This window comes from Streptomyces sp. NPDC090119, assembly GCF_044747085.1.
Lineage (GTDB): Bacteria > Actinomycetota > Actinomycetes > Streptomycetales > Streptomycetaceae > Streptomyces.
Map to the genome: position 1 here is coordinate 331597 of NZ_JBIVDK010000005.1, position 115343 is coordinate 446939.

Consider the following 115343-nt stretch of genomic DNA (forward strand, 5'->3'; position numbering starts at 1 on the left):
GGTCTCGTCCAGCTCGGTGGGGGCGCCCATCATGAGGTCCTGGGCGTTGCCGTTGAGCGGGAAGGAGATCGTCTCGCGAATGTTCGGCTCGTCCGCGAGGAGCATGACGATGCGGTCCACGCCGGGGGCGATGCCGCCGTGCGGCGGGGCGCCGAAGCGGAACGCGCGGAGCATGCCGGCGAACTTGTCCTCGACCGTGTCCCGGTCGTAGCCCGCGATCTCGAACGCCTTGAGCATGATGTCCGGCTCATGGTTCCGGATGGCGCCGGAGGAGAGCTCCACACCGTTGCAGACGATGTCGTACTGCCAGCCCAGGATGTCCAGCGGGTCCTGGGTCTCCAGGGCCTCCAGGCCGCCCTGCGGCATCGAGAACGGGTTGTGGGAGAAGTCGAGCTTCCCCGTCTCCTCGTCCCGCTCGTACATCGGGAAGTCGACGATCCAGCAGAACCGGAAGACGCCGTCCTCGAACTGGTCCGCGCGCTTGGCCGCCTCGACGCGCACCGCGCCCATGATCTTGGAGACCTCGTCGAACTCGCCCGCGCCGAAGAACACCGCGTGGCCGGGGGCCAGCGACAGGCGCTTGGTCAGCTCGGCGACATTGTCCTCGGTGAGGAACTTGGCGATCGGGCCGGTCAGCGAACCGTCCTCGCCGACGCGCACCCAGGCCAGGCCCTGTGCGCCCTGCGAGACGGCGAACTCGCCGAGACCGTCGAAGAACTTGCGGCTCTGGCCCGCGACGTCCGGCACCGGCAGGGCCCGCACGTGCTTGCCCGCGAACGCCTTGAACGCCGAGCCCTCGAAGACATCGGTGATGTCCACGAGTTCCAGCTTGGCGCGCAGATCCGGCTTGTCGGAGCCGTACTTGAGCATCGCCTCGCGGAACGGGATGCGCGGGAACGGCGAGGTGACGTGGCGGCCGCCGCCGAACTCCTCGAACAGCTCGGTCATGAGCTTCTCGATCGGCTGGAAGACGTCCTCCTGCTCGACGAAGCTCATCTCGACGTCGAGCTGGTAGAACTCACCCGGCGAGCGGTCCGCACGGGCATCCTCGTCACGGAAGCAGGGCGCGATCTGGAAGTACCGGTCGAAGCCGGAGATCATCAGCAGCTGCTTGAACTGCTGCGGCGCCTGCGGCAGGGCGTAGAACCGGCCCGCGTGGACGCGCGAGGGCACGACGTAGTCGCGGGCGCCCTCGGGGGAGGTGGCGGACAGGATCGGCGTGGCCATCTCGTTGAAGCCCATCGCGGACATCTTCTGACGCATGGCGGAGATGACCGCCGTGCGCAGCATGATGTTGCGGTGCATGCGCTCACGGCGCAGGTCCAGGAAGCGGTACTCCAGGCGCCGCTCCTCGTTGACCCCGTCCTCGGCGTTGATCGTGAAGGGCAGCGGGGCGGCGGCGCCCAGCAGCTCGACCTCCGCGACCTCGACCTCGATCTCACCGGTCGGCAGCTCGGGGTTCACGTTCTCGGTTCCACGTGAAACAACGCTGCCGTCGATACGGACCGTGGACTCCTTGGAGATGGAGTCCAGCGCCTCGTACGCGGGGGTGCCGGGACGGGCGACGAGCTGCGTGATGCCGTAGTGGTCACGCAGATCGATGAAGAGGATGCCGCCCAGGTCGCGCCGATTGTGCAGCCAGCCACTCAGCCGGACGTCGGTACCGACGTCGGAGGCGCGGAGCTGGCCGCAGGTGTGGGACCTGTACCGATGCATCGTCGTTCATCGTCCTTCGTTGGGGTTCTTCGCCGGAAGTGTGCTCTCCTCCGGCCAGAACGGGCACGGGGCCCGGACCCATCAAGGGTACCGGGCACGCCATGATCGCCTCCCCACCATTACCGTCGGCCGATCAACGGTGGCAGCGGAGGGGACGAGCTTCTTAAAGTGGGGCAATGCGCACAGGCGAGCCACTGCCGTCCGTGGGGGACGTCCTCGTCTCCCTCGCCACCGGTCTCTGGCAGTGGAGCACGGCCACGGAGCTGGTCACCGTGGACGCGGAGGCGGCGCGGCTGCTGGGGCTGCCCGCCCGCCGCACCACCCTCACCGAGAACCAGGCCCGCGCCCGGATGCACCCCTCGGACTGGCACGAGATCACCGGGGTCATCCCGCTCGCCGTGGCCCGGGGCACGCTCGCCGAGGTGCGCATCCGGGTCGTGGACGCGGACGGCCGCACCGTCCGGGTGGTGCGCAGCCGCTCCAAGCCCGCCTTCGACCGGGAGCGACGGGCGTACGAGCTGATCGGCACCCTGCAGGAGGTCATCGAACCTGCACCGGGCACGTCCTCGGCACGCAGCGCGATCACCGGGGACTGGCGGCGCTCCCGTGAGGCGTTCCTGCTGGACGCGGGCCGCGCGCTGGCCGAGGCGCGGTCGACGGCGGAGGTGCTGCGGGTCGCGGCCACGCTGTCGATGCCGGGCTTCTCCCCGGACGGGCTCGCGGTGTTCGGCGTGGAGGGCGACCGGCTGACGATCATCGGCCACCACGGCTATCTCCCCGGCGACGACGGCCCCTTCACCCAGATGCCGCTGGCCACGGACTATCCGGCCGCCGAGGTGGCCCGTACCGGCCAGGCCGTCTATCTCTCCACACCCGGCGAGTACCGGGACCGCTATCCGACGTCCTGGCCGCTGGCCGAGCAGTTCGGCCGCCACTCGTGGGCGTTCCTGCCGCTGACGCTGGGCGGGCGGACGCGGGGCGCGTGGATGGCGGCGTTCAGCGACCGGGTGGCGTTCACCCCGGACGAGCGGGCGGTGCTGACCACGGTCGCGCGGATGCTCGCCCAGGCGCTGACCCGCGCGGGCGACGCGGAGACCCAGCGGGAGCTGTCGGAGGGGCTCCAGCGCTCCATGCTGCCCTCGCTGATCCCGGAGATCCCCGGCATGAGCGTGGCCGCGCGCTACATCCCGACCGGCGGCGGCCTCCAGGTCGGCGGCGACTGGTACGACATGATCCCGCTGCCCGGCGGGGTCTCCCCGACCACCGCCCAGGGCGGCCGGTTCGCGCTGGTCATCGGGGACGTACAGGGGCACGACGTACGGGCGGCGGGCCTGATGGGCCAGCTGCGGATCGCGCTGCGGGCGTACGCCGCCGAGGGGCACCGCCCGGACGCGGTGCTGTCCCGTGCCTCCCGCTTCCTGCACGGGATCACGCACGACGAGCAGCTGACCGACCTGCGTTTCGCCACCTGCCTGTACGCGGAGGCCGACCCGGCGACCGGCCGCCTGGAGGTCGCCCGCGCCGGGCATCCGGAGCCGGTGATCCGGCTGGCCGACGGCACGGTGGTGCTCAGGCCGACCGCGGGCGGGCTGCCACTGGGCGTCGACCCGGACGGGGACTATCCGACGACCCGGTTCACGCTGGAGCCCGGCGAGACGATGATGCTGTGCACCGACGGCCTGATCGAGACCGGCGGCCACGACATGGAGAGCGGCTGGCGCCGTCTCCGGGCCATCCTGGAGCAGTTCGGCGCCGAGGAGTCGGAGCGCGAGAACGGTCTGGAGGGGCTCGCGGACGCGCTGGTGCAGGGGGTGCACGGGCCCTCCTCGCACCACACCACCGGCCCGCTGACCGACCGCCGCGAGGACGACATCGCGCTGCTCCTGCTGTTCCGCTCCGGGGAGAGCTGGGGGCTCAGCGGCGGCCCGGCGGCCACGGCCCGGACCCGGGTGCGCAGCACGCTGCTGTCGGTGGCGCAGGACGAGCCGGAGCGGATCGCGGAGGCCCGCCAGCATCTGCGCGAGCTGCTGCACGACTGGACCCCGGGCGAGCAGGTGGACGCGGCGGTGCTGCTGATCTCCGAGATGATCACCAACGTGCTGGTGCACACCGACGACGACGCGCTGCTGCTCGCGGAGATCTTCGGCGAGCACGGGTCCCGGCGGCTGCGCGTCCAGGTCACCGACGGCGGCGACGACCTCCCGCACAAGCGCCGCCCCGGCGAACTGGCCTCCTCCGGCCGCGGCCTGATGCTGATCGAGATGCTCGCCGACGCCTGGGGGGTCGAGCCGCGCGGCGAGGGCAAGAGCATCTGGTTCGAGCTGTACGAGCGGGCCGAGGACGAGGACTGACGGGGCGGGCAGGACACCCCCTGCGGTGAGCGGGCGCATGCCGGGTCGGCGGAACGGTCACCGCTCGAGGAGTTCGGCCAGCATGGCGCTGGTCGCCTGGTCAGCCGGCAGGAACGCCTCAAGTCGTAGTTCGGCGATGGTGACGTCGATGGCGGTGCCGAAATGGGTGAGCGTGGTGATGAGCGTCAGCTCCCTGCCGTCGGCCGGATCAGGTGCCCGCAGGCGCAGCGGTACGGCGAAGCCGAGGTGGTGCGGTGACTCGCGCGGACGCGGTGGAGCCAGGTCGGTGAGTTCGGAGGCCAGGCGCCCGAGTCGGTCGTCCGGGTTGCGCACGCTCTCGGCCTGGATGCGGTCGATGACGTGCCACGCCCACTCGTCGAAGTTGACGATGCGTGGCGCGAGGCCCTGCGGATGCAGCAACATCCGGGGAACGCTCACCGGCGGTACGAGCAGCTGCGGGGCCACCCCGGCGGTGAGCGCGTGGAAGGCGGCGTTGGCCGAGACGAGGTCACCGTGCCGGTCGACGACCACCGCCGGGTACGGCAGGTGGCCGTGCAGTATCCGTTCGAGGGCGGTGTGGATCGGTTCGAGCCGGGGGTCGTCCAGCCGGGTCTGCGGGTAGACCGGTGCGAATCCGGCCGCGAGGAGCAGTTCATTGCGCTCGCGGATCGGCACCTCCAGGGATTCCGCCAGCCGGATGATCAATGACCGGCCGGGGGCCGACCGTCCGCTCTCGATGAAGCTGACGTGCCGCTGCGTGGTTCCGGCACGTACGGCCAGTTCCAACTGGCTCACGCGCCGCCGAGTGCGCCACTCACGCAACGCTCCGGCGAGCCCGCCTCTGGTCGGTTCGCTGATCACCCCTCTTGTGTAACCCGATCGGCTGCCGATCCGCGATTCCCTGCGGGGAATTGCCGCGCGACGGCCGACGCAGCACGGTCGTTGCCGCACGCCGACCATTCGCAACCGAGGGGAACGACCATGGCTGACATCGAAATGGTGCGCAGTTACCACGTCGGCACCGGCGGCGGTATCGACGGCCTGTCGCTGCGCACGCACGAACCACGCACACCCGAGGAGGGGGAGGTCGCGGTCGCGGTCCACGCCGCCTCGCTCAGCTTCCGCGAACTCCTGGTGGTACGCGGAGAGTACGTGCTGCCCGTCAAGCCGGACGTCGTACCGGTCTCGGACGGTGCCGGCGAGGTCGTCGCCGTCGGGCCGGATGTCCGGCGGGTGCGCCCAGGTGACCGCGTCGCCGCCGGGGTGTTCCCGCGGTGGCTGGAAGGCCCGCTGGAACCGGCATACCTGCCGCAACTGGGCGGCTCGCTCGACGGAATGCTGACCGAGCTGGCCATCCTCCCCGAGGACGCCCTCGTGCACATCCCCGACCACCTCTCCTACGCCGAGGCGGCCACTCTTCCCTGCGCCGCCGTCACGGCGTGGAACGCCCTGACCGGCGACGGCCGCGGAATCCAGTGCGGGCAGACCGTGTTGGCCACCGGTTCCGGCGGCGTGTCGCTGTTCACGGTGCAGTTCGCCAAACTCCTGGGCGCGCGAGTGATCGCCACGACAAGCCGCGCGGACAAGGAACAGCGCCTTCGCGATCTGGGAGCCGACGAGGTCATCAACTACCGCGACATCCCGGACTGGCACACCGCCACCCGTGAACTCACCGCCGGGCGAGGGGTCGACCGCGTCGTCGACACCGCCGGAACGCTGGAGCAGTCGCTGAAGTCACTCGCCGTCGGTGGACACGTCGCCTTCGTCGGGTCCGTCTCCGGCGACTGGCCCCCGGTCGACCCCCGTCTGCTGTTCGGCGTCGCCGCTACGGTCCGCGCGGTGGCCGTCGGCAGTCGCGCCCAGTTCACCTCGATGAACGACGTCATCACCGCGCATCGGCTCCGACCCGTCCTCGACCAGGTGTTCCCGTTCGAAGAGGCCGTGGCAGCGTACGGGTACTACGCATCGGCCGGCCCGTTCGGAAAGGTGGTCATCAAGATCGGATAGTCGGCGCGCATGCCCGCGCCTGCACCTGGTGTGTCCCCTCCACGGCCTGCTAGGGAGTCTCGTGCGGGGTGCCGTACCGCTCGCGGAGTTCCTGGACGACGCCGAAGACGGCCGCGGTCAGCGGGACGGCGAGGAGCATGCCGAGGATGCCCGCGACGGAGGCGCCCGCGGTGATCGTCAGCATCACCACGGCCGGGTGCATCTGCACGGTGCGGCTCTGGATGGCCGGCTGGAGCACGTGCCCCTCCAGCACCTGGACCGCGAGGACCACGCCGAGCGCCCAGAGCGCGATCACGAAACCCCGGTCCGCGAGGGCGACCAGGACGGCGACCGCGCCGGAGAGGAAGGCGCCGAGATAGGGGATGTAGGCGGCTACGAAGACGAGCGCGCCCAGCCCCACCGCGCCGGGTACGCGCAGGATCAGCAGGCCGACGGTGATGCAGACGGCGTCGATGAGCGCGATGATCGTCGTCCCGCGCATGAACCCCTCGACCGCCTCGAAGGCCCGGCGGGCCATGGCCTCCACCACGTCGGCGGTGCCGGAGGGCGCGAAGCCGCGCAGGGAGCGCAGGGCGCGGTGGGAGTCGCGCAGGAAGAAGAAGACCAGCAGCAGGGCCAGTACGGCGATGGCGATGGACTCGCCGACGACGCTGACCCCGCTGATGACGTTGGAGACGGCGGTGCCGCCGAACTTGCCCAGCAGCTCGCGGGCGTTGCCCGCCAGGTCGTCCAGGCCGGTACCGGCGGCGCCGAAGTGACGGGCGATGGCCTTGGCGGCGTCCCGCAGCGAGGCCACGATCTCGTCGCCGGTGTCCACGAGGGCGGCGACCACGATGTAGACCGCCCCGCCGACCACGGCCACGACCGCCACGCAGGTCAGCGCGGCGGCGATGCTGGCGTTCAGCTTCATCTTCAGCAGCCAGCGGTACAGCGGGCCCAGCAGGGCGGTGCCGAGGAGGGCGAGCAGTACGGGGGTGACGGCGGTACGCAGCTCCCCGCACAGCCGGATGCCGACCCAGCCGAGGGCTGCCGCCAGCAGCAGCACGGCACACCACGCGGCGAACCGGCGTACGGGTACGGGGAGAAGCTGCACGCTTCCAGCGGAGCACGCCGTGGGTCCAGGTGCCCTGCTGGGCGGGCCAGGAGGGTGAGGCGCCCTCTCTCCGCGTGCCGTCCCAGGGGGCTCCCGCCCCCTGGATCCCCGGCCTGTGCCCACCCACCACCCGGCTCGGTGGGTCGAGTGGTGGGCGAGAAACACGTGTTCAGGCCATCGGTATCAGCCCCGCGGCCCGCTCTCCGTCATCCCGTGCACCGCCGGCACCGTGCCCAGGCGGCCCTTCTGGAAGTCCTCGAACGCCTGCATGAGCTGGTCCTTGGTGTTCATGACGAACGGGCCATAGTGGGCCATGGGCTCACGGATGGGCTGTCCGCCGAGGAGGACGACCTCGAGGTCCGGGGTGTTGGAGTCCTGCTTCTCGTCCGCGCGGACGGTCAGCGCGCCCCCGGAGCCGAAGACCGCGGTCTGTCCGGTGTGCACCGGACGGCGCTCCGCGCCCACCGTGCCGCGCCCGGCGAGGACGTAGGCGAGGCCGTTGAAGTCCTCGCGCCACGGCAGGGTGATCTCGGCGCCCGGTGACACCGTCGCGTGGATCATCGTGATCGGCGTGTGCGTGATGCCGGGACCCGCGTGCCCGTCCAGCTCACCGGCGATGACGCGCAGCAGCGCGCCGCCGTCGGGGGTGGTGAGCAGCTGCACGCTGCCGCCGCGGATGTCCTGGTAGCGCGGCGCCATCATCTTGTCCTTGGCGGGGAGGTTCACCCACAGCTGGAGGCCGTGGAAGAGACCGCCCGACACCACCAGGTGCTCCGGCGGGGCCTCGATGTGCAGCAGCCCCGAGCCCGCGGTCATCCACTGGGTGTCGCCGTTGGTGATGGTGCCGCCACCGCCGTTGGAGTCCTGGTGGTCGAAGATCCCGTCGATGATGTAGGTGACGGTCTCGAAGCCGCGGTGCGGGTGCCAGGGGGTGCCCTTCGGCTCGCCCGGCTGGTACTCCACCTCGCCCATCTGGTCCATCATGATGAACGGGTCGAGGTGGCGGTAGTTGATCCCGGCGAACGCGCGGCGCACCGGGAACCCCTCGCCCTCGAAGCCGCTCGGCGCGGTCGTCACGGTCAGCACCGGACGCGATACGGCGTCGGCGGGCGCGGTCACACGGGGCAGCGTCAACGGGTTCTCGACGGTCACTGCAGGCATGGTCGGTACCTCCTTGTGGACCCAGTTTAGTTGAGCATTGAACTTTCTGCCAGCCACAACACAGGAGGCCCGGAGGTAATTCCCTCCGGGCCTCATCACTGATGACAGGGGCTAGCCGTACATCCGGCGCATCGCGAAGTCGACCATCTGCTCCACCGCCTTGGCGTCGAACACCATCCGGTGCTCGCCCTCCATGTCGACCACGAAGCCGTAGCCGGTGGGGAGCAGGTCGATCACCTCGGCGCCGGTGATCACGAAGTACTTGGACTCCTTGCCCGCGTACCGGCGCAGCTCCTTGAGCGAGGTGAACATCGGGATCACCGGCTGCTGGGTGTTGTGCAGGGCGAGGAAGCCGGGGGTGTCACCGCGCGGGCAGTACACCTTGGACGTGGCGAAGACCTGCTGGAAGTCCTCGGCGGGCATCTGCCCGGTGGTGAAGGCGCGCACCGCGTCCGCCAGCGAGGGCGCGGACGGCTCCGGGTAGAGCGGCGGCTGCTGGCCGTACCCGCCGACACCACCCGGCTGCTGCTGCGGCGGCACGTACTGCTGCTGGGCGCCCACGTTCTGGTCGTAGCCGTACATGGGCGCAAGAGTACCGAGCGCGGGCGGCGGGGTCAGGAGAGCGGTGGACCCTTCTCACACCCGGCGGGGTTGCGTCTTATTACCGACGGGTAGCATCATCGTAGCTACTTACTGGTACGTGATCAGTCCGCGAGGAGTCAGTGCCTCGCCGAGTCCGTGATGGAGTCACCATGGGGCACTACAAGTCCAACCTCCGCGACATCGAGTTCAACCTCTTCGAAGTCCTCGGCCGCGACAAGCTCTACGGCACCGGCCCGTTCGAGGAGATGGACACCGACACCGCCAAGTCCGTCCTCGCGGAGCTGACCCGCCTCTCGGAGAACGAGCTGGCGGAGTCCTTCGTGGACGCCGACCGCAACCCGCCGGTCTTCGACCCCGAGACCAACACCGCGCCGGTCCCGGCCTCGTTCAAGAAGAGCTACAAGGCCTTCATGGACTCGGAGTACTGGCGGCTCGGCCTGCCCGAGGAGATCGGCGGCACCAACACCCCGCCGTCCCTGATCTGGGCGTACGCGGAGCTGGTGCTCGGCGCCAACCCGGCGATCTGGATGTACTCCTCCGGCCCGGCGTTCGCGCGCATCCTCTTCGAGGAGGGCACCGAGGAGCAGAAGAAGTGGGCTCAGATCGCGGTCGAGAAGACCTGGGGCTCCACCATGGTCCTCACCGAGCCGGACGCCGGTTCGGACGTGGGCGCCGGCCGCACCAAGGCCGTGCAGCAGGAGGACGGCTCCTGGCACATCGAGGGCGTGAAGCGCTTCATCACCTCCGGTGAGCACGACATGGAGGAGAACATCCTCCACTACGTGCTGGCGCGTCCCGAGGGCGCCGGTCCCGGCACCAAGGGCCTCTCCCTCTTCCTCGTGCCGAAGTTCCTCTTCGACGGCGAGTCCGGCGAGCTGGGCGAGCGCAACGGCGTCTACGCCACCAACGTCGAGCACAAGATGGGCCTCAAGGCGTCCAACACCTGCGAGATGACGTTCGGCGACCGCCACCCCGCCAAGGGCTGGCTGATCGGCGACAAGCACGACGGCATCCGCCAGATGTTCCGCATCATCGAGTTCGCCCGCATGATGGTCGGCACGAAGGCCATCTCGACCCTGTCGACCGGCTACCTCAACGCGCTGGAGTACGCCAAGGAGCGCGTCCAGGGTCCCGACCTCGCGAACTTCATGGACAAGAAGGCGCCCAAGGTCACCATCACCCACCACCCCGACGTGCGCCGCTCGCTGATGACGCAGAAGGCGTACGCCGAGGGCATGCGCGCCCTCGTGCTGCACACCGCCTCCGTCCAGGACACGATCGCGGTCAAGGAGGCCAACGGTGAGGACGCCACGGCCGACCACGCGCTGAACGACCTGCTCCTGCCGATCGTGAAGGGCTACGGCTCCGAGAAGGGCTACGAGCAGCTCGCGCAGTCGCTCCAGACCTTCGGCGGCTCCGGGTTCCTCCAGGAGTACCCGATCGAGCAGTACATCCGCGACGCCAAGATCGACACCCTCTACGAGGGCACCACCGCGATCCAGGGCCAGGACTTCTTCTTCCGGAAGATCGTCCGCAACCAGGGCGCCGCGCTGAACGGCATCGCCGAGGACATCAAGAAGTTCCTGGCGCTGGCCACCGGTGGCGAGGAGCTCTCCGGCGCCCGCGCGCACCTGGCCAAGGCGGCCGTGGAGCTGGAGGCGATCGTCGGCCTGATGCTGACCGACCTCGCGGCCACCGAGCAGGACGTCAAGAACATCTACAAGGTGGGCCTCAACACCACCCGCCTGCTGCTGGCCTCCGGTGACGTGATCGTCGGCTACCTGCTGCTGCGCGGTGCCGCCATCGCCGCCGAGAAGCTTCAGACGGCCTCGGCCAAGGACAAGGCGTTCTACACCGGCAAGATCGCGGCGGCGAAGTTCTTCGCGGCCAACGTCCTGCCCGGCGTCACCCTGGCCCGCAAGATCTCGGCCGACGTCGACCTGGACCTGATGGAGCTGGACGAGGCCGCGTTCTAGTCCTCGCCCCTCCCTCTCCGCACACCGTCGCGGGCCCGCTCCCTCCTACCGGGGAGCGGGCCCGCGCTCGTCGTTAAGGTAAACGCCATGAGCGCACCGTCCCGCTTCGACCGCGGCCACACCGACGACCTGATGGCCTTCCTGGCGGCGAGCCCGACGCCGTACCACGCCGTGGCGAACGTCGCCGCGCGGCTGGACGAGGCGGGCTTCACCCGGGTCACCGAGACCGAGGCGTGGGACACCCCCGCGGGCACCGGCAGCGGCGGCCGGTACGTGCTGCGCGGCGGCGCGGTCATCGCCTGGTACGTCCCCGAGGGCGCCACCCCGCACACCCCGTTCCGGATCATCGGCGCGCACACCGACTCCCCGAACCTCCGGGTCAAGCCCGAGCCGGACACCGGTGCGCACGGCTGGCGCCAGGTCGCGGTGGAGATCTACGGCGGGCCGCTGATGAACTCCTGGCTCGACCGCGACCTCGGCCTCGCGGGCCGTCTCACCCTGCGCGACGGCAGCACGGTGCTGGTCGACATCGACCGCCCGCTGCTGCGGGTGCCGCAGCTCGCCATCCACCTGGACCGCTCGGTCTCCACGGACGGCCTCAAGCTCGACAAGCAGCGCCACCTCCAGCCCGTGTGGGGCCTCGGGAACGACGTCCGCGAGGGCGACCTGATCTCCTTCCTGGAGGAGGAGGCCGGCCTGGACGCCGGTTCGGTGGCGGGCTGGGACCTCATGACGTACCCCGTCGAGGCGCCCGCCTACCTGGGCCGCGACCGCGAGCTGGTCGCCGGGCCCCGGATGGACAACCTGCTGTCCGTGCACGCCGGTACGGCCGCGCTGATCGCCGCCGCGACTTCCGGGGAGACCCTCACCCACATCCCGGTCCTGGCCGCCTTCGACCACGAGGAGAACGGCTCCCAGTCCGACACCGGCGCCGACGGCCCGCTGCTCGGCGGCGTCCTGGAGCGCTCGGTGTTCGCGCGCGGCGGCTCCTACGAGGACCGCGCCCGCGCCTTCGCGGGCACCGTCTGCCTCTCCTCCGACACCGGCCACGCCGTGCACCCCAACTACGCGGAGCGGCACGACCCCACGCACCACCCGCGGGTCAACGGCGGCCCGATCCTCAAGGTGAACGTCAACAACCGCTACGCCACGGACGGTTCGGGCCGCGCGGTGTTCGCCGCCGCGTGCGAGCGGGCCGGGGTGCCGTTCCAGACGTTCGTCTCCAACAACTCGATGCCCTGCGGCACCACCATCGGCCCCATCACCGCGGCCCGCCACGGCATCAGCACCGTCGACATCGGCGTGGCGATCCTCTCCATGCACAGCGCGCGCGAACTCTGCGGCGTCGAGGACCCGTTCCTGCTCGCCGAGGCCCTGACGGCCTTCCTGGAGGGCTAGTTGATGGTGCGGTCGGTGGGCTAGTCGGCCGGATGAGGGGTATCCGCCGAACGGGGCCGGAGAGTCCGGACCCCTTTAGGGGAGGCAGGATCTCATGGGCCTCGGCGGATGCATCATCCTCATAGCCGTGGGAGCGATCCTCACATTTGCCACCGACTGGCACATGAGCGGCGTCAACCTCGACCTGGTCGGCGTCATCCTCATGGCCGTCGGCCTCATCGGCCTGGTGGCCTTCACCGGCATGGCCAGGCGCCGCCGCGTGGTGGTCCCGGCCACCCGCGTGGTGGAGGAGGAGCGGCACACGCCGCGCGACGGCTATTCGGACGGCTACGGCGCCTGAGTCAGCGCCCGTCGCCCGCGGCACCCGCATCCAGACCGGCCAGCACCAGCGGCAGCCGGTCCGACGCGCCCTCGACGATCCGGACCGGGACACCCCAGTCCTGCTGGTGGACATGGCAGGCCGGGTACTCGTTGGCAGGGTCGTCGTCGCAGGACGCGGCCATCGCGGAGACGTGCAGCACGCCCTCGGTGACGGCCGGATCGAGCTCCAGTTCCCGGCTCAGGTCGCTGTCCGCGCCCTCGCCCTTGAGCAGCAGCTCGGGCGGGGTCGCGGAGACCAGCAGCCGGGTCGAGGGGCCGTAGCGGGTGTCCAGCTTCTGGCCCGCAGGGGCCTGGAAGATCACGTCCAGCCGCAGTCGGCCGGGCGCCACCTCGGTGGCGGCGCGCTGCGTGCGGTGGGCGACCGCCTCGACGCGGACCGCCTCCTCGGGCAGCCGCAGCCGGGTCAGCCGGTGGCGGGCCGACTCCACCACCACGATGTCGTCGCCGACGAGCACGGCGTCGCTGGGCTCGCGCAGATCGGTGGCCAGCGTGGTGACCTCGCCGGTGGCGGGGTCGTAGCGGCGCAGGGCGTGGTTGTAGGTGTCGGCCACGGCGACCGAGCCGTCCGGCAGCGCGGTGACGCCCAGCGGGTGCTGGAGCAGGGCCTGTCCGGCCGCGCCGTCCCGGTGGCCGAAGTCGAACAGACCGGTGCCGACGGCGGTGTGCACGGCGCCGTCGAGGTCCACCCAGCGCAGCGCGGAGGTCTCGGAGTCCGCGAGCCACAGCCGGTCGGCGGTCGCCGTGAGGCCGGAAGGCTGCGCGAACCACGCCTCGGCGCCGGGCCCGTCCACCAGACCCTCGTTGGTGGTACCGGCCGCGACCCGCACGGTCCGCGCCGCCGGGTCGTACGTCCAGAGCTGGTGCACGCCCGCCATGGCGATCCACACCTGGCCGCCGAAGACGGCCACGTCCCAGGGTGAGGACAGCTCGACCTCGCGGGCCGGTCCCGAGGTGGGCGCGCCCTGCATCCACTGCTTGCCGGTGCCGGCCAGGGTGGTGACCGCGCCGGAGGCGAGGTCCAGGCGGCGCAGGGCGTGGTTCACGGTGTCGGCGACGACCACCGAGCCGTCGTCGAGCAGCGCGAGACCCTGCGGCTCGTTGAAGGACGCCTGCTCGGCGGAGCCGTCCGCGAACCCGCGCGCACCGGAGCCGATCCGGCGTACGACGCTCTCGCCGTCCTCGGCCAGCTCGACCAGCTGGTGCCGGGTGGTGTCGCTGACCAGGAAGTTCCCCGAGGGCAGCAGCAGCGCCTTGCCGGGGAAGCGCAGCACGGTCGGCTCCGGCTCCGGCGCCACGTAGGGGCCGTCGCCCCGGCGCAGGGTGCCCTTGGCCTCGTGCTCGGCCTCCAGCTCGGTCACCAGCCGCTCGATGGCGTGCACATGCCCCTCACCGGCGTGCTGGGCGACCACGTACCCCTCCGGGTCGATCACCACCAGCGTCGGCCAGGCGCGTACCGCGTACTGCTTCCAGGTGGCCAGCTCCGGGTCGTCCAGGACGGGGTGCTCCACGCCGTACCGCTCGACCGCGTCCACGACCGCCTGGTGCTCGGCCTCGTGCACGAACTTCGGGGAGTGCACGCCGACCACGACCACCGTGTCCGGGTGCCGCTCCTCCAGCTCGCGCAGCTCGTCCAGGACGTGCAGGCAGTTGATGCAGCAGAAGGTCCAGAAGTCGAGGACGACGATGCGTCCCCGCAGGTCGGCCAGGGTGTACTGCTGATCGCCGGTGTTCAGCCAGCCGCCCTTGCCGACCAGCTCGGGGGCACGGACACGGACACGTCGGGAAGCGGAGTCGTTCATGCTTCAAGGGTGCCACCCGAGAGCCTGGGTCAGCGGTCCAGGGCGTGCCCCGTGGTGGCGTCCACATGGTCCGGGACCTCGTCATGTCGGTCGCCCACACTCAGGGTGCCGGTGGGTTCGAGGAGCAGGATCTCGGTGGGGACGGGGGCGTACGGCTTGTGCTCGGTGCCCCGGGGGACGGTGCAGACGGAGCCCTGCTTCAGGACCACCGTGCGCTCACCGGCCGGTTCGCGCAGCGCGATGTGGAGTTCGCCGGTGAGGACGAGGAAGAACTCGTCGGTGTCGTCGTGCGCGTGCCAGAGGTGCTCGCCCTCGGCCTTGGCCACGCGGACGTCGTAGTCGTTGACCGACGCGACGATGCGCGGGCTCCACCGGTCGGTGAAGGAGGCGAGGACCTGGGGGAGGGAGCGGGGCTCTTCGGTTGCCATGCCCTCATCGTGGGCTGTGTGCGCGGACCACACGAGTGCTAGGAATCGCATATGGCGCAAGAATCCTCGCATGTGCGGCGCACCCATCAGGTCGCCGTCCTGGTGGACGCGGGCACCAACCCGTTCGAGGTCGGTGTCGCCACCGAGCTGTTCGGCCTGCCCCGCCCCGAACTCGGCCTGCCCGCCCCGCCCTACGAGGTCACGCTGTGCGCGCCCACCCCCGAGGTGCGGATGAACCACGGCTTCTTCACCCTGACCGGGGTGGCCGGGCTGGACGCGGTGGACGGCGCGGACACCCTCGTCGTGCCGGGCCGCCCGGACAACGTGGTCCCGCGCGAGGCACCCGTACGGGACGCGATCCGGCGCGCGCACGCGCGGGGCGCCCGCGTCGTCAGCTTCTGCACCGGGACCTTCGCGCTCGCCGAGGCCGGGCTGCTCGACGGACGCCGGGCCACCACGCACTGGAAGTGGGCCGACACCTTCCGGCGGCTGCACCCGGGGGTGCTGCTGGAGCCGGACGTGCTCTTCGTCGACGACGGAGACGTGCTGTCCGCCTCGGGCAGCGCCGCCGCGCTCGACCTCGGGCTGTACCTGTGGCAGCGGGACCACGGCGCCGAGATCGCCAACGCGGTCTCCCGGCGCCTGGTCTTCGCCGCCCACCGCGACGGCGGACAAAGGCAGTTCGTGGAACGCCCGCTGCCCGAGGTCCCCGACGGCTCGCTGGGCCCGCTGCTGGCCTGGGCGCAGGAGCGGCTCGGCGAGCCGCTCACCGTGGCCGACCTCGCCGCCCGCGCCGCCGTCTCCCCCGCCACCCTGCACCGCCGGTTCCGCGACCGCCTCGGCACCACCCCGCTGGCCTGGCTCACCGGTGAACGGGTCGCGCTGGCCTGCCGGCTGATCGAGCGTGGGGAGACCCGGCTCGACGTGGTCGCCGCCCGCTGCGGGCTGGGCACGGCGGCCAACCTGCGGGCGCGGCTGCGCCGGGAGACCGGACTGAGCCCCTCCGCCTACCGGAAGCGGTTCGGGCCCGCCGCCCGGTGAGGAACGCCTCCCGCCGGGGAAGCGCTTCAGACATGAGATTCCTCGTGCGCGACCGTCTGCTGGGCATCGGCGACGACTACTGGATCGAGGACGAGAGTGGCCGCAAGGTCTTCCTCGTCGACGGCAAGGCCATGCGGCTGCGGGACACCTTCGAGCTGAAGGACACCGACGGCAACGTCCTGATCGACATCCACAAGAAGATGTTCGCCCTGCGCGACACCATGGCCATCCAGCGGGACGGCGAGGACCTGGCCACGGTCCGGCACAAGCGCCTCTCCCTGCTGCGCAACCACTACCGGGTGACCCTGGTCGACGGCACCGAACTCGACGTCAGCGGCAAGATCCTCGACCGCGAGTTCGCCATCGAGTACGCGGGCGAACTCCTCGCGGTGATCTCCCGCCGCTGGCTCACCGTCCGGGACACCTACGGCGTCGACGTCGTACGCGACGACGCCGACCCGACCCTGCTCATCGCGGTCGCGGTGTGCGTGATCCACCTCGCGGAGAAGGAGGACGACTGAGGCCCCACCGGGCTTCAGCGGCGGGGCGGGGCCAGGCCGAGGACGCGGTCCTTCAGGGCGGGGAACTGCTCACGGGTCGCCGGGACCCTCGCCGGGTCGAACTCGACGGTGAGCACCTCCTCGTCCGGGCCCGCCTCCGCCAGCACCTCGCCCCACGGGTCCACCACGATCGAGTGGCCCGCCTGGGGAACCCCGGCGTGCGTACCGGCCGTTCCGCAGGCGAGGACGTACGCCTGGTTCTCGACCGCCCGCGCCTGGGCCAGCAGCGTCCAGTGGGCGCGGCGGCGCTCGGGCCAGCCCGCGGAGACGACCAGGGTCTCGGCCCCGGCGTCGGTGAGGGTGCGGAAGAGTTCGGGGAAGCGCAGGTCGTAGCAGGTGGTGAGGCCGAGGGTGGTCTCCGGCAGGGGGACGGTGACGGGTTCGCTCCCGGCGCCCATCAGCACCGCCTCGCCCTCGTCGAAGCCGAAGCGGTGGATCTTCCGGTAGGACGCGGCGAGTTCACCGGAGGGGGAGAAGACGAGCGCGGTGTTGTAGAGGGTGCCGTCGGGGTCCCGCTCCGGAATGGACCCGGCGTGCAGCCAGACGCCCGCGTCCTTCGCCGCCCGGGCCATCGCCTCGTGGGTGGGGCCCGCCAGCGGCTCGGCCTCGGTGCCGAACGTGTCGTAGGCGAAGGCCCCGGTGGTCCACAGCTCGGGCAGGACCACCAGGTCGGCGTCCGCCCGGCCCCGGACGAGTTCCGCCGCGCGCGAGCGGCGCGCGGCCACGGATTCACCCTCGTCCACACGGATCTGGATCAGCGAGGCGCGCACACTACCACCGTCCTGGCATTCGAGTCGTTCCCACGGGCCTACGATCGTCACACGAAAGCACTGCCGGGGCGTATCGGAGCAGCGTAACTTGGGGGTTCCCCTGCTCGAGCGAAGCCGAGAGTCCGGGGAGTCTCCAGACGCCCGCCCAGTGCAGCCGCCGATACTGCCCGTGTAACGACCGCCGAGGGGTCCTGTTCCGTGAGTCTGCATCCCACTCTCCAGCCCTACGCCGACGCCTGGAGCCACTCGGTCGAGGCGATAGCCGAGCTGGTGAACCCGCTGGCCGAGGCCGAGTGGAACCGGCGCACGCCGTGCCCCGGCTGGTCGGTGCGGGACGTGGTCTCCCATGTCATCGGCCTGGACTGCGAGATGCTCGGCGACCCCCGGCCCATCCACTCGCTGCCCAGTGACCTCTTCCACGTGGCCACCGAGGGCCAGCGGTACATGGAGATGCAGGTCGACGTCCGCCGCCATCACACGGCGCCGGAGATGACGTCGGAGCTGGAGTACACGGTCATCCGGCGCAACCGGCAGATCCGGAACGAGTCCCGGCAGCCCGACACCGTGGTCCGGGGGCCGATGGGCAAGGAGATCACCCTCGAACTCGCCATGCGGATGCGGGCGTTCGACGTCTGGGTGCACGAGCAGGACCTGCGCACCGCCCTCGGCCGCCCCGGCAACCTCGACTCGCCCGGCGCGCTGGTCGCCCGTGACCTGCTGCTGGCCGGGCTGCCCAAGGTGGTCGCCAAGAAGGCCGAGGCGCCACGCAGTTCGGCGATCGTCTTCGACGTGCACGGGCCGGTGGAGTTCCTGCGCACGATCCGCGTCGACATCCAGGGCCGGGGCACGCTGGAGACGGCACCCGCGCTCGGGCCCGCCGCGGCCTTCACCCTCGACTGGGAGACGTACTTCCGGCTGGCCTGCGGCCGGATCAGCCCGGAGTCGGCGGGCGACCGGATCAAGACCGAGGGCGACCCGGAACTGACGGCGGCGATCCTGCGGAACTTCACCGTCACGCCCTGACCTCGTTATTTCGGATGCCGGTGCCGGGGCGCGCCGTTAGCGTGCCCGGCATGACCACGGACTCCGCGCAGGACACCCGGCCGACCCGGCTGAGCAGGCTCACCTTCCACGGCCCGCTCTCCGAGGCCCGCGCGGGCGCGCTCGTCGCCCGCCTCGCCGCGATCCGCCCCCGCAGCGTGCTCGACATCGGCTGCGGCTGGGGCGAGCTGCTGCTGCGGGTGCTGGACGCGGTCCCGCAGGCGCGGGGCACCGGTGTCGACGTCAACGAGGAGGATCTCACGCGCGGACGCCGTGAAGCGGAGGCGCGGGGGCTCGCGGGGCGGGTGGAGTTCGTGGCCGAGTCCGCGCGGGGCACCGGGCGCGGACCCGCCGACCTGGTGCTGTGCCTGGGCGCGAGCCAGGCGCTGAGCGCGGCCGACGCGCCCACGGCGGAGGCGCTGCGCGCGCTGCGGCGGCTGGTGTCCGACGGCGGCCGGGTCCTGCTCGGCGAGGGCTTCTGGGAGCGGACGCCCACCGAGGCCGAGCTGGCGGGCATGTGGCCGGGTGCCGGTGCGGGCGACCACGTCAGCCTCGCCGAACTCCTCGACCTCGCCGTCGCGGCGGCCTTCCGCCCCGAGTGGACGGAGACGGCGACCCTCTCGGAGTGGGAGGACTTCGAGTCGGCCTACCAGGCCGACCAGGAGATCTGGCTCGCCGGACACCCGGACCACCCGGAGGCCACCGACCTCCGCGAACGCCTGGACCGGCACCGGGGGCAGTGGATGAGCTACCGGGGGGTGCTGGGGATGGCTTACCTGACGCTGGTACCGGTGCGGGGCCGGAACGCCTGACCGGCCGCGGGCGGTCGGTCACCGCGGCGCCCGGTTCCGGCCGGGTGGCCGCCGGAGCACCACGGGGACCGTGACAGACGGCGCTCAGCCCCGCCGAAGTCCCCCGCCGAAGCGCCGCAGGCTCACGCCGCGGGGACGTGCACCGTCTCCACCCGGCTCGCCACCAGCCGTTCCCGCTCGCGGCGGGCCGCGCGGCCGCGCAGGCGGAGGATCTGGCTGAGGCCGAGGGCCTGGAGGACGAAGACCGCGCAGAACGCCACGGAGTAGTCGTCACCGGTGGCGTCCAGCAGGACACCGATGGCGAAGAGGGTGGTCATCGAGGCGATGAAGCCGCCCATGTTGGTGATGCCGGAGGCGGTGCCCTGCCGCTCGGGCGGGTTGGCGGGGCGGGAGAAGTCGAAGCCCAGCATCGAGGCGGGACCGCAGGCGCCGAGCACCACGCACAGCGCCAGCAGCAGCGCCATCGGCGCGTGCGCGCCCGGCCAGGCGAGGGTCAGCGCCCACATCACGGCGGTCGCGGCGACCGTACCGAGGGCCAGCGGGAGCCGGGCCGCGTGGTGCCGGGCGACGACCTGGCCGTAGACCAGCCCGACCACCATGTTGGAGAGCACGACCAGGGTGAGCAGCTCACCCGCGGTGGCCCGGCTGAGCCCCTGCGCCTGCACCAGGAACGGCAGCCCCCACAGCAGCAGGAAGACCATCGCCGGGAACTGGGTGGTGAAGTGCACCCACATCCCCAGCCGGGTGCCGGGCTCCCGCCACGCCTCCGCGATCTGCCGGCGCACGTAGGCGGCGCCCTGGTGCGGGATGGGCTCCGGCTCGTGGCCCTCGGGGTGGTCCTTGAGGAACAGCAGGGTCAGCACCAGCACGACCACGCCCGCGAGCGCGCTGCCCGCGAACGCCGGGGTCCAGCCGAGCCCGTGCAGCAGCCGGGCCAGCACCAGGGTGGAGACGAGGTTGCCCGCCATGCCGACGAGACCGGCGAGCTGCGCGACGAACGGCCCGCGCCGGGCCGGGAACCAGCGGGTGCCGAGCCGCAGCACGCTGATGAAGGTCAGCGCGTCCCCGCAGCCCAGCAGGGCGCGGGAGGCGAGAGCCGTGCCGTACGACGGGGAGAAGGCGAAGCCCAGCTGCCCGGCCGTGAACAGCACCGCGCCCAGGCACAGCACCTTCTTCGTGCCGAGCCGGTCGACCAGCAGGCCGACGGGTATCTGCATGCCCGCGTACACGAGGAGCTGGAGGATCGAGAACGTCGACAGCGCGGAGGCGTTGACGTGGAAGCGGTCGGCCGCGTCCAGGCCGGCCACGCCGAGCGAGGTGCGGAAGATGACGGCGACGAAGTAGACCGCGACGCCTATGGACCACACGGCGACGGCGCGGCGGCCGCCCGGGGGGTCACCCGGCAGGGTGGTGGCCCGGCTCATCGGACCTCCCCGCGCGCCAGCTCGGAGAACCAGCCGACGTGCCGGTGCACGATCCCGACCGCCGCATCCGCGTCACCGGCGCGCAGCGCGTCCAGGATCTCGGAGTGCTCGGCGAGGGTCTTGGCGATCCGGTCGGGGTGCGAGTGCATCACGGCGACGCCCATCCGCAGCTGGCGGTCGCGCAGCTGGTCGTAGAGGCGGGACAGGATCTCGTTGCCGCCACTGCGGACGATCTCGGCGTGGAAGCAGCGGTCGGTGACGGCGGCGGCGGCGAAGTCGCCCGCCGCGGCCTGTTCCCGCTGCCGCTGGAGCAGCTCGGCGAGCCGGTCCAGCAGGGCGGGCGGCGCGGGGACCGCCTTGCGGGCGGCGTGCTCCTCGACCAGCAGCCGGGTCTCGACCACGTCGGCGATCTCCTGCGCGGAGACCGGTAGCACCAGCGCGCCCTTCTTCGGGTACAGCCGGATCAGCCCCTCGGCCTCCAGCCGCAGCAGCGCCTCGCGGACGGGAGTGCGAGACACCCCCACCGCTTCCGCCAGCTCGCCCTCGGTGAGCAGGGTGCCGCCCTCGTACCGGCGGTCGAGGACGCCCTGCTTGACGTGGGTGTAGACGCGGTCGGCGGCGGGTGGCTGCCTGGTGGCCGTTTGCATGCCCACAGGATAGATACAACACGCACGCATGGGACAGTGTGGTCCAGCATGCGGACCTGGAGGAGGGGACTGAGGGTGCGTCAGCACGACGCCGTAAATTTCCTTCCGACGGAGTGCAACCATGGGGGCCGCCCACGTGTCACACACGTGCGGCTCTCCTTTCAGGGCACCTCAACTAGGCCGCATCCCAGGGCATTTCAGACAATCGAGGTATTTCGCTTTGATTACCGGCATCAAGGGCTCCTCCCTCCGCAGGGCCGCCGCCGTCGCCGTCGCGTCCGGCGCGCTGCTCACCACCAGTGCCCTCACCGCAGCGCCCGCGCAGGCCGCCTCCGCGCCTTCGATCGTGGCCGCGGGCGGCTACGTGATGAACAACTCCACCGGCACGTCGCTGTACACCAAGGCGGCGGACACCCGGCGTTCCACGGGTTCCACCACCAAGATCATGACCGCGAAGGTCGTGCTGGCGCAGCCGAACCTGAACCTGGACGAGAAGATCACGATCCCGAAGGGCGCCAGCGACTACATCGTCGCCAACAACGCGTCCTCGGCGCGCCTGATCGTCGGCGACAAGGTCACCGTCCGCCAGCTCCTCTACGGGCTGATGCTGCCGTCCGGCTGCGACGCCGCGTACGTCCTCGCGGACAAGTACGGCGCGGGCAGCACGCACACCGCGCGCGTCAACTCCTTCCTCGGCAAGATGAACTCCGCCGCGAAGGCCCTCGGCCTGAAGAACACGCACTTCGATTCCTTCGACGGCATCGGCAAGGGCTCGAACTACTCGACCCCGCGCGACCTGACGAAGATCGCCAGCAGCGCGATGAAGAGCGCCAACTTCCGCGCGATCGTCAAGACCAAGTCGTACACGGCGAAGACGATCACCAAGTCCGGCGCCAGCCGCACCATGTCGGCGTGGACCAACACCAACACGCTGCTGAGCAGCTACAGCGGCACCATCGGCGTCAAGACCGGCTCCGGCCCCGAGGCCAAGTACTGCCTGGTCTTCGCCGCCACCCGCAACGGCAAGACGGTCATCGGCACGGTCCTCGCGTCGTCCTCCGTCAACCAGCGCGGCACGGACGCCACGAAGCTCCTGAACTACGGCTTCACCAAGTAACCCGAAGCACCCAAGGGCCCGCCCCCACCCGGTTCACTCCGTGGGGGCGGGCCCTTCGCGTTGCCCCAACTCGCCTTTCCTATAACGGGATCAGCATCCGGACGCCGAGGGAACAGCAGATCTTCCCTCGCAATCGTGAACATCTCCGCCTCAATTGGCATATGCCCCTCGCGGGGCCCTACGTTCCGCGGCGGAGGTGGTTCATATGAACGAGGCGATCGACATCAGCGACTTCGTCTACGCGGCGACCGGAGACCGCGTACGGAGGCTGACCATGCCGGACGGGACGCACTGGTTCCCGGCGGTGGATGTGTGCCGGAAGCTCGGTCACAGCAACGCCCGTAAGGCTCTCTCGGACCATGTGCCGGACGCCCATCGAGAGACGATTGAGAGCGTAACTGGAGGTTACACTCTCGGCGTTCCCGCAGGTCGGGAGTGGCGCCGAGACATGAATCTGATCGACCTCCAAGGTCTGATCCTCCTCGTCAACGCCTGCACCAAGCCCGCCTGCGCGCCCTTCAAGCAGTGGGTCGCCAAGGTGATCGAGACGGTCCAGCGGGAGGGGTTCTACGCGCTGGAGGAGGCCGAGGTGCAGCCCGTCGGGCCGGGGGCGCCCGTCGCCTACGCCATGCCGGAGCAGGTCGCGGAGGCGATCGTCCGGCTGGAAGCGCACAACCTGAAGCTGGACGAGGAGTTGGCGGACGCACAGCGTCAATCGCTGGCGCTGCAAAGGGAGATGCTCACCGCGCAGACGGCCATGGCCGAGGCGATGGTGCGTATCGCCGACCGCTTCGAGGGGCTGGCCCTTCGTCCCGCCGTTCCTTCCGGCGGGCCTGCCACCACCGCGTCCCTGCTGGCCGGTTGGCGGGAGCGGTTGTCCGTGACCGAGGACGTGTGGACGGTGGCCGTGGTCATCGCGCCGGTGCTCGTGGAGAAGGGCGAGCTTCGGGAGCCGCTCGAGTCGATCGCTGCGCGGACCGGATTGACCGTCCGGCGGGTCAATGAATGTCTGCGGATGCTGCGTAGGCATGCCTGCATTCGGTCGCGCGGCGGAGCGGAGGACGGGGCGCCGGTTTACGTGCTCAACGAGAAATTCTGAGACTGTGACTGGAAGTCACAGTCTCAGAATTTTCTCGGCGCCGAGACCGTAAGCAGGGCTTACGGTCTCAGCATTTCCGCAGGTGAAAAGGGCCCACTACGCCCAGCTGATCAACCTCTTCGGCTGTTCCAGAATTGCCGCCACATCTGCCAGCACCTTGGAGCCGAGTTCGCCGTCGACCAGGCGGTGGTCGAAGCTGAGGGCGAGGGTGGTGACCTGGCGGGGCTTGACCTTGCCCTTGTGGACCCACGGCTGGAGCTTGATCGCGCCGACGGCGAGGATCGCGGACTCGCCCGGGTTGAGGATCGGCGTACCGGTGTCGACGCCGAAGACGCCGACGTTGGTGATGGTCACCGTGCCGCCCTGCATCGCCGCCGGGGACGTTTTGCCCTCGCGGGCCGTGCCCACCAGCTCGCCCAGCGCCGCGGACAGCTGCGGGAGCGTCTTGTCCTGCGCGTCCTTGATGTTGGGCACGATCAGCCCGCGCGGGGTCGCCGCCGCGATGCCCAGGTTGACGTAGTGCTTGAGCACGATCTCCTGGGCGGCCTCGTCCCAGGACGCGTTGACCTCGGGGTTGCGCTTGATCGCGACCAGCAGGGCCTTGGCGATCAGCAGCAGCGGGTTCACCCGCAGCCCCTGGAACTCCTTGTCCTGCTTCAGCTCCTCGACCAGCTTCATCGTCCGCGTCACGTCCACCGTCACGAACTCCGTGACATGCGGCGCCGTGAACGCCGAGCCGATCATCGCCTGCGCGGTCGCCTTACGGACCCCCTTGACCGGGATGCGGGTCTCCCGGGCGGAGTCCTGCACCGCCACGGCGGGCGCGGGCGCGGCAGCCTGGGCCGGGACCGGGGCCTCGACCACGGGCTCCGCCGGAGCAACCGCCGCGTGCACGTCCTCACGCGTGATGATGCCGTCCGGCCCGGACGGGGTGACCAGCGCCAGGTCGACGCCCAGGTCCTTGGCCAGCTTGCGCACCGGCGGCTTGGCCAGCGGGCGCTCCTTCACCGGAGCCGGAGCAGGGGCGGCCGGGGCCGCTCCGTGCCCGTTCAGCTCGGCCTGCACCGCCTGCGCGACGGCGGCCACCGGCACCTCGGGTCCCTTGCGGGGGCGCCGCTTGGTGGAGGAGGCGGCCACGCCGTACCCGACCAACACCGGCGTACGGCCCTGCGGCTCGGCCTCCTCGGCGGCGGGCGCGGGCTCGGCCGGAGCGGCGGACGCGGGCGCGGGCGTCGGCTCGGGAGCCGCACCCCCCGACACGTCCACCGCGATGATCGACGTACCCACGTCGACCGTCGTGCCCTCGGCGAAGCGCAGCTCGCGCACCACCCCGTCGTAGGGGATGGGGAGTTCGACGGCCGCCTTGGCGGTCTCGACCTCGCACACCACCTGGCCGTCGGTGACCGTGTCCCCGACCTGCACGTACCACTTGAGAATCTCGGCCTCGGTGAGCCCCTCGCCCACGTCCGGCATCTTGAACTCGCGCACGGAAGCTTCCGTCATCGTCGTCACGAAACCTTCCTCAGTACGCAAGGGCGCGGTCGACGGCGTCGAGCACCCGGTCCAGGCCCGGCAGGTACTCGTCCTCCAGGCGGGCTGGCGGATACGGGGCGTGATAGCCGCCGACCCGGAGCACCGGCGCCTCCAGGTGGTAGAAGCACCGCTCGGTGATCCGCGCGGCGATCTCCGCGCCGGAGCCGAGGAACACCGGCGCCTCGTGGACGACCACCAGACGGCGGGTCTTCTCGACCGAGGTCTGGATGGTGTCGAAGTCCAGCGGGGACACCGAGCGGAGGTCGAGCACCTCCAGCGACCTGCCCTCCTCGGCGGCCGCGTCGGCGACCTGCCGGCAGAGCTTGACCATCGGGCCGTACGCGGCCAGCGTCAGGTCGGTGCCCTCGCGGACCACGCTCGCCTTGTGCAGCGGGCCGGGGATCAGCTCGGGGTCGACCTCGCCCTTGTCCCAGTAGCGCCGCTTGGGCTCGAAGTAGATCACCGGGTCGTCGCTCTGGATGGCCTGCTGCATCATCCAGTAGGCGTCCGAGGAGTTGGACGGGCTCACCACCTTGAGGCCCGCCACGTGCGCGAACAGCGCCTCGGGGGACTCGGAGTGGTGCTCGACCGCGCCGATGCCGCCGCCGTAGGGGATGCGGATGACGACGGGCATCTTGACCTTGCCCAGCGAGCGGGCGTGCATCTTCGCGAGCTGGGTGACGATCTGGTCGTACGCCGGGAAGACGAAGCCGTCGAACTGGATCTCCACCACCGGGCGGTAGCCGCGCAGCGCCAGGCCGATCGCGGTGCCGACGATGCCGGACTCGGCGAGCGGGGTGTCGATGACCCGGTCCTCGCCGAAGTCCTTCTGGAGACCGTCGGTCACCCGGAAGACACCGCCGAGCTTGCCGACGTCCTCGCCCATGACGAGGACCTTGGGGTCGGTCTCCAGGGCGCGCCGCAGCGACTCGTTGATCGCCTTGGCCAGAGCCATTTTCTCGGCCATGTTCAGTTGCCCCCTTCCGCGTCCGCGAACGACGCCTGGTAGGCGGCGAACTGGGCGCGCTCCTCGTCGACGAGCGCGTGCCCGTCCGCGTACACGTTCTCGAAGATGGCGAAGCGGTCCGGGTCCGGCATGGCGCGGACCGCCTCCCGCACTCGCTTGCCCAACGTCTCGGACTCGGCCTCGAGTTCCGCGAAGAAGGCGTCGTCCGCGTGCTTGGACGCCTCCAGGTAGGTGCGCAGGCGCAGGATCGGGTCCTTCGCCTCCCAGGCGACGCGCTCGTCGTCGTGCCGGTAGCGGGTGGGGTCGTCGGAGGTGGTGTGGGCGCCCATCCGGTAGGTGAACGCCTCGACCAGGGTCGGGCCCTCGCCGTTGCGGGCGCGCTCCAGCGCCCAGCGGGTCACGGCGAGGCAGGCCAGCACGTCGTTGCCGTCGACCCGGACGCCGGGGAAGCCGTAGCCCTGGGCGCGCTGGTAGAGCGGGACGCGGGTCTGCTTCTCGGTGGGCTCGGAGATCGCCCACTGGTTGTTCTGGCAGAAGAACACGACCGGGGCGTTGTAGACCGCGGAGAAGGTGAACGACTCCGCCACGTCGCCCTGGCTGGACGCGCCGTCGCCGAAGTAGGCGATCACGGCCGAGTCCGCGCCGTCCTTGGCCACGCCCATCGCGTAGCCGGTGGCGTGCAGCGTCTGCGAGCCGATGACGATCGTGTACAGGTGGAAGTTGTTGCCGTTGGGGTCCCAGCCGCCGTTGTTCACACCCCGGAACATGCCGAGCAGGTTGGTCGGGTCGACCCCGCGGCACCAGGCGACGCCGTGCTCGCGGTAGGTCGGGAAGACGTAGTCGTCCTCGCGGGTGGCGCGCCCGGAGCCGATCTGAGCGGCCTCCTGGCCGAGCAGCGAGGCCCACAGGCCCAGCTCGCCCTGGCGCTGCAGGGCGGTCGCCTCGGCGTCGAAGCGGCGGGTGAGCACCATGTCGCGGTACAGGCCGCGCAGGTCATCGGGGGTGATCCCGGCGACGTAGGCGTCGAACTCGGCGTTCTTGACCCGCTTGCCCTCCGGCGTCAGCAGCTGCACCAGCTCCGGCTCGGTGCCCTGCTTCGCGGTGCTGCGGGTACCGCGCCCGGTGCCGGTGGTACCGGCCTTGCCTGCGGCGCTGCGTCGCGGCTTGCGCGCGGCACTGCTCTCCACGGTCACGTGTGCTCCTCCGTCGTTCCGGCCCACGGGGTTGCCGGTGAGCCTGGGTTCCCCCTTGCTCGGTCGGAGCCGGGGGGAGCGGCCACCTCTTCTCGACCACCGGGCACGGGGTGGGTGCCGCTCGGCCGGGAACAGGCGTGACAGGTGCCCCGGCGAGCGCCTGCGGCTTTTAACGTTACCCAGTGCTCCACATTTCTGTGAAACCCCACCTGACCTGCGATTTTGCTTGGATTTCCAAGTAAATCGACATGGCCCGGAAGTTCGCTGGTCACAGCCTTGCAGGAGGCCGGAGCAACGGCACGTTATCCCGCGCACCCAGCTCAAAGGAAGAGTCCCGGCGCGTCACCCGGGGCCGTCGTCGATTTCTTTCGCGCGGCGCGCGAATTGCGCTTCGAAGTTCACCGGGACACCCCGAGTGACCGAATGCGACCGCCGACGACTGCCTGTGACAATCCCCAGCTCACGGGGGCTTTTCGTGCCCTAGCATCGGCGCGTGCAGCGCCTTCGTGTACCACCTGTCGTGCCCCACGCGCCCCCGCTCGGCACCTTGTTACCCCTGTACGGAGCCGGTACGGCCCTCGCCTGCGAACCGGTCGACCAAGGGCTGCTCAACCGGGGCTACCGGGTGCGCACCACGCGCGGCCGCTACTTCCTCAAGCACCATTTCGACCCCGACACCGCCGACCCCGACGCCATCGAGCGCCGCCATCTGGCCACCCAGCGGCTCGCCGAGGTCGGTGTCCCGGCCGTCCCGCCGCTCACCCACCGCGAGGGCCGCACGGTCGCGGTCGTCGGCGGGCACGCGTACGCCCTGCACCCCTGGATCGACGGCGGCCATCTGCACGGCGGCCAGCTCACCCGGTCCGAGAGCGCGCGCCTGGGCGCGCTGCTGGGCGCCGTGCACGCCTGCCTGGAGCGCGTGATGCCGCCCAAGGGGCGCACCCGCCCGGCCACGAGCCCGCACCCGGTGGAGAGCGCCGACCCGGCCGACACGTTCGCCCTGATCGACGACCTGCTCGGCCACGTCCACCGCCACAAGCCCGCCGACGCCTTCGACGACCTGGCCCGCCACCGGCTGCTGGAACGCCGCTCACTCCTGGAGCAGCACACCCACCGCCGCCCGCCGCGCGGCGGCCCGGTGGGCTGGGTGCACGGCGACTTCCACCCGTTCAACCTGCTCTACCGGGGCGGCACCCCGGCTGCCATCGTCGACTGGGACCGCCTCGGGGTGCAGCCCCGCGCCGAGGAGGCCGTACGCGCCGCCGCGATCTTCTTCGTGCGGCCCGCGGGCATGCTGGACCTGCCCAAGGCGCGGGCGTACGCGCGGGCGTACCGGCGCGCGGCCCGCGCCACCCCCTCGGAGCTGGCGGCGGCCGTGCACCGGGTCTGGTGGGAGCGCCTGAACGACTTCTGGATGCTGCGCTGGCACTACGAGCGCGGTGACACCCGCGCCGACTGCCAGTTCCCGGCCGCCTCCGCGCTGGCGGTGTGGTGGACACGGGAGTACGACGCGGTGTGCGACGCCTTCACGGGCTGAGCCGCGTCGGCACGGTCAGCCGACAGGCCCGTCCGGGCCCGTTCCTGGGGCCGGCGAGGTCGGCCTTCAAGTCCCGTTGGCGCCCGAGTCCGCCCCGGCCGCCGCTCCGGCGTCCGCACCGCCCGCACCGGCGCCGTTCGTGGTGCCCTGGTCGGTGCCGCCCGCGTTGCCCGTACCGGCCGTGGTCCCCGCGTCCGTACCGGTGCCGCCCGCCGCGTCGCCCGTGGGGGGCGGCGAGGTCTGCGGGTCGGTCGGCTGCTGGGAGGTCTGCTGGTCGGTCGGGTCGTCCGACGGTTCCGTGGTGCCGGGATCGCTGGTCCGGGGGGACGGGGTGTAGTCCGAGCCGCCGTTGCTCCAGCCCGAGCCGCCGCCCTGCGTGGCCGGGTCGTCCGTCGGCTCCTTGGTGGTGTCGTCGGACGGCGTCTCGGACGCCTGGTCGTCCTTGTGCGTCTGGGAGACGCTCGGGGACGGCTTGTCGCTCGGGGTGTCGTCGCCGCCGGACTTGTTCAGCGCGAGCGCGACACCGGCCACGACCGCCACCACCGCGAGCGCGGCCAGCACCCACAGCTTGCCCTTGCCGCTCCCCCTGTTGCCGTGGCCCTCGAAGCCGCCGTCGTCGCCGCCCCCGTAGCCGCCGGGCAGGATCGGCTTCGGGATCTGCGTGGTGCCGCCGCCGTAGCCGCCGGACTGGGGCATCACGGTGGTGCCCGCGTAGCCGCCGGGCGGAGTCGGCGCGCCCGGCGCGGCGTCCACCGGGCCGGTGTTCCAGGTGCCGGAGTGGGCGCCCTGGTCGTACAGCATCTGCAGGCCGTACTGGATCAGGCCGCGCATCTCCTCGGCCGTCTGGAAGCGGTCGTCCGGCTCCTTGGCCAGCGAGCGCATGACCAGGCCGTCCAGCTCCGGCGGGCACCCGGCGGTGACCTGCGAAGGCGGCACCGGCATGTCCTGGACGTGCTGGTAGACCACCGACAGCGGGGTCTCACCGGTGAACGGGGGCCGCAGGGCGAGGAGTTCGTACAGCAGGCAGCCGGTCGCGTACAGGTCGGAGCGGTGGTCGACGGCCTTGCCGAGCGCCTGCTCCGGGGAGAGGTACTGCGGGGTGCCCATGACCATGCCGGTCTGGGTCATCGTCGTGGAGGCGCCGTGCAGGGCACGGGCGATGCCGAAGTCCATCACCTTGACCGCGCCGTTGTCGGTGATGATGACGTTGGCGGGCTTGATGTCACGGTGCACGATGCCGTGCTGGTGCGAGTAGGCGAGCGCGTCCAGGACACCGGAGACGATGATCAGGGCCTGCTCGGGGCCCGGCGCGTCCGCGTCGACCAGCAGCTCACGGATGGTGCGGCCCTCGACCAGCTCCATCACGATGTACGGCACGGCCTGGCCGTTCGCCTGGTCCTCGCCGGAGTCGTACACGGCGACGATCGAGTGGTGGTTGAGCCCGGCCACCGACTGGGCCTCACGCGTGAAGCGGGCCTTGGAGGTGGGGTCCTCGGCGAGGTCGGCGCGGAGCAGCTTGACCGCGACCGTGCGGCCCAGCCGGACGTCCTCGGCCGCGAACACCTCGGCCATGCCGCCCCGGCCGAGCCGGTGGGTGAGCCGGTAGCGGCCGTCGCCGACGAGCCCGCCGTTGCCCCAGTTCTCCGGCGCCTCCGCCATGCCGCCGCCGGCCGCCGCCTCGGGGTCGGACGGGCCTTGGGCGCCGTGCGTCTGTGCCATCGGTCCTCGCCGTCGTTTCTGCCCGCGATGCGCGCGGTGTTGATACGGACTCCGTCGGCCACGCTACAGCCTCGCCGGTGGCCGCCGGTCCCGATCCGGCACCGGGACGGGCCCAGGACGGACCGGCCATGAAACCCGCAGCACAGGCCCCCGTGCAAATTCCGTGCACGGCCCGTACGCCTGCGGTAACGCTTCCGCGACGCTTCTTTCGCGTACGGTCACGGAACGGGCACCGGGCTTGACGTGTCCGTGCCCTCGGGCAGACTTGGCCGGGAATGACACATTCGATCAAGCCGTGTGCGCTGTGCCGCGTCTTCGGTCGGTGACGGCTCCGACGGGCCAGTGGGGGACACGGAACGATGAGCCAGGACGGCGCACAGGGCGGCCGCTACCCGGGGCGGGCACTCGCCGGTGGCCGCTACCAGCTCCACGACCTGCTCGGCGAGGGCGGGATGGCCTCCGTGCACCTGGCCCACGACACGGTGCTGGACCGTCAGGTCGCGGTCAAGACCCTGCACACCGAGCTGGGCCGGGAGCAGGCGTTCCGCGAGCGGTTCCGCCGCGAGGCCCAGGCCGTGGCCAAGCTCACGCACACCAACATCGTCTCCGTCTTCGACACCGGCGAGGACGAAGCGGACGGCATGCCCTACATCGTCATGGAGTACGTGGAGGGCCGCCCGCTCGGCTCCGTGCTCGCCGACGACGTACGGCGGTTCGGCGCCATGCCCGCCGACAAGGCCCTGAAGATCACCGCGGACGTGCTGGCCGCGCTGGAGATCAGCCACGAGAAGGGGCTGGTCCACCGGGACATCAAGCCCGGCAACGTGATGACCACCAAGCGCGGCGTGGTCAAGGTGATGGACTTCGGCATCGCGCGGGCCATGCAGTCCGGGGTCACCTCGATGACCCAGACCGGCATGGTCGTCGGCACCCCGCAGTACCTCTCCCCCGAGCAGGCCCTCGGCCGGGGCGTGGACGCCCGCTCCGACCTGTACTCGGTCGGCATCATGCTGTTCCAGCTGGTCACCGGGCGGCTGCCGTTCGACGCGGACTCCCCGCTCGCTATCGCCTACGCGCACGTCCAGGAGGAGCCGGTCGCGCCCTCCTCGATCAACCGCGCGCTGCCTCCCGCGGTGGACGCCCTGGTGGCCCGCGCGCTGAAGAAGAACCCCAACGAACGCTTCCCCACCGCCGAGGCGATGCGCGAGGAGTGCCTGCGGGTGGCCGCCTCCCTCCAGCAGGCGGCGCCGAGCATCGTGCCCGGCGCGGGTCCCGCGCAGAGTGGCTCGGGCGTGGGCTCGGCGGTGTTCCCGCCGGTGGACCACACGGCCCCGCAGCCGCACCCCGGCCAGGTGCAGCAGCCGTACCAGCCGACGCCGAACCCCTACGGCACCCCGCCCCCGTCCTACGGCTATCCCCAGCAGGGCGGCTACCCCACGCCCCCCGCGTACGGCCACCCGGCGCCCGCCTACGGTGCCCAGCCGCCGACGACGGTGCCCGCCTCCGGTGGCGGCCGCAGCGGCAAGCCGGTCCTCATCGGCTCGGTCGCGGTGGCCGCGGTGCTGATCGCGGGCCTGCTGATCGCGCTGATCATGGACGACAACGCCGACAACGCCGACAAGGCCAAGGGAGGCGGCAGCTCCCCCAGCGCCTCCGCGTCCACGCACGGCTCCGGCTACCGGGGTCCGGACACCTCCCGGACGATCGACGACACCGAGTGCACCGAGCCGCAGGAGTCCTACGACGACGAGAAGAAGGTCCGGCTGCCCGACTTCCGGTACAAGAACATCGACTCCGTGAAGGCGTGCTTCCAGGCCGCGAGCTGGCAGTACACGGTGAAGAAGGAAGACAACAACACCTGGGGCGACGGCACGGTCCTCGACCAGTTCCCCGCCCCCGGCACCGACGTCGACCCGAAGAACATGGGCGAGGTCTCGCTGAGCGTCTCCACGGGCGAGCCGCCGCAGTAGGCGCGTATCGGACGCGAAGGGCCCGGCGGATCGCTCCCGCCGGGCCCTTCGCGCGTAAGGATCTACAGGTAGGGCCCGCCCGAGCGGCCACCGGTGTGCTGGTCCTCGGGGCCCTCCGGGACCGCGCCCGGCGGGAGCGCGCGGCGCATCTGCTCCAACTGGGCCCGCACGGCCATCTGCTGGGCGAACAGCGTGGTCTGGATGCCGTGGAACAGGCCCTCCAGCCAGCCCACCAGCTGGGCCTGCGCGATCCGCAGCTCCGAGTCGCTCGGCGTTCCCTCGTCCGTGAAGGGCAGCGACAGCCGCTCCAGCTCCTCCACCAGCTCGGGCGCCAGACCGTCCTCCAGCTCCTTGACCGAGCTGGCGTGGATCTCCTTCAGCCGCACCCGGCTCGCCTCGTCCAGAGGAGCGGCGCGCACCTCCTCCAGCAGCTGCTTGATCATGCTGCCGATCCGCATGACCTTCGCCGGCTGCTCGACCTGCTCCGTCACCGGAATCTCGCGGGAGCCCTCGTCCGTGCCACCACCGAGCGCCATCCCGTCCTGACCCACGACGAGGATCGGGGGATTCTCGGGCGACCGTTCGTTCCTCGGCATCTCCATGCCGTCATTCTCTCGCACCCCGCCGCCACCTCACCGACGCACCCCCGTACGTCGGTGATCCGGCACATCAGCCGGACCGACCCCCGACGGCCCAACCCGGAATGCCCGTTCCGCCATGAAATGTGAGGCTGGACTCCGTCTTTCCCTCGGCATTCCTCCGGAGGTCACCGACGTGACTCCATGGCTACGACTCACGCTCCGCCTCGTGCGGGTGCTGCTCGTCCTGGCGACGGCCGCCCCCGTGTACGGCACCGCGACCGCGTACGGCGCGGAGAGCGCCCCGCCGGGTTCCCCCACGCCCTCGGGCCGTTCCTCCGCCCCGGCCGTGCGGGCCCGGAACGCCGCCGACACCGCTTCGCCGTCCCCGACCGTCTCCAAGCCCGCGCGGGCCGGGAGCCGGGCCGGGGAAGGGCGGATGCGGCCGGGACGGCCCGCGCTGCCGGACCCGGAGGAGCAGGCCCAGGACCCGACGGGCAGCGGCACGCCCACCACCCCGGCGGCCGCCTACCCGGAGGAGCCGGAGACCGCCGACAGCCCCGCCGCGCCCACCCCGACCGCCTCGACGGCCACCGAGACCTCGCGGCCCGCCGCCGTACGGCAGGGGGAGGGCACCTCGGCACGGCCGCCGCGGTTCCTCCCCCTGGGCAGCGGACTGGTCCTGCTCGGCCTGGGACTCGCCCTGGCCCTGGTGGGCCTGCGCATCCGCCGCACCTGACCGGCCGGGCTCGCTGCGAGGCGCGACCGGTGACCGGCCGGCCCTAGGAGGCGACCAGCAGCACCTTGCCGATGTGGCCGCTGCCCTCCACCACCCGGTGCGCCTCGGCCGCGTCCGTGATCGGCAGCTCCCGGTCCACCACCGGACGGACGACGCCCGACGCGATCAACGGCCAGACATGCTCGCGCACGGCCGCCACGATGGCCGCCTTCTCGCTCAGCGGGCGGGCCCGGAGCGAGGTCGCGCTGACCGCGCCCCGCTTGCCCAGCAGCATCCCGATGTTCAGCTCGCCCTTGGTGCCGCCCTGCATCCCGATGATCATCAGGCGGCCGTTGACGGCGAGCGCCTCCACGTTGCGGCCCAGGTACTTGGCGCCCATGTTGTCGAGGATGACATCGGCGCCCGCGCCGTCCGAGGCCCGCTCGATCTCGGTCACGAAGTCCTGGTCGCGGTAGTTGATCAGGATGTCCGCGCCCAGCTCGGCGCAGAAGTCCAGCTTCTCCTTGGTTCCGGCGGTCACCGCCACCCGCGCGCCGATGGCCTTGGCCAGCTGGATCGCCATGGTGCCGATACCGCTGGAACCCCCGTGCACGAGCAGCAGCTCGCCGGGCCTGAGGTGAGCCAGCATGAAGACGTTGGACCACACCGTGCAGGCCACCTCGGGCAGCGCGGCCGCCTGCACCAGCCCGATGTCCGCGGGCACCGGCAGCAGCTGTCCGGCCGGGACGACGACCTTCTGCGCGTAGCCGCCGCCCGAGAGCAGCGCGCACACCTCGTCCCCCACGGACCAGCCGGAGACCCCGGGACCGAGCGCGGCGATCCGGCCGGAACACTCCAGACCGGGGTACGCGGAGGCGCCGGGCGGCGGGTCGTAGTGGCCCTGACGCTGCATGATGTCGGCGCGGTTGACGGCGCTGGCCACCACCTCGACCAGCACCTCGCCCTCGCCGGGCACCGGATCGGGGACCTCGGTCCAGGTCAGGTTCTCGGGCCCGCCGGGTTCGGAAATCGTGATCGCATACATGCCCGCGACGCTACTCCCCGGCCGGGCCGCGGTCCTGGTGGCCCGCTCAGTCGCCCGGCAGTGGACGCGCGTGCGGGGTGACATGCGCGGAGGGACTGGCCCGGACGATGGTGATCAGCCGGTCGGTGAGCTGCAACTCGCCGACGGCCGGGTCGTCGTAGCCGAGCACCCGGTGGCCGCGTACGACGCTGACCACGAGGTCCGCCGCCTCGCGCGGGCTGCGGCCCACCTCGGCTCGGACCACCGGGCGGTCCACGATGTCCAGGCCGCTGCCCTGCTGGATCAGGTCCTCCATCACCATGCCCGCGGCGGGGCTGAGCACGGACAGGCCGAGCAGCCGGCCCGCCGCTCCGGAGCTGGTGATGACCGCGTCGGCGCCGGACTGCTTGAGCAGCGGGGCGTTCTCCTCCTCACGGACGGCGGCCACGATCTTGGCACCCCGGTTGAGCTGGCGTGCCGTCAGCGCGACCAGCACGGCGGTGTCGTCGCGCTGCGGGGCGATGATGATCTGCCGTGCCTTGTGCACCTCCGCGCGCCGCAGCACCTCGCTGCGGGTCGCGTCGCCGGTGACGCCCGCGTAGCCCTCGGCGGTGGCCGCCTCGATCGCCTTGGAACTGGGGTCGACCACGACGACCTGTTCCTTCTTCAGCCCGGTCGCGCAGACGGTCTGAATCGCCGAGCGCCCCTTCGTGCCGAAGCCGATGACCACGGTGTGGTCGCGCAAGGTGGACCTCCAGCGATTGAGACGCCATTCCTCACGGGTGCGTTCGGTGAGGACCTCCAGCGTGGTGCCGACCAGGATGATCAGGAAGAGCACGCGCAGCGGGGTGACGACGAGGATGTTGACGAGCCGGGCACTGTCGCTGACCGGCGTGATGTCGCCGTACCCGGTGGTGGAGAGGGTGACCGTGGCGTAGTAGAACGCGTCGAGCAGGTCGACGGGGCCGTCGGAGTTGTCGCGGTAGCCGCTGCGGTCGGCGTAGACGACGAACGCGGTCGCCACCAGCACCAGCAGCGCCATGACCAGGCGTTTGGTGACCTGGCGTATGGGGCGTTCCACCGCCTTCCTCGGGAGCTTCACCCGAGAGGGCACCAGATGTTCGTCGGCCTGGCGGGCTATGGCGTCATGGCCCGGAAGTTTCACGTGAAACACACCCCGATTCCGGCCGTGGTCCACGGCAGGTCCAGCAGTTCCGTTCCGGCGCCCTGCGTCGCGCCGCCCGGCGGGACGACGGCCAGCGCGTCGGCGGTGGCGATCCCGCGCAGCATGGCGGGACCGCTGTAGTGCAGCGGTACGGCCCGCTCCCCGCGCAGCACCACGGGGACGAGCCGGGTGTCGTGCGCGTGTCCCCGCACCGCTTCCCCGAGCGGCGTCCGGTACGGCTCGGGCTCCGGGTGGGCGGCCAGCGCCCGCAGCAGGGGCTCGGCGAGCGTGATCAGTCCGGAGACGGCCGCGAGCGGGTTGCCGGGCAGCCCGACGAGGTGCTGGTCCGCCTTGGTACGGGCCAGCAGCATCGGGTGGCCGGGGCGCACCGCGACGCCGTCGACCAGGAGTTCGGCGCCGATCCGGTTCAGCGTGGGGTGGACATGGTCGACGGGTCCGGCGGCGGTGCCCCCGGTGGTGACGATCAGGTCGGCGCGGGAAGTGGTGATCGCCTTGCGCAGCGCCTTGGCGTCGTCACCGAGCCTGCGGACGGCGATGACCTCGGCGCCCAGCGCGCGCAGCCAGGGCGCCAGCATGGGGCCGAGCGCGTCCCGGATCAGCCCGTCGTGCGGCAGCCCCTCGGTGAGGAGTTCATCGCCGAGGACGAGGACCTCGGCGCGCGGGCGGGGGACGACGGTGACGGTGTCGTACCCGGCCGCGGCGGCGAGGCCCAGCACGGACGGGGTGATCAGGGTGCCGGTGGGCAGCAACTGGTCTCCGCGACGGCACTCCTGGCCGCGCGGGCGGATGTCCTGGCCGTGGCTCATCTCGCCCAGGGCGTGCAGCCGGTCCTGGGGGCCGGTGCGGCCGTGCTCGCTGCGCAGGACGGCGGTGACGCCGGTGGGGACGCGGGCGCCGGTGGCGATCCGGACCGCCTCGCCGTCGGTGAGCGGCTCGGGAGGTGCGTGCCCGGCGAGCACACCGCCGTCGCGGAGCTGCCAGGGCCCGGGTCCGGCGACGGCCCAGCCGTCCATCGCGGAGGTGTCGAAGGAGGGCAGGTCACTGAGCGCGTCCAGGGGCGCGGCGAGGACCAGCCCGAGGGCGTCGCCGAGCGCGACGGAGACGACGGGGCGCCGCGCGGCCCGGCGAGCGGCCCGCGCGGCGATCTCGCGGGCCCGGGGCCAGGAGGTGGCGCCCTCGTGGCCGTGCGGGTGCGGGTGTTCGGGGTGCCCGGTCGCGTCGGCCCGGTTGTTCTGGTCGGCCTCGGGCGCGCGGACGAGTGCCAGGGCTTCTTCTACGTCGAGATCGTCGCCGTTCCCGGCGTGCGGCCCGGTGTGGGTGCCGGAGGCGGTCATCCGGCGTCCGGGGCGGACCCGCCTTCGCTGTGCTCGGCCTCCCAGCGGATGGCCAGGTCGGCGACCTTGGCGGACGCCTCGGCGATGGACTCGGCGTCGCCCTTGCCCTGGGCGGCGGCGTAGCCGATGAGGAAGGTGGTGAGCGGGGCGGCGGGGCGGGCCACGCCGTGGGCGACATCGCGCGCGGCGTCGAGGAGGACGCGGGTGTCGACGTCGAGCTCGATGCCCAGCTCGTTCTTGACTGCGGTGATCCATTCGTTCAGCACGTGCCCATGCTCCCTGATCCGCGCCCTGGCGTGGGCGATGTCCTCCCAGGTGTCGCAGTCGAAGGAGGCCAGCGGGTCCGTGAGCCGGGTCAGGCGCAGGGCGGCGGTCAGCCGACGCAGGGGCAGACCGGTCAGACCGCCGTGCGCAGTGTGCTCGGTGTGCTCGGTGTGCTCGGCGGCGAGGTCGGCGAGGGCGTCGCGCAGGGAGGTGGTGCGGTAGGCGGCCACGAGCGGCTGGTCGCGGCCGTCGTCGTCGGTGAGCATCGCCCCGTCGGCATCGCCGTCCCGCAGGGCGGCCAGCAGCCGGTGCACGGTGTCCGCGCCGAGGAACGGCAGGTCGGCGGAGAGCACCACCGCGTACTCGGCGGTGCTGAGCCGCAGCCCCGCGTCGAGAGCCGCGACGGGTCCGGCGCCCGGCGGCTCCTCCCGCGCCCACCGCACCGGCCGGACGGTGGCGCGGGGGTCGGCCACCACGACGGTGGCGGCGGCGTCGGCGCAGGCGTCCAGCACCCGGTCGAGCAGCGCCCGGCCGCCGACCTGGACACCGGGCTTGTCGGCCCCGCCGAGCCGACGCGCACCGCCTCCGGCCAGCACGACGGCGTCGTACGGCACGCCGGTCGCCGGTGCGGGCGCGCTGGACTCGGGGGATGCGGCCGGAGGAGGGCCGGCCGGGGCGTTGTCGGTCACCCTTCGAGTATGGCCGGTGCTGCCTCCGGGACGGGCGCCGCCGCCTCCCGGGCCGCCGCGCGGGAAGCGGCCCGGAACCCGTCTCACACCGTGCGCAGCAGTACCGCCGGCTGTTCCACGCAGTCCGCCACGTACCTGAGGAAGCCGCCCGCCGTGCCGCCGTCGCAGACCCGGTGGTCGAAGGTGAGCGAGAGCTGCACGACCTGGCGTACGGCCAACTCGCCCTCGTGCACCCATGGCTTGGGGACGATGCGGCCGACGCCGAGCATGGCGGCCTCGGGGTGGTTGATGATCGGGGTGGAGCCGTCGACGCCGAAGACGCCGTAGTTGTTCAGCGTGAAGGTGCCGCCGGTGAGTTCCGCCGGTGTCAGCCGTCCGGCGCGGGCGGCCTCGGTGAGCCGGGCGAACTCGGCGGTCAGCGACTCGGCGTCCCGCGTGTGGGCGTCCCGGACGACCGGCACGACCAGCCCGCGTTCGGTCTGCGCGGCGAACCCCAGGTGCACACCCGGCAGTTGGACGACCTCACGGGCCTCGGTGTCGACGGAGGAGTTCAGCTCCGGGAACCGGGCGAGCGCGGCGGCACAGATGCGGGCGAGCAGCGCGACCAGGGAAATCTTCGGGCCCCCGGCGGCGTTCATCGCGGCCCGCGCGCGCAGGAGTTCGGTCGCGTCGGCGTCGACCCAGCAGGTGGCGTCCGGGATCTCCCGGCGACTGCGGCTCAGCTTCTCGGCGACGGCGCCGCGCAGACCCTTGAGGGGGATGCGGGTGCCTTCGGGGCGGGCGGTGGGCGGGGCGGCGGAGATCTCGGCGGGCGCCGTAGCCGCGGTGGACGGTGTGGCTGCGGTGGACGGTGTGGCTGCGGTGGCTGCGGTGGGCGCTGTGGCTTCGGCGCGGAGGGCCGCCTCGACGTCCGCGCGCAGGATGAGGCCGTCCGGGCCGGTGCCACGCAGTGCGTGCAGGTCCACGCCGTTGTCCCGGGCGAGCTTGCGGACCAGGGGGGAGATGACGGGGACGGGGCCCAGGGGGGCGGGGGGCTCCGGTGCGACCGGCACCGGGGCGGGGGCCGGTGCCGCCGGTGCGGCGCCGTTGGCCACGGTGAGCTGGGCGCGCACCCGGCGTCGGCGACGGGCGGGGGCCTGGGTGCCGTAGCCGACGAGGACGTTGCCGGAGCCCTCGGCCTCGGTCTCGGCGGCGGTGCCGACCGGGTCCGGGGAGCCGACCGCGACGGTGATCAGCGGTGCGCCCACCGGCAGTTCGGTGCCCTCCTCGCCGAAGCGGGCGGTGACCACACCGCCGTAGGGGCAGGGCACCTCCACCATCGCCTTGGCCGTCTCGACCTCGACGACCGGCTGGTCGATGGCGACCACGTCACCGACGGCCACCAGCCAGCGCACGATCTCCGCCTCGGTGAGCCCCTCACCGAGGTCGGGCAGCTTGAACTCCAGTACCTGTGCCATCAGTTCTCCGCCTCCCACTGGAGACGGGCCACCGCGTCCAGCACGCGGTCGACACCGGGCAGATGGTGCCGCTCCAGCATCGGCGGCGGGTAGGGCAGGTCGAACCCGGCCACGCGCAGCACCGGTGCCTCCAGATGGTGGAAGCAGCGCTCGGTGATCCTTGCCGCGATCTCGCCGCCCGGCCCGCCGAACCCGGTGGACTCGTGCACGACGACCGCGCGTCCGGTGCGCCGGACGGAGGCGCAGACCGTCTCGTCGTCGAAGGGCACCAGCGAGCGCAGGTCGACGACCTCCAGGTCCCAGCCCTCCGCGCGGGCGGCCTCAGCCGCCTCCATGCACACCGGCAGGGAGGGGCCGTAGGTGATGAGGGTGGCGCTGCTGCCGGGGCGGCGGATCACCGCGCGCCCGATGGGCTCGACCTCGGTGGGGTGGTCGGCGTTCCAGGAGTCCTTGGACCAGTACAGCCGCTTGGGCTCCATGAAGACGACCGGGTCGTCGGAGGCGATGGCCTGCCGCAGCAGCCCGTACGCGTCGGCGACGGTGGCCGGGGTGACGACATGCAGGCCGGGGGTGGCCATGTAGTACGCCTCGGAGGAGTCGCTGTGGTGCTCGACGCCGCCGATGCCGCCGCCGTAGGGGACGCGGACCGTGATGGGCAGGGGCATGCGGCCCCGCGTGCGGTTGCGCATCCGGGAGACATGGCTGACGAGCTGTTCGAACGCCGGGTAGGCGAACGCGTCGAACTGCATCTCCACCACCGGCCTCAGGCCGTACATGGCCATGCCGACGGCGGCGCCGAGGATGCCCGCCTCGGCCAGCGGGGTGTCCGTGCAGCGGTCCTCGCCGAACTCGGCGGCGAGTCCGTCGGTGACCCGGAAGACCCCGCCGAGGGTGCCGACGTCCTCGCCCATGACATGGACGGACGGGTCGGCGGCCATCGCGTCGCGCATCGCGCGGGTGAGGGCCTGCGCCATGGTGGCGGGCTTGACGGCGACGGTGGTCATCGCGGGTCGCCTTCCTGGTCGTCCTGCTCGGCGGCCAGCTCGGTCTCGAGCAGCGCGCGCTGTTCGCGGAGCTGCGGGGTGGGCTCGGCGTACACGTGGTCGAAGAGGTCCATCGGGTCGAGCCGGGGGTCCTGGTTCATGCGTTCGCGCAGGTCGGCGGCCATCGCCTCGGCGTCCTGCCGGACCTCTTCGATGGCGGCCTCGTCGAGCAGCCCGCGCGCGGTCAGCTCCCGCTCCAGGAGCTGGACGGGGTCGTGCCGCCGCCAGGTCTCGACCTCGTCGTCCTCGCGGTAGCGGGTGGCGTCGTCGGCGTTGGTGTGGGCCTCCACGCGGTAGGTGACCGCCTCGACCAGGGTCGGGCCGCCGCCCGCGCGGGCGTGCCGTACCGCGTCGCTGAGCACCTCGTGCACGGCGGCCGCGTCATTGCCGTCGACCAGGCGGCCCGGCATGCCGTACCCGACCGCCTTGTGGGCGAGGGAGGGCGCGGCGGTCTGCTTCGCGAGCGGGACGGAGATGGCGAAGCCGTTGTTCTGCACGAGGAAGACGACCGGGGCCTGCCAGACGGCGGCGAAGTTCAGCGCCTCGTGGAAGTCGCCCTCGCTGGTGCCGCCGTCGCCGACCATGGCGAGCGCGACCACGTCGTCCCCCTTGAGGCGCGCGGCGTGCGCGAGGCCCACGGCGTGCGGGAGCTGGGTGGCCAGCGGGGTGCTGAGGGGGGCGACGCGGTGGGTGTGCGGGTCGTAGCCGGTGTGCCAGTCGCCGCGCAGCAGGGTGAGGGTCTCCACCGGGTCGACGCCCCGGGCGACGACGGCGAGGGTGTCGCGGTAGCTCGGGAAGAGCCAGTCGCGCTCCTCCAGGGCCAGGGCGGCGGCGACCTCGCACGCCTCCTGACCGGTGCTGGAGGGGTACACCGCGAGCCGGCCCTGCTTGGTGAGCGCGGTGGCCTGCGTGTTGTAGCGGCGGCCGCGGACCAGTTGGGCGTAGAGCCGCCGCAGCAGGTCCGGGTCCGTCTTGGCGGCCGTGTCGGTGCCGAGGACGCGATAGGGCTCGGCGTCGGGCAGCAGCGGCGCGGGGTCCGTACGGGGCTGCCAGGCGGGCGGCGGCGATGGCCGATACGCGCCCCGCTGCTCCATGACCGTCATGACGGCACCTCCTCGTGCGAGCGGCTACGAGAGGCGGGTCGGCTGTGACCCGTCTCACCTACCGATTGTTCGGTCGTCGGCGCATTTTGGCTACCGGCCCCCTCAGGCTGTGGACAAACGGTTTTGCACAGCCTGGAATGAATGCAGGACGTCCACGGCGATGAAGCGGGGGGACATGACACCTGAACAAATGGCCCAGGCGGTGGAGGCGAACGGCACACCCCCGCCGCGCCCGCTCGACGCCATAGATCAGGACATCCTCAAGATCCTCCAGGCGGACGGCCGGGCCTCCATACGCTCGGTCGCCGAGCGCGTCCACGTCTCCCGCGCCAACGCCTACGCCCGCATCAACCGGCTGGTCGAGGACGGGGTGATCCGGGGCTTCGGCGCCCGCGTCGACCACGAGCGGGCCGGGCACGGCACCTCGGCGTACATCACGCTGAACATCGTCCAGAACACCTGGCGCACGGTCCGCGAACAGCTGCGCCGCCTGCCCGGCGCATCCCACATGGCGCTGGTCGGCGGCGACTTCGACGTACTGCTGCTGGTGCACACGCCGGACAACAGGGCGCTGCGGGAGCTGGTGCTCACCCGGCTCCAGTCGATCCCCGAGGTGCTCGGCACCCGCACGCTGCTGGTGTTCGAGGAGGAGGACCTGGAACCGGACGCGTGACCGGCGTGCCCCGTCCACTCCCCGCGCCTACTCCTCGCGTAGCCCCCCGAAGACCAGCCGCACCACGGCGTCGGCCACCTCGCGCCCGCCCGCTCCGCCCGGCTCGGGCCGGTACCACTCCACCACCGAGTTGATCATTCCGAAGACCAGCCGGGTCGCCAGCCGGACCTCCACGTCCCCGCGCACGTCCCCGTCCGCGGCGGCCGCCCGCAGCAGCTCGGCCACCCGGTGGTCGAAGTCCCTGCGCCGTTCCAGCGCCCACCGCTCCGCCTCGGTGTTGCCCCGCACGCGCAGCAGCAGCGTCACATAGGGCAGCTCGGATATGAGCACCTCGACCATGCGCCGTACGACGTGCTCCAGCCGGTCCACCGGGCGCCCCACGCGCGCGTGCTCCTCGTCGAGGATGGCGAAGAGCCCGTCCAGCGCCCGGCTGACGGCGCGGCGCAGCAGTTCCTCCTTGCCGCTGACGTGGTGGTAGATCGAGGACTTGGAGATGCCCGCGGCTCTGGAGAGGTGCTCCATGGAGGTGCCGTCGTAGCCGCGCTCGTTGAACACCTCCACGGCGACCGAGAGCAGGGTCTCGGGGGTGTACGTGTCGCGCTTGGCGGTGGTCATGAGGTGCCCTCCCGCTTGTCGGTGGCGTACGCGTGGCGGTAGAGCGCGAGGGACGGCGCGTACCGGCCGGAGGGGTCGCGCAGATGGAGGTCGTCCAGCAGTCCGTAGGCCCAGCCGCGGCCGAGCCTGCGGCTCCACTCGAAGGGGCCCAGGGGGTAGTTGACGCCCAGGCGCATCGCGGTGTCGATGTCCGCCTCGGTGGCCACGCCCTTGGCCACGGCGTCGTGCGCGAGGTCGACGATCCGGGCCACCGTGCGGGCGACGATCATGCCGGGCACGTCACCGATGACGCTGACGTCCTTGCCGAGCGCCTGGAAGAGGCCGATGGCCTCGGCGAGGGTGCGCGCGGAGGTGTCCTGGGAGGCGGAGAGCGCGATCCGGGTGGCTGCCCGGTAGTCGAGGGCGAGGTCGAAGTAGACGACGTCCCGGAACTCCACGGCGGTCTGGCCGTCCGCGAGGACGAGCTGCCCGCCGCCGGGCAGGGCCAGCCGACTGCCCTGGTCCTCGCCCTCCTCGTGGACGGGGATGCCCGCCTCACGGATCAGCGGGAGCAGTCCGGCGGCCGGGCCGAGGTCGCCCTCGACGGTGACGTGCGCGGGCGGCTTCTCCTTCTCGGCGGTGTGCGGCTCGGGGCGCTCGGCGCCCTCGGCGTAGTCGAACCAGCCCTGCCCGCTCTTGCGGCCGAGCCGCCCGGACTCCACCAGGCGGCGCTGGGCGAGCGAGGGCGTGAACCGGACGTCCTGGAAGAAGGAGTTCCACACCGAGTGGGTGACGGATTCGTTGACGTCCTGCCCGATGAGGTCGGTCAGTTCGAAGGCGCCCATGCGGAACCCGCCGCACTCGCGCAGCACCGCGTCGATGGTGGCCGGGTCGGCGCCCTGGGTCTCCAGCACGGCGAACGCCTCGGCGTAGAAGGGCCGGGCGATGCGGTTGACGATGAAGCCGGGGGTGTCCGCGCAGGCCACCGGGGTCTTCCCCCAGGCGCGGGCGGTCTCGTACGCGCGCGTGACCGACGTGACGTCGGTGGCGTACCCGGAGACGACCTCCACCAGGGGCAGCAGCGGGGCCGGGTTGAAGAAGTGCAGGCCCAGGAAGCGGCCGGGGGAGGCCAGCGCGCCCCCGATGGCGGTCACCGACAGGGAGGAGGTGTTGGTGGCGAGCAGGCAGTCGGCGGAGACGATGTCCTCCAGCGCCCGGAACAGCTCCTGCTTGACGTCCAGCCGCTCCAGCACGGCTTCCACGACCAGCGCGCAGTCGGCCAGCTCGCCGAGGCGCTCGACAGGGGTGAGCCGGGCGCGCGCCGCGTCCCGTTCGTCCGCGCCGAGCCGGCCCTTGGCCACCAGCCGGTCGAGGCGGGCGCCGATGGCCTCGGCGGCCTCCCGCGCCCGTCCGGGCACCGTGTCATGGAGCCGCACGGGGTGGCCGGCGGCCAGCGCGACCTGGGCGATGCCCTGGCCCATGGTGCCGGTGCCGACCACGGCCACGGGGCTGCTGAGGTCGATAGCTGTCATGTGCGCGATCCTCCCGCACGACGTTGTCCACAGATGCGGCGGACCCCCTTGTCCCGACCGATCGTTCGGTTACTCTAGCCCTGACCGCCCGCAGCCCACCACCGTCCGGCGGCAGGCTTCGCTCACCGCGCCCGCCGCCACCCTTCCGTCTCTCCAAACGCCCAGGTCACGAGCTCGACGACGAGTTCACGCAGACGAGGAGTTGGTCCCGGATGACCGCCCGACCGACCGCACACGAGCTGATCGCCAAGCACCGGCCCACGCTCGATCAGGCCCTGGAAGCGATCCGCACCCGCGCGTACTGGTCCCCGCACCCCGAGCACCCCAAGGCGTACGGCGAGCACGGCAGCCTCGACGCGGGCGCGGGCAAGGCCGCCTTCGACGCGCTCCTCGGCACCCGTCTCGACCTGGACCAGCCCGGCACCGACGGCCTCGTGGGCGGCGAGGTCTCGCCGTACGGCATCGAGCTGGACGTGAGCTACCCGCACGCGGACCTCGACGTGCTGCTCCCCGCGATGCGCGCCGGGCAGGCCGCCTGGCGCGACGCGGGCGCGGAGACCCGCGCGGCGGTCTGTCTGGAGATCCTGAAGCGGATCAGCGACCGGACGCACGAGTTCGCGCACGCGGTCATGCACACCAGCGGTCAGGCGTTCATGATGGCGTTCCAGGCGGGCGGCCCGCACGCCCAGGACCGCGGCCTGGAGGCGGTGGCGTACGCGTACGCGGAGCAGACCCGCACGCCCGAGACGGCGGAGTGGAGCAAGCCGCAGGGCAAGCGCGACCCGCTCACGCTGACCAAGAGCTTCACGCCGGTGCCGCGCGGTATCGCCCTGATGATCGGCTGCAACACCTTCCCGACGTGGAACGGCTATCCGGGCCTGTTCGCCTCCCTGGCGACCGGCAACGCGGTCCTGGTCAAGCCGCACCCGCGCGCGGTGCTGCCGCTGGCGCTCACCGTCCAGGTCGCCCGCGAGGTGCTGGCCGAGGCCGGGTTCGTTCCCGACCTGGTGGCGCTGGCCGCCGAGCGGCCCGGTGAGGGCATCGCCAAGACCCTCGCCACCCGCCCCGAGATCCGGATCATCGACTACACCGGCTCCACGGAGTTCGGTGACTGGCTGGAGGCCAACGCCCGCCAGGCGCAGGTCTACACGGAGAAGGCCGGCGTCAACACGGTGATCGTGGAGTCCACCGACGACTACCCGGGCATGCTGGCCAACCTCGCGTTCTCGCTGTCCCTGTACAGCGGCCAGATGTGCACCACCCCGCAGAACCTGCTCATCCCGCGCGAGGGCATCAGCACGAACGAGGGCCACAAGTCCTTCGACGAGGTGACCACCGACCTCGCCCGCGCGGTCGACGGCCTCCTCGGGGACGACGCCCGCGCGAACGCCCTGCTCGGCGCCATCGTCAACCCGGACGTGAAGGCCCGGCTGGAGGCCGCCGCCGACCTCGGCGAAGTCGCCCTGGCCTCCCGCGAGATCACCAACCCGGACTTCCCGGACGCGATCGTGCGCACCCCGGTCATCGTGAAGCTGGACGGCACCAAGCCGGACGCCGAGGCCGCCTACCTCAGCGAGTGCTTCGGCCCGGTGTCCTTCGCCGTGGCCGTCGATTCCACCGCCGACGCCGTGGACCTGCTGCGGCGCACGATCCGCGAGCAGGGCGCGATGACGGTCGGCGCCCACACCGTCGACCCCGAGGTCGCGCGGGCCATCGAGGAGGTCTGCCTGGAGGAGCCCGCCCAGCTCTCCCTGAACCTCACCGGCGGGGTGTACGTCAACCAGACCGCCGCCTTCTCCGACTTCCACGGCTCGGGCGGCAACCCGGCGGCGAACGCGGCCCTCACCGACGGCGCGTACGTCGCGAACCGCTTCCGCGTGGTGGAGGTGCGCAAGGAGGCGTGAGCCTCAGGGCCTCAGGCGGCGCGTGGGCTCCAGTGGTACAGCGTCATGGCCACGCTGGTGGCCAGGTTGTAGCTGGAGACCTGCGGCCGCATGGGCAGCGCCAGCAGCCGGTCGGCACGGGCGCGCAGCGATGCCGAGAGCCCGCTGCGCTCCGAGCCGAACGCCAGCACAGCGTCGTCGGGCAGCTCGACCCGCCGGAGGTCGTCGCCCTCGGCGTCGAAGGCGAACAGCGGCCCGGCGGGCAGCTCCTCGACACCGAGCCGTTCCACGGCGGTGGCGAAGTGCAGCCCCGCCCCGCCCCGCACCACGGTGGGGTGCCAGGGGTCGAGGGTGCCGGTGGTGACGACCCCGGTCGCGCCGAAACCGGCGGCCAGCCGGATCACCGCGCCCGCGTTGCCGAGGTTGCGCGGCTCGTCCAGCACCACCACGGGCGCGGTGCGCGGGCGGTGGGCCAGCGTCTTGAGGTTGGCCTCGCGGGACGGCCGTACGGCGAGCGCGGCCACACCGGTCGGGTGCGGGCGGGGCACCAGGGAGGCGTAGACCGCCTGCGGCACCTCCGTCAGCAGCGCGTCCAGCGGGTCCCTGACGTCCCCGGCGAGTTCACCGGCGAGGGCGAGCGTGGCCGCGCGGTCGGTGGTGACCGCCACGGGCACCTCGGCCCCGAAACGCAGCGCGTGCTTGAGGGCGTGGAAACCGTCCAGCAGCACGACGTCCCCGGCGCGCTCGCGCCAGCGGTTCAGGGGGTCGGTCATGCCGTGAACCCTACGTGCCCCGCGTCAGCCTCCTCCGGGGCGCGGGGTGGCGGCACCTGGGCCGTCCCGCCGCCGCGCCGTATCAGCCGGACACGCGCGCGTGCCGCCCAGCCACCGAGTAGCAGCAGGAAGGCGGTGGGCAGGAAGACCGCGTCCGCCGTGATCATCGCCAGGGAGAAGAAGGGCAGTCCGAGGACGACGGCGATCACCGCGTGCTCGGTCATCATCAGCACCAGCAGGACGTTCTTCACACGCCGGTTGAACAGGGTGAAGGGGAAGGCGACCTGCACGATGACCGTCCCGTAGGTCGCGATCATCATGAGGACGCCGCTGGCGGACATCAGGTCGGCGAGGGCGGGCCAGGGGGAGAAGTAGTCCAGGTGGAGCGGGTAGTAGACGGCGGTGCCGTCCTGCCAGCGCGAGCCCTGGATCTTGTACCAGCCGGCCGTGGCGTAGATCAGGCACGCCTCCGCCATGATCACGACGAGCGCGGCGTTGTGCAGCACGTTCGCCAGCACGTCGAGCAGCAGCCGGGGCTGCGGCGACCGCACCCAGCGGCCCGCGGCCCACCACAGGCCGAGCCCGGCCCACGCCGTCCACAGCAGCGCGGGCACCAGCCAGTCGCCGGTGAAGCGGCCGGTCAGCACGGCCGTGACCAGCACCAGGCCGGACACCGCCCACAGCACCGGACCCACCCGGTCGGCGGGAACGCGCTCCGCACGCGCGCGCTCCGCACGCGCGCGTGCCGCCTCCGCGCGCCCCGCCCGGCGCGCGTCCAGCGACCACACCTGGCCGCAGCGGGTGAACACCAGGTAGAGGGACATCAGGTGCAGCACGTTGTCGCCGCCGTCCCCCATGAACACGCTGCGGTTCTGGAGCGACAGCACCCCCACCATGAACAGCACGGCGGCGGTCCGGGTGCGCCAGCCGACCAGCAGCGCGGCACTGGCCAGGACCGCCAGGAGGTAGCAGAGCTCGAACCACAGCTGCCCGTCGGACCACATCAGCGCCGTGAAGGCGTGGTTCTCGGCGATCAGCTGATGGGCCAGGTTCCAGCTCCAAGGACCGGCCGGACCGTACAGCTCCCGGCGGTGCGGGAACTCGCGCAGCAGGAACAGCAGCCAGGTCCCGGCGAACCCGATCCGGATCACGGCACTCTGGTACGGGCCGAGGGCCGAGCCGGTGACGCGTTCGACACCGCGGGCGAAGTCCTGGGAGAGCCGGTTCATCGCGCACCCGCCCCGGTCTCGTCACCGGTCACCGTCCACCAGGGCAGCACCCGGTAGGCGGGGGCGGTGGAGACCTTCTCCCGGCTCCACTCGGGCGGCGTCACGTTGACGGTGCGGGAGCGCACCTGCACGCGCTGGAGCGTCCCGGCGCGGCCGATCGCCTCGTCGCGCCCCAGGCGCAGCACCACGATCCGGCGCACGTACTGCTCGGAGAGCGCCCCGCGCACGCCCACGGGCCGGTTGTCCGTGCCGTGGGTGCTGCCGAGGAAGTCCCAGGCGCGGCGCAGTTCGTTCTGCTGGGTGTGACTGGGCAGCAGGTTGCCGTCGATGGCGGCGCCGTCCTGCGCGGACAGGTCGGTCCAGCCGGTGGTGCGCAGGTCACCGTCCTCGGTCCGGACCTGGGCGCGCACCTGTACGGCGATGTTCTGCTGCAGCGGGTTCGGCGCGAACAGCTTCCAGTTCTGCTCGAACTCCGGGTACACCCACGCCTCCACCGCCTTGCCGTGCCGCTTGGTCACGGTGTTCGCGGGCGCGAGGCTGAAGAACACCATGCCCAGGTGCACCGCGGCGACGGCCGCCACCACCGCGAGCGCGCCCCACGCCACGAGCCGGTAGCGGGGGGACAGCGCGGCCAGCCCGGCGCTCGGCGTCGGTTCCGGTGCGGGGTCGGCGGGGCGGGCTAGGTCAGCGGGGTCGGCGGCCACGGGCGCCTCACCTGGTCCGCCGCCTCCGGGCGCCCCATCCGGTCCGCCGCCTCCGGGCGGTCCGCCAGGGCCGTCGAGGGCCCCCGCGCGACGCGCCCCGGCCGACCCGTCCGGCCCGAGCGAGCCCTTCGAGTCCTCGTCGTACGCGTCCATCCCGCCCCGTCCCCCGCTTCCGCTCCGTCGACGACGCGCCCGTCACAGGCGCCCCCTGGTCCTCGGACGCCTTTGCTTCCGCTTGGCACCCGCACGGAACGGTACTCAGCCCCACCCGCCCGCGCAGCCCTGGGCCCGGCCCACGGCCCCCGGCCGCCGCGGAGGTTTTCCACAGGCGCCCCACGGCGTGGTCCCCACGCTGCCCCCGCGTCGGCCCCGCCTTGTCCACAGCGGTTGACACCCGACGACGCCCCGGCACACCATTGACACGCACGAACCGAACGATCGGTCGGGACGTGTTTCCGGCAGAGTCCTAGGTCAGGGGGACCGCATGGCCACAGCAGCCGCGCCTCGCACGGACCGCACCTCCGCGGGCGGCGCACCCGGCGCCACCGCGGACACGGCGGCACACCAGCACGCCTTCGACGCGGCCGTGGCCGCCGAGGAGCGCATCGAGCCACGCGACTGGATGCCGGACGCCTACCGCGCCACGCTCGTCCGCCAGATCGCCCAGCACGCCCACTCCGAGATCATCGGCATGCAGCCGGAGGCGAACTGGATCACCCGCGCCCCCAGCCTGCGCCGCAAGGCCATCCTGATGGCCAAGGTCCAGGACGAGGCGGGCCACGGCCTCTATCTCTACAGCGCCGCCGAAACCCTCGGCACCGGCCGCGAGGAACTGCTCGACAAGCTGCACACCGGCCGCCAGAAGTACTCCTCGATCTTCAACTACCCGACCCTGACCTGGGCCGACGTGGGCGCGATCGGCTGGCTGGTGGACGGCGCCGCCATCACCAACCAGGTCCCCCTGTGCCGCTGCTCCTACGGCCCGTACGCCCGCGCGATGGTCCGCATCTGCAAGGAGGAGTCCTTCCACCAGCGCCAGGGATACGAGCTGCTCCTCGCCCTGAGCCAGGGCACCCCCGAGCAGCACGCCATGGCGCAGGACGCGGTCGACCGCTGGTGGTGGCCCTCGCTGATGATGTTCGGCCCGCCCGACGACTCTTCCCAGCACTCGGCCCAGTCCATGGAGTGGAAGATCAAGCGCCACTCCAACGACGAGCTGCGCCAGCGCTTCGTCGACATCGCCGTCCCCCAGGCGGAGTCCCTCGGCCTCACCCTCCCCGACCCCGACCTGAAGTGGAACGAGGAGCGCGGGCACCACGACTTCGGCGCCATCGACTGGACCGAGTTCAAGGAAGTCCTCAAGGGCAACGGCCCCTGCAACGAACAGCGCATCACCCAGCGCCGCCGCGCACACGACGAGGGCGCCTGGGTCAGGGAAGCGGCCGCCGCCCACGCGGCCAAACACGCCGGGAGCACCGGCCGGACAGGAGCGACGCGCGCATGACCCACACCGACTGGCCCCTGTGGGAGGTCTTCGTCCGCTCCCGCCGCGGCCTCTCCCACACCCACGCCGGCAGCCTGCACGCCCCCGACGCGGAGCTGGCCCTGCGCAACGCCCGTGACCTCTACACCCGGCGCGGCGAAGGCGTCTCCATCTGGGTCGTCCCGGCCACCGCGATCACCGCCTCCTCGCCCGACGAGAAGGACCCCTTCTTCGAGCCGTCCGCCGACAAGCCCTACCGGCACCCGACCTTCTACGAGATCCCGGAAGGGGTGAAGCACCTGTGACCGCCACCGTCCCCACCACCGCCGCGCTCGCCCTCGGCGACGACGCCCTGGTGCTCTCCCACCGCCTCGGGGAGTGGGCCGGGCACGCCCCCGTCCTGGAGGAGGAGGTGGCCCTCGCCAACATCGCGCTGGACCTGCTCGGCCAGGCCCGCGTCCTGCTCTCCATGGCGGGCGACGAGGACGAACTCGCCTATCTCCGCGAGGAACGCGCGTTCCGCAACCTCCAGTTGGTGGAACAGCCCAACGGGGACTTCGCCCACACCATCGCCCGGCAGCTCTACTTCTCCACCTACCAGCACCTCCTGTACACCGAACTCGCCTCACGGGAAGGCCCGTTCCAGCCGCTGGCCGCGAAGGCGGTCAAGGAGGTCGCCTACCACCGCGACCACGCCGAGCAGTGGACCCTGCGCCTCGGCGACGGCACCGAACTCAGCCACGACCGGATGAGCCGAGCCTGCGACGCGCTGTGGCGCTTCACCGGCGAGATGTTCCAGCCGGTGCCCGGCGTGGACGTCGACTGGGCTGCTCTGGAGGCGAGTTGGCTGGCCGCTGTCACCGAGGTGCTCGACCGCGCCACCCTGCCCGTCCCCGAGGGTCCCCGTACGGGCGCCTGGGCGGCGGGCGCGGGCCGACAGGGCCTGCACACCGAGTCGTTCGGGCGGATGCTCGCCGAGATGCAGCACCTGCACCGCAGCCACCCGGGGGCGTCATGGTGACCGTCACCGCGCTGGAGGCGGAGCTGCTGGAGCTGGCCGGGTCGGTGCCCGACCCCGAACTCCCCGTGCTCACCCTGCACGAACTGGGCGTACTGCGCGCGGTGCACCTCACCGGCGCCGACTCCGTCGAGGTGGACCTCACCCCGACCTACACCGGCTGCCCGGCCGTCGAGACGATGAGCGCCGACATCGAGCGGGTCCTGCGCGCCCACGGCATGCACGAGGTCACCGTCCGCACCGTCCTCGCCCCGGCATGGTCCACGGACGACATCACTCCCGAGGGCCGCCGCAAGCTCCAGCGGTCCGGCATAGCCCCGCCCCGCACCCAGCACCCCGGTGGCCCGGTCACCCTCACGCTGGGCCCGACCCGCACCGGGTACGACGGGGAAGCGGAGACCGGGACGACGCCGGAGGCCATCCGCTGCCCCCACTGCGACTCCGCCGACACCGAGCTGCTGAGCCGGTTCTCCTCCACGGCCTGCAAGGCGCTGCGCCGGTGCCTGTCCTGCCGTGAACCCTTCGACCACTTCAAGGAGTTGTGATGGCACGCTTCCACCGGCTCCGGGTGGCCGGGATCGACCGGCTGACCGACGACTCGGTCGCGGTCACCTTCGCCGTGCCTGCCGAGCTGCGCGAGGAGTACCGGCACAAGCCGGGCCAGCACCTCACCCTGCGCCGCCGCCTGGACGGCGGGGACATCCGCCGCACCTACTCGATCTGCTCCCCGGCACCCGACCCGGCCGGGGACGGCCCGAGCACGCTGCGGGTGGGGGTGCGGCTGGTGGACGGGGGCGCGTTCTCGACGTACGCGTTCAAGGAGATCGCCGCCGAGGACGAGCTGGAGGTGATGACCCCGGCCGGGCGCTTCACCCTGGACCCGGCGCCGGGTCACTTCGCGGCGGTCGTGGGCGGCAGCGGCATCACCCCGGTGCTGTCGATCGCCGCCACGCTGCTGGCCCGTGAACCAGAAGCGCGGTTCTGCCTGATCCGGGCCGACCGTTCGGCCGCCTCGACCATGTTCCTGGAGGACGTGGCCGACCTGAAGGACCGCTACCCGGAGCGGTTCCAGCTGGTCACCGTGCTCTCCCGCGAGGAACAGCAGGCGGGGCTGCCGTCGGGGCGCCTCGACCGGGACCGGCTCACCGGACTGCTGCCCGCCCTGCTCCCGGTGGACCAGGTGAAGGGCTGGTTCCTGTGCGGACCGTACGGGCTGGTGGAGGACGCCGAGCGGGCCCTGCGCGGCCTGGGCGTCGACCGGTCCGGCATCCACCAGGAGATCTTCCACGTGGACGGCGGCACCGCCCCGGCCACCACCGCACCGACGGCCGCGCACAGCACGGTCACCGCCCGCCTCGACGGCCGTGGCGGCAGCTGGCCGACCCAGCAGGGCGAATCCCTGCTGGACACCGTCCTGCGCAACCGCCCCGACGCCCCCTACGCCTGCAAGGGCGGCGTCTGCGGCACCTGCCGCGCCTTCCTGGTCTCCGGCGAGGTCCGCATGGACCGCAACTTCGCCCTGGAGACGGAGGAGACGGAAGCGGGCTACGTCCTGGCCTGCCAGTCCCACCCCCTGACGGAGAAGGTGGAGGTGGACTTCGACCGGTGAGCGGGCCGGGGGTCAGGCGTCGTGCTGCGGAGCGGCGCCGTCCCACCAGGCGAGCAGGCGGGCGGCCATCGACTCCGTTCCCAGGAAGCGCGGATCGAGCCCGAAGTGGTCCGTCAGATCGTCGCGGAGGAACCCGGCGATCCGCGCCTGGTCCGCGCCGGTCCGGAGCAGCAGGAACAGCCGGCCGAGCATGCAGTCGTACTCGTCCTGCGCGTCCTCGGCGACGTCGAGCGGGTCCCAGTCGTTGAGCAGACGACGCAGGCCGCCCTCGTACGCCTCCGGCACGACCGTCATCGCCGGGCCCCGCTTGTCGGCGGCACCTGCTAGATCACGACCCCGGCCTGACCGGTGTCCGTCACCACCGGGCGGCCCGTGGCCTCCCAGTGCTTCATGCCGCCGTCGACGTTCACGGCGTCGATGCCCTGCTGGACGAGGTACATGGTGACCTGGGCCGAGCGGCCGCCTGAGCGGCAGACGACGTTGACGCGGCCGTCCTGCGGGGCGGCCTCGGTCAGCTCGCCGTACCGGGCGACGAACTCGCTGATCGGGATGTGCAGCGCCCCCTCGGCATGACCGGCCTGCCACTCGTCGTCCTCGCGGACGTCCAGCAGGAAATCGCCGTCCTTGAGGTCCGTGACCTCGACCGTGGGCACACCAGCTCCGAAACTCATGCCCCCGACGCTACCCGAAGCGCCGCACCCGACGCCGTGGCTCACTCCTGCGTCAGCAGGGCCGCGAGATCGGCCTCCCGGCGCGAGATGTCACCGTGCAGCCGCTCGGCGATCTCGGTGAGGAGGCTGTCGGGGTCGTCCGGGGCGAGCCGGAGCATGCCGGCGATGGCGCCGTTCTCCAGTTCCCGGGCGACCAGGGTGAGCAGTTCCTTGCGCTGGGAGAGCCACTCGAGGCGGGCGTACAGCTCGTCGCTGGGGCTGGGCTGCCGCTCGGGCGGCACCGGGCCCGCGGCCCACTCCGCGGCGAGTTCCCGGAGCAGGGCCTCGTCGCCGCGGGCGTAGGCGGCGTTGACGCGGGTGATGAACTCCTCGCGGCGGGCGCGCTCGGCGTTCTCCTGGGCGAGGTCCGGGTGGGCCTTGCGGGCGAGGTCGCGGTAGAGCTTGCGGACCTCCTCGCTGGGACGCACCCGCTCCGGAGGCCGCACCGGCTGGTCGGTGAGCATCGCGGTGGCCTCGGGGAAGAGTCCCTGGCCGTCCATCCAGCCGTGCAGCAGTTCCTCGACGCCGGGGATGGGCGAGAGGTTGGCGCGGGCCTCGGCGGCGCGGCGGATGTCCTCGGGGTCCTGGGTGCGGGCGGCCCGCGCCTCGGCGATCGAGGCGTCCAGTTCCTCGATGCGGGCGTACAGCGGGCCGAGCCGCTGTTCGTGCAGCCGGGCGAAGTTCTCGACCTCGACGCGGAAGGTCTCCACGGCGATCTCGAAGTCGATCAGCGCCTGCTCGGCGGCGCGGACGGCGTTTTCCAGCCGTTCTTCGGGCCGCGGCGACTGGGACTGCTCGGTCTGCTCAGCTTCCGGGGTCGTCACCCGACCAGCCTAGGCCACGGCCACAAGAGCCGAACCAGGCCGAACCGGACCACCACCCGGACGACCACGCGGACGACCACGCGGACGACCACCCGGCCCAACTCGCCTTCTCCGCGGCCACCCCCGCCCAGCCCCCCTCGTCTAGACCCCCTCGTCCGGGCAGGCGGCCGGTACCCACTCGGCCACCAGGTCCCGGCAGGCCACCACCAGGCGGCCGGGGCGGCAGGCCACCTCATGGGTGCAGCCGCCGGGCAGCGGCAGGATCTCGTCGAGGATCACATCGCCCAGCGAGGCCGGATCGCACACGTCCAGCACATCGGACTGGAAGCGGGAGACGCCGGTGTAGCGGACGAGGAGGTCCTCCTCGTGGCGGAAGCAGTTGTGCCGGAAGCGGATCTCGACGTCGCCGTCGGCCGTGCGGTGCACCCGCGTGGGCAGCAGGTCGCGGACGCAGCGCTTGGCGTCGGGGTCGTAGTGCGCCGGATCGGTGGCGAAGGCGCGGGCGCCGGGCGGAAGTCCGACAGCGATGCCGGGCAGCCGGGCGAGATAGGGGCGGGGGTCGGCGAGCACCGGCTCCTCGCTGCCGCCGCCGCGCAGTTCGACGTACTTCATCTCACCACCCCGGGCACCCTCTTCCCGGCCACGGCGACCACCCCTGTCGTCCCCGCATCCCCGCTCACACCCCCGCCTCGGCAGCGATCCGCCCGGAGCGCACCGCCGCGACCAGCTGGGCGTGGTCGGCCTCGGTGCGGTCGGCGTAGGCGGTGGCGAAGTCGGCCATGGCGTCGTCCAGTTCCTCGTTCTTGCCGCAGTAGCCCGCGATGAGGCGGGGGTCGGCGCTGTGGGAGTGGGCGCGGGCCAGCAGGGCGCCGGTCATCCGGCCGTAGTCGTCGACCTGGTCGGGGGCGAGGGCGGCGGGGTCCACGCTGCCCTTGCGATTACGGAACTGGCGCACCTGGAAAGGCCGTTGGTCGACGGTGGTCCAGCCCAGCAATATGTCGCTGACGACCTGCATCCGCTTCTGCCCGAGGACCACGCGCCGCCCCTCGTGTTCGGCGGCCGGCACCGGGAAGCCCGCGGTGGCCAGGTGCGGGGTGAGCGCGGAGGGCCGGGCCTCCTTGACCTGGAGGACGAGCGGTTCGCCGCGGTGGTCGAGGAGCAGCACCACGTAGGAGCGGGTGCCGACGCTGCCGGTGCCGACGACGCGGAAGGCGACGTCCTGCACCGCGTACCGCGCGAGCAGCGGCAGCCGGTCCGGGCCGAGCGTCGACAGATACGGCTCCAGCGACGCGGCGACGACGGCGGCCTCCGCGTCCGGGACGCGGCGCAGCACCGGGGCCGCGTCCACGAAACGGCGGCCGCCGTCCCCGGTCTCCTCCGTCGACCTGGCGGCGAAGCGGCCGCTGGTGTTGGCCCGCGCCTTCGCCGAGACCCGCTCCAGGGTGCCGAGGAGGTCATGGGCGTCGGTGTGGGAGACGAGTTCCTCGTCCGGGATGGCGTTCCAGGCGTCCAGCGCGGGGAGCCTGGCGAGCAGCCGCATGGTGCGCCGGTACGCGCCCACGGTGTCCCGCGCGGCCGCGTGGCAGGTGTCCTCATCGGCCCCGGCCTCCCGCCCGGCCAGCACCAGGGAGGCGGCGAGCCGCTTCAGGTCCCACTCCCAGGGGCCGTGCACGGTCTCGTCGAAGTCGTTGAGGTCGATGACCAGGCCGCCGCGCGCGTCGCCGTACAGACCGAAGTTGGCCGCGTGGGCGTCGCCGCAGAGCTGGGTGCCGATGCCGGTCACCGGGGTGCGGGCCAGGTCGTACGCCATGAGGCCGGCCGAGCCGCGCAGGAAGGCGAAGGGGGAGGCGGCCATGCGGCCCACCCGTATCGGGGTCAGTCCGGGGATGCGCCCGGCGTTGGACTCCTCCACCGCGGCGACCGCGTCCGGACGCGCGTCGTCCACCACGAGGTCCCGGTGGGAAGAGCGCGGTACCTCGGCCCGCAGCGCCTTGCCCTGGTGCTTGGCGGAGCCTCGCGGGGGCCACTGCGCGAACCCGCGCAGCCGTGGCACCCGACTCTCCGGCCCCGCGCCGCCCACCGCGTCAACCAGCTCCACCCCGACTCCGGTCACCGTGACCGCCTCCCCCGCACACCGCCCACGCCCCGCACGAGCGCCTCGAACATCAACTCGTGCCGAAGGTACATGCGGTGACCGAAACGCGTCAGACCCTGTGGACAACTCACCACTGGTGGACATCCACGGCCTCTCCCGCACCAGTGCCCACGCCTGCCCGTCGGCAGCGACCTCGTGCGGGGCACTTCGTACCGTGCCGCTCACCAGCGGAGTGCCCAGCGTGGTGCTCGTCCCCGGCGACGTGCGCTGTGCCGCTCTCGTCGCCCTCCCGGTAGCAGACAGCTTTTCGCAGAGTTCAACATGCTCGCCCGCCCACAGTGCGCCCGAGACAATCCGAACGGCCGAACCCACGAACAGAAGAGAGTGTGGACACGTGGCGACGACGACCAGAAGTGCGTCGGTATCTTCCCAGCCCCCACCGGCGGCGATTCCCGTGTTGAACCGGCGGCCACTACTCGCCGTCTGTGCCGGAGTGGGCGTGGTACTGCTGGCCCTGTCCGGGCGGCACGGGTATCACGTCGACGAACTGTACAACCGGGCGTCCGGGGAGCACCTTGCCTGGGGATACGTCGACCAGCCCCCGCTGGTATCCCTGATGGCCAGAGCGGAGACCTCGTTACTCGGCGACACCCTGACCGCGCTGCGCGTGGTGCCGGCGCTGCTGGCCTGCGTGGTGGTGTGGGTGACGGCCCTCATCGCACGCGAACTCGGCGGCCGTGGCGGCGCCCAGCTGTTCGCCGCCGCCGCGACGAGTGCCTCGGTCGTCACGCTCAACGCCGGGCACGTGCTGACCACCAACATCCCCGACCTCGTCGGCTGGGTGACGGTGGGCTGGCTGGTGACCCGCCTGCTGCGCACCCACGACACCCGGCTCTGGCTCGCCGTCGGCGCGGTCACGGGTGTGGGCCTGCTCGCCAAGAACCTCATCGTGCTGCTGCTTCTCGCCCTGCTGGTGGGTGTGCTGGCGACGGGACCGCGAGCTGTCCTGCGCAGTCGGCACCTGTGGGTGGGAGCCGGGCTCGCCGCGCTGATCTCGGCGCCGGCGTTGTGGTGGCAGATCACGCATGACTGGCCCGCTCTCGAGATGAGCGCCGCGTTGAAGACGGCCGTGGGGGAAGACTCCAGGGTCGCCTTCGTTCCCTTCCAGGTGCTGATGATCGGCTTGTTCCTCACTCCGGTGTGGATCGCCGGAGTGGTGGCCCTGCTGCGGCGCGCGCAGTGGCGGGCGTTCCGACCGGTCGGCGTTGCCTATCTGTTCATGTCGGTGCTGCTGGTCGCCATCGGCGGGAAGCCCGAGTACACCGGCGGTCTCCAGTTGGTGCTGCTGGCGGCGGGCTCCGTCGTGACAGCGGAGTGGGCGAAGACCACCGTCCGCCGCTCGCTGGCCGGTACCGCCCTGGTGGGCAACGCGGCGATGTCCGCCGTGCTCATGCTGCCGGTGTTGCCGGTCGCGGTGTACGGGTCGAACCCAGTGCTGAAGGAACTGGGGGTCTTCCAGCTCGACCAGGCGGCCTGGCCCCAGCTGGCCGAGCAGGTCGCCGCCGTCGACCGGTCGTTGTCCCCGCAGGACCGCGCGCACGCCGTCATCTACGCCAACCACTACGGCCTGGCGGGTGCCCTGGACCGATACGGGCCGGAGCACGGCCTCCCGCACGTCTACAGTGGCCAAAATTCCTACGCCGACTTCGGCAGGCCCGCCGACGACACCGACGTGGTCATCGCGGTCGGCGTGAACCGCAAGACTTTCGGCGCCCTGTTCACGAGTTGTGAGCCCAGCGGCAAGTTCAAGACCGACCTGCCCGTCGCCGACCAGAACACCGAGTTCCTGGTGTGCCGCGGGCCCCGCGCACCGTGGTCAGAGCTGTGGCCCGGACTCACCTGGATCGGCTACCAGTGCCCGTACACGGCCGAAGCCATCACCGCGAAGAGTGAGAAGGGTTGCTCGCTGACATGAGCGTGAGGTGGCCCGGAGGGGCCGCCTCACCACGACCGGCCGCGCATGCGATCGCATGCGCGGCCTCGTCACTTCAGCGTGGGAAACCGGCGCAGGGAGGGGCTGAGGGTGGTGCCCGCGGCCACGACGACCAGGCAGGCGGACCAGATCAGCAGGCTGCCACGGCTGTCTCCGTCCGCCATCAGCAGCCCGCCCACCAGCGGCCCGATCGCACCGGCACCGCCCGCGAAGAGCCCGACGATGCCGCTCAGCCTGCCACGCAACTCAGCTGGGGCTACCGCGAGTTGATAGGTCATGACCGTCGTGAAGGCGGTGGGGATCAAGAACGCGATCCCGCCGAGCACGACGCCGGTCGGCACCCCGGTCGGCACCAGCGCCAGGACCAGCGTCAACGCCGCCCCGCACCAGGGGAATCCCATGATGATCGCGGGCGCGGGCAGTACGGCGTGCAGCCGGCCCGCGATCGCGGCGCCCAGCAGACCTCCGACACCGAACCCGGTCATCATCATGCCCAATGTGCCGGGGGCCATGTCGCCCTCGCCGGACAGCGCGAGCACGATGGTGGTCAGGGCGGAGATGAACAGCTCGCAGCACATCAGCCAGACGAGCGTCGACCTGATCACCCGGTGCCCCAGCACCCACCGGAACCCGTCGCCCAGCATGCCCGCCCTCGGGGAGTCGGGCTTCGCCTCGGGCTCCGGCCGGGGGAGCCTGAGGAAGGACAGCACGGCACAGGACGCCATGAGCAGGACGACGGCGACCGTGAACGGGGCCATCGGGTCGAAGGCGAACAGGAAACCCGCACTGGCCGGGCCCAGCAGCGTGGCGATGTAACGGCGCGTGGTGTTGCGGGCCACCGCCGTCGACAGCTGCGACTCGGGGACGACCTGCGGAAGGGCCGCGTGCTCGGCCGGGTCGAAGGCAGCGCCCAGCAGCCCCTCCGCCACCGCGACCACGAGTACGTGCGACATGGAGAAGCGGTCCGCGAGCAGAGCGATCGCGAGGCTTGTCATCGCCACCGCGCGGACGCACTGGCACACCAGCATGACCCGTTTGCGGTCGAAGCGGTCCACCAGGACGCCCGCCGGGACGTTGGCCACCATGCCCGCCGCCGCGATGACGGCGGTGACTGCTCCCATCCGGGGCGCGGAGCCGGTCGTCGCCATCACCATCAGCGGGAACGCGATGAGGCACATCTGGCCGACCAGTTCGGAGACGAGCTGACTGCCCCACAGCATGTGGTAGTTGCGGTTGCGCGACAGCGGTGGCGCAACCGCAACGCCTGCTTCGGTCGTCATCCAGTCGGCGCTCCGGTACGCCGGAGCAGTCGCCCGGCGAGCTGGAGGATCTCGACCCGGCCCGTGGCCGGGTCGCGGACGAACCGGCCCGTGTCCGGCACCCCGCGGCCCTCGGTGGTGAAGCGCAGGTCCGCGTAGCAGGTCAGCACGGAGCGCGGCCCGTCCCCGACGGAGAGGGTGAACCCTTCGGGGCGCTCCTCGACCACGCACTCCCAGTCCCCGTTGGCGTAGTGCCCCGCGCAGTCGGCCGGCCCCGCGGCGGGCGCTCCCGGATCGGACAGTGCCCGCATGGAGTGGTTGGCCACGTCGAGTCCCACCGCGCCGAGTTCGGCGAGGAGGTCCTCCCACAGCCCGGAGCCGGTGCTCGCGTTCGTGACGAGCGCCACCACCGTCCCGGTGGCCGGTTCGAAGCGCAGGTGGGACCAGGTGCCGTCGCCGCTGCCGTCGTGCCCGTTCCAGTCACCGTCCACGCCCCGGTACACGGACCAGCCGAGCCCCCAGCCGTCGGCGAGGCCGAACGGTCCGACGGTGACGTCGCCGGTCTGGTCGACAAGCATCGCGTCGGCGGCCGCGGGATCGAGCACGGCCCCGGACGCGGTCCGGTCGTGCACGCCGGCCAGCCGCACCAGGTCGGCCGCGTTGGCCGCCAGCGCCGAGGCCGGCTCCTCGATCGGGGAGAAGGACTGCTCGGACACCGGGAACACGCGGTCGCGCACCACATGGCCCTGTGCCATGGGACGACTGCCCGGCTGTCCGTCGTAGGCCGCCGTGATCCCGAGAGGGCGCAACAGCGTCGACTCCACAGCGGTCCGCCAGTCCATGCCGGTCAGCACTTCGACCATCCGTCCCGCGAGGACGTAGCCGACATCGGAGTAGGAGAACGCGGTGCCCGGCCGGTGCATCACGGCGGCCTCGTCACCATGGCGTTCGACCCACCGGCGCCGGTCCGTGCTCGGCACCCGCTCGTCGATCGCGGCGACCAGCCCACCGGTGTGGGCGAGGGCCTGCCGCGCGGTGATGCGGCCCACCGGGCTCGTGGCGGAGAGCTCGGGCAGGTACGCGCCGATCGGGGCATCGAGGTCGAGGCGCCCGTCGGCTGCCAGCAGTTGCACGGCCAGCGCGGTCACCGGCTTGGTCAAGGAGGCGATGGGGAACGCCGTGTCCGCGGTGACGGGCAGGCCGCTCCCGGCCACCCGTTCACCCGTCTCGACGACGGTCAGCCGCCCCGAGTGGCGCACGGCGAGCTGCGCGCCCGGCACCCGGTGCGTGCGCGCCAGTTCGGCGAGCCGGGCGCGCAGGAACTCGTCGCTGATGGCCGGGCCCGTGCTGTCGGTCGCCACCCCGTTCCCGGGAGCGACCGCCTCGGGCGCATCCTGCGGGAGTTCAGCCGACTCGACCACCGGCGGCGGCCCGGACGCGGGTGCGTCCGTGGGGGCCGCGGCTCGCACGGCCACCGCCGCCAGGCGTTCGATGGTCGGGTGGGAGAACAGGTCCCTCGGCACGATGGACCACCCGGCCCGCCGGGCACGGTAGGCCACTTGGACGCAGAGCACCGAGTCCCCGCCCAGCTCGAAGAAGTCGCCGGTCACATCGATCTCGTCGACCGGGCGGCCCAGTACGTCCGCCCAGACCGCGGCGAGCGCGCCCTCGGTCGCATCGCGCGGCGCCACCCGCGGAGTGCCGGTGTCGACCACCGCGTCCGGGGCCGGCAGCCGCCGCCGGTCGACCTTTCCGCTCGGCGTCAGCGGGTAGGCGTCCATCTCCACGAAGAAGGCGGGGACCATGTATCGCGGCAGGGACCGCTCGATGTACGCCTTCAGGTCCGCGACCGTGGGTGGCGCGTCCCCGGTCGGCACGACGTACGCCACGAGCTGCTTGCCGACCGGTCCGTCCTCGCGCGCCACCACGACGGCCGAACCCACCTGCGGGTGGGCGGCCAGCACCGTCTCGATCTCGCCGAGCTCGATCCGGAATCCCCTGATCTTGACCTGGTCGTCGGCCCGTCCGACGAACTCCAGGTCCCCGTCGACCCGCCATCTGACCACGTCGCCGGTGCGGTACATCCGCTCGGCGGGCGGTCCGAACGGGTCGGCCACGAACCGGCTCGCGGTCAGGCCTGCGCGGTTCGCGTAGCCCCGCGCCACGCCCTCACCGGCGATGTACAGCTCACCAGGTACGCCGGGCGGGACCGGCTGGAGACCGGCGTCGAGCACGTAGACCCGGGTGTTGGCGATCGGTCCGCCGATCGGCGGCGCGCCGGTCCCGCCGCGCGCCAGCTCTGCCGCGGTCGACCAGATGGTGGTCTCGGTCGGCCCGTACACGTTCGTCACCGACGGCGACCCGGCGGTGAGGGCCTCGGCCAGTTCCGCGGGCAGTGCTTCGCCGCCGACGAGCACCCGGATCCGTGCGAGCACGTCCGCGGCGCTCTCGACCACTCCGCGCCACAGGCTCGGGGTCGCCTGCACCACCGTCACACCGTCGCGGTGGACCACCCGACGCAGCTCCTGTGGGTCGTGGACCAGTTCCTTGTCCGCAAGCACCACGGTCGCGCCACTGATCAGCGGCACGAACAGCTCCAGATGTGCGATGTCGAAACCGACGGTCGTCACGGCCAGCAGCCGGTCGTCGGGGGTCATCGCGGTCCGGCCCCGCATGTCCCGCACGAAGTTGCGCAGGTTGCCATGGGTGACCACCACGCCCTTGGGCCGACCTGTGGAGCCGGACGTGTAGAGCATGTAGGCGGCGTTCTCCGGACTCGGCGGCACGGGCAGGTCCGGCTTGGTTTCCGGGTGCCCCGCCAGCGCGGCAACCACGTCGGGGTCGGTGAGCGAGAGGGTCGGTGTGCCCTCCGGCAGGTCGAGTACCGCCTCGTCGCCGGTCAGTGCCAGAGCCGGGGCCGCGTCGTGCAGCATGAACGAGAGGCGTTCTCGCGGGTGGTCCAGGTCCAGTGGCAGATAGGCCGCGCCCGTCTTCAGCACCGCCAGCATGGCCACCAGCAGTTGGGACGTCCGCGGGCAGGCCAGGGCGACGATCTGCTCGGGGCCCAGCCCGCGCGCCACCAAGTGGTGGGCGAGCCGGTTGGCGCGGGCGTCCAGTTCGGCGTAGCTCAGCACGGCGTCGCCGTGCACCAGCGCGGTGCCGGCCGGGGTGGCCGCGGCCTGCTGCTCGAACAGCTCGACGGTGGCGGCCTGTCCGGTCTGCCGGGAGGTGGCGTTCCATTCGTGCAACAGGACGGACCGCTCGGCGCTCGGCAGCATGGGCAGCCGGGCGATCGCGTCCTCGGCATGGTCGGCGAAGGCGTCCAGCATGGTCGCCAGGCGTTCCGCCATCCGCTCCACCGTGCCCCGGTCGAACAGACGCGGGTCGTAGCCGACGCGCAGGTGCAGCTCGTCGGTGGTGTAGGCCGTGAGCGTGAGCGCGTAGTTGGTGTCCTCCGCGCCGTTGCTCTCGCGGACCACGAGCCCGTGCCGGGCGGCCGCGTCCCGGTCGTGGGGGAAGCTCTCGAAGATGACGATGCTGTCGAACAGACTCGAGTCCCGCGGGACCTCGCTCCAGGCGCGCACCTGCCCCAGCGACACGTGATCGAACTGCCGCGTCGCGACCTGCTCGTCCTGCATCCGCCGTAGCCACAGCACGAGGCCGAGACCGCTGTCCACGCTCGTGCGCACGGGCAGCGTGTTGATGAACAGACCGACGATCTCGTCCGCGCCCGCCAACTCCGCGGGACGGCCGGAAACCGTCGCGCCGAAGCACACATCGTGCCCACCGCTGTGCCGCGCGAGCAGCAGGGCCCACGCGCCCTGCACGACGGTGTTCACCGTCAGCCGGGCGTCCTTGGCGAACTCGTAGAGCCGACGTGAGCGCTCGGCCGGCAGCCGCAGATTCACCTCCCGCGAGGACCGCGAGCTGTGCGCGACCAGCGGCGCCCGGTCGTACGGCAGCGGCGTGGCCGCCGTGAAGTCCGCCATCGCGCGGCGCCAGTGTGCCTCGGCGGCGGCACCGTCCTGCTCGGCCAGCCACTGCACGTAGTCCCGGAACGGGCGGCGCGGCTTCGGCGCCGGGGTGGCCGCGCCACCCGACGCGGCATGTTCCTCGAAGACCTGCGCCAGTACGTCGGCGAAGCTCCAGCCGTCCAGCAGCAGGTGGTGCGAGGACCAGAACACCTGGACAGTCGTCCCCGACCACCGGGCCAGAGTCAGCCGCATGAGCGGTGCCTCGGCCAGGTCGATTTCCAGGGCGGACAGGCTCTCCCACAGCGACCGCGACCGTGCTTCGCGCACCTGCTCGGACAGGTCGCTCCAGTCCAGGTGTGTCACGGGCAGCCGTACGTCGCGGTGGACGACCTGGAGCGGCACGTCCACCGCGGATCCGAGCACGGCGGTGCGCAGGATCGGGGTACGGTCCACCACGCGCTGGAACGCTTCGGCGAGCCGGTGCGGGTCGTCGATCCCGTCCAGCACCGCGGCGAAGTGGGTGAGGTACACGTCGCTGCCGTCGCCGTCGAGCGAGTGGAACAGCATGCCGCTCTGCATCGGGGTGAGCGGGTAGACGTCCTCCACCGCACGGCCGTCGCCGGCGATCCGGTCCACCGCCGCCTGGTCGAGGCCCGCCAGCGGGAAGTCCGACGGGGTGCAGCCGCCGGTGCCGGGCAGGGCGCAGTACTCGACTATCTGCTCCAGCGCCGTGAGGAACGCCTCGGCCAGCTGTGCGACCGTCTCCTCGCGATGAACATCGCCGGAGTACTCCCAGGAGAACTCCAACCGGCCGTCACGGACCATGCCGGTGATGTCGAGCAGGCACTGTCGCGCCTGCTCGGGGCTTCGGTCGGGTACCGGGTTCTCGCACCAGCCGCGGAAGAGCCCGGCGTCGCCGGTGTCGGCGTCGAAGCGGCCGTGGTAGTTGAACCCGACGTGGCACTGACGCCCTTGCCCCAGTGCGCCCGCCTCGCCGAGATACCGCAGGGCGCCATAGCCCAAGCCGCGGGACGGTACGGCGCGCAGCTGCTCCTTGACTGCCTTCAGGGTGGCGCCCCAGTCGTCGCCCCGGGGAAGTTCCAGCGCCACGGGGAACACCGTGGTGAACCAGCCGACGGTGCGCGAGAGGTCGACGTCGTCGAACAGGTCCTCGCGCCCATGGCCCTCCAGCTCGACGGGCACGGTGCCACCGGCCCAGTCGCGCAACACCCGGGCAAGGGCGCTGAGCAGCACGTCGTTGACCTGCGTCCGGTAGGCCTCGGGCACCTTGCGCAGCAGCGCGTCGGTGCGATCGGCACTCAGCCGGCGGGTCAGGGTGCGTGCGGAGCCGACGGTGTTGCGTCCCTCGAGGTCCACCGGCAGCGTGGCCGCGTCCGCGGTGGCCTGCTCGACCCCGGACCAGTACCCCAGCTCCGCGTCGAACCCGCCTTCGGCCACCAGACCGGTGAGGCGGTTCGCCCAGTCCAGCAGTGATGTGGACTTCGCACCCAGGTCCACCTTCTGCCCGCTCGCCGCCTGCCGGTGCCCGGTGTCCAGATCGGACATGATGACCCGCCAGGAGACCGCGTCCACGACGTAGTGGTGCGCGCAGAGGAACAACCGGGGAGCCCGGTCGCCGCCGAAGGTGAACAGCACGCCCTTGAGCAGCGGAGCGGATCGGATGTCGAACCCGGTCTGCGCCTCGGTGATCGCCGCGCGCACCGCCTCTTCCTGGGCTGCGTCGTCGAGCGCGGACAGGTCGACGACTCCGAACACGGCGTCTTCGACCGCGGCTTCGTTGTGCTGCCGCCACACCCCGTCGACCTGCTCGACCCGGAGGCGCAGACCGTCGTGGTGGTCGAGCACGGCGGTGAACGCCTCACTCAACGCGAAGGCGTCTGTCCCGGGGTCCAGTTCGAGGTACAGGGACTGGTTGAAGTGGCCGGGTGTGTCGGGGAATTCCTCGAAGTACCAGTGCTGTACGGGCGTCAGCGGCACCGGGCCGGTGACCAGGCCCTGCTCGACATCGGGCGAGGTCACCGTGGTGACGTCGCCCGCCAGCTCGGCGATGGTCTGGCGCAGGAATATCTGCTTGGTGGTCAGCCGAAGGTTCGACCGCCGGGCGAGCGACACCACCTGGAGGCTGAGGATCGAGTCACCACCGAGGTTGAAGAAGTTGTCCTCGACGCCGATCCGGTCGGGCGCCACGCCCAGCACCTTCGCCCAGACATCGACGAGCACGGCTTCCACCGGGGTACGCGGCGCGACCCGACGGGACGCATCGCCCTCGGGTTCGTCCACGGCGGGCAGGGCACGCCGGTCCAGGGTTCCGTTCGGGGTCATCGGCAGCTCGTCGAGAACCACGATCGCCGAAGGCACCGCCTGGCTCGGAAGGTTGGCGGCGAGGAACGCCCGGAGTTCGGCGGGGTCGGGCGCCCGCGTGCCGGCGGGCACCACGTAGGCGAACAGCCGGTTGTGGCCGGAGTCGCCCCGTCGCGCGACCGCCGCCGCGGTGGCCACCTCGGGGTGCCGGGTCAGCGCGGTCTCCACCTCGCCGAGTTCCACCCGGAAGCCGCGGATCTTGACCTGGTCGTCGGCCCGGCCGAGATACTCCAGGTTGCCGTCACCGCGCCAGCGCACCACGTCCCCGGTGCGGTAGAACCTGCCGGTGCCCGGCCCGAGGACGTCATGGGGGAACCGCTCGGCGGTCAGCTCGGGACGTTTCCAGTACCCCTGGGCGATGCCGCCCCCGCCGATGAAGAGCTCTCCGGGCACTCCGATCGGCACCGGGCGGCCCAGCTCGTCCACGACATACACGCTGGTGTTCACCATCGGCTTGCCGATCGGGACGATCGGCGAGGGCTCCACCGGGTCGCCTCCCAGCACGAATATCGTGGAGTCGATCGTCGTCTCGGTCGCGCCGTACGCGTTGACGGTCAGCGTGTCGGGGCCGACGTGCTCGAGCAGGTTGGCGCAGTCCTCCGCCAGCCAGCCCTCGGCGCCCAGGGAGAGCAGCCGCACCGACTCCAGACCGCCGCCGCCCCGCCAGGCCAGCTCCGTGCTGATCGCCCTGGCCAGTGACGGCGTGGTGGCCAGGATCTGCGGCCGGACCTCGGCGATCAGGTCCGCCAGTGTGGGCGGGTCGGTCACCACCTCCGCCGGGCACACCACCATCTCGCCGCCGAAGAGCGCGGAGAACAGGAAGTCGCCGAGGAACAGGTCGACGCCGAAGCTGGCCACGCACAGGGCCCGGCCGCGAATCTCGTCCAGTCGGTAACTGGCGTTCCAGGACCGCAGGATGTGGTGCACGTTGCGGTGGCTGATCTGCACGCCCTTGGGCCTGCCGGTCGTGCCCGACGTGTAGATCACGTAGACGAGGTCGTCCACGCCGACCCCGGTCCGGGGCGGCTCGTCCGGCAGGGCGTCGATCAGCGGCCGGTCGCGGTCGAGATGGACCACGGCTGCGTCGTGCCCGGCGACCCGCTCCGCCACGGCGGTGTCGGTGACCACCACCGGTGCGGCGGCGTCGGCCAGCATCATGCTCAGCCGCTCCGTCGGGTAGTCCGGGTCGAGCGGTACGAAGGTCGCGCCGGACTTCATCACGCCGAGCAGCGCGACCATCGCGTCCACGCCGCGCTCGACGCACACGCCGACCCTGGTTCCCGGCTCCGCGCCCAGGCTCCGCAGGTGGTTCGCCAGCTGGTTGGCTCGGGTGGCCAGCGCAGCGAAGGTCAGTTCCTCGCCCGCGCAGCTCACCGCCACCGCGTCGGGGGTGAGCGCGGCCTGCTCGTCGTACAGCTCGTGCACGCACCGGGAGGGGCCGAACTCCACGGTGGGACCGTTCCATTCGACGGTCAGCCGGTGCAGCTCGGGCTCGGTGAGCATGGGGAGGTCCCGCATCGGCCCGTCCGGCCGCGCGGCAATGCCGTCGAGCAGGGTCAGCAGGTGCCCGCCCATCCGCTCGATCGTCGCCCGGTCGAACAGGTCGGTGCTGTACTCGACATGACCGGTGAGCTCGCCGTCATGTTCGTAGAAGTCGAACGACACGTCGAACTTGGAGACCTGTGTCGGCGGGGCGATCTCCGTGACCCGCAGGCCCGGCAGTTCGGCCCTTCCGTCCAACGCGTTCTGGAGGTTGACCATCACCTGCACCAGGGGCGGCCGGCTCGGGTCACGCTCCGGCCGCAGGGTGTCGACCAGCCGCTGGAACGGGACTTCGTCATTGGCGAACGCGTCGAGCACGGTGGAGCGGACGTCGCCGAGGAAGTCGGTGAAGGACCGTGATTCGTCCACCTGGGACCGCAGGACGACGGTGTCGCTGAAGTAGCCGACGAGATGGTCCAGTTCGACTCGCCCGCGGCCTGCGGTCACCGAGCCCACCGCGATGTCGGCCTGCCCCGAGTACCGGGCGAACAACAGTTGGCTGGCGGCCACGAGGGTCATGAACACCGTGGAGCCGCTGCGCGCGCCCAGTTCCGTCAGCCGCCGGGTCAGCGGTTCGGGCACGGTGATCTCGTGCACCGCGCCCGCGGTACCGAACACCGGGGGCCGCGGGCGGTCCGTCGGCAGCTCCACCGGCTGCAGCGCGGCGAGCTGCCGCCGCCAGTAGTCGACCTGACCCGCCACGTCCGGCCCGGCCAGCCGTTCCTGCTGCCAGACGGCGAAGTCGGCGAACTGCACCGGCAGGTCCGGCAGTACGACCGCCTCGCCACGCACCAGCGCCGTGTACCGGGTGTAGAGCTCGTCGACCAGGATGCCGACGGACCAGCCGTCGCCGACGATGTGGTGCAGGCCCAGCACCAGTACGTGCTCGTCCGCGGCGAGGCGCACCAGCGTCACCCGGAACAGCGGACCGCGACGCAGGTCGAACGGGGTGGCACTTTCGCGCTCCAGGCAGTGGTCGAATTCGGCGCCACGCTCGGGATGCGGCAGGCCTGACAGGTCGATGATCTCGACGGGCACCCGACCGGGCTCGTGCACCACCTGGAACCCGTGGCCTTCGACCTCGCCGATGGTGGTGCGCAGCGCCTCATGCCGCGCGACCACACCATCGAGGGCCGCCCGCAGCGGTTCGATACGCAGTTCGCCGGTCAGCCTCAGCACTCGCGGCGCGTTGTACTCGACGCTGCCCGGGTTCAGTTCGGCCAGGAACCACAGGCCCTGTTGGCCTGCCGACAACGGCAGCGCGCCGTCCCGGGGTGCCGGGGTGATCGAGAGCTCCTCGGCGGCGGACCCGGCCTCGCCGGCGAGTTGCCGCATGACGAGCTCCCGCACGTGGTCGGGAAGCTCCGACAACCGGTCCTTCGCAGCGGATGGCAGTTCCATGCTGTTCTCTCCCCTTCAGAAGCGCGGGGCTTCAGAAGCGCGAGTCTTCAGAAGCGCGAGTCCGACGCGTTCAGGACTGGGCTGCGGCCGTCTCCAGCACCTGGGCCAGGATTCGGTCGTGGATGGTGGTGGCCAGGGCGGCGATCGTCGGCGCCTCGAAGACGTCCCGGGGGGTGACCTCCACGCCGAACGCGGTACGCATCCTGGCGACAGTGCGGAGGCTGTTGATCGAGTCGCCGCCGAGGGCGAAGAAGTTGTCCGCCACGCCGACCCGCTCGATGCCCAGCACTTCCGACCAGATCCGAGCCAGCGCTTCCTCGGTCGGGTCCCTCGGGGCGACGTACTCGGCACCCGCGCCGTCCTGACGGGTCGGCGCGGGCAGCGCCGATCGGTCGAGCTTGCCGTTGTGGTTGAGCGGCATGTGCTCCAGCAGAACGATCGCGGATGGGATCATGTAGTCGGGCAGCGAGGCGCCGAGGTGACGGCGCAGCTCCTCCCCGGTCGGCACCTGTACCTCGGGGCGGCCCACGACGTAGGCGGCGAGCCGCTTGTTGCCCTGGTCGTCCGGCCACACCGACACCGCGGCCTCGGCCACCCCGTCATGGCGCAGCAGTACGTTCTCGATCTCTCCGGGCTCCACCCGGAACCCGCGGATCTTGACCTGGTCGTCGGCGCGCCCGACGAAGTCCAGCATGCCGTCCGGGCGCCATCGCACCACGTCACCGGTCCGGTACAGCCGTGCCCCGGGAGGGCCGAACGGGTCGGCGACGAACCGCTCGCTGGTCTTGGCCCGGTTGTCGGCGTAACCCCGTGCGATGCCCACGCCGCCGACGTACAGCTCGCCCGGCACCCCGATCGGCACCGGGGACAGGCGGTCGTCGAGCACGTAGGCCCGGGTATTGGCGAGCGGCTTGCCCAGCGGCACGCTGTGGTGGCCCGCGCCCGGCTCGACCTCGAACAGGCTCACGGTCACGCCCGCCTCGGTCGGCCCGTAGTTGTTGATCACTCGGTGGTTGCGCGCCCACGCCTCGGCCAGTTCGGGCACGACCACGTCGCCGCCGACCCGGATGGTGTCCATCCCGGGCAGGGAACCCGCGTCGAGCGACGACAGGACGGTGATCGGGATGGATGCCGTGGTGACCTCGCCCGCGAGCATGTGCTCGACCAGGTAGGCGCCGTTGCGCGCGACGTCCGGGCGTGGCACGACCATCGTGCCGCCGGCGGCCCAGGTGGTGAACAGGTCCTGTACGCCGGTGTCGAAGCTCATGGAGCAGAGCTGGAACACCCGGCTGCTCGGGGTGAGCCCGTAGGGCCCGACCACCGCGGTCACGGTGTTGTAGAGCGAACGGTGCTCGACCATCACGCCCTTGGGCCGGCCTGTCGAGCCTGAGGTGTAGACGACGTAGGCGAGGTCGCGGGCGCTGCCCCGCAGGCCCGGGTCGGTGTCCGGGTACGTGGCGATGACCGGCCAGTTCCGGTCCAGGAACACCAGATCCGCATCGGTCCGGGGGAACCGGTCGATGCCTCGCTCATGGGCCAGCACCACGGGCGGGCGCGTCTCGGCCAGCGTGACAGCAAGCCGTTCCGCCGGGTAGTCCGGGTCCAGCGGCACGTACGCGCCGCCCGCCTTGAGGATGCCGAGGATGGCCACGAACAGGTCCAGGCTCCGCTCGATCGCGATGCCCACCAGCACGTCGCTGCCGACGCCCCGCTCGATGAGGTAGTGGGCGAGCCGGTTGGCCCGCGCGTCCAGCTCGGCGTAGGTCAGTCGTTGGTCGTCGAGTTCCACCGCGACCGCGTGCGGGCGCAGTCGCGCCTGCGCGACGACCAGCTCGTGAATCCGGTGTTCGACGGAGTTCTCGGCGGCTGTATCGACCACTCCGCCCATGACCACCTGGTGCTCGGCGGGCGAGAGGGCGGGCAGCTCGCCGACGGTCCGCCCGGGTTCGTCGGCGAACGCCTCCAACAGCGTCCGCAGGTATTCCGCCATGCGACGCACGCTGTCCGCCTCGAACAGCACCGGGTCGAAATGCAGCCGCATGGTGAGCCGGTCACCGGGGAGCACGACAACGCCGAGCGCGGCGCCCGCGCCGACCTCGGTGTCGAAGTGGCTGAGTTCCAGACCGTGCGCGGTGAACGCCCGCTCGTCGAAGGGGTAGTTCTCGAAGACGATGATGCTGTCGAACAGGCTGTCCCCGGCGGAGAGACCGCTCCACGACTGCGCCTGCGCCAGAGACACGGCCTCGAAGTCCCGGGCGCGAGCCTGCTCTTCCTGGAGCCCGGCCAGCCAGGACACCAGGTCCTGCCCGCTGTCCACCCGCGCGAGCACCGGCAGCGTGTTGACCAGCATGCCGATGATCGAGTCGATGCCCGCGAGGTCCGGTGTCCGGCCGGACACCGTGCCGCCGAAGCAGACGTCCTGGCCTCCGCCGTAGCGCGACAGCAGCAACGCCCACGCGCCCTGCAGAAGCGTGCTCATGGTCAGCTTCGTCCGCTTGGCCACCTCCCCGAGCTGTGCGGACAGCTCGGAGGTGATGTCCACCTCCACCCACTCGGTCGCGCGCGGCCGGTAGTCCGGCGCGGCCGGGCGGTCATAGGGCAGCCGGGTCGGCACGGTGAAGTCGCCGAGCACGCCGCGCCAGTACGTCTCCACCGCGGCCTGGTCCTGCTCCCCCTGCCACCGCACGTAGTCCCGGAACGGCACACGGGGCTGCGGTGTCGCGCCCTCTCCGTCGCGCAGCCGCGCGTAGTCGGCGGCCACCTCGGCGAGCAGTTCGGCGCCGCTCCACCCGTCCATCACGGTGTGGTGGACGGACCACAGGACGCGGACGCTGGTGTCGGTCAGCCGGATGATCGCGACCCTGGCCAGTGGTGCTGCGGCAAAGTCCACGCCCACTGCCCGGTCCGCGGCGCGCAGCGTGTGCCACCGCTCTCGCCGGCCGGACTCCGACAGCTCGCGCCAGTCGTGCTGGATCACGGGCAGCGTGGCGGCGGCGCGCACCACCTGCACCGGGTTGTCGACGTCCGCCCAGACCACGGCGGTGCGCAGAATGGGAAGCCGTTCCGCCGCCCGCTGCCAGGCCCGGCCGAGCAACTCCGGTTCGTCGACGTGGTCGAGGACCAGGTCGAACTGGATCAGGTGCAGACCTGTGTCCCCGGTCATCAGCGCGTCGAAGAGCATCCCGCTCTGCATCGGGGTCAGCGGGTAGACGTCCTCGACGGCCCCGCCCTCGGCGAGACGCTCGGCCTCGACGGCCGTGAGGTGGATGAGCGGGCCCTTCACCGTCTCGTCGGCGGGGCCGCCGTCCACACGGGTCGCGACCTCGGCCAGCTCCTCGATGGTCGGGGTGACGAAGAAGTCTTTGGCGGTCAGCCGAATGCCCCGGGTCCGTGCCCGGGAGACGACCTTGATGGCCAGGATGGAGTCGCCACCGACGGCGAAGAAGTTGTCGGTCACGCCCACCCGGTCGACGCCGAACACCTCGGCCCACACCTCGGCCAGCCGTCGCTCGGTGTCCGTCCGCGGCTCGACGTGGTCCGCCGTGGACAGCAGTTCCGCCTGCGGCGCGGGGAGCGCGTGGCGGTCGACCTTGCCGCTGTTGGACAGGGGCAGTGCGTCCATGGGGACGAACCAGGACGGCACCTCGTAGCTCGGCAGGCGCGCGGACAGGGCGTCGCGCCATGCCTCGACGTCAACCGCGTGTCCGTGTTGCGGCACCACGTAGCCGACCAAGTGCCGAGCGCCACGTATCTCGTGCACGACGACCGCGGCGTCGGTGACGCCGTCGAGCGAGGTGAGCGCCGCCTCGATCTCGCCGATCTCGATCCGGAAGCCACGGATCTTGACCTGGTTGTCGGCCCGGCGCAAGTAGTCCATCGTTCCGTCGGCGCGCCACCGGACGACATCGCCGGTGCGGTAGAGCCGCCCGCCCGTACGGAAGGGGTCGGCCACGAACCGCTCGGCTGTCAGTGCCGCCCGGCCGAAGTAGCCGCGGGCCAGGCCGTCGCCCGCGATGTACAGCTCGCCCGGCGCACCGACCGGCACCGGGCGCAGCCACGCGTCGAGGACGTACAGCCGGGTGTTGTCCGTCGGCCGTCCGATCGGCGCCACGCCGGAGCTCACCTGCTCCGGTGACAGCTTCTGGAGCGACGCGTACGTGGTGGCTTCGGTCGGCCCGTAGGCGTGGACGACCGCCGTGCCGGGGCAGTGCGCCATCACCCGCTCCAGTGCCTCCAGCGAGGCCGCCTCACCGCCGGTGATCACCGTGGCAGCGCCGGTGAAACAGTCGGGCGCCTCCTCGGCGAACAGGCGCAACAGCGCGGAGGTGAGGAAGATCGCCGTCACTCCATGCTCGGCGATCAGTTCGCGTATGAGGGCGGGCGTCGGCTCCTGCATCGCGACGACCAACTCACCGCCGGTCAGCAGCGGTACCCACAGCTCGTAGGTCGAGGCGTCGAAGGCGTGCGGAGAGTGGAACAGGACGCGCCGGTGCGCCGCGTCACGCCAACGATGGTCCCAGGCCAGGGCGACCACGTCGGCGTGGGTGACCGCGACGCCCTTCGGGGTTCCGGTGGAACCCGAGGTGAACATGATGTAAGCCAGTTGTCGGGAGTCCGGGGTCCGCTCGAGGTCGTGGGCGGGCAGACCCGCGGTCGTGGCCGCGTCGTCCACCACCAGCACCGGGACTTCGGTCGCCGCGGCCTTGGCCACCATGGCCCGGTCCGTGAGTACCAGCGCGGCGCCGACATCGGCCAGTACGAAGCGGACGCGGTCCTCGGGGTAGGCAGCGTGCAGCGGGACGTAGACACCGCTGGCCTTCAGTACGGCCAGGATGGACACGACCGCGTGCACGGACCGGTCCAGCAGAAGCGCGACCCGTGACTCGGTGGTGACACCCTCGGCGCGCAGGCGGTGGGCGAGCCGGTTGGCCCGCTCGTTCAGCTCGGAGTAGGTGAGCCGCTCATCGCCGTACAGCACCGCTGTCCTGTCCGGGGAGAGCCGTACATGATCGGCGAAGAGGTCCGTCAGGCTACGGTCGGCCGGGAACTCGCGCCGGGTGTCGTTCCAGTCGAGAAGCACACGGCGCAGTTCGTCACCGGGCACCAGCCGCAGCTCGGACAGCGGCCGCCTCGGGGTGTCGACCACGCCCTCCACCAGAGTGCGGAACGTCTCGGCCATCCGCTCGACGGTCGCCGCGTCGAGCACGGAAGGGTGGTGGTCGACACACACACTGAGGCCGCCGTCCGCTTCGGCGAACCGCAGCACCACGTCGGCGACGGCGAACTCACCGGGCAGCGTCATGGCGCCCACCGCGCCACAGGCGTTGCCGAGGAGGCGGTCGATCGGGAGCCCGCTGTCGACGGTGGCACGCAGGGCGAGCGGCGCACCGTCACCCCGCGGGGCGCACCCGCGGACGGTCGCGGTCACCTCGTCCTGACCCGCGTAGACCGCGGACAGCACCTGGCTGACGGCGACCAGCGCACCGAACAGCGTGCCGTCGGCCGATTCCGCGAGCCGCCGCAGGCCCGCCGTGAGCGTGCTGTCGAGCATGAACCGGTGCGTCGCCGCGGCCTCGGCGGGCGCCGCCGGCCTTGGACGGTCCACGGAAATGCGGGTCACCGCCCGGTCGACGACCGGGTCGGATGCCGGCCCTGCTCCCGGAAACCCCTCGTGGGTCACGTGCGGCCCCCTCTACGGTCTGCGCGTCACCTCCACAGCGGAAGCCGCGCGAGCCGCCAAGTCTTCCCAACGGGGGCACGCCCCAGCTACGCACTTGACCGAAGGGCGAAACAGGGCGGTCAGCAGGCAATTCGACAGCCGATGGCGCCGCCGGAGGCCCGGCGGCACCATCGGCTGCTCCCGCGGTGTCAGCGGCCCGTCGGACGGGTCACTCGCGCCCGCCGATCGCATCGACCGGAGCGGACCGCAGGGCGTACTTGGTGGCCAGCGCGATCGACCCCCAGGAGAGCGCGACCGTGAGCGCCACGATCGCGATGAGACCGAGCGGGGAAATGCTGGGGACGGGTGACTTCGTCAGCGAGGTGCTGATGCCGACGAGCGGCGGAATCGTCGCCAGCAGACCGAACAGCAACGCCGAGAAGACCACCATCCGGGCCTCGCCGTTCATCATCGCGCGGACCTGATCCCGGCTGGCGCCGATGAGTTGCAGCATGGCGAACTCGCGAACCCGCGCCGCCGTCGCCATCACCAGCGTGTTCACCACGGCGATGGCGATGTAGCCGAGGAGGAGGGTCTGGAACAGGAGGTTGAGCGCCCAGTCACCCGAGCCGCCGGCGCCGGGCGCGTTCTGGAAGGCCCCCCGGCCGCCCACATCGACCGTGGGGTAGGGCTTCATGGCGTTGCGCAGCGCGCCCTCGAGCGTCTTGGAATCGGTCCCGTCCTTCGATCTGATCAGCACCGCGCTGTCGACCTGGGACGTGGTGTGCGCGACGACGAGGTCGTTGGAGAGGGTGACGTCACCGAAACCGAAGCCCCTCTCATAGATCGCCACCACCCGTGGCTTGATCATCGTGCCGTCGCCGAGCCGTACGACGAACTTGTCACCGCGGTGCGCATGGATGGTCTCCGCGACGGTCCGGCTCAACGCCACCGTCCCGTCGGTCAGCTGCGCGACGTCGCCCTCGATCACGTCGAGGTCCATGGTCTCGGAGAGGCGTTCGGGCGCGACGCCCTGGGCGGCGAAGACCTTGGTCGCGGTGCTGTCCTCGGACGGAAACGTCAGCAGCACCTTCATCCGCGCCACCGGCGTCACCGCGGCGACCCCGGGCACGCCGCGCACCGCGTCCACGACCTCCGGGGACATCCCGGCGCCGGACGACGCGGTCAGCACGTGGTCGGCCCGCAGGCCGCTCTCGAACTGTTCCTGCGCCGCCGCGCTCGTCGTAGAAGCGCCGAACACCTGCACGGCGGCCAGTGTCACGCCCATGGCCAGCGGTGTGGTGGCCGTACTCAGCCGCCGCACGTTGGCTCGCACATTGGCCTGAGCGAGGAAACCGTGGGCCTTGGACCGCGGGTTGAGACGCGAGCCGAACACCATGATGGCGCCTCTGAGCAGCAGGGGTCCGAGACACCCGACGGCCACGACGAACAACAGGACCGCGGCCGCCGCGGTGTCGGCCACCGAGTCACCCGAGACCGCGACATCGCTCAAGGTCAGCAGCAGGCCCAGCGGGAGGAGCAGGAAACCGACGGCCAGCCGGACCCGGCTGAGCTTCTTGGGCTCGATGGCGGCGTCCCCGAGCGCCTCGACCGGGCTGGTCCTGGCCACCCGGCGCGCGACCAGCCAGCCGCCGAGCCGGGCGCTGACCATGCACAGCACCAGTGAGGCGAGGAAGGGCAGCCACCCCACCCGCATCTGGAAGTCCGAGGGCATCGCGCCCGCGAAGATGAACACGCCGCGCATCACGAAGGCGAGTACGACGCCGGGGATCACGCCGACCAAGCCACCCGCCAACGACACCAGGGTCATCTCGGCGCCGATCATCCAGTGGATCTGCTTGGGCGTCGCGCCGATGGCGCGCAGCAGAGCCAGTTCACGCCTGCGCTGCTGGACCGACAGACCCAGGGTGGTCGCCACCACGAACACCACGATCAGCACCATGGTGCCGCCGAACGACGCCGACGACTCGACCACCAGGCTGCGGGCATCCCCCACGTCGAGGAACTCCACGTCGCCGCGTTCCTCACCGGTCCGTACCACCACGTGCGGCACGGCCGCTTCGATCCTCTTGGCCAGCGCCGCCGGGGTGACGCCGGGTTCGGCACGTACACCGATGGCGTCCACCCGGCCCGGACGGCCCGACAGCTCGGTCACCCGCGCGTCGGTGAAGAAGACCGCGGACTGCCGGTCCAACCCGCCCTTCGGCGGGCCGGCGATGCCCACCACCCGGTAGGTCGACGGGATCGAGCCGACGACGATCCGCACCTTCGAGCCGACAGACAGGTCCGCTCGCCCGGCGAGGCCGGCGTCGAGTACGACTTCGTCGGACCCGGAGGGCGCACTGCCCTCGCGGACCGAGAACGGCCCGAGCGAAGCGCCCGACCAGCCGTGCCCGAACACCGGGAAGCCGTCCGGGCCGCCCACCTCTTCGCCGTCCGAGGTCAGTACGCCGACATTGACGTCGACGTCGCCGACAGCGGACTTGACACCGGGCACGGCGGCGACAGCGTCGACCTTGTCGGCGGGCAGCGTGACGCGCTCGCTGTAGCGGACCTCGGAGCTCTCGTCCAACCAGTACGACTGTTCCCCGCCGATGACCACTGCGGCGCCCGCGTAGCGCTCAGGCGTGACCCCGGTGGTGAGCCCGGACATCAGCAGAATCCCGCAGGCGGTGATCACCGCCGAGCCCGCGGCGATGGCGACGAAGGAGCCGATGAACCCCCCCTTGCGTCCCCTGATCGTGCTCCACGCCAGCGACAGGTCCTTGCGGTGCGGCACCACGAGGCGGACCAGTCGTCGCACGCGGCGGATCACCACTCGCCCAGGTGCGTCATGCGCGACGCGACCTGCTCCGAGGTGGGCCGGTCCAACTCGCCCGCGAGCCTGCCGTCGGCCAGGAACACGACCGAGTCCGCGTACGACGCGGCGACCGGGTCGTGGGTGACCATCAGCACCGTCTGCCCCATGTTGTCCACGACGTGTCGCAGCAGCTCCAGGACCTGCTTGCTGGAACGGGAGTCCAGGGCTCCGGTCGGCTCGTCAGCGACCACCGCGTCCGGCCGGGTGATCAGCGCGCGGGCGACCGCGACTCGCTGCTGCTGACCGCCGGAGAGCTCGCTGGGCCGTCGCTTCAGGTGCTCGCCGAGACCAACCGCGGTCAGCACCTCGCGAAGGAACGCGCGGTCGGTCTTCCGGTCCGCGAGTCGCAACGGCAGTGAGACGTTCTCCTCCACCGTCAGCGAGCTCAGCAGGTTGTAGGCCTGGAAGATGAAGCCGATGCGCTCCCGTCGCACCTCGGTGAGCTGGATCTCGTCGAGATTCGACAGCTCGACGTCACCCAGCCAGACCGAACCCGACGTCGGCCGGTCCAAGCCTGCCGCGCAGTTGAGAAATGTGCTCTTGCCGGAACCGGACGGCCCCATTACGGCGGTGAAGGTGCCCGGTCGCAGTTCGATGCTCACGGCGTCCAGAGCCTGCACTGGGCTCTTTGCCGAGCCATACACTTTGGACACCGAATCTAAGCGGATGGACCAGTCAACCGGTGTGACGCGCGGTTTAGTTCTAAACATGGCGAAGAGCCTACCGAGACAGCGCCTCGCCCCACCACCCTTCCCCATCAATGGGTGACCGAAACCGCCTTGAACAGGCCATTGATAATTCAGGCACATCAGGGGTCGGGAAATCCCCCGACCCGACTCATCCGGATTCGGCGCCGAACCATGAGCGGAGGGAGTAGCGGGCGGAATTCTCATCCCGCCGACGCATACCCCTGTGGTACACAGGAACCGTAATCGCGACGCGGTGAATCACTACTCACCCGGCGCAGCACAGCACCCTCTTCACCTTTCCCCGAGAGAAGGGAAATCGTCGGCTTCCACCGCACTCTCGCCGCCCCGCCTGAGGCGACTTCCAGCCACCATCGCCACGCGATCACGAACCGACTGAAAGGCGCGAAGCGGACGGGGCGATCAGCGGAACGCGAACCCGAGCAGATCGAGCCCGGGGGCGGTGGTGATGGGTTCAGGGATCAAGTTGTCCTTGTGGACGAACCGCTTCAGGTATCCGGCCCCTTCGGTTCCGCCGGACCCCTTGACCCCGGGCAGGTAGCGACGGCCGAACCCGTAATGTCTGCCGCGCCAGGTCAGCAGCGTGCGTTCGATCCCGGCGAGGGCCTCGGTCAGCTCCGGATCGCCCGACTTGAGCACTGCGACACGCAACGAGCGCACCGAGCGCAGCGGCGGCACGGTCAGGTCGTGCAGGTGATCGAACCTCGAGTACGCCTCGGTCTTGCGCGCGTCGTAGCCGTACATCACCAGTTCCATCATGTGGTAGTTCAGCGACTGGACGGCACTGGCCTCACCGGTGGCATCACGGAACGCCAGGAACAGGTCGGGGGTGAGCGTCTGCAGCATGTGGAATATGTGGCTGGGCAATTCCACGTAATGGGCCAGCTGCGCCATCAGCGCGTGCGCCTGACCCTGGCCGCGCCCGATCGACATCCGCGCCCTCACGGCGAAGTAGCGGATCAGGTAGAAGGCCAGCTCACACGCCTGCACCGAGCGCAGGAAGATGTTCTCGTGGTGGTCGTCCGAGGCGAGGAAGCCGGAGCAGCGGGTCAGCACGAGCGCCTGCCAGCGCGCCAGGCCGTCGTCGCGCGCCCGGCAGATGATCTCGGCTGCGGTCGTGTCGCCGCCGGTCTCCACCCGCAGCCTCCCGATCTGCTCGCGCAGCGCGTCCAGCCTGCGTAACCGCTCCTCGGTGTGGTCGGCTGCCGTCAGCCGGGGCGCCGCGCGCCGCTCGACCGCGTCCAGGTCGGCCAGCGTCGCCTCCAGGGCCAGCACGGCGCCGATCACGGGCTCGGTCGGATGCAGGCCCAGGAACCAGGAGTAGACGTGCAGGCTGGAGTAGCGGTAGTACTCGGGGATGGGCTCCCGGCTGAACGAGCGGGTCAACAGCCGCATCACCTCACTCCCGCCCCTGCGATCCGTGTACGTCTCTTCGTAGAGCTTGGCCAGCAGGTCGCGCTCATCGGCGGTCAGCGCCTGCCTGCCCGCCCTCTGTTGCAGCTGTATGACCTCGTCGCATCGTCCCGGAAATTGCAAGGACGGCAGTGCGGTTTCCATCTGTCCTCCAGGGCTGCGCTCGTGGCCACGGGCCGTCGCCGACCCCTGGCATGACGGTTCATCTCTTGAGACCGATGACCAGCTGCTTGTCCTGCGAGGTCCGGTGCACCTCGCAGTCGACGAAACCCGCGCTCTCCAGCAGGCCCATGTACTCCGCCGCGGTCCTGTGCCGGCCCTTCGCCTCGACGTGCATCGACAGGTTCATCACCGCCGTGGGCAGCGGTCCGCGGCGGTCGTCGTCGAACAGGCGGTCCATGATCAGGACTCGACCGCCGTCGGCACACGCGCGATACGCCTTGCGCAGCAGCTCCAGGCCGATCTCGTCGGTCCAGCCGGAGAGGATGTAGCCGAACGCGACGCACTCCGTCGGCGGGAACTCGTCCCGGTGGAAGTCGCCGGCGGCGAAGTCCAACCGGCCCCGCAGGCCGTACCGCTCGACGGTGTCAGCCACGTAGGGGCCGACCTCGGGCAGTTCGAACACCGTGGCGCGCAGGCCGGGGGTCGCCTCCAGCGCGGCCACACAGAACGGTCCGCTCGCGCCGCCGATGTCCACCAGGTGCCGGACCTCGGTCAGTCCGGCCATGGGCACCAGTTCGCGGGAGACGTCGTAGGTGAGCTGCCACATGGCCGCCAGGAACTCCTCAGTGAGTTTCGGAGTCCTGTACATGACGTCGAAGGGGGCGGGCAGGACCGCGTCCACGGCCGACTTGCCGTCCGTCAGGTAACCGTCCAGCTGCGGCAGCCGACCGAGCGTGCTGTTCATGACGTGGTTGAGGAAACCGCCGACGGAGCGTGAACTCTCGGGGTCGAGGAAGGGCGCCATCCCCGCAGGGATGCGGTACGCACCATGCTCGTTCTGCTCGATGACGCCGAAGGAGTCGAGAAGGACCAGCAGCCGGTCGAGGGTCTCCTCGTCCAGCCCGAGTGAGCTGGCGATCTTTCCGGTGGGAGCCTCCTGGTCGACGAGGAATCCGAAGACACCGTGCTTGTCCGCCAAATGAACTGCGGTTGTCGCGTAGACGCCGTAAACCGCTCTTTCCAATGCATCAGGCAGCATGACTCAATCTCCACATCGTTTCCGGGGGCGTGCACGCCCGATGCGATTTGAACCCGTTTTCCGAGTCGCAGGAGAGGGCGACGCGAAGACGACAGAGGTACGCGCCCACGACAGGGCGGCACTGCCTTCTTGTCTTCTGCGAGTGGAGGCTATGCGTGAGCCGCGAGCGCCTCAAGGAAGTTGCTTTGTGGTTCAAGGACCGACGCGGGCCCGCCTGTATGTCATCGACCGGTGCCGCCTACAGGAAGCGCTCACCGCATGGAAGGAGTTTTACTCCTACGGAAATCAGCGATCCCGACCCTGGCCACCGATCGGCCAACACAAACCGGGCGTTCCACATGAATCCATGCAGGATGTTCAGATCCGTGCAGCCTAGAGTCAGTTTCGAGAAAAGTGACCTACAACACTCGCCTCAAACTGGATTATGTCTTAACCTTCTTGATCGGTGAAGGTCAGTCGACTACCTGCTGGGAGTCTGCTCGGACCAGCTTGAGACTTGGCCGCGATGTGTGATATGCGCGGGCACCCCTGCGCAATTCGACAGTCGGGCGCGTGCCGTAGCCCGTCGGATCGCGGTGGCGTGGCGAGGTGTAACTCACCAGCATTGACACGTGCAGGGGGACGGGGACTTGAGAATCCACTTCACAGTTGACGACATCGCACAATTAAGCATGATTTCCTCGCTAGGGCCTGTCATCGAAAGCGCATTTGCGCTGAAGCAGTTAGGCAGGCAAGGAAGTCCCGCGTTCCGCGGCTGGCGCAAAGGAGTCCGGGAGCAGCTCGGCACCCGCATCGCCGCGATCGAGCAGTTCGCCGAGCTGTACAGCATCGACGAGTTACTGCCGCTGCTCAAGCTGCACTCGAGCGGAAATTCCGACATCGGGGTCGCCGACCGGAACCGTCAGCAGGTGCGGGCGGCCTTGTTCGAGTTCTGCCAGGTGGCCGTGTTACCGCACTGGCGGGAGATGCACGGCCGCATGGCTTCGGTGCGGGACGCCTGCGGACGGATCGGCATCGCCAACGGTATGCACGCTCTGCTGGACAACCTCCATCCGAAGCTGGACTGGAAGCCCCCGGTCCTGGAGATGGCGGGGGAGCCGGACCGAGATGTGTACCTCAACGGGCGTGGGATCGTGCTGTGCCCCTCACTGTTCATGGCCGGCAAGGCCTGCGTGATTCTCGAAGACGTCCTGGAGATCGGGGTACCTGTCCTGGTCTTCTCCGTGCCGGTGGACATCGCGGCCGAGACCGAGTTCTGGGGTCATAGCGAGGGCGGCGAGCAGGCGTTGAGCGCCCTGGTCGGGCACACCCGCGCCGCCGCGCTCCAAATGCTCTCGGAGAGTTGCACCACGGGTGAGCTCTCACAGCGGCTGAACATCTCGCTGGCCGGCGCCAGCAAACACGCCACGGTGCTGCGCAAGGCGGGTCTCGTCACGACGGCCCGCAAGCGCAACACGGCACTCCACTCCCTGACGCCGCTCGGCGTGGCGCTGCTGCGGCAGCGGCATTCACCCAGCGTGTCGTGAGCACGGCGAGAGCCTGACGACTCAGCTCGATCCGCCGTTGCGCAACGGGCTTCAGGGCCCGTCTTCAAACCGCCGCCCGCGCGTTGCCCTCACGCACGCCTGATTGAAGGCGGCCTCGACCACAACACCCGAAGGGGAACCAAGCCATGAGCACGAACCCATTCGAGAACCCCGACGGCACCTACCTCGTGCTGGTCAACGACGAGGGTCAGTACTCTCTTTGGCCGTCCTTCGCCGAGGTGCCCGCAGGCTGGACGGTCGCCCTTCCCGAGACCGACCGGCAATCGGCCCTCGACCACGTCGAGGCGAACTGGACCGACATGCGGCCCAAGAGCCTCGCGGAGGCGATGGACCGGCACTGAGCGAACCACCGCGCCGATAACCCAACTGCACCGGCGCAATTGTCATTCGAGAGCCTTCCTGCCCTGCGGACACCGGGGAGGAAGGCTCTTTCGCTTGTGAGGTGCCGCCCGGTATAGCTAGCAATACCGACCTTTACAACCAGAACTACAGCGCGCCCGGATGGTCCGGTGCTTCACTTGAGGCACAGCACACGGCAGTCTCCCGGTCGGTCGGATCGTCCCCCGTCCCGACCGACCGGTCGTGTGTTCCCCAACGGCACGGGGAACACGCAATAGACGGTCCGTGCGGTCATCCACCTTCGATGACCGCACGGACCGCCCCTCCCTCGGAACCGATTTCAACGAACGGACCAGGACGAGTACTCCCTCAGTCCGTACAACAGCGGCGACCGGTTGTCCGTCACCTCCGCCACCGGATGGCCCACGCGGAACACCTCGCCGAACACCACCGTGTGGTCGCCGACGCGGACCGTCCGGCTGATCCAGCAGTCGGCGATCGCGTGTGCGTCGTCGGGCAGGTGCGGGCCGGCTGCCTCGGCGTCGACCGACCAGCGCACCAGGTCGAACCGATGAGGGGTTCCGGAGGCGAACAGGTCCGCCGTCGCCCTGGCTCGGGCGTGCAGCAGATTCACCGCGAAGGTGGAGCGACGCGACATCGCCGCCAGGGTGGGACTTCCCTCGCGCAGGCACACGAGCAACGTCGGCGGCTCCACGGCGACGCTGCACACCGACGAGCACGTCATTCCCCACGGCTGCCCGTCGAGGTCCGACGTGGTCACGATGGACACACCGCTGGGGAACGTCGACATCAGCGAACGGAACTGCGCGGGAGCGACCGCCGACATCGTGGTGGAGCACCCCATGGCGCCACCCATCGGTCCGGAATCCGCCATGGTCACCTACTGCCTCCCTCTGCCAGGGCCGCCGTTCTCCAACGGCTCGCCGCACGTCGTTCGAGCAGGCCGTACCACGGTCCGGTCATCGCCGTGGTCACCAGCGCCATGAGCACCAGTGCGAGAAATACCGGCGCGGTCAGGACCCCCGCGCTGTAACCCGCCTGAAGTACCACCAGTTCGGTCAGGCCCCGGGTATTGACCAGCACCCCGACGCGCACCGCGTCCGACGCCGACGCACCGCCGAGCCTGGCCCCGAGATACCCACCGCCCACCTTGCCGACAATGCCCAAGGTGATGGCGAGCACGATCGCGAACCACGGCGTCGCGCCGAACCGTCCGGCAAACACGGTGATCCCCGTGACCACGAAGAAGACCGGAACCAGCAGGCGTCCGGCCCGCGCCACCCAGCGCACCACTCCGTGCCAACCGTCGACAGGGATGGCGAGCCCGACCAGCAGAGCGCCGAAGATCTCGGTCACCCCCTGCTCCTGGAACGCCCAGGAACTCACCAGTCCGGCCGCCCCGATCAAGATGGCCGTGACCTGGCTGAAGCGGTCGCGGAACGCCGCCACGGCGCCGGTACGCAGCAGCCTCCCGAAGCAGAGCATTGTCAGCAGCCCGGTGGCGACTACCGCGACGAGCCGCGGCAGGCCCCCCGGACCCCCCGCAGCCAGTCCGAGCGCGAGCGCGAGCAACAGCCAGGCGACGACGTCGATGATCATCGACACGGTCATCGAGAGCTTGCCGACCGGAGTGTCGAACAGCTCCTGCTCTTCGAGGATGCGCGCGAGCACCGGCACGGCGGTCACCGAGAACGAGACCGCGAGCAGCAGCACCAGCGCTGCGGTGGGCGCGGTACCCCGCAGCTCAGGATCGGCCAGCACCATCGAGGCGTATGCGCAGCCCGCCAGGAGCGGCACCACCAAGGCGCCCGCGGTGGTCCAGCCGATGAGTCGGCCACGGGCCGGTGCAGTCGTGCGGCGGAGCTCGTGCGCGACCCCGACCAGGAACAGCACCAGCCCGACGTGCCCGATGCCACGCAGCGAGCCGATCGTCGCCTCGGGCAGCAGCGTCTGCTCACCACCGAAGGAGAACAGGATCGGACCGAGCACCAGCCCGAAGGCGATCTCCGTGACAACGGTGGGCTGCCGTACCAGGCGGCCCACCGCGCGACCGACGAACGCGACCAGGAGCACGGCCAGCAGCGCGAGCGCCACATGGCCGGCCCTGGCCACTAACTCGGCGGCGCTCATCGCGCCGAGCCCGCCTTCCGTTGCGCGGCCGGAAGTCCGTGCAGGTGGGCGAAGTACTCGTACTGGCTGGGCAGCTTCTGGACCAGCGCGGCCGCCTGGTCGGCCACCAGCCGGAACTCCTGGTCCGCCGCGGTGCCGTCGAGTTTGCCCAGCACGGGCAGCGGCTGCACCGGCAGCCCACCCAGACCGAGGATGATCGCGCGGTAGGAGTACGACTCGAAGCCGTGGTAGTGCGGGTAGATCGAGTCCTGGTCGGGCAGCTTGACCTTCCACTGCTCCAGGCGCTCGGCCAGGCCGTCGGGGATCTCCCGGGTCTTGGTGTCCTTCCAGTACTGGTTGTCGGCGCGGCCCGAGGCGTACCAGTGCAGCACCATGAACTCCCGCAGGCCCTCCATCACGTGCGCGGCCTGCCGGTTGTAGGTCTTGCGGAGCTGGTCGTCGGTCGCCTCGTTGCCTACGGGGAAGTTCTTGACCAGCTGCTCGATGCCGTTCTGGATGATGAAGATGCCGGTGGACTCCAGAGGCTCGACGAACCCGTTGGACAGGCCGATCGCGACGCAGTTCTTCACCCAGGCGCGCTCACTGCGGCCGATGCGCATGCGGATGTGGTTGGCGGTGACGTCCTCTGCCGCCGGGCCGACGAACTGGCGCAGTGTGCGCTCGGCCTCGTCGGGGGTGGCGTACTCGCTGGCGTACACGTAGCCGGTGCCGAGCCGCTCGAACAGGGGGATCGTCCAGATCCAGCCCGCGTCCTTCGCCGTCGCGGTGGTGGCCGGGCGGATGCCGTGCTCGGCCATGTCCACCGGCACGCGCAGTGCCACCGCGCTGTCGTTGGGCAGGTGATTCTGGAACGAGACGAACGGCTCTTCGAGCGCCTTGTTCACCAGCAGGCTGCGGAACCCCGTGCAGTCGACGAAGAGGTCGCCGTGGATGTCACCCTGTTCACGAGTGCGGACGTGGTCGATCGCTCCCTGATCGTCCAGTACGACGTCCACCACGTCGTCGAGAACGTGCCGCACCCCGCGCTCCACGCCGAAGCGGGTCAGGAATTTCGACAGCAGCGTCGCATCGAAGTGGTACGCGTAGGGGAACTGCGTGTTCTGCTCGCTCAGCGTGGTGCGGTGTTCGTCACCACGCTCGAAGGTGCTGTCGAAGAGCGCGTTGTCCAGGTAGCGCGGCGAGCTTTGCGCGTCGCACATCGAGGCGATGAGGAAGGAGTCCGTGTCGAATCGCTCGGTCGGCTTCTTCTGCACCCACCAGTCGGTGAGCGGGAAGCCGTCCACGACGCGGTTGCGCTCGAAGGGGTGGTAAAAGGTGTGGCCCGGCTCGCGCCAGTCCTCGAACCGAACGGCCAGCTTGTAGGTGGCATGGCACTCCGGCATCCATTCGTGCTCCTGCACGCCCAGGTAGTTGAAGAAGTGCCGGATGGTGCTGAAGGTGGCCTCGCCCACGCCGATCGAAGGCACATTCTTCGATTCGACCAGGGTCACGGATATCCGGTCGCCGAATGCCGCCTTCAGGTAGGAGGCCGTCATCCAGCCCGACGTACCACCGCCGACAATCACCACGCTGCTAGCCATGTAGGCCCCCTTTGTCCATTGCTGACGAACGTGTCCGGTCGAGCCTCTCGGAACCGTCGACGAGCAGCCATGTCTTTGACCTACGGGTGAAACTGGGCAGTCAGGAGCGCAGGTACGTCAGCACGGCCAGGACACGGCGGTGACCGTCGCCCTCGGACAGGCCGAGTTTCAGGAAGATGCCGCCGATGTTCTTGGCGACCGTGGGCTGACTGACGTGCAGTGCCGCCGCGACATCGGCGTTCGTCTTTCCCTCGGCCATCAGGGCCAGCACCTCCCGCTCCCGCGAGGTGAGTCGGCTCAACGGCTCGCTCAACCGCCGGTGTCGCAACAACTGCCGGACGACCTCCGGGTCGACGACCGTACCGCCCGCGGCGACGCATTCGATCGCCGACATGAACTCGGCCACCCCTCCGACCCGGTCCTTGAGCAGATAGCCGAGGCCGCCCTCGGAGTGCTCGCCGGACTCCAGCAACTCGCACGCGTAGGCCGTCGCGGCGTACTGGGTGAGTACCAGGACCGCGAGTTCCCGGTAGCGGTCGCGCAGTTCCATCGCCGCTCGCAGGCCGTCGTCGTTGAAGTCCGGCGGCATCCGCACATCGGTCACCACGATGTCGGGCCGGTGTTCCTCCACCGCCTCGGCCAGGTCCCGGCTGTCACCGACAGCGGCCACGACCTTGTGCTCGAACCTCTCCAGCAGTTCGACGAGTCCTTCTCGCAGCAGGGCGGCGTCCTCGGCAAGCACTATGCGGTATCGGGGGTTCGCCACGGAAGCTCCACGACTAGTTCGGTTGGTCCGCCGGGCGGACTGAACAGCTTGATCCGACCGCCCACCACGGCGACGCGGTCGGCAAGGCCCTGCAGCCCGTGGCCGCCCTTGGGCAGAGCGCCGCCCACGCCGTCGTCGCTGACGCGCAGCACCAGGTGGTTGCCCTCCCGGCGACCGGTCACCCGCGCGACGTCGGCGCGGCTGTGCTTCACCACATTGGTGAGCGACTCCTGCACCGCGAAGTACGCCACCGTCTCCACGGCGGAGACGAGGCGCTGTGGAAGGACGATGTCGACATGCACCGGTACCGGGCTTCGGTCGGCGACCTCGGCCACCGCTGCGGCGATACCGCGGTCCGTCAGAAGTTGAGGGTGGATGCCCCGGATCAGCTCCCGTAGTTCGGCCAGTACGCCTTCGGCCTCCTTACGGGCCTTGCCCACAAGGCGTGCGCGGTCCGACCGCTCCTCCTGGAGGCCGTGTTCCAGCAGGCCGAGCGTCATGATGAGCCCGACCACCCGCTGCTGCGCGCCGTCGTGCAGGTCGCGCTCGATCCGCTTGCGCTCGACCTCGAACGCGTCCGCGAGCCGGATGCGCGACCGGGTCAGCTCCTGGACACGGGCGGCGTTCTCGGACTCCCGCGGCGCCAGCAACAGGCGCACGAACCACGTCCGGCACGCGGCCAGCGCGGTGACCGTGTAGGCCGCCGGCGGAAGCAGAGCAAGGCCCAGAAGAACCAGCAGCACCCGGTCGAGCGGCGTGGAGACGTCCCAGTAGCCGAAGACGATCAGCGGGCCGAGGTCGACGAAGGGCTCCAGGAACGGGGCGGCGATGAGGATGGCCGCGCTTCCCACCAGCAGGACACCGCCGAAATCGATCAGTGGCAGCACGGCCGTCAGAGCGATCGTGTAACTGAACTCACGCCACGTCGCCGCCTCGCGGATGCGCAGCCGCAGCCACGCCTTGAGGCCGGGCTCGTCCGGGGCCATGTGAGGATCGTCGACGGGATCGCCGTCCACCATCCGCAGGCGGAAGCGTTCCGCCGCGGCGACCGGCATGCCGAGCACCGCGGCCAGGATTACCCACACCAGCAGTTGGGCGTAGCCGGGCAGCTTCTCGGTGAAGAGCATCCCGTTCATCGCCGCACCCATGATCAAGAACACGACGAGTGCGCCGGAGGACAGATAACCGAGCGCCCGCCAAGGCCAGCTGGACACCAGCAACCGGCGAGGGGCGAGAGCCAGCGCCTGTCGGCAGCTCGACGGGGCCGCGTCCTTCAGGCACGCGTTCACGGAGGCCCGCCGGCCGACACGCGGATTCGAACTCAGCAACGCGCGACATTGATGCAGAGATCCACGGGCCACAGCCAACACCGGCGGGCATTGCCTCACAAGCCTGGTGCCGCCAACTTTCCCCACGATTCAACATGGTTGACCTCTCAGGGAACGCCTGAAAGGTCACCTTCCCCCGCCCGAATTGTCGGCAGTGGTTCTCACGCGACGATGCGCGACCGGCTCTCGGTCGCCATGAACACCCGACGAAGGTCCCGGATCAGGTTGACGCGCTTCAGCCACCGGTCCGTTCCGTCGTACCGCGGCTGGAACGGATCCCGGCCGTGCACGACACGGTAGTTGTCGAGGAAGACCGCGTCGCCGGGTTCCAGGACCACCTTTTCCTGCGCTTCACGGGCGTACTTGTACAACTCGGCGATGGCCTCCGTCGCGGCGTGGTCGCCCTCGTCCGCAGCGCAGGTGTCGTCGAAGTCGATGCGCAGGTAACGCGCCTCCGGCGGACCGAACAGGATCGCGTCCACCTCCGCCGCTCCGCTGGAGTGCCCCTGCGGCCCGACGTGTGACTGGTCCGGGCGGTGGTGGAACCGCTTTTCCGACAGAATCCCGGAAAGCCGCTCCGGCAGGTCGAGCCGGTCGGCGCGCACGACCGTGGTGCCGATCCGGTCCGGGTTGCGCAGGCAGTAGAGCGCCACGTAGTCACAGCGGCACTGGTGGAAGGCGTCCTCGGTGTGCAGCGACAGCGGGGCCGTGCTGCTGCCGCTGGTCTCCGAGCGCTCCAGGCCGGGCGCCGGACACACGTCGTGCATGATGCGACCGTTCTGCTGGTCGCCCCAGGCGTACGGCTCACCGAGAACGGCGCTGCACAGCATGAGCACGATCTCCTCGCGCCGGCCGACGCCCTTCTTCTGCGCCATGTCCCAGCCGGTCGGGGTCGGTTCGAGGCGGTCGCTCAGGGGCAGCCCCGACAGCACCGCGAGGTCGGTCTCGTCCGTCTGGATACGCCGGAAGAACTGGCGGACCCGGATGGGCAGCGACTCCGCCACCGTCTTGGCCTGCGTGACGAAATGGCCCGGGTCCCACTGGCCGTACTCCTCGAGCACGTCGTCGACCAGCCATTCGATCTGCCTGCACTCGCCGGGTTCGATGACGAGTCTCTTCACGCGAACCATCCTTCCGTTCCGCCGGTCGACAGCATCATCGATATCGGATGTGCCAGGACTCGGGCGGATTCACATCCATGTCTGATGAATTCGGCTCGTCCATCCTTTCGACATCACCGATGCGCGGCCACGTCTTTGACCGACGGATGAAACAAGGCGGTCAGGCAGCAGGTCAGCGAGCCGACGCACCTTCGCGAACCGGCGGATCTCGTCGAGCGTCGCCGAGAAGTGGCGGGTTCGATGACCGCCGGGGGCGGGAATCGTGTTGCCGTGCACGGGGTCGCTGACCCGAGTCGCGACTGCCTGCGACCCACAGCTGCCGGGCAGATCCTCGTGTGAACACTGTCACACCGGCCCCAGCCATCCGGGCATGCAGAAACGGGCTGATCGCTTTCACGATCAGCCCGTTCCGTTGATGCAACCAGAGCACTTTCTTCGGTGCTCGGTGGTGCGCGAGGGGGGAGTTGAACCCCCACGCCCTTTCGGGCACTGGAACCTGAATCCAGCGCGTCTGCCTATTCCGCCACCCGCGCATTGGGTGTGTCTTCCGGCTTGGCCCTTGCGGGCTGGCCCCTTCCGACATGCAGAACATTAGCACGGCGCACGGGGTGGAATCACATCCCTTCTCCAGGCCCCCCACCAGGGCATCTGCGCCCCCGGGCCCGAGAACCCGCCCCGCACCGCGGCCCCGGCGGGCACTCCCGCGACCGCCGCCCCTGTGGAGAAAGCTGTTCAGGTATCAACCTCGTACCGGTCCCGGCCATCTCATCCACAGGGGGACCGGACCGGCCGCCAGGTGCGGGACACTGGAGCGAGACCGCCTCTACGATCCTCCTCCGAAGGAGTTCGAAGGGGGGCCGCTGGGGGAACCGGCTGATTGCCGGGCGCGTAGATACGATCAGTGAGCAGTACCGGCGAGGCTGCCGCGCCGAGCACGGCACGGCAGAACGGCAGCGACGGAGGAGGTGCCCCATGGGAGTCCTGAAGAAATTCGAGCAGCGCCTCGAAGGTCTGGTCAACGGCACCTTCGCCAAGGTGTTCAAGTCCGAGGTCCAGCCGGTGGAGATCGCCGGCGCGCTCCAGCGGGAGTGCGACAACAACGCGACCATCTGGAACCGCGACCGGACCGTGGTCCCCAACGACTTCATCGTGGAGCTGAGCACGCCCGACCACGAGCGGCTCAGCCCCTACTCCGGACAGCTCGGTGACGAGCTGGCCGGAATGGTCCGCGACTACGCCAAGCAGCAGCGCTACACCTTCATGGGGCCGATCAAGGTCACCCTGGAGAAGGCCGCCGACCTGGACACCGGTCTGTACCGGGTGCGCAGCCGCACCCTCGCCTCCTCCAGCAGCCAGGAGCCCCAGGCCCCCCAGTCCGGCGGCCCGGGCCCCCAGGCCCCGCAGAGCGGGTACGGCTACCCGCCCGCCGGAACCCCCCCGATGCCGTCCGCGCCGCCTCCCGGCGCCCGGCCCGGCGGCTACGGCTACCCCCAGCCCGCCACCCAGCGGCCCTCGGCCGCCCCGATGGGCGGCGGCGCGACCCGGTACTGGATCGAGGTCAACGGCACCCGCCACCAGATCTCCCACCAGACCCTGGTCCTCGGCCGCAGCACCGAGGCGGACGTCCGGATCGACGACCCCGGCGTCTCCCGCCGGCACTGTGAGATCCGGACCGGAACGCCCGCGACCGTCCAGGACCTCGGCTCCACCAACGGCATCGTGGTGGACGGACAGCACACCACCCGCGCTACGCTCCGCGACGGCTCGCGGATCGTCGTGGGCAGCACCACCGTTATCTATAGGCAAGCCGAAGGGTGAAGCGGGGGCAATGTCAGAGCTGACCCTCACGGTCATGCGGCTGGGTTTCCTGGCCGTACTGTGGCTGTTCGTGATCGTGGCCGTGCAGGTCATCCGCAGCGATCTGTTCGGTACGCGTGTCACACAGCGGGGATCGCGCAGGGAGGCCCAGCGTCCGCAGGCCGCCGCCCGGCAGCAGTCCGCGCCCTCGCAGTCGCGCGGCCAGCGCGGACAGCGCGCTCAGCAGAGCGGTGGCCGCCAGCGGCGCAACGCGCCCAGCAAGCTCGTCGTCACCGAGGGCACCCTCGCCGGGACCACCGTGGCGCTCCAGGGCCAGACCATCACCCTGGGCCGCGCGCACGACTCGACGATCGTGCTGGACGACGACTACGCCTCCAGCAGGCATGCCAGGATCTACCCCGACCGCGACGGCCAGTGGATCGTGGAGGACCTCGGTTCCACCAACGGCACCTACCTGGACCGGTCCCGGCTGACCACCCCGACGCCGGTCCCGCCGGGCGGCGCGATCCGCATCGGCAAGACCGTCATCGAGCTGCGGAAGTAGTGCTACACCAATGAATGAGCGCGAGCGGAGCGAGCACGCGGCGGCGGACCGCAATCCGGTCCCCGGCGCGCTCCCGACCGGAGGGTGGGCAGTGTGGCTCGACACGACCGGCTGTACCCGGAGCCGACTGGCGAGGTGCGCATGAGCCTGTCACTGCGCTTCGCCGCCGGATCGCACAAGGGCATGATCCGGGAGGGCAACGAGGACTCCGGTTACGCCGGTCCCCGCCTGCTCGCCATCGCCGACGGCATGGGCGGCCAGGCCGCCGGTGAGGTCGCCTCCTCGGAGGTCATCTCCACCCTGGTCACGCTCGACGACGACGTGCCCGGCTCCGACATCCTCACCTCGCTGGGCACCGCCGTGCGCCGCGCCAACGAGCAGCTGCGCTCCATGGTCGAGGAGGACCCCCAGCTCGAGGGCATGGGCACCACCCTCACCGCGCTGCTGTGGACGGGCCAGCGGCTCGGCCTCGTGCACGTCGGCGACTCGCGCGCCTACCTGCTGCGCGACGGCATGCTCAGCCAGATCACCCAGGACCACACCTGGGTGCAGCGCCTGGTCGACGAGGGCCGGATCACCGAGGAGGAGGCGGGCGCCCACCCGCAGCGCGCGCTGCTCATGCGCGCCCTCGGCAGCGGCGACCACGTCGAACCCGACCTCTCCATCCGCGAGGTCCGCGCGGGCGACCGCTACCTCATCTGCTCCGACGGGCTCTCCGGCGTCGTCTCCCACCAGACGATGGAGGAGGCGCTCGCCAGCTACCAGGGACCGCAGGAGACCGTGCAGGAGCTGATCCAGCTCGCGCTGCGCGGCGGCGGCCCCGACAACATCACGGTGATCATCGCCGACGTGCTCGACCTGGAGACCGGCGACACCCTCGCCGGGCAGCTCTCCGACACCCCCGTCGTGGTCGGCGCCGTCGCCGAGAACCAGCACCACCTGAACCACGACAACGGCATCATGCAGACCCCGGCCGGCCGCGCCTCGCACCTGGGCCGCCAGGGTCGCAGGCAGGGCGGTGGCGGCGGCAGGCACGGCCAGACCCCCGGTGACCCCGACGAGTACGCCCCCGAGGGCGGCTTCGACGAGTACTCCGACGCCGACTTCACCAAGCCGCGCAAGGGCCGCCGCTGGCTGAAGCGTTCCCTCTGGAGCGCCCTCGCCCTCGCGGTGATCGGCGGCGCGGTGTACGGCGGCTGGCGCTGGACCCAGACCCAGTACTACGTCGGGGTCAACGGCGAGCACGTCGCGCTCTACCGGGGCATCAGCCAGGACCTCGCCTGGGTCTCGCTGTCCAAGGTCGAGCAGGACCACCCCGAGATCGAACTCAAGTACCTGCCGTCGTACCAGCAGAAGCAGGTCAAGAACACGATCGTGGTGGCGGGCGGGCTGTCCCAGGCCCGCTCCAAGGTCCAGGCCCTCTCCACGCAGGCATCCGCCTGCCGCAAGGAGGCCGAGCGCACCACCGCCGAGCGCGAGCAGCAGAACCCCAAGACGGGCCAGGGCGCGACCGGCGGCACCACCGGTGCCACCAAGACCGCCTTCACCAAGGCCAGCCCCTCGCCGGACCCCTCGGCCTCCGGGTCGAAGTCGCAGGCGTCGCCCTCGAAGTCCCCGACCGCAACCGCCACTCCCCGGCCCGGCCCCAGCCTCTCCGAGGATGAGCAGAAGGTCGCCGATCAGTGCGGCAAGCAGTAGGAAAGCCGTGAGAGGCCCCGTCACACGATGAGCAGTACTACCAACACGCCGACGCACCACACGTCCACGATCGGCTCGATCGGTGCGCCGAGCCGCCGCAACACCGAGCTGGCCCTGCTGATCTTCGCCGTGGTCATCCCGGTGTTCGCCTACGCCAACGTGGGCCTGGCCCTCAACGACCAGGTCCCCGCGGGCCTGCTCGGCTACGGCCTGGGCCTCGGCCTGCTGGCGGGCGTCGCCCACCTCGCGGTGCGCAAGTTCGCCCCGTACGCCGACCCGCTGCTGCTGCCGCTGGCCACCCTGCTCAACGGGCTGGGTCTGGTGTGCATCTGGCGCCTGGACCAGTCGAAGCTGCTGCAGTCCATCGGCCAGGCGGGCGGCAAGGCCACCAACCAGCTCGTCTACACCGCGCTGGGCATCATCCTGTTCGCGGTCGTGCTGATCTTCCTCAAGGAACACCGCACGCTGCAGCGGTACACGTACATCTCCATGATGGCCGCGCTCGTCCTGCTGCTGCTGCCGCTGGTGCCCGGCCTCGGCGCCGACCTCACCTACGGTGCCAAGATCTGGATCAAGATCGGCAGCTTCACCATCCAGCCCGGTGAGTTCGCCAAGATCGTGCTCGCGGTCTTCTTCGCCGGATACCTGATGGTCAAGCGGGACGCGCTCGCGCTCGCCAGCCGCCGCTTCATGGGCCTCTACCTGCCGCGCGGCCGCGACCTCGGCCCGATCCTGGTCGTCTGGTTCATCTCGATCATCATCCTGGTCTTCGAGACCGACCTCGGTACCTCGCTGCTGTTCTTCGGCATGTTCGTGATCATGCTGTACGTCGCCACCGAGCGGACCAGCTGGATCGTCTTCGGTCTGCTGATGTCCGCCGTGGGCGCCGTCGGCGTGGCCACCTTCGAGCCGCACGTCCAGACCCGTGTGCAGGCGTGGCTCAACCCGATGCACGAGTACGAGCTGAGCCGGACCCCGGGCGTCACCGGTGTCCACTCCGACCAGCTCCAGCAGGCCCTGTGGGCGTTCGGCTCCGGCGGCACCCTCGGCACCGGCTGGGGACAGGGCCACTCCGAGCTGATCCGCTTCGCCGCCAACTCCGACTTCATCCTCGCCACGTTCGGCGAGGAGCTGGGTCTGGCGGGCATCATGGCGATCCTGCTGGTCTACGGCCTGATCGTGGAGCGCGGTGTGCGCACCGCGCTCGCCGCCCGCGACCCCTTCGGCAAGATGCTCGCGGTCGGTCTGTCCGGCGCGTTCGCCCTCCAGGTGTTCGTCGTCGCCGGTGGTGTGATGGGACTCATCCCGCTGACCGGTATGACGATGCCCTTCCTCGCGTACGGCGGTTCGTCCGTCATCGCCAACTGGGCGCTCATCGGCATCCTGATCCGCATCAGCGACACCGCCCGGCGCCCCGCGCCCAGCCCGGCCGGAAACCCCGACGCCGAGATGACGCAGATCGTGCGGCCCGGCGCCACCGGGCCCGACCCGCAGTGAGCACGGTGGCAGGCGGGACCGTACCTCCGGGCGGGTCCCGCCGCGCCTTCGGCGCGTCCTTGTCCCCCGGCAGTGCACCTAGACTGTGGGCGGCCAAGGACGGGGTCCAGCCCCAGCGACACCGAGAGACCGAAGCGACAGGCGTCCCTGTCAGCTCGTGGAAAGGCCGGACGTGAACAAGCCCCTGCGCCGCATCGCGCTCTTCTGCGGACTGCTCGTCCTGGCCTTGCTGATCCGCGACAACTGGCTCCAGTACGTCCAGGCCGACAAGCTCCGCACCGCCGGGGACAACCGCCGCGTCGCCATCGAGCGCTACTCCGCCCCGCGCGGCGACATCATCGTGGACGGCGACCCGATAACCGGTTCCGTGGAGACCAAGGCCGGTGACTTCAAGTACAAGCGCACGTACAAGAACGGGCCCATGTGGGCGCCGGTCACCGGTTACTCCTCCCAGGCGTTCGACAGCACCCAGCTCGAGAAGATCAACGACGGCATCCTCACCGGTAACGACGACCGGCTGTTCTTCCGCAACACCCTGGACATGCTGACCGGCAAGCCCAAGCAGGGCGGCAACGTCGTCACCACGCTCAACTCCGCCGCGCAGAAGGCCGCGTACTCCGGGCTGAAGAACCAGGGCGGCAAGGGCGCGGTCGTCGCGCTGGAGCCCTCCACGGGCAAGATCCTCGCGCTGGCCTCGTACCCCTCGTACGACCCGTCGTCCTTCGCGGGTTCGCGGGACGGCGACGCGGAGGCCTGGTCGAAGCTGCAGAAGAAGAGCGACTCCGCCGACCCGATGCTCAACCGGGCGCTGCGCGAGACCTACCCGCCCGGCTCGACCTTCAAGGTGGTCACGGCCGCCGCGGCGCTGGAGAACGGCAAGTACGCCTCGGCCGACCAGAAGACCGACAGCCCGCTGCCCTGGGTGATGCCCGGCACGCAGACCGAGCTGAAGAACGAGGGCAACATCCCCTGCAAGGACGCGACGATGCGGGTCGCGCTCCAGTACTCCTGCAACACCGTCTTCGGCAAGATCGGCGCCGACCTCGGCAACGAGAAGATGCTCGACGAGGCCAAGAAGTTCGGCTTCGACGAGGAGCAGTTCACGCCGATCCGCGCCAACGCCTCGGTGTTCGCGAAGAACATGAACGACTCGCAGACCGCACTGTCCTCCATCGGCCAGTTCAACACCGCCGCCACCCCGCTGCAGATGGCCATGGTCGCCTCCGCGGTCGCCAACGACGGCAAGCTGATGAAGCCGTACATGGTCGACTCGCTCCAGTCCTCCAACTTGGACCCGGTGGAGAAGAACGAGCCGCAGGAGCTGAACCAGCCGCTGTCGCCGGGCAACGCGCAGATCCTGCAGTCGATGATGGAGACGGTCGTCAAGGACGGCACCGGCAAGAACGCGCAGATCGACGGCGTGACCGTCGGTGGCAAGACCGGTACCGCGCAGCACGGTGTGAAGAACAGCGAGAACCCGTACGCGTGGTTCCTCTCCTACGCCAAGCTGCCCGACCACAGCACTCCGGTCGCCGTGGCCGTGGTCATCGAGGACGACAACGCCGTGCGTGACGACATCTCCGGTGGCGGCCTCGCCGCCCCGATCGCGAGGAACGTCATGGAGGCGGTCATCAACTCCAAGAAGTGAACCCGCTCACGTGTCCTTCACATCGGCGCACGTTGCGGTACCGGTCCGGTATCGGGTTACCGGCTTGGCCAGGGCACACGGAGCGAGCCGGGTACGGTAGGCCCGGACGGCAGCTCCGGCCGCGCACACCCGTGCCGGCCGGGACCGACGGAGAGGGCTGGTAAGTAGCTATGGAAGAGCCGCGTCGCCTAGGCGGCCGGTACGAGCTGGGCCACGTGCTCGGCCGTGGTGGCATGGCCGAGGTCTACCTCGCGCATGACACCCGCCTCGGCCGCACCGTGGCGGTGAAGACGCTGCGCGCGGACCTCGCGCGTGACCCGTCCTTCCAGGCCCGGTTCCGCCGGGAGGCCCAGTCTGCCGCCTCGCTCAACCATCCCGCGATCGTCGCTGTCTACGACACGGGCGAGGACTACATCGACGGGGTCTCGATCCCGTACATCGTGATGGAGTACGTCGACGGCTCCACGCTCCGTGAGCTGCTGCACTCCGGGCGCAAGCTGCTGCCCGAGCGGTCGATGGAGATGACCATCGGCATCCTCCAGGGTCTGGAGTACGCCCACCGCAGCGGCATCGTCCACCGGGACATCAAGCCCGCCAACGTCATGCTGACCCGCAACGGCCAGGTCAAGGTGATGGACTTCGGCATCGCCCGCGCCATGGGCGACTCCGGGATGACGATGACGCAGACCGCGGCCGTGATCGGCACCGCGCAGTACCTCTCCCCGGAGCAGGCCAAGGGCGAGCAGGTCGACGCCCGGTCCGACCTGTACTCCACGGGCTGCCTCCTCTACGAGCTGCTGACCGTCCGTCCGCCGTTCGTCGGTGACTCCCCGGTGGCCGTGGCCTATCAGCACGTCCGCGAGGAGCCGCAGCCGCCGAGCGTGTTCGACCCCGAGATCACGCCGGAGATGGACGCGATCGTCCTCAAGGCGCTGACCAAGGACCCGAACTACCGCTACCAGTCGGCCGACGAGATGCGCGCCGACATCGAGGCGTGCCTCGACGGCCAGCCCGTCGGCGCCACCGCCGCCATGAGCACGGTCGGCTACGGCTACGCCGACAACCACGCCACCACCGCGATGCGGCAGGAGTCGGCCGGGGCGACGACGATGCTCCCGCCGATGAACGCGGACGACGGCGGCTACGGCTACGACGACCGGCCCGACCGGCGGCGCCAGCAGAAGAAGGGCAACAACACCTCCACGATCCTGCTCGCGGTCGCGGGCGTGCTGGTGCTCGTCGGCGCCGTACTGATCGGGATGGTGATGTTCCCCGGCAAGACCGAGAAGCCGTTCCCGGCGCCGAACTTCGCGGGCCACTCGGTCGACGAGGCCCGGAAGATGGCGGAGGCCACCGATCTGAAGCTGGGCGAGGTCACGCGCAAGCCGTGTGACAACCAGCCCGCGAACAAGATCTGCACGCAGGACCCGGCGGCCGGTACGGACGTCAAGAAGAACGACACCGTCAACCTGGTCGTCTCCACCGGAGCGCCCAAGGTGACGATCCCGAGCGTCATCGGGCTCTCCTTCGACGAGGCCCGGGAGAAGCTGGAAGGCGACGACTACCAGCTCAGGGTGAAGAAGGAGACCCGCGTCTCCAGCGACACCCCGGACAACGTGGTCGACCAGAACCCCACCGGCGGCAACCAGGTGCAGAAGGGGTCCAAGATCACCCTCACCGTCGCCAAGGCCGAGGAGAAGGTCACCATCCCGAACGTCGCCGGCAAGTCCTGCGACGAGGCGAAGGCCGACCTGCAGAACGCGGGCCTCGTCCCGACCTGCACCGACCAGCCCGTGCCCGACCCGGCGCAGAAGGACAAGGTCCAGGGCACCAACCCGGAGATCGGCCGCCAGGTCAAGAAGGGCACCCCGGTCTCGATCAACGTCGGCAAGAACGACACCCCGGAGCAGGTCCAGGTTCCCAACGTCGTCCAGTCGTCCCTGAAGGACGCCCGCAACGCCCTCCAGGGCGTCGGCCTCCAGATCCAGCCCACGGGACCGGGCGCGGGCGACGAGAACGCCACCGTCCTCACCCAGAGCGTCCCCCCCGGTACCGCAGCCAACAAGGGTGACACCATCACGGTGATAGCCGTGACCCAGGGCAACAACGGAGCCGGAGGCGGCGGAATCTTCGGCGGCCAGAACGGCTGACCCGCTCCACTCCGACCAACGGACAGTCCCCCGGCACCTGTGGGTGCCGGGGGACTGTCCCGTTTTCCGATCGTGCCCTCATATGCCCGCGGGTCGTTGACAGCGCATGATCGACGAAACCGTGCTCCTGGAATCCCAGACGCTGCGCACCAGCGTGCTGGACCGCACCGAGGTACTGGACCGGGTGAAGACCCTCTCCCTGCTTCCGGACGGCCTGCACGTGACGACCGCGATGGTGGCGACCTACTTCGGGGTCACCGTCGAGGCTGTGCGTCAGCTCAAGGCCCGGCACCGCAAAGAGCTCACCGCCAATGGGATGGTCACGCTCCAAGGCTCTGACCTGGCGGAATTTAAGCGTGACATCTTGTCACGCTATCCCGGAAGTTATCCACAGCCCCGATCCAGCCTCACTCTGTTCCCCCGCCGAGCCGTCCTCAACATCGCCATGCTGCTGCGCGACAGCGAGGTCGCCCGGCAGGTGCGTGCGTACCTGCTCGATGTGGAGCAGGCGTCCCGTGCCCGACTCGACGGCCCCGCGCTGGACGACCGTATCGATCAGCGGATCACGCACATCCTCGGCAAGACGGTCGTGCCGATGTTCAACGCGCTGATCGAGACCTCGGGCGAGCATCAGCGGGAGCTGGTGGCGATGCGGGACGGGGTGGGGCGGATCGAGCAGCGGCTGCGGACGCACCACGCGCGGTTGCGGCGGCTGGAGAGCCGCAGGGGGTGATCAGCGGAGTTCCGCCGGAGGTGTGCGTTTGCTGTCGACCTTCTCCGTGCGGACCAGTTCGGCCCAGACGACGTAGCGGTAGCGGCTGGTGTAGACCGGGGTGCAGGTGGTCAGGGTGATGTAGTGGCCCGGCTTGGTGCGGCCGGACTCCTTGGGGATCTGGGCGAGGACGTCGACGTTGTACTTCGAGGTCTCGGGGAGGACCGAGTAGACCTTGTAGACGTACCACTCGTCCTTGGTCTCGAAGACGACCGGGTCGCCCTCGTGCACCTTGTCGATGTTGTGGAACTTGGCGCCGTGGCCGTCGCGGTGGGCGGCGAGGGTGAAGTTGCCCTTCTTGCCGGTCATCGGGAGCACGGCCTTGGCCGGGTCGGTGTAGTAACCGGCCACGCCCTCGTCGAGGACGTCCGGGGAGGTGCCCTTCTCCACCAGTACCGTGCCGTTGCGCATCGCCGGGACGTGGAGGAAGCCGATGCCCGCCTTGGTGTCCAGCGCGCCGGGCCCGGTGTCGGAGCGCGCCCAGTGGTCGCGGACCTTGTCGGCCTGCTGGTCGGCGTGCCGGTCGGCGACGACGTTCGTCCACCACAGCGAGTACACGACGAACAGCCCGAGCACCGCCCCGGCCGTGATGAGGAGTTCCCCGAGGAAGCTGACCGCCCGTGCGACGGGCCCCTGCCCCCGCGGCGGACGCCCGCCCCCGCGGGACGCGGCCATGTGCTCTTCGGTGCCGTCGGCGGTCGCTGCCACAGATCCCCTGCCCATGTTCGGCTCTTCGGCTGGTCGGCGGACCGCCGCTACTGGATGAGCGCGTCCGGCTTGCCCTTGCTGCGCGGGCGTTCCTCGACCATCTTGCCCCAGACGATCAGCCGGTACTTGCTGGTGAACTCGGGCGTGCAGGTGGTCAGGGTGATGTACCGCCCCTGCTGGGTGAACCCGGACCCCGTCGGCACCGGATTCAGCACACTCGTGTTCGACGGCGGCGTCACCGGCAGCATCGACGCCACCTTGTACACGAAGTACTCGTCCTGCGTCTCGACCACGACCGCGTCGCCCGGCACCAGCCGGTTGATGTAACGGAACGGCTCACCATGGGTGTTGCGGTGAGCGGCGAGCCCGAAGTTGCCGGTCTTGTCGTACGGCATCGCCGTCTTCAGCGGGGCCTCGCCGTAGTGCCCGACCATGCCCTTGTCGAGCACGTTCTTGTTGCTGACGCCCTCCGCGATCGGCGCGACCACGTCCAGCTTGGGGATGTGCAGGATGGCGAACCCCTGACCCGGCTCGAACACCCCCGGCGCCCGCTTGCCGTTCGCCCAGTCGTCCTGGAGCTGGCTGGTCTCGCTGCCCGCCTCCGCGTGCGCGCGTACGTTCGTCCACCACAGCTGGTAGGTGACGAACAGCAGCATGACCACACCGGTGGTGATGAAGACTTCGCCGATCGCCCGGCTGATCAGGACGCCCGCCCCCGGCTTGCGCGCCCGCTCCCGCTGCCGGGCCTCCACCCGCGACAGCGGCCGCGCCGGGCTCGCCGCGGAAGCCGTCGCCTCCTCGCCTCCCCCGCCACGGCGCCCGCCACCCCGCTTGGCGGCCTTTCTACGGGCCGCGCGCCCCCCGGTGGCGGTCCCGGAGCCCGCGGCGCTCGCGGAGGCGCTCAGCGAGCCGTACGCGCCCTCCGGCCCGCCGGACACCCGCAGCGCCATCGTCCGGTCGTCCAGGGGGAGTTCAGGGCCCTCATCGCCGTACTGGTCGTACTGGTCGTGCTGGTTATATTGGTCGTACTGGTCCACGGCGGGCATCCGCGCCGTCCCCGGATCGCCCGCGCCCGCGCCCGCGAACGCCGGACCGTAGGACCCGTACGGCGCCCCGCCGTACCCGTCCTCGCGCTCCGGGCGCGGTGTGGTCACGCCGTGGCCCTGCCCACCACCGGGGCGAGCCCCGCCGACCTCGCCACCGCGTCCGCGTCGCCGCATTCCGCCAGCCAGTTGGCCAGCATCCGGTGGCCGTGCTCGGTCAGCACCGACTCGGGGTGGAACTGCACGCCCTCGACCGGGAGTTCACGGTGGCGCAGCCCCATGATGATCCCGTCCGCGGTACGGGCGGTGACCTCCAGCTCGGCGGGCACGGTGGCCGGTTCGGCGGCCAGCGAGTGGTACCGGGTGGCGATGAACGGCGTCGGGAGGCCCGCGAAGACGCCCCGGCCCTCGTGGATCACGGGTGAGGTCTTGCCGTGCAGCAGCTCGGGTGCCCGGTCCACCACCCCGCCGTAGGCGACCTGCATCGACTGCATGCCGAGGCAGACCCCGAACACCGGGACGCCGGTCGCGGCGCAGTGCCGGACCATGTCCACACAGACCCCGGCCTGCTCGGGGGTGCCCGGTCCGGGCGAGAGGAGGACGCCGTCGAAGTTGTCCTGGGCGTGCGCGGTGGTCACCTCGTCGTTGCGCAGCACCTCGCACTCGGCGCCGAGCTGGTACAGGTACTGGACGAGGTTGAAGACGAAGCTGTCGTAGTTGTCGACGACGAGAATCCGGGCGCTGCTCACTGGTTGTCCACCGTCACATCGTTGAAGGGCAGCAGCGGTTCCGCCCACGGGAACACGTACTGGAACAGGACGTAGACCGCGGCCACGACGAGCACGAGCGAGATCAGTGCCCTCACCAACGCGTTGCCCGGCAGATGCCGCCAGATCCAGCCGTACATGCCGTCCCTTCCGTTCCTCCACGGCTCCTGACTCACGCCGTACGGCACCAGACTAACGGCGCCGGGCCCGCCGCCGGCCTGCCCGGAGCCCACCTGGACTTACGGGGCCGGGCGCCGATCACCTCAATGACGGGCGGAACGGTTTCGCGCCGCGAACACGCGGTCGGCGGGTGAGCCGCGGCCACCTCACGCGCGGTTACTTCACCGGCGTCGCGTAGTGCAGGTCCACGGTGCCGGTGTAGCCGGGCAGGGTGACGGTGCCGTCGTCGGCGACGTCCCAGCCGAGGCCGTAGACATTGACGTACACCATGTAGTTCTGGATCGCCTTGCTCGCGGCGAGCGCCTGCTTGAGCCGGTCCGGGTCGCCCACGGCGGTGATCTTGTACGGGGGCGAGTAGACGCGGCCCTGGAGGATCAGGGTGTTGCCGACGCAGCGGACCGCGCTGGTGGAGATCAGCCGCTGGTCCATGACCTTGATGCCCTGGGCGCCGCCGTGCCACAGCGCGTTGACGACCGCCTGGAGGTCCTGCTGGTGGATGACCAGGTAGTCGGGCTGCGGGGCGGGATAGCCGGGGAGCTTGGCGGTGGCGTTCGGCGGGGCGTCGTCGAGCGTGACGGTGACCGCCTTGCCGGTGAGCCGCTCGGTGCCCGCGCTCTTCTCCAGCCCGCCGAGCTTCTCGTCCTGGGCCCGGGTGCTGCCGTCGTCGCCCTCGGCGAGCGATTCCACGCTGTGCCGCAGCGTGGCGTTGGACTCGTCCAGGCCCTGGTTCTTGCGGCTGCGCTCCTGGATCAGGTCCGACAGCTTCAGCAGCGAGGTGTCGGTGCGCAGGTCGGTGCCCTTGGCGGTATTGAAGCTGGTGACGAAGAGGAGCCCGGCCAGGGCGAAGACCCCGGCGGTGAGTATCCGTACCGGCCTGAAGCGCGCGCGGCGGGCCGGAGCGGGACCCATTGCTCCCGTCCCCTGGGAGTCGGCAGAATTGCTCAACGTACCCTTATCTCCTTCGGCGCCGCGGAAGCACTACGCTAACGGACGCCCGGGGGAGGGCTCGGTGTGCCCTTGCCGTCCCCTTGTACGCTGCCCCGAGCCCGACCCAGACACCTGCGCGGCCACGCAGCGCATCGACAGGAGAGACCCTCGTGCCGAAGTCACGTATCCGCAAGAAGGCCGACTACACGCCGCCGCCCGTCAAGCAGGCGCAGGCCATCAAGCTCACCAACAGCGCCTGGGTCGCGCCCGTCATGCTGGCGATGTTCCTCATCGGCCTGGCGTGGATCGTGGTGTTCTACGTGACCGACGGCTCGCTGCCGATCGACAGCCTGGACAACTGGAACATCGTGGTCGGCTTCGGCTTCATCGCGGCGGGCTTCGGCGTCTCCACCCAGTGGAAGTGACCGGGCTCCAGCCCCGGTCCCGCCGAGCCTGAGACGAGCTCTGCCCACGGCCCGCCGCTGAGTTATCCACAGGCCAACGAAGTATCCACACCCCCCTGGGGAAAAGGAATACGATCTGTGGATAACTAATCCCCGGTTGACGCCGACAACACCATCCGACGACCGGTTCTCCACCTCGCGCCCCCTGTCTGACCTGCGGAGTCACATCCGAGCGACAGGGGGCACAGCTGTTCCCGCACGGTATGCACAAGATCGGGCACAGACTGTGGACAACGGTTCGGGCTCAGGTGAGCTGAACGGTTCTCACCAGGGTGAGAACGGCCACCACGACGAGCACCAGGGCACACGCGCCGTACTGGACCAGCGCCCGCCGCTCGCGCGGGGCGTAGACCATCGCGTACCCCAGGACGACCCCGGCGACCAGGCCGCCGATGTGCGCCTGCTTGGCGATGCCCGGTACCTCGAACGTGATGATCAGGTTGACCACCAGCAGCACGATGACCGGCCGCATGTCGTAGCGCAGGCGGCGCATCAGCACGGCGGTGGCACCGAACAGGCCGAAGATCGCACCGGAGGCGCCCAGTGACGGCTGGCTGGGCGCGGCCAGCAGATAGCTCAGCGCACCGCCGGCCAGGCCGCAGACCAGATACAGCGTGAGGTAGCGGGCGCGGCCGAGGGCGGCTTCCAGCGGCCCGCCGATCCACCACAGGCTGAGCATGTTGAACAGCAGGTGGACATACCCGCCGTGCAGGAACATCGAGGTCAGCAGCCGGTAGTACTGCCCCTCGGCCAGACCCTGCACGCCCCCGAGGTGGGGGACGTAGGCCCGGCCGATCAGATCGAGCTGGTCGGTGAAGGCATCACCCAGGGAGAGCGAGGCCAGGAAGGCGGCCAGGTTCAGCCCGATGAGGATCTTGGTGACCAGCCGGGGGTCGCTGGTGAGGGTGCCGCCCGCGAGGGTACGGGGGCGGTTGTCCTGGCTCGCGGCGGGCACGGTGGCGCCCGGGCCGGGGGCGGGGGTGCCGCCGCGCACGCAGTCGGGGCACTGGAAGCCGACGGAGGCGTCGACCATGCACTCGGGGCAGATCGGCCGGTCGCAGCGGGTGCAGCGCACACCGGTCTCGCGGTCCGGGTGCCGGTAGCACCCGGGTACGCTGCGGGCGCCCGGGGCGCCTGCTGCGGCCTGGTCCATGAGATCCCCTTGTCCCTCTTGTCCCTCGCGTCGAGGCTGCGGGAGCGCGGCACCGCCCTCGCTCATCCTTACGGACGAGCGGGGCGTTTGGTTCCCTGTGCGGGATGCACCGGGGCCGACTCCGGCCACCGCCTCAGCTCTCGCTCTTCTCCACGACGACGGACTCGATGACCACGTCCTCGACCGGACGGTCGTTGCGGCTGGTGGGGACGGCCGCGATGGCGTCGACGACCTTCTGGCTCGCCGGGTCGGCGACCTCACCGAAGATGGTGTGCTTGCGGTTCAGCCAGGTGGTCGGGGAGACCGTGATGAAGAACTGCGAACCGTTCGTGCCCGGCCCGGCGTTGGCCATGGCGAGCAGATAGGGCTTGTTGAAGGACAGGTCGGGGTGGAACTCGTCCGGGAACTGGTAGCCGGGGCCGCCGATGCCGGTGCCGAGCGGGTCACCGCCCTGGAGCATGAAGCCACTGATCACCCGGTGGAAGGTGGTGCCGTCGTAGAGCCGGTCCGTGCTCTCGACGCCGGTGCCCGGGTGCTTCCAGGAGCGCTCGCCCTGGGCCAGTTCGACGAAGTTCCTGACCGTGGCCGGCGCGTGGTTCGGGAACAGCCTGATCTTGATGTCGCCGTGGTTGGTCTTCAGGGTGGCGTACAGCTGCTCGGCCACGATCTGCCTTCCGTTGTCTTTCCGTTCGCCTCCGATCCTCGCACGCCCGGGTCGGCCCGGAGCCGGGCGGGCGCCGGTGAGTTCGGGCCGGAATGAGCAGCGCCAAGCGGGGAATCGTGGCAGTGTCGTGGCCGGGGCCGGTTGCCCGGAATTTCCTGACTTCGACACAGATCGGCACCCGTATGCCCGTCCACGCATGCTGCGTGGGCCACGGGCAGGCATGATCCGTAACAGGGTGGACAGTCGAAATACCGTACGCCACCGAGGAGGAGGTTCCCGTGACCCGCATCGACAGCGTGCGCGCCGCGACCGGTTCGGCCAAGGACAGCGTGCTGCACGCAGCGGACGTGGTGGCGCCTTACGCCGACACGGCCAAGGAGCGCGCCGCGCATTACACGCAGGAGGCGCGCGTACGGCTGGCGCCCGTGGTCGCCCAGGCGGCCGACCAGGCCCGTCTGCAGTACGACGCCAAGCTCGCCCCGCAGGTGGAGCGAGCGCTCTCCCACGTGCCGCCGAAGGTCGATCAGGCAGCGCAGGACGCCGCAAAGCTCACCCGCAAGGCCGCCAAGCAGGCTGCCGATTACTCCCGTCCCGTGCTGGAGCAGGCCGTGGCCGCCGCCACCCCGGTGTACGACGAGGCCGCCGCCCGCAGCGCCGCCGCCTTCGTCGCGCTGCGCGGCAATGTCTCGGCCAAGGAGATCAAGAAGCTGGCCCGCCGCAATGAGCGCCGGGGCCGGACGGGCCGCGCACTGAAGTACGTGGCGCTGGCGAGCCTGCTCGCGGGCGGCGCCTACGCCGTATGGCAGTGGTGGGACCGTCAGGCCAACCCGGACTGGCTGGTCGAGCCCCCGGCCGCGACGGAGATGCCGGACGCGGCCCGTCTGCACTCGGTCGACGGCACCGGCCCCTCCGTACTGGACCCGGAGGTCCAGGCGAAGCAGGTCGAGGACGACATCGAGGGCGACGAGAACAGGTGACCTGACGCCCCGCGTCACGGGCATCGCACGCTGTTTCACGTGAAACAGCACCTCCCGAGGCCCACCCCCGTCCCCACGGCGGTGGAAAAACCCCTTCCGGACTGCGCTTCCGCAGCCTGGAAGGGGTTTTTCGTTTACCCGCACGAGAATTCTCCGACGATTTCCATTCGGTCGGTCCGGGCGAATTCCCACCCTCTCGCTCAAGAAATACGCGAACCCTGTCGGCGGTGCGAGACACGGTCCGGGCGGGGCAGAGCCTGGGGCAGGACACGGAATTCAGGCGAAGTCAAGCAACCGGATCAGGAATTGACAGGGCGCTGGGCGGCATGTCTTCGGCAGAATTGACACCCACCCCATGGCTGCCTACGGTCCGCTCGTCAGCTTTTCCGGAACGCGGCCGAAGGAATTCATGACCACATCCACATCGTGCGCGCGGCCGGACAGTCAGGCCACCTACCTGCCCGACCGGCACATGTTCGCCCTGTGGACCTGGGCCGACGGCGCCGTGAGAGCGGCCCCGCCGGTCGGTGACGTCGAGACCCTCCCCCTGGTCGTCCCGACGCCTGACCTCGGCAGGCTCGAGGTGTCCGACGTCGACTGCGTGCTGGTCGAGCCGGACCGCCTCGCGGCCGTCCCCCTCGACTCGCCGGGCCGGTCGGTGGACGTCTGGCGGTCGTGGATAGCGGGCGGCGAGCCCGCCCTGCCGATCGCCGCGCACGCGGTCCCCGACGCCACCGGTGTCGCCGTCACGACGGCGGAACACGCAGGCGGCGTCTTCCGCCGCACCACCTCGGTGGGGGCCGAGATGCGCACGGCGCTCACCGCCCGACTGCGCCCGTATCAGCTGCGCGGGGTGAGCTGGCTGCGCGAGACCCTCGACACGCACGGCGGCGCGGTGCTGGCCGACGAGATGGGCCTCGGCAAGACCCCGCAGACCATCGGCTGTGTCGCCGGACGCGCCGACAAGGGACCACAACTGGTGGTCTGTCCCACGTCGTTGGTGGCGAACTGGGCGCACGAGATCGCACGGTTCGCCCCCGGCCTGCGGACCATGACCTGGCGCGGCGGGCCGCTGCCCGCGGTGGACAGCGGCACGGTGGTGCTCACCGGCTACCCCACGCTGCGCACGCACGGCCCGGCCATGGCGGAGACCCGGTGGAGCACCGCGGTCTTCGACGAGGCCCAGGCCCTGAAGAACCCCCGTACACAGGTGTCGAAGGCCGCGCGTGCCATCGCGGCCGACGCGCGGATCGCCCTGACCGGGACGCCCGTCGAGAATCGCCTCGACGAGCTGTGGGCCCTGCTCGATCTGGTGGCACCGCACCTGTTCGGGAACCGGGCGCAGTTCCGCCGTCGTTTCGTGCGGCCGATCGCCGACGGCTCCCCGACCGCTTCCGCCCGGCTGCGCGGGGCCATCGAACCGGTCGTGCTGATGCGGAAGAAGTCCCAGGTGGCGGGGTCGCTCCCGCCCAAGATCCACGCCGATCTCCGCTGCGACCTCACCGAGGAGCAGGAGAGGCTGTACGACCGGCTGCTGGAGCAGGTCATCGACGACGGCTTCGGCAGTGGCGCCGAGCGGCGGGCCAGGGTGCTCGCCGTCCTGACCTCGCTGAAGCAGCTCTGCAACCATCCGGGCCTGATCACGGACGACCTCGGTGAGCTGTCGGGCAGGTCGGGAAAGCTCGACCTGTGCACCGACATCGTGGCGGGCAACCTGGACAGCGGCTCGCCGACCCTCGTCTTCACCCAGTACCGGCAGACCGGTGAGCTGCTGGTCCGGCACTTCACCGAGCGGTTCGGGGTGCGTGCGCCGTTCTTCCACGGCGGCCTGAACCAGGAGCAACGGGCCGACATCGTCAGCCGGTTCCAGGCCGAGGACGGTCCGAAGGTGCTCGTCCTCAGCCTGAAGGCCGGGGGCACCGGGCTCACGCTCACACGCGCGGCCGACGTCATCCACTTCGACCGGTGGTGGAACCCGGCCGTGGAGGCCCAGGCGTCCGACCGGGTCCACCGGATCGGCCAGACCCGCACGGTCACCGTCACCACCCTGACCACCGCAACCACCGTCGAGGAGCACATCGCCGCCATGCACGACCGCAAGTCCGCGCTGGCGGACATGGCCGGCCTGGCCGGGGTCGCCGAGCTGACCCGCCTGGACGACGACCGTCTCGTCGAGGTCCTGCGCAGGAAGCGAGCCTGCTGACCATGGCCGTCCACGACCACGGGTACACGAAGTGGGGCAAGGACTGGGTCCGGTTCGCGGAGTCGCTGCGCCAGACCCGTCCCGACCCCAGACTGCCGGGCGCGCGGCGCCTGGCGCGGGACGGGAAGGTGGAGATCACGTTCGACGGCCGGACCGTGCGCGCCGTCGTGCACCGGGGTCGCGGCACATCGGTGGTCACCATCGAGGTCGCGCCGATGTCCGAGGCGGCGACGGCCGAGATCTCCCGTCGGCTGAGCGGCAGCCGGCCCCTGCTCACCGACGAGCTGCACCGCGCGCTCACCGAGGCGGGCCATCCGCCCGCACCCGTCCTCGACAGCGTCGACTGCTCCTGCCCGGACGCCACCCCGAGGTGTGCCCATGAGCTGGCCGTCTACTACGACATGGCGCGGCGCGTGGACGACGATCCCCGCATCGCCCTCGACGTGCGGGGTTTCTTCCGCACCCCGGCGAGCGGCGGCCGATCGCCCGCGGAAGCGACGGCACAGCGCTGGACCGCTCTCAACTCCCTCGATCCGGCCGCCTACTTCACGCCGGGACGAACCAGCACGAAAACACCCCCCTGACCGCGTTTCCGCAGATCAGAGGGGTGCAATGGGGTGGAGCCTAGGGGAGTCGAACCCCTGACATCTGCCATGCAAAGACAGCGCTCTACCAACTGAGCTAAGGCCCCGGACGGGAACGACCGGCAGGAGAACGGGCTCCCGGCGGGCGTCGCAGACCAGAGTACCGGTTCACCCCCCGTATCCCGCAAAAAGATTGGGGGTCCCCGCGAAACACCCCGCTCCGTAGGATGCTCGACGTGGTTCGCTTCAGCGAACCTCGGTTTCTGGGGAAGCGATGGGGAGACGCAATGGACGCCGCACAGCAGGAAGCCACCGCGAGAGCGCGGGAGCTCCAGCGGAACTGGTACGGGGAGCCGCTGGGGGCGCTCTTCCGTAAGCTCATCGACGATCTCGGGCTCAATCAGGCCCGGCTCGCCGCCGCTCTGGGGCTGTCGGCTCCGATGCTGTCGCAGCTGATGAGCGGCCAGCGCGCCAAGATCGGCAACCCCGCGGTGGTCCAGCGGGTCCAGCTGCTGCAGGAGCTGGCCGCCCAGGTCGCGGACGGCAGTGTGAGCGCGGCCGAGGCGACCGACCGCATGGACGAGATCAAGAAGTCCCAGGGAGGCTCGGTGCTGAGCAACACCACGCAGACGACGAGCAGTTCGGGTGCGCCCACGGTCAAGCGCGTGGTCCGCGAGATCCAGTCGCTGCTGCGCTCCGTCGCCGCCGCCGGGGACATCATCGACGCCGCGGACACCCTCGCCCCGACCCACCCCGAGCTGGCAGAGTTCCTCCGGGTCTACGGCGCGGGCCGCACCGCCGACGCGGTCGCGCACTACCAGTCCCACCAGAGCTGACCCCCGGCCCGGTCCGGAGGGGGTCCGGCACCGGGCCCGGTCGTACGACCGGGGCAGCACACCAGGGGGAGGAGCTGCACGGTCATGGGTGAGGTCTTCGCGGGCCGGTACGAGCTGGCCGACCCGATCGGGCGTGGCGGTGTGGGCGCGGTATGGCGCGCCTGGGACCACCGCAGACGGCGCTATGTCGCCGCCAAGGTGCTGCAGCAGCGCGACGCCCACACCCTGCTGCGCTTCGTGCGCGAGCAGGCACTGCGCATCGACCATCCGCATGTGCTGGCACCGGCCAGCTGGGCGGCCGACGACGACCAGGTCCTGTTCACCATGGACCTGGTGTCCGGTGGCTCCCTGGTCCATCTGATCAGCGACTACGGTCCCCTCCCACCGGTGTTCGTCTGCACCCTGCTGGACCAGTTGCTGTCCGGCCTGGGCGCCGTGCACGCCGAGGGGGTCGTGCACCGGGACATCAAGCCCGCCAATGTGCTGCTGGAGGCCACGGGCACCGGCCGGCCGAGGCTGCGGCTGTCCGACTTCGGTATCGCCATGCGGTTCGGGGAACCCCGGCTGACCGAGACCAACCTCGTGGTGGGCACGCCGGGCTATCTGGCGCCCGAGCAACTGCTGGGGGCCGAACCCGACTTCCCCGGTGACCTGTTCGCCGTGGGCCTGGTCGCCCTGTACCTGCTGGAGGGGGCCAAGCCGGACGGCAAGGAGATCGTCCGGTACTTCCTGGAGCACGGGACGCCGGGTGCGCCCGCACGGGTGCCCGAGCCACTGTGGCAGGTGATCGCCACCATGCTCCAGCCCGACCCCGCCGCCCGTTTCCGCACCGCCACGGGTGCGCGCAAGGCGCTCGCGGCCGCCCGTGAGCTCCTGCCGGAGCCCGGACCCGACGACGAGCCGATAGAGATCTTCGACCAGCTCGGCCCGCTGCCCCCCGGCTTCGGCCCCGAGGGCCCGTACAAGGCCGCCGCCGCGGTGGACCCGCGCTGGGAAGGCCGGGCCCCCGGCACCCCGGACACCAGCGGCACCACGACCGACGCGCCGATCCCCCGCGCCTCCGTCACACCCCCGACCGCCGACCTCGCCACCCCGCGCCCGGCCGTCACCGTCCCGTCGATGTCCGACACGGGCAGCTTCCACCTCCCGCCCCCACGGCCGCCGCGCCCCGCCACCGACCCGCAGACCGCCGCGTACACCGCCCGCGACCCGCGCACCCCTCCCCCCAGTCCCCCCAGTCCGCCCAGTCCTCCTAGTCCCCCCAGTCCCCTCAGCCACCGCGCCGCCGTCCACCCGCGCCCCGGCCCCCCGGCCAAGGTCGCCGTACCGGTGCTGCTGCTCGCGCTGCTCTGTTACGCCGTCGGCGTCTGGGCACTGGTCCACGGCTGAGCGAGTCCGCTCCGGCCAGTGCCGGGCCCTCACACCCTCGGCTTCCGGGCACTCGCCCGCGACCGTCGGGCCAGCAGCGTCCAGCCGCCCAGCCCCAGCACCAGTGCGGTACCGGTGCCGAGGCCGCCGTAGGCGAGTGCCCGCATCGTCGGGTCGCCGCTCCCGGTGCCGCCGGTGGCCGTGGCCTGCCCGTCCAGCGCGGTCAGGGTGAAGAGGCCCCCTGGTTCGGGGCGCCCCCGGTACTCCGGCCCGGCGTGCGCCTCTCCGTCCACCCGCACCCGGAGGGTCACGTCGAAGGGGCCGGTGCCGAAGGAGTCGGCCATGCGCTCGCTGAGGTGGACGACCAGGTAGTAGTCACCGGCGAAGCGGACCGCGTTCTCGCCGCTGGGTACGGCGTAGCGGTTGGTGTACTCGACCGGGGGCACCGGTGCGAGGGCCGCGGCGCGCCGGGTGCCGGTGTAGCCGAGGGCGACGTCGGTGACGGGGCCGCGCGCCGGGTTCAGCAGGGAGAGGGTGAGGGCGCCGCCGACGTAGCCGTGGCCAGTGGCGGTGGCGGCCAGTTCGGCTCCGGCGTTCACCTGGCGGCCCCAGCCGACCGGGACCCTGTAGAAGAGGGTGTCGCCGGGGGCGAGCCGGGTGCGCCAGGCGCCCTGGCCGAGGGAGGTGGCGGTACTGAAGCCGTCGCCGCCCCGGCGCTCCCGCGGCTCGTCACCGGGCGGCTCGGGTGTGGCGGAGTTCCAGGAGCCGGGCGGCGCGGACGGCGCGGCCGCCGCTAGGGCGGGTTCGGTGGCGGGGGCCAGCTCCAGGTCCCAGCGGTCCGGGGTGGAGTTCTTGGCGTCCAGCCGCTCCACCACCAGGAAGTACACAGCGGCGCTCGCACACAGCGACTTGCCGGTGTCCCGCTGGCCGACCGCCGTGACGGGACGCGGGCTGAGTCCGGCGCCGAAGGACGCGGAGGAGTAGAAGCAGGGGTTGCCGTCGGCGTCCTGGATCGAGACCCGGATGCCGTCGGTGGCGGCGACGATCGCGCCGCGCGGGGGTACGGCGGTGACCGGGACGTAGACGTTCGCCGTGGCGTCGAGGGTGAGGTGGTAGTAGAGGCGGCCGTGCGACGGCAAGGAGCTGCGGTAGGTGCGGCCTGCCAAGATCGACTTCGCCCCGTCGGCGTCCGGCGAACCCGCGACGCTCTCGGCACCGGGGGCGAAGCCGTACCCGGTCCCGCGCGGTGCGGCGAGCGCTTCCGTGGCCGGTGCCCAGGCGAGGGTCCACACCACGGCCCCCGCGCACAGCGCCCTCACCGTGTTCCGCAACCCCCGCCGCATGCGCCGCCCCTGCCCCTAGGTCACCGTGACCGGGCCCATCCTGCCCGGAGCCGCTTGCGCCATCAGGGTTTTTCGCACGGCCGTCCGAAACGCCCGCGAACACCCGCGCCCCCGGCACGAGACGTACCGCACGCACCGAGGTCCGGCAACTCGAAGAGACACGGACAGACAGGGAGACACCCGGAGACACACAGAACCCCGGCCGCTTCAGCGACCGGGGTTCGTTCAGATCGTGGTGCCGGGTTTCAGGAACCGGTGGGCACGGAGTCGGTGGCCTCCGTCCACAGGTCCTGCTCGGCGCGATCGGCCTGGATCTGGCGGTACACAAGGAGACCGCCGATGGCGGCCAGTGCGACCAGGAGCAGCTTCTTCACCGCGCGACCTCGTCTTTCGTTGACGTAGGGGACCTCTGGAGCCCGACTATACACACCGGCCGAGACCGATCGGTGACCTGTGCCGGGCCCCCAACTCCCGCTCCCAGGCAGGCGTTGCGGCGCCCCTCCGCCATCACGGCCGGAGGGTGAGCACACCCCCACAGACGGTTGCGTTCCTCCCGTTGCGAGGCGTCTTCAGTGGTTTTCCAGCCCCTTGCACCCATCCGTGTGGTGTTCATCTGAACATCGACGCGCCACGGGCGTCGGTCCACCACTTCGCGGCCCGCATACACATCATGAGGAAAGTACGCAAATCGCCCAACCTGAAAGTGAGGGGTTATGGCCAGGAACAAGGTCATGACGCTGTGGACCGCCATCGCCACCGCCTTCCTCGCGCTGTGCACGGCGCTCGGACTCGTCACCGCGACCGCCCCGGTCGCCTCGGCCCGGACCGAGAGCCCGAGTCACGGCAGCACGGAGCACAGCGCCCCCGAGGCACCGGCGGCCACCAGCCACCAGGTCTGGCCACAAGCCAGGTCCCTGCCCCCCACGATGAAGCAGCGCATCCGGGCCGAGGCCCACGGGAAGTCCCCCAACTGCCGGAACCGCTCACTGGCCGGACGGGAAGCGGGCACCCTCGCCCCGCACCGCGTCAACGCCCCGGACCGCACCGAGACCACCCACCGGCAGGAGAGCACCGAGCAGTACGCGTCCCACCTCGACTGCTGAGCCCGAAGCCGGGCATCCAGTACCGCGGACGTCTCGACACATTGGCGACTTGCGTACCCGACCGTCGACACGGAACGCCCCCCGGCCACCGGCCTGGGGGCCCGCACCACGTCCGCCGCGTCTCCCCGGCAGTGCTCAGCCCACGTCCGCCGCATCTCCCCGGCGGCGCTCAGCCCACGTCCGCCGTGTTCGCCCCGGCGGCGCTCAGTCCCCGAGCAGCACGGCCTGCGAAGGGCACTTCTCCACGACCTCGCGCACCAGCGGATCGTCGCCGGAATTCTCCCGGCCCGGCCTGACCACGCCGTATCCCTCGACGAAGTCGAAGACCTCGGGAGCGCGGTACGCGCACTCGGCCGAGCCGTAACACGCGTCGCGGTCCACGGACACCTTCATGCGGCCTCCCCTGCTCGCCCGCTCGTACGGGCAGCCCGGCGCGGCGGGCCACCGGCGGCCCGCGTCTACGACGACCCTGCCCCTGTGACGCCCGCCCGAACCGGCGGCGCGGGCAGGGCCCACGCCGCCGCCCGCCCGGCACCGGTCCCTCCCCTCGTGGGGACCGGTACCGAACGGAGCGGGGGGTCTTCGTCCCGTGCCGTGCCGGTGTGCCCGGCACGGACGGACGGATCTCATGGCGTCCCGCCACGCCGTGACCGCATCCCGGCGAACTTTGACCGAGAACGTTCGGCGCCCGGCGGGGCCTTCTCCCGGAGTCGGCAGGTGGCCTGTCCGGACGGTGTGTGACAGCTCCGCTACCGCGATGTGATCCTGCCATCTATGGCAACCGGC

General features: G+C 71.0%; 94 protein-coding genes and 2 tRNA genes (1 of these 96 running past the window's edge). 38 read left to right on the forward strand and 58 right to left on the reverse strand.

The features are described from left to right. Positions 1–1716: the 5' portion of an aspartate--tRNA ligase gene (gene aspS / locus ACIPPM_RS23100; RefSeq protein WP_401450873.1), read on the reverse strand. It extends 48 nt beyond the left edge of the window; 1716 of the gene's 1764 nt are visible here — the first part of the coding sequence; its start codon is at positions 1714–1716; its stop codon lies beyond the left edge, outside the window. A gap of 176 nt (positions 1717–1892) precedes the next feature. On the opposite strand from aspS, the gene ACIPPM_RS23105 reads away from it, so the two are divergent. Further along, on the forward strand, positions 1893–4067 hold the full coding sequence (locus tag ACIPPM_RS23105; protein ID WP_401450875.1) for a SpoIIE family protein phosphatase: 2175 nt from the start codon (positions 1893–1895) through the stop codon (positions 4065–4067). A 57-nt stretch (positions 4068–4124) separates the two neighbouring features. Here the strand turns inward: ACIPPM_RS23105 and ACIPPM_RS23110 are convergent, their stop codons facing one another. Then, positions 4125–4928 carry a helix-turn-helix domain-containing protein gene (locus ACIPPM_RS23110; protein ID WP_401450877.1) on the reverse strand — a complete coding sequence of 268 codons (804 nt, stop codon included), beginning with the start codon at positions 4926–4928 and terminating at the stop codon, positions 4125–4127. Between the two features lie 120 nt (positions 4929–5048). On the opposite strand from ACIPPM_RS23110, the gene ACIPPM_RS23115 reads away from it, so the two are divergent. Continuing rightward, positions 5049–6074, forward strand: a complete 1026-nt coding sequence (locus tag ACIPPM_RS23115; RefSeq protein ID WP_401450879.1) for an NAD(P)-dependent alcohol dehydrogenase — start codon at positions 5049–5051, stop codon at positions 6072–6074. Between the two features lie 49 nt (positions 6075–6123). Here the strand turns inward: ACIPPM_RS23115 and ACIPPM_RS23120 are convergent, their stop codons facing one another. From ACIPPM_RS23120 to ACIPPM_RS23130, 3 genes are all read right to left on the reverse strand, one after another. Next, positions 6124–7167: an AI-2E family transporter gene (locus tag ACIPPM_RS23120; RefSeq protein ID WP_401450881.1), complete on the reverse strand. Its 1044-nt coding sequence runs from the start codon at positions 7165–7167 to the stop codon at positions 6124–6126. Between the two features lie 183 nt (positions 7168–7350). Then, the gene (locus ACIPPM_RS23125) at positions 7351–8328 is read right to left on the reverse strand and encodes a pirin family protein (protein ID WP_401450884.1); all 978 of its coding nucleotides are present in this window, start codon (positions 8326–8328) and stop codon (positions 7351–7353) included. Between the two features lie 111 nt (positions 8329–8439). Beyond that, positions 8440–8910 carry an SseB family protein gene (locus tag ACIPPM_RS23130; RefSeq protein WP_135787274.1) on the reverse strand — a complete coding sequence of 157 codons (471 nt, stop codon included), beginning with the start codon at positions 8908–8910 and terminating at the stop codon, positions 8440–8442. A gap of 170 nt (positions 8911–9080) precedes the next feature. Here ACIPPM_RS23130 and ACIPPM_RS23135 point away from each other — a divergent pair, with 170 nt between their 5' ends. The 3 genes from ACIPPM_RS23135 to ACIPPM_RS23145 all read left to right on the forward strand — a co-directional run bounded on the left by ACIPPM_RS23135 (position 9081) and on the right by ACIPPM_RS23145 (position 12645). Next, positions 9081–10907 carry an acyl-CoA dehydrogenase gene (locus ACIPPM_RS23135; RefSeq protein ID WP_401450887.1) on the forward strand — a complete coding sequence of 609 codons (1827 nt, stop codon included), beginning with the start codon at positions 9081–9083 and terminating at the stop codon, positions 10905–10907. A gap of 87 nt (positions 10908–10994) precedes the next feature. Then, positions 10995–12305 carry a M18 family aminopeptidase gene (locus ACIPPM_RS23140; protein ID WP_401450890.1) on the forward strand — a complete coding sequence of 437 codons (1311 nt, stop codon included), beginning with the start codon at positions 10995–10997 and terminating at the stop codon, positions 12303–12305. 94 nt (positions 12306–12399) lie between these two features. Beyond that, positions 12400–12645, forward strand: coding sequence for a DUF6458 family protein (locus ACIPPM_RS23145; protein WP_401450893.1), 246 nt, complete (start codon positions 12400–12402; stop codon positions 12643–12645). A 1-nt stretch (position 12646) separates the two neighbouring features. Here the strand turns inward: ACIPPM_RS23145 and ACIPPM_RS23150 are convergent, their stop codons facing one another. Next, positions 12647–14485: a thioredoxin-like domain-containing protein gene (locus tag ACIPPM_RS23150; RefSeq protein ID WP_401450896.1), complete on the reverse strand. Its 1839-nt coding sequence runs from the start codon at positions 14483–14485 to the stop codon at positions 12647–12649. A gap of 29 nt (positions 14486–14514) precedes the next feature. Then, positions 14515–14913: a cupin domain-containing protein gene (locus tag ACIPPM_RS23155; RefSeq protein ID WP_401450899.1), complete on the reverse strand. Its 399-nt coding sequence runs from the start codon at positions 14911–14913 to the stop codon at positions 14515–14517. A 51-nt stretch (positions 14914–14964) separates the two neighbouring features. Between ACIPPM_RS23155 and ACIPPM_RS23160 the strand changes: the two genes are divergently transcribed. Beyond that, positions 14965–15954 (forward strand): GlxA family transcriptional regulator, encoded by a 990-nt coding sequence (locus tag ACIPPM_RS23160; RefSeq protein WP_401450902.1) that lies wholly within the window; start codon positions 14965–14967, stop codon positions 15952–15954. Between the two features lie 32 nt (positions 15955–15986). Further along, the gene (locus tag ACIPPM_RS23165) at positions 15987–16475 is read left to right on the forward strand and encodes an LURP-one-related/scramblase family protein (RefSeq protein WP_401450905.1); all 489 of its coding nucleotides are present in this window, start codon (positions 15987–15989) and stop codon (positions 16473–16475) included. Positions 16476–16489: 14 nt separating this feature from the next. Here the strand turns inward: ACIPPM_RS23165 and ACIPPM_RS23170 are convergent, their stop codons facing one another. Continuing rightward, complete coding sequence (locus tag ACIPPM_RS23170; protein ID WP_401450908.1) at positions 16490–17284, reverse strand: carbon-nitrogen family hydrolase; 795 nt, start codon at positions 17282–17284, stop codon at positions 16490–16492. A 198-nt stretch (positions 17285–17482) separates the two neighbouring features. Between ACIPPM_RS23170 and ACIPPM_RS23175 the strand changes: the two genes are divergently transcribed. Next, on the forward strand, positions 17483–18307 hold the full coding sequence (locus ACIPPM_RS23175; RefSeq protein ID WP_401450911.1) for a maleylpyruvate isomerase family mycothiol-dependent enzyme: 825 nt from the start codon (positions 17483–17485) through the stop codon (positions 18305–18307). Between the two features lie 50 nt (positions 18308–18357). Further along, entirely contained in the window at positions 18358–19137 is a 780-nt protein-coding gene (locus ACIPPM_RS23180) for an SAM-dependent methyltransferase (protein WP_401450914.1), read from the forward strand. 122 nt (positions 19138–19259) lie between these two features. Here ACIPPM_RS23180 and ACIPPM_RS23185 read toward each other — a convergent pair whose 3' ends face one another. Together ACIPPM_RS23185 and ACIPPM_RS23190 are read right to left on the reverse strand one after the other, a co-directional pair. Further along, a complete protein-coding gene (locus ACIPPM_RS23185) occupies positions 19260–20561 on the reverse strand; it encodes a nitrate/nitrite transporter (protein WP_401450917.1) in 1302 nt (433 codons plus the stop codon). Further along, entirely contained in the window at positions 20558–21208 is a 651-nt protein-coding gene (locus ACIPPM_RS23190; protein WP_401450919.1) for a GntR family transcriptional regulator, read from the reverse strand. The genes ACIPPM_RS23185 and ACIPPM_RS23190 overlap by 4 nt, the downstream gene beginning before the upstream one ends. 220 nt (positions 21209–21428) lie before the next feature. Between ACIPPM_RS23190 and ACIPPM_RS23195 the strand changes: the two genes are divergently transcribed. Next, positions 21429–22325, forward strand: coding sequence for a D-alanyl-D-alanine carboxypeptidase family protein (locus tag ACIPPM_RS23195; protein ID WP_401450922.1), 897 nt, complete (start codon positions 21429–21431; stop codon positions 22323–22325). 205 nt (positions 22326–22530) lie between these two features. Beyond that, positions 22531–23424 carry a Bro-N domain-containing protein gene (locus ACIPPM_RS23200; protein WP_401450924.1) on the forward strand — a complete coding sequence of 298 codons (894 nt, stop codon included), beginning with the start codon at positions 22531–22533 and terminating at the stop codon, positions 23422–23424. 96 nt (positions 23425–23520) lie between these two features. On the opposite strand, the gene ACIPPM_RS23205 is transcribed toward ACIPPM_RS23200, so the two are convergent. The 3 genes from ACIPPM_RS23205 to pdhA (ACIPPM_RS23215) are packed head-to-tail and all read right to left on the reverse strand — an operon-like array spanning position 23521 to position 27117. Next, a complete protein-coding gene (locus tag ACIPPM_RS23205) occupies positions 23521–24936 on the reverse strand; it encodes a dihydrolipoamide acetyltransferase family protein (RefSeq protein ID WP_401450927.1) in 1416 nt (471 codons plus the stop codon). Positions 24937–24946: 10 nt separating this feature from the next. After that, positions 24947–25924 (reverse strand): alpha-ketoacid dehydrogenase subunit beta, encoded by a 978-nt coding sequence (locus tag ACIPPM_RS23210; protein WP_401450930.1) that lies wholly within the window; start codon positions 25922–25924, stop codon positions 24947–24949. Between the two features lie 2 nt (positions 25925–25926). Continuing rightward, positions 25927–27117, reverse strand: coding sequence for a pyruvate dehydrogenase (acetyl-transferring) E1 component subunit alpha (gene pdhA / locus ACIPPM_RS23215; protein WP_393594193.1), 1191 nt, complete (start codon positions 27115–27117; stop codon positions 25927–25929). A 493-nt stretch (positions 27118–27610) separates the two neighbouring features. On the opposite strand from pdhA (ACIPPM_RS23215), the gene ACIPPM_RS23220 reads away from it, so the two are divergent. Next, complete coding sequence (locus ACIPPM_RS23220) at positions 27611–28654, forward strand: phosphotransferase (RefSeq protein WP_401450933.1); 1044 nt, start codon at positions 27611–27613, stop codon at positions 28652–28654. Between the two features lie 66 nt (positions 28655–28720). On the opposite strand, the gene ACIPPM_RS23225 is transcribed toward ACIPPM_RS23220, so the two are convergent. Next, complete coding sequence (locus ACIPPM_RS23225; protein WP_401450936.1) at positions 28721–30373, reverse strand: protein kinase; 1653 nt, start codon at positions 30371–30373, stop codon at positions 28721–28723. Positions 30374–30732: 359 nt separating this feature from the next. Between ACIPPM_RS23225 and ACIPPM_RS23230 the strand changes: the two genes are divergently transcribed. Then, on the forward strand, positions 30733–32343 hold the full coding sequence (locus tag ACIPPM_RS23230) for a protein kinase (RefSeq protein WP_401450939.1): 1611 nt from the start codon (positions 30733–30735) through the stop codon (positions 32341–32343). A gap of 62 nt (positions 32344–32405) precedes the next feature. On the opposite strand, the gene ACIPPM_RS23235 is transcribed toward ACIPPM_RS23230, so the two are convergent. Continuing rightward, positions 32406–32945: a bacterial proteasome activator family protein gene (locus tag ACIPPM_RS23235; protein WP_401450942.1), complete on the reverse strand. Its 540-nt coding sequence runs from the start codon at positions 32943–32945 to the stop codon at positions 32406–32408. Positions 32946–33150: 205 nt separating this feature from the next. Here ACIPPM_RS23235 and ACIPPM_RS23240 point away from each other — a divergent pair, with 205 nt between their 5' ends. After that, on the forward strand, positions 33151–33660 hold the full coding sequence (locus ACIPPM_RS23240; protein WP_401450945.1) for a hypothetical protein: 510 nt from the start codon (positions 33151–33153) through the stop codon (positions 33658–33660). A 43-nt stretch (positions 33661–33703) separates the two neighbouring features. Here the strand turns inward: ACIPPM_RS23240 and ACIPPM_RS23245 are convergent, their stop codons facing one another. The 7 genes from ACIPPM_RS23245 to pdhA (ACIPPM_RS23275) all read right to left on the reverse strand — a co-directional run bounded on the left by ACIPPM_RS23245 (position 33704) and on the right by pdhA (ACIPPM_RS23275) (position 41739). Next, complete coding sequence (locus ACIPPM_RS23245; RefSeq protein ID WP_401450948.1) at positions 33704–34684, reverse strand: NAD(P)H-quinone oxidoreductase; 981 nt, start codon at positions 34682–34684, stop codon at positions 33704–33706. A 46-nt stretch (positions 34685–34730) separates the two neighbouring features. Continuing rightward, positions 34731–35828, reverse strand: coding sequence for a potassium channel family protein (locus tag ACIPPM_RS23250; RefSeq protein ID WP_401450951.1), 1098 nt, complete (start codon positions 35826–35828; stop codon positions 34731–34733). After that, the gene (locus ACIPPM_RS23255; RefSeq protein ID WP_401450954.1) at positions 35825–37183 is read right to left on the reverse strand and encodes a molybdopterin molybdotransferase MoeA; all 1359 of its coding nucleotides are present in this window, start codon (positions 37181–37183) and stop codon (positions 35825–35827) included. Before ACIPPM_RS23255 ends, ACIPPM_RS23250 begins: the two co-directional genes overlap by 4 nt. After that, positions 37180–38136: an NTP transferase domain-containing protein gene (locus ACIPPM_RS23260; protein ID WP_401450957.1), complete on the reverse strand. Its 957-nt coding sequence runs from the start codon at positions 38134–38136 to the stop codon at positions 37180–37182. Before ACIPPM_RS23260 ends, ACIPPM_RS23255 begins: the two co-directional genes overlap by 4 nt. An 83-nt stretch (positions 38137–38219) precedes the next feature. Beyond that, positions 38220–39593, reverse strand: coding sequence for a dihydrolipoamide acetyltransferase family protein (locus ACIPPM_RS23265; protein ID WP_401450960.1), 1374 nt, complete (start codon positions 39591–39593; stop codon positions 38220–38222). After that, complete coding sequence (locus ACIPPM_RS23270; protein ID WP_393594213.1) at positions 39593–40597, reverse strand: alpha-ketoacid dehydrogenase subunit beta; 1005 nt, start codon at positions 40595–40597, stop codon at positions 39593–39595. The genes ACIPPM_RS23265 and ACIPPM_RS23270 overlap by 1 nt, the downstream gene beginning before the upstream one ends. After that, the gene (gene pdhA / locus ACIPPM_RS23275; RefSeq protein WP_401450963.1) at positions 40594–41739 is read right to left on the reverse strand and encodes a pyruvate dehydrogenase (acetyl-transferring) E1 component subunit alpha; all 1146 of its coding nucleotides are present in this window, start codon (positions 41737–41739) and stop codon (positions 40594–40596) included. Before pdhA (ACIPPM_RS23275) ends, ACIPPM_RS23270 begins: the two co-directional genes overlap by 4 nt. 175 nt (positions 41740–41914) lie before the next feature. Between pdhA (ACIPPM_RS23275) and ACIPPM_RS23280 the strand changes: the two genes are divergently transcribed. After that, positions 41915–42412 (forward strand): Lrp/AsnC family transcriptional regulator, encoded by a 498-nt coding sequence (locus ACIPPM_RS23280; RefSeq protein ID WP_401450966.1) that lies wholly within the window; start codon positions 41915–41917, stop codon positions 42410–42412. A gap of 27 nt (positions 42413–42439) precedes the next feature. On the opposite strand, the gene ACIPPM_RS23285 is transcribed toward ACIPPM_RS23280, so the two are convergent. Both ACIPPM_RS23285 and ACIPPM_RS23290 read right to left on the reverse strand, forming a co-directional pair. Then, positions 42440–43027 (reverse strand): TetR/AcrR family transcriptional regulator, encoded by a 588-nt coding sequence (locus ACIPPM_RS23285; protein WP_401450969.1) that lies wholly within the window; start codon positions 43025–43027, stop codon positions 42440–42442. Then, on the reverse strand, positions 43024–44538 hold the full coding sequence (locus ACIPPM_RS23290) for a 3-hydroxyacyl-CoA dehydrogenase (protein ID WP_401450972.1): 1515 nt from the start codon (positions 44536–44538) through the stop codon (positions 43024–43026). Before ACIPPM_RS23290 ends, ACIPPM_RS23285 begins: the two co-directional genes overlap by 4 nt. Before the next feature lie 212 nt (positions 44539–44750). On the opposite strand from ACIPPM_RS23290, the gene paaN reads away from it, so the two are divergent. Beyond that, entirely contained in the window at positions 44751–46442 is a 1692-nt protein-coding gene (gene paaN / locus ACIPPM_RS23295) for a phenylacetic acid degradation protein PaaN (RefSeq protein WP_401450975.1), read from the forward strand. Positions 46443–46453: 11 nt separating this feature from the next. Here the strand turns inward: paaN and ACIPPM_RS23300 are convergent, their stop codons facing one another. From ACIPPM_RS23300 to ACIPPM_RS23310, 3 genes are read right to left on the reverse strand one after another with little or no spacing between them, the layout of a single operon-like run. After that, entirely contained in the window at positions 46454–47194 is a 741-nt protein-coding gene (locus tag ACIPPM_RS23300; protein WP_401450978.1) for a TrmH family RNA methyltransferase, read from the reverse strand. Then, the gene (locus ACIPPM_RS23305) at positions 47191–48423 is read right to left on the reverse strand and encodes an HTTM domain-containing protein (protein WP_401450981.1); all 1233 of its coding nucleotides are present in this window, start codon (positions 48421–48423) and stop codon (positions 47191–47193) included. Before ACIPPM_RS23305 ends, ACIPPM_RS23300 begins: the two co-directional genes overlap by 4 nt. After that, positions 48420–49280 carry a DUF5819 family protein gene (locus tag ACIPPM_RS23310; RefSeq protein WP_401450984.1) on the reverse strand — a complete coding sequence of 287 codons (861 nt, stop codon included), beginning with the start codon at positions 49278–49280 and terminating at the stop codon, positions 48420–48422. Before ACIPPM_RS23310 ends, ACIPPM_RS23305 begins: the two co-directional genes overlap by 4 nt. A 331-nt stretch (positions 49281–49611) precedes the next feature. Here ACIPPM_RS23310 and paaA point away from each other — a divergent pair, with 331 nt between their 5' ends. Genes paaA through paaE form a run of 5 tightly spaced genes read left to right on the forward strand, consistent with a single transcriptional unit; the run spans position 49612 to position 53237 of the window. Then, positions 49612–50631 carry a 1,2-phenylacetyl-CoA epoxidase subunit PaaA gene (gene paaA, locus ACIPPM_RS23315; protein WP_401450987.1) on the forward strand — a complete coding sequence of 340 codons (1020 nt, stop codon included), beginning with the start codon at positions 49612–49614 and terminating at the stop codon, positions 50629–50631. Then, positions 50628–50915, forward strand: coding sequence for a 1,2-phenylacetyl-CoA epoxidase subunit PaaB (gene paaB, locus ACIPPM_RS23320; RefSeq protein ID WP_130337920.1), 288 nt, complete (start codon positions 50628–50630; stop codon positions 50913–50915). The genes paaA and paaB overlap by 4 nt, the downstream gene beginning before the upstream one ends. Next, positions 50912–51631, forward strand: a complete 720-nt coding sequence (gene paaC / locus ACIPPM_RS23325) for a 1,2-phenylacetyl-CoA epoxidase subunit PaaC (RefSeq protein WP_401450989.1) — start codon at positions 50912–50914, stop codon at positions 51629–51631. The genes paaB and paaC overlap by 4 nt, the downstream gene beginning before the upstream one ends. Next, positions 51625–52173 carry a 1,2-phenylacetyl-CoA epoxidase subunit PaaD gene (paaD, locus tag ACIPPM_RS23330; protein ID WP_401450991.1) on the forward strand — a complete coding sequence of 183 codons (549 nt, stop codon included), beginning with the start codon at positions 51625–51627 and terminating at the stop codon, positions 52171–52173. Before paaC ends, paaD begins: the two co-directional genes overlap by 7 nt. Continuing rightward, the gene (paaE, locus tag ACIPPM_RS23335; RefSeq protein ID WP_401450994.1) at positions 52173–53237 is read left to right on the forward strand and encodes a 1,2-phenylacetyl-CoA epoxidase subunit PaaE; all 1065 of its coding nucleotides are present in this window, start codon (positions 52173–52175) and stop codon (positions 53235–53237) included. Before paaD ends, paaE begins: the two co-directional genes overlap by 1 nt. A 12-nt stretch (positions 53238–53249) precedes the next feature. Here the strand turns inward: paaE and ACIPPM_RS23340 are convergent, their stop codons facing one another. The 5 genes from ACIPPM_RS23340 to ACIPPM_RS23360 form a co-directional block, all read right to left on the reverse strand. After that, a complete protein-coding gene (locus ACIPPM_RS23340; RefSeq protein WP_401450997.1) occupies positions 53250–53531 on the reverse strand; it encodes a hypothetical protein in 282 nt (93 codons plus the stop codon). A 29-nt stretch (positions 53532–53560) separates the two neighbouring features. After that, positions 53561–53890, reverse strand: a complete 330-nt coding sequence (locus tag ACIPPM_RS23345) for a rhodanese-like domain-containing protein (RefSeq protein WP_401451488.1) — start codon at positions 53888–53890, stop codon at positions 53561–53563. Positions 53891–53949: 59 nt separating this feature from the next. Next, entirely contained in the window at positions 53950–54771 is an 822-nt protein-coding gene (locus ACIPPM_RS23350; protein WP_401450999.1) for a hypothetical protein, read from the reverse strand. Between the two features lie 141 nt (positions 54772–54912). Continuing rightward, the gene (locus tag ACIPPM_RS23355; RefSeq protein WP_401451001.1) at positions 54913–55383 is read right to left on the reverse strand and encodes a hypothetical protein; all 471 of its coding nucleotides are present in this window, start codon (positions 55381–55383) and stop codon (positions 54913–54915) included. A 64-nt stretch (positions 55384–55447) separates the two neighbouring features. After that, on the reverse strand, positions 55448–56884 hold the full coding sequence (locus ACIPPM_RS23360; RefSeq protein ID WP_401451004.1) for a DUF2252 domain-containing protein: 1437 nt from the start codon (positions 56882–56884) through the stop codon (positions 55448–55450). A gap of 481 nt (positions 56885–57365) precedes the next feature. Between ACIPPM_RS23360 and ACIPPM_RS23365 the strand changes: the two genes are divergently transcribed. Next, entirely contained in the window at positions 57366–58841 is a 1476-nt protein-coding gene (locus ACIPPM_RS23365) for a glycosyltransferase family 39 protein (protein ID WP_401451006.1), read from the forward strand. A 68-nt stretch (positions 58842–58909) separates the two neighbouring features. Here ACIPPM_RS23365 and ACIPPM_RS23370 read toward each other — a convergent pair whose 3' ends face one another. From ACIPPM_RS23370 to ACIPPM_RS23400, 7 genes are all read right to left on the reverse strand, one after another. Continuing rightward, entirely contained in the window at positions 58910–60139 is a 1230-nt protein-coding gene (locus ACIPPM_RS23370; protein ID WP_401451008.1) for an MFS transporter, read from the reverse strand. Continuing rightward, positions 60136–69351 (reverse strand): amino acid adenylation domain-containing protein, encoded by a 9216-nt coding sequence (locus ACIPPM_RS23375; RefSeq protein WP_401451010.1) that lies wholly within the window; start codon positions 69349–69351, stop codon positions 60136–60138. The genes ACIPPM_RS23370 and ACIPPM_RS23375 overlap by 4 nt, the downstream gene beginning before the upstream one ends. A gap of 136 nt (positions 69352–69487) precedes the next feature. Then, positions 69488–74968 carry an amino acid adenylation domain-containing protein gene (locus ACIPPM_RS23380; RefSeq protein ID WP_401451013.1) on the reverse strand — a complete coding sequence of 1827 codons (5481 nt, stop codon included), beginning with the start codon at positions 74966–74968 and terminating at the stop codon, positions 69488–69490. 337 nt (positions 74969–75305) lie between these two features. Then, the gene (locus ACIPPM_RS23385) at positions 75306–77900 is read right to left on the reverse strand and encodes an ABC transporter permease (RefSeq protein ID WP_401451016.1); all 2595 of its coding nucleotides are present in this window, start codon (positions 77898–77900) and stop codon (positions 75306–75308) included. An 8-nt stretch (positions 77901–77908) separates the two neighbouring features. Continuing rightward, positions 77909–78667, reverse strand: a complete 759-nt coding sequence (locus tag ACIPPM_RS23390) for an ABC transporter ATP-binding protein (RefSeq protein ID WP_401451018.1) — start codon at positions 78665–78667, stop codon at positions 77909–77911. Between the two features lie 399 nt (positions 78668–79066). After that, on the reverse strand, positions 79067–80221 hold the full coding sequence (locus ACIPPM_RS23395; protein WP_401451021.1) for a hypothetical protein: 1155 nt from the start codon (positions 80219–80221) through the stop codon (positions 79067–79069). A gap of 58 nt (positions 80222–80279) precedes the next feature. Then, complete coding sequence (locus ACIPPM_RS23400) at positions 80280–81218, reverse strand: methyltransferase (RefSeq protein WP_401451024.1); 939 nt, start codon at positions 81216–81218, stop codon at positions 80280–80282. A gap of 689 nt (positions 81219–81907) precedes the next feature. Here ACIPPM_RS23400 and ACIPPM_RS23405 point away from each other — a divergent pair. Beyond that, complete coding sequence (locus tag ACIPPM_RS23405) at positions 81908–82804, forward strand: ArsR/SmtB family transcription factor (protein ID WP_401451027.1); 897 nt, start codon at positions 81908–81910, stop codon at positions 82802–82804. Between the two features lie 146 nt (positions 82805–82950). Next, on the forward strand, positions 82951–83166 hold the full coding sequence (locus tag ACIPPM_RS23410) for an MbtH family protein (protein ID WP_401451029.1): 216 nt from the start codon (positions 82951–82953) through the stop codon (positions 83164–83166). 338 nt (positions 83167–83504) lie between these two features. Here ACIPPM_RS23410 and ACIPPM_RS23415 read toward each other — a convergent pair whose 3' ends face one another. The 8 genes from ACIPPM_RS23415 to ACIPPM_RS23450 form a co-directional block, all read right to left on the reverse strand. Next, on the reverse strand, positions 83505–84059 hold the full coding sequence (locus ACIPPM_RS23415; protein ID WP_401451491.1) for a flavin reductase family protein: 555 nt from the start codon (positions 84057–84059) through the stop codon (positions 83505–83507). A 2-nt stretch (positions 84060–84061) separates the two neighbouring features. Then, complete coding sequence (locus ACIPPM_RS23420) at positions 84062–85315, reverse strand: cation:proton antiporter (RefSeq protein ID WP_401451031.1); 1254 nt, start codon at positions 85313–85315, stop codon at positions 84062–84064. Continuing rightward, positions 85312–86895, reverse strand: coding sequence for a tryptophan halogenase family protein (locus ACIPPM_RS23425; protein WP_401451034.1), 1584 nt, complete (start codon positions 86893–86895; stop codon positions 85312–85314). The genes ACIPPM_RS23420 and ACIPPM_RS23425 overlap by 4 nt, the downstream gene beginning before the upstream one ends. A gap of 100 nt (positions 86896–86995) precedes the next feature. After that, on the reverse strand, positions 86996–87661 hold the full coding sequence (locus tag ACIPPM_RS23430) for a response regulator (protein WP_401451036.1): 666 nt from the start codon (positions 87659–87661) through the stop codon (positions 86996–86998). Continuing rightward, complete coding sequence (locus tag ACIPPM_RS23435) at positions 87637–88950, reverse strand: sensor domain-containing protein (protein ID WP_401451039.1); 1314 nt, start codon at positions 88948–88950, stop codon at positions 87637–87639. The genes ACIPPM_RS23430 and ACIPPM_RS23435 overlap by 25 nt, the downstream gene beginning before the upstream one ends. A gap of 200 nt (positions 88951–89150) precedes the next feature. Continuing rightward, positions 89151–90110 carry a TauD/TfdA family dioxygenase gene (locus tag ACIPPM_RS23440; RefSeq protein ID WP_401451042.1) on the reverse strand — a complete coding sequence of 320 codons (960 nt, stop codon included), beginning with the start codon at positions 90108–90110 and terminating at the stop codon, positions 89151–89153. A 69-nt stretch (positions 90111–90179) separates the two neighbouring features. Next, positions 90180–90437, reverse strand: coding sequence for a 3-deoxy-7-phosphoheptulonate synthase (locus ACIPPM_RS23445; protein WP_401451494.1), 258 nt, complete (start codon positions 90435–90437; stop codon positions 90180–90182). A gap of 119 nt (positions 90438–90556) precedes the next feature. After that, positions 90557–90643: transfer RNA gene (locus ACIPPM_RS23450), tRNA-Leu, on the reverse strand. 439 nt (positions 90644–91082) lie between these two features. On the opposite strand from ACIPPM_RS23450, the gene ACIPPM_RS23455 reads away from it, so the two are divergent. The 7 genes from ACIPPM_RS23455 (at position 91083) to ACIPPM_RS23485 (ending at position 100198) form a co-directional block, all read left to right on the forward strand. Continuing rightward, on the forward strand, positions 91083–91928 hold the full coding sequence (locus tag ACIPPM_RS23455) for an FhaA domain-containing protein (RefSeq protein WP_401451045.1): 846 nt from the start codon (positions 91083–91085) through the stop codon (positions 91926–91928). A gap of 10 nt (positions 91929–91938) precedes the next feature. Further along, positions 91939–92472, forward strand: coding sequence for an FHA domain-containing protein (locus ACIPPM_RS23460; RefSeq protein WP_401451048.1), 534 nt, complete (start codon positions 91939–91941; stop codon positions 92470–92472). A 141-nt stretch (positions 92473–92613) separates the two neighbouring features. Continuing rightward, a complete protein-coding gene (locus tag ACIPPM_RS23465; protein ID WP_401451050.1) occupies positions 92614–94170 on the forward strand; it encodes a Stp1/IreP family PP2C-type Ser/Thr phosphatase in 1557 nt (518 codons plus the stop codon). A gap of 27 nt (positions 94171–94197) precedes the next feature. After that, entirely contained in the window at positions 94198–95667 is a 1470-nt protein-coding gene (locus tag ACIPPM_RS23470) for an FtsW/RodA/SpoVE family cell cycle protein (protein ID WP_401451053.1), read from the forward strand. A 172-nt stretch (positions 95668–95839) separates the two neighbouring features. After that, positions 95840–97315 (forward strand): peptidoglycan D,D-transpeptidase FtsI family protein, encoded by a 1476-nt coding sequence (locus tag ACIPPM_RS23475; protein WP_401451055.1) that lies wholly within the window; start codon positions 95840–95842, stop codon positions 97313–97315. Between the two features lie 170 nt (positions 97316–97485). Beyond that, positions 97486–99465, forward strand: coding sequence for a Stk1 family PASTA domain-containing Ser/Thr kinase (gene pknB / locus ACIPPM_RS23480; protein ID WP_401451058.1), 1980 nt, complete (start codon positions 97486–97488; stop codon positions 99463–99465). A 106-nt stretch (positions 99466–99571) separates the two neighbouring features. Beyond that, positions 99572–100198: a restriction endonuclease gene (locus ACIPPM_RS23485; protein WP_401451060.1), complete on the forward strand. Its 627-nt coding sequence runs from the start codon at positions 99572–99574 to the stop codon at positions 100196–100198. On the opposite strand, the gene ACIPPM_RS23490 is transcribed toward ACIPPM_RS23485, so the two are convergent. The 5 genes from ACIPPM_RS23490 to ACIPPM_RS23510 all read right to left on the reverse strand — a co-directional run bounded on the left by ACIPPM_RS23490 (position 100199) and on the right by ACIPPM_RS23510 (position 103880). Further along, a complete protein-coding gene (locus tag ACIPPM_RS23490) occupies positions 100199–100960 on the reverse strand; it encodes a class E sortase (protein WP_401451063.1) in 762 nt (253 codons plus the stop codon). It lies immediately after the preceding gene. Positions 100961–100992: 32 nt separating this feature from the next. Further along, positions 100993–102099: a class E sortase gene (locus ACIPPM_RS23495; protein WP_401451065.1), complete on the reverse strand. Its 1107-nt coding sequence runs from the start codon at positions 102097–102099 to the stop codon at positions 100993–100995. Then, positions 102096–102737, reverse strand: a complete 642-nt coding sequence (locus tag ACIPPM_RS23500) for an aminodeoxychorismate/anthranilate synthase component II (RefSeq protein ID WP_401451067.1) — start codon at positions 102735–102737, stop codon at positions 102096–102098. Before ACIPPM_RS23500 ends, ACIPPM_RS23495 begins: the two co-directional genes overlap by 4 nt. Next, the gene (locus tag ACIPPM_RS23505; protein WP_030805941.1) at positions 102734–102895 is read right to left on the reverse strand and encodes a hypothetical protein; all 162 of its coding nucleotides are present in this window, start codon (positions 102893–102895) and stop codon (positions 102734–102736) included. Before ACIPPM_RS23505 ends, ACIPPM_RS23500 begins: the two co-directional genes overlap by 4 nt. A 196-nt stretch (positions 102896–103091) precedes the next feature. Further along, complete coding sequence (locus ACIPPM_RS23510; protein WP_401451069.1) at positions 103092–103880, reverse strand: DUF881 domain-containing protein; 789 nt, start codon at positions 103878–103880, stop codon at positions 103092–103094. Positions 103881–104032: 152 nt separating this feature from the next. Here ACIPPM_RS23510 and crgA point away from each other — a divergent pair, with 152 nt between their 5' ends. Further along, positions 104033–104287: a cell division protein CrgA gene (gene crgA / locus ACIPPM_RS23515; RefSeq protein ID WP_030805947.1), complete on the forward strand. Its 255-nt coding sequence runs from the start codon at positions 104033–104035 to the stop codon at positions 104285–104287. Between the two features lie 283 nt (positions 104288–104570). On the opposite strand, the gene ACIPPM_RS23520 is transcribed toward crgA, so the two are convergent. Further along, positions 104571–105479: a rhomboid family intramembrane serine protease gene (locus ACIPPM_RS23520; protein ID WP_401451071.1), complete on the reverse strand. Its 909-nt coding sequence runs from the start codon at positions 105477–105479 to the stop codon at positions 104571–104573. A 133-nt stretch (positions 105480–105612) separates the two neighbouring features. Beyond that, positions 105613–106143 carry a peptidylprolyl isomerase gene (locus ACIPPM_RS23525; RefSeq protein ID WP_401451073.1) on the reverse strand — a complete coding sequence of 177 codons (531 nt, stop codon included), beginning with the start codon at positions 106141–106143 and terminating at the stop codon, positions 105613–105615. A 278-nt stretch (positions 106144–106421) separates the two neighbouring features. On the opposite strand from ACIPPM_RS23525, the gene ACIPPM_RS23530 reads away from it, so the two are divergent. The 3 genes from ACIPPM_RS23530 (at position 106422) to ACIPPM_RS23540 (ending at position 109907) form a co-directional block, all read left to right on the forward strand. Further along, entirely contained in the window at positions 106422–107120 is a 699-nt protein-coding gene (locus tag ACIPPM_RS23530) for a DUF5324 family protein (protein ID WP_389003770.1), read from the forward strand. Between the two features lie 409 nt (positions 107121–107529). After that, entirely contained in the window at positions 107530–109323 is a 1794-nt protein-coding gene (locus ACIPPM_RS23535; protein WP_401451076.1) for a DEAD/DEAH box helicase, read from the forward strand. A gap of 2 nt (positions 109324–109325) precedes the next feature. Further along, the gene (locus ACIPPM_RS23540; protein WP_401451079.1) at positions 109326–109907 is read left to right on the forward strand and encodes a hypothetical protein; all 582 of its coding nucleotides are present in this window, start codon (positions 109326–109328) and stop codon (positions 109905–109907) included. A gap of 34 nt (positions 109908–109941) precedes the next feature. Here the strand turns inward: ACIPPM_RS23540 and ACIPPM_RS23545 are convergent. Further along, positions 109942–110014: transfer RNA gene (locus ACIPPM_RS23545), tRNA-Ala, on the reverse strand. Positions 110015–110194: 180 nt separating this feature from the next. On the opposite strand from ACIPPM_RS23545, the gene ACIPPM_RS23550 reads away from it, so the two are divergent. Next, the gene (locus tag ACIPPM_RS23550) at positions 110195–110743 is read left to right on the forward strand and encodes a helix-turn-helix transcriptional regulator (RefSeq protein WP_030805968.1); all 549 of its coding nucleotides are present in this window, start codon (positions 110195–110197) and stop codon (positions 110741–110743) included. 84 nt (positions 110744–110827) lie between these two features. Beyond that, positions 110828–112132: a protein kinase gene (locus tag ACIPPM_RS23555; RefSeq protein ID WP_401451083.1), complete on the forward strand. Its 1305-nt coding sequence runs from the start codon at positions 110828–110830 to the stop codon at positions 112130–112132. A gap of 29 nt (positions 112133–112161) precedes the next feature. Here the strand turns inward: ACIPPM_RS23555 and ACIPPM_RS23560 are convergent, their stop codons facing one another. Both ACIPPM_RS23560 and ACIPPM_RS23565 read right to left on the reverse strand, forming a co-directional pair. Continuing rightward, positions 112162–113454 carry a hypothetical protein gene (locus tag ACIPPM_RS23560; RefSeq protein WP_401451086.1) on the reverse strand — a complete coding sequence of 431 codons (1293 nt, stop codon included), beginning with the start codon at positions 113452–113454 and terminating at the stop codon, positions 112162–112164. 245 nt (positions 113455–113699) lie between these two features. Beyond that, positions 113700–113828, reverse strand: coding sequence for a DLW-39 family protein (locus ACIPPM_RS23565; RefSeq protein WP_003999697.1), 129 nt, complete (start codon positions 113826–113828; stop codon positions 113700–113702). 339 nt (positions 113829–114167) lie between these two features. Here ACIPPM_RS23565 and ACIPPM_RS23570 point away from each other — a divergent pair, with 339 nt between their 5' ends. Continuing rightward, on the forward strand, positions 114168–114557 hold the full coding sequence (locus tag ACIPPM_RS23570; RefSeq protein ID WP_401451088.1) for a DUF6344 domain-containing protein: 390 nt from the start codon (positions 114168–114170) through the stop codon (positions 114555–114557). Between the two features lie 204 nt (positions 114558–114761). Here ACIPPM_RS23570 and ACIPPM_RS23575 read toward each other — a convergent pair whose 3' ends face one another. Beyond that, positions 114762–114950: a ferredoxin gene (locus ACIPPM_RS23575; protein ID WP_401451090.1), complete on the reverse strand. Its 189-nt coding sequence runs from the start codon at positions 114948–114950 to the stop codon at positions 114762–114764. Positions 114951–115343 lie beyond the last annotated feature (393 nt).

Coding starts and splice junctions, on each gene's coding strand:
- ACIPPM_RS23570 (WP_401451088.1), top strand. CDS start 114,168: ATGGCCAGGAACAAGGTCATGACGCTGTGGACCGCCATCGCCACCGCC.
- paaD (WP_401450991.1), top strand. CDS start 51,625: ATGGTGACCGTCACCGCGCTGGAGGCGGAGCTGCTGGAGCTGGCCGGG.
- ACIPPM_RS23425 (WP_401451034.1), bottom strand. CDS start 86,895: ATGGCTAGCAGCGTGGTGATTGTCGGCGGTGGTACGTCGGGCTGGATG.
- ACIPPM_RS23210 (WP_401450930.1), bottom strand. CDS start 25,924: ATGGCCGAGAAAATGGCTCTGGCCAAGGCGATCAACGAGTCGCTGCGG.
- ACIPPM_RS23310 (WP_401450984.1), bottom strand. CDS start 49,280: ATGGACGCGTACGACGAGGACTCGAAGGGCTCGCTCGGGCCGGACGGG.
- paaE (WP_401450994.1), top strand. CDS start 52,173: ATGGCACGCTTCCACCGGCTCCGGGTGGCCGGGATCGACCGGCTGACC.
- ACIPPM_RS23420 (WP_401451031.1), bottom strand. CDS start 85,315: ATGAGCGCCGCCGAGTTAGTGGCCAGGGCCGGCCATGTGGCGCTCGCG.
- ACIPPM_RS23410 (WP_401451029.1), top strand. CDS start 82,951: ATGAGCACGAACCCATTCGAGAACCCCGACGGCACCTACCTCGTGCTG.
- ACIPPM_RS23225 (WP_401450936.1), bottom strand. CDS start 30,373: ATGGCACAGACGCACGGCGCCCAAGGCCCGTCCGACCCCGAGGCGGCG.
- ACIPPM_RS23125 (WP_401450884.1), bottom strand. CDS start 8,328: ATGCCTGCAGTGACCGTCGAGAACCCGTTGACGCTGCCCCGTGTGACC.
- ACIPPM_RS23105 (WP_401450875.1), top strand. CDS start 1,893: ATGCGCACAGGCGAGCCACTGCCGTCCGTGGGGGACGTCCTCGTCTCC.
- ACIPPM_RS23555 (WP_401451083.1), top strand. CDS start 110,828: ATGGGTGAGGTCTTCGCGGGCCGGTACGAGCTGGCCGACCCGATCGGG.
- ACIPPM_RS23140 (WP_401450890.1), top strand. CDS start 10,995: ATGAGCGCACCGTCCCGCTTCGACCGCGGCCACACCGACGACCTGATG.
- ACIPPM_RS23465 (WP_401451050.1), top strand. CDS start 92,614: ATGAGCCTGTCACTGCGCTTCGCCGCCGGATCGCACAAGGGCATGATC.
- ACIPPM_RS23290 (WP_401450972.1), bottom strand. CDS start 44,538: ATGACAGCTATCGACCTCAGCAGCCCCGTGGCCGTGGTCGGCACCGGC.
- ACIPPM_RS23190 (WP_401450919.1), bottom strand. CDS start 21,208: ATGCAAACGGCCACCAGGCAGCCACCCGCCGCCGACCGCGTCTACACC.
- paaA (WP_401450987.1), top strand. CDS start 49,612: ATGGCCACAGCAGCCGCGCCTCGCACGGACCGCACCTCCGCGGGCGGC.
- ACIPPM_RS23415 (WP_401451491.1), bottom strand. CDS start 84,059: ATGGCGGATTCCGGACCGATGGGTGGCGCCATGGGGTGCTCCACCACG.
- ACIPPM_RS23395 (WP_401451021.1), bottom strand. CDS start 80,221: ATGGAAACCGCACTGCCGTCCTTGCAATTTCCGGGACGATGCGACGAG.
- ACIPPM_RS23230 (WP_401450939.1), top strand. CDS start 30,733: ATGAGCCAGGACGGCGCACAGGGCGGCCGCTACCCGGGGCGGGCACTC.
- pknB (WP_401451058.1), top strand. CDS start 97,486: ATGGAAGAGCCGCGTCGCCTAGGCGGCCGGTACGAGCTGGGCCACGTG.
- ACIPPM_RS23520 (WP_401451071.1), bottom strand. CDS start 105,479: ATGGACCAGGCCGCAGCAGGCGCCCCGGGCGCCCGCAGCGTACCCGGG.
- ACIPPM_RS23280 (WP_401450966.1), top strand. CDS start 41,915: ATGACACCTGAACAAATGGCCCAGGCGGTGGAGGCGAACGGCACACCC.
- ACIPPM_RS23255 (WP_401450954.1), bottom strand. CDS start 37,183: ATGACCGCCTCCGGCACCCACACCGGGCCGCACGCCGGGAACGGCGAC.
- ACIPPM_RS23265 (WP_401450960.1), bottom strand. CDS start 39,593: ATGGCACAGGTACTGGAGTTCAAGCTGCCCGACCTCGGTGAGGGGCTC.
- ACIPPM_RS23130 (WP_135787274.1), bottom strand. CDS start 8,910: ATGTACGGCTACGACCAGAACGTGGGCGCCCAGCAGCAGTACGTGCCG.
- ACIPPM_RS23470 (WP_401451053.1), top strand. CDS start 94,198: ATGAGCAGTACTACCAACACGCCGACGCACCACACGTCCACGATCGGC.
- ACIPPM_RS23145 (WP_401450893.1), top strand. CDS start 12,400: ATGGGCCTCGGCGGATGCATCATCCTCATAGCCGTGGGAGCGATCCTC.
- ACIPPM_RS23390 (WP_401451018.1), bottom strand. CDS start 78,667: ATGTTTAGAACTAAACCGCGCGTCACACCGGTTGACTGGTCCATCCGC.
- ACIPPM_RS23200 (WP_401450924.1), top strand. CDS start 22,531: ATGAACGAGGCGATCGACATCAGCGACTTCGTCTACGCGGCGACCGGA.
- ACIPPM_RS23455 (WP_401451045.1), top strand. CDS start 91,083: ATGGGAGTCCTGAAGAAATTCGAGCAGCGCCTCGAAGGTCTGGTCAAC.
- ACIPPM_RS23575 (WP_401451090.1), bottom strand. CDS start 114,950: ATGAAGGTGTCCGTGGACCGCGACGCGTGTTACGGCTCGGCCGAGTGC.
- ACIPPM_RS23150 (WP_401450896.1), bottom strand. CDS start 14,485: ATGAACGACTCCGCTTCCCGACGTGTCCGTGTCCGTGCCCCCGAGCTG.
- ACIPPM_RS23300 (WP_401450978.1), bottom strand. CDS start 47,194: ATGACCGACCCCCTGAACCGCTGGCGCGAGCGCGCCGGGGACGTCGTG.
- ACIPPM_RS23485 (WP_401451060.1), top strand. CDS start 99,572: ATGATCGACGAAACCGTGCTCCTGGAATCCCAGACGCTGCGCACCAGC.
- ACIPPM_RS23245 (WP_401450948.1), bottom strand. CDS start 34,684: ATGTATGCGATCACGATTTCCGAACCCGGCGGGCCCGAGAACCTGACC.
- ACIPPM_RS23285 (WP_401450969.1), bottom strand. CDS start 43,027: ATGACCACCGCCAAGCGCGACACGTACACCCCCGAGACCCTGCTCTCG.
- ACIPPM_RS23535 (WP_401451076.1), top strand. CDS start 107,530: ATGACCACATCCACATCGTGCGCGCGGCCGGACAGTCAGGCCACCTAC.
- ACIPPM_RS23180 (WP_401450914.1), top strand. CDS start 18,358: ATGACCACGGACTCCGCGCAGGACACCCGGCCGACCCGGCTGAGCAGG.
- ACIPPM_RS23550 (WP_030805968.1), top strand. CDS start 110,195: ATGGACGCCGCACAGCAGGAAGCCACCGCGAGAGCGCGGGAGCTCCAG.
- paaN (WP_401450975.1), top strand. CDS start 44,751: ATGACCGCCCGACCGACCGCACACGAGCTGATCGCCAAGCACCGGCCC.
- ACIPPM_RS23270 (WP_393594213.1), bottom strand. CDS start 40,597: ATGACCACCGTCGCCGTCAAGCCCGCCACCATGGCGCAGGCCCTCACC.
- ACIPPM_RS23560 (WP_401451086.1), bottom strand. CDS start 113,454: ATGCGGCGGGGGTTGCGGAACACGGTGAGGGCGCTGTGCGCGGGGGCC.
- ACIPPM_RS23540 (WP_401451079.1), top strand. CDS start 109,326: ATGGCCGTCCACGACCACGGGTACACGAAGTGGGGCAAGGACTGGGTC.
- ACIPPM_RS23375 (WP_401451010.1), bottom strand. CDS start 69,351: ATGCGGCAACTCGCCGGCGAGGCCGGGTCCGCCGCCGAGGAGCTCTCG.
- ACIPPM_RS23460 (WP_401451048.1), top strand. CDS start 91,939: ATGTCAGAGCTGACCCTCACGGTCATGCGGCTGGGTTTCCTGGCCGTA.
- ACIPPM_RS23135 (WP_401450887.1), top strand. CDS start 9,081: ATGGGGCACTACAAGTCCAACCTCCGCGACATCGAGTTCAACCTCTTC.
- ACIPPM_RS23235 (WP_401450942.1), bottom strand. CDS start 32,945: ATGGAGATGCCGAGGAACGAACGGTCGCCCGAGAATCCCCCGATCCTC.
- ACIPPM_RS23155 (WP_401450899.1), bottom strand. CDS start 14,913: ATGGCAACCGAAGAGCCCCGCTCCCTCCCCCAGGTCCTCGCCTCCTTC.
- ACIPPM_RS23340 (WP_401450997.1), bottom strand. CDS start 53,531: ATGACGGTCGTGCCGGAGGCGTACGAGGGCGGCCTGCGTCGTCTGCTC.
- ACIPPM_RS23505 (WP_030805941.1), bottom strand. CDS start 102,895: ATGTACGGCTGGATCTGGCGGCATCTGCCGGGCAACGCGTTGGTGAGG.
- pdhA (WP_401450963.1), bottom strand. CDS start 41,739: ATGACGGTCATGGAGCAGCGGGGCGCGTATCGGCCATCGCCGCCGCCC.
- paaB (WP_130337920.1), top strand. CDS start 50,628: ATGACCCACACCGACTGGCCCCTGTGGGAGGTCTTCGTCCGCTCCCGC.
- ACIPPM_RS23115 (WP_401450879.1), top strand. CDS start 5,049: ATGGCTGACATCGAAATGGTGCGCAGTTACCACGTCGGCACCGGCGGC.
- ACIPPM_RS23370 (WP_401451008.1), bottom strand. CDS start 60,139: ATGACGACCGAAGCAGGCGTTGCGGTTGCGCCACCGCTGTCGCGCAAC.
- ACIPPM_RS23305 (WP_401450981.1), bottom strand. CDS start 48,423: ATGAACCGGCTCTCCCAGGACTTCGCCCGCGGTGTCGAACGCGTCACC.
- ACIPPM_RS23160 (WP_401450902.1), top strand. CDS start 14,965: ATGGCGCAAGAATCCTCGCATGTGCGGCGCACCCATCAGGTCGCCGTC.
- ACIPPM_RS23490 (WP_401451063.1), bottom strand. CDS start 100,960: ATGGGCAGGGGATCTGTGGCAGCGACCGCCGACGGCACCGAAGAGCAC.
- ACIPPM_RS23185 (WP_401450917.1), bottom strand. CDS start 20,561: ATGAGCCGGGCCACCACCCTGCCGGGTGACCCCCCGGGCGGCCGCCGC.
- ACIPPM_RS23380 (WP_401451013.1), bottom strand. CDS start 74,968: ATGCTCGACAGCACGCTCACGGCGGGCCTGCGGCGGCTCGCGGAATCG.
- ACIPPM_RS23355 (WP_401451001.1), bottom strand. CDS start 55,383: ATGAAGTACGTCGAACTGCGCGGCGGCGGCAGCGAGGAGCCGGTGCTC.
- ACIPPM_RS23165 (WP_401450905.1), top strand. CDS start 15,987: ATGAGATTCCTCGTGCGCGACCGTCTGCTGGGCATCGGCGACGACTAC.